Here is a 115,343-nt window from a genome sequence, read left to right on the forward strand (position 1 = left end):
CCGGGACGCCGGTCGAGGCGTACGCCGCGACCTGCCCGAGCGCGAAGATGTCGGTGGCCGGGGTGACCTTGCGCCCGGCGGCCTGCTCGGGCGCCATGAACGACGGGGTGCCGATCGTGACGCCGCTGCCGGTGAGCGAGGTCGCGTCGGCCGCGTGGGCGATGCCGAAGTCGATGACGCGGGGCCCGTCGGCGGCGAGGAGGACGTTGGACGGCTTGAGGTCGCGGTGCACGATCCCGGCGCCGTGGATGACGTGCAGGGCCTCGGCCATGCCGGCGACGAGCAGCAGCACCGTCTCGACGGGCAGCGCTCCGTGGGCGACGACCGCGTCGGCGAGCGAGGGGCCCGGGACGTAGGCGGTGGCCAGCCAGGGCTGTGCGCCCTCGGGATCGGCGTCGATCACGGGTGCGGTGAAGAGGCCCTGGACGCGCTGCGCGGAGCGCACCTCCTGGGCGAACCGGCGGCGGAACTCCGCGTCCTCGCCGAATTCGGGGCGGATCAGCTTGATGGCGACGGGCCGACCACCGGGGGTGTACGACAGATACACCTTGCCCATACCGCCGGCGCCCAGCCTGGCGGCGAGCCGATATCCCGCGACCGTGGTGGGATCGTCTGCCGCGAGCGCCTGGAAGATCTCACCCGCGCCCCCTCGACCCGACTGCTGACCACTCATGAACTCGTGTCTCCCCACGCAGACCACAATTGCCGGACGGCACCCTACCGTTTCAGGACACCCGACCGGTCCTTCCGGACGCCCGGCTGCGCGATATGCGGCCTAACTGCCGTACGTGTAGGGGGTCGTGGTGGAAAGGGTGAGGAATCCGAGGCGTTGGAGGATGGGACGGCTCGTGTCCGCCGCGTCGACCTGGACGTAGCGGTGGCCGCGTTCGGCCGCGATACGCGCGCGGTGGGCGACGAGGGCGCGGTAGAGGCCCCGGCCGCGCCAGGCCTCGACGGTGCCGCCGCCCCAGAGGCCGGCGAAGTCGGTGCCGGGGCAGAGTTCGAGCCGGGCCGCGCTGACCGGTTCGCCGTCGGCGAGGGCGACGACTGCGGTGACGGTGTCGGGGTCGGCCGCGAGCCGGTCCAGGAGCTGGCGTCCGATGTGGCCGCTTTCGGTGCCGAAGGCGCGCTCGTGGACCTCCACCACCTGGCGTACCCCTGCCTCGTCGGTGACCGCGCGGAGCTCGACGCCTGCGGGCAGCGGGACATCGTGGGGCAGCGCGGCCGCCTCGGCGACCATCAGGGTCTCGGGGTCCTCGGCGGTGAAACCCGCGGCGAGGAGCCGGTCGCCGAGGTCGGCGGGAGTGTCGTGGGCGTACAGCTTCCACTCGAAGGACAGGCCTTCGGCGCGGTAGTGGTCGAGCTGCCCGGCGATGGCGCGGTCGGCACCCGCGGCGTCGAGACCGGACCAGAGGACGCCGTTCCAGGCGTGCGCGGGTCCGGTCTGGCGGACGACGTCGCCGACGCGGTCGATCCGGCAGCCGGGTCCGTCGGGGCGGGCCTCGCGGCGCAGCTGACGGTCGTACAGGTCACGGAGGTGCTGGAGTTCCATGCGGGCCACTCCAGCACCCTGCTCTGCGCCCGGCAACGGGATTACCCGGCCGCCCGCGCCCCTTCGGTTCCTTGTCACCACGGGACCGGGATCGCGCCGCGTCGTCAGGCGCGGGGGCGCACCTCGACGTTCTCCAGAATGCCGACCGCGTCCGGTACGAGGATCGCGGCCGAGTAGTAGGCGCTGACGAGGTAGGAGATGATCGCCTTCTCGTCGATGCCCATGAAGCGGCAGCTGAGACCGGGCTCGATCTCGTCGGGCAGGCCGGTCTGGTGGAGGCCGATGACGCCTTCGTTGTCCTCGCCGGTGCGGACCGCGATGATCGAGGAGCTCTGCCGGTCGCTGACGGGGATCTTCCCGCAGGGCAGCAGGGGGACCCCGCGCCAGGCCGGGATGTGGTGCCCGCCGAGGTCCACGGTGCCGAGCAGCAGGCCGCGCTTGTTGCACTCCTTGCCGAAGGCGGCGATGGCCCGAGGGTGGGCGAAGAGGTACTCGGTGCCGCGCCGCATGCTCAGCAGGTCGTCGAGGTCGTCCGGCGTGGGCGGGCCGGAGTGGGTCTGGATGCGCTGGTCGTAGTCGGTGTTGTGCAGCAGCCCGAACTCGCGGTTGTTGACGAGTTCGTACTCCTGCCGCTCCCGGAGTTCCTGGACGGTCAGGCGCAGCTGCTGCTCCGTCTGGTTCATCGGCTGGTTGTAGAGGTCGGCGACGCGGGTGTGGACCTTGAGGACGGTCTGGGCGACGCTGAGCTCGTACTCGCGCGGCTTGAGTTCGTAGTCCGCGTAGGCGCCGGGCAGCACGGCCTCGCCGACGTGGCCGGCGCTGAGTTCGATCGCCGCCTCGCCCGCCTTGTTGGTGGAGGGGCGGTGTCCGTTGGGGCTGAGGCCGCGGACGTGGTCGCGGAGGTTCTCGTACTGCTCCGCCACGGCCTGGTACGCGGTACGGGGCAGGACGAGCAGGGTGCACGCGGTGACGGCCTTGGCCGTGAACTCCCACCGGCCCTCCCCGTCGAGGACCTGGCCGCCGAAGGCATCGCCGTCGCCGAGCCGCCCGAGGAGGGTCTCGTCGCCGTACTGGCCGCTGCCGATCTTCTCGATCTTGCCGTGGGCGATCAGATGGACGTGGTCGGCCGCTTGGCCGGCGTGCACGACGACCTGGCCGGGCTCGTACTCCTTCTGGACGAAGCGCTCGGCGAGCGCACTGAGCGGGGTGGGGTCGTCGAAGCCGCGCAGGAGGGGCAGTTCGGCCAGTTCGGCGGGGATGACCTCGACCTTGGAGCCGCTCTTGACGAAGGTGACGCGGCCGTCGCCGACGACGTACGAGAGGCGGCGGTTGACCCGGTAGGCGCCGCCGGGCGTATGGACCCAGGGAAGGGTGCGGAGCAGCCAGCGGGAGCTGATGCCCTGCATCTGGGGCTCGGACTTGGTGGTGGTGGCGAGGTTGCGGGCGGCGGCGGTGCTGAGGCTGAGCTGGACCTGGCGGATCTCGACGGCGGGGACGGGGGCCGGGGAGGCCGTCGGCTCTGTGTCGACCGACATGGGTGACTCCGTTCCTGGGGTTCTCGGGGGTACTCGGGGGGCTTGGGGGTTTCGGAGGTTCCTGGGGGCCTTGGAGGTCTCGGGGTCTCGGGAGGCGTGGGCCGGGTTCGGGCTGGTCACTCTCCGCGCCCAGATGTAACGCACAGCCGCCCCCGCCCCTTGCCTGCGGCGCGGGCGGGCCGATGCGCGCGGGTGGCGGCGACCGCCCGCGAGCGCCGCGCGCGCTCCGCCGTACGGGCGGGGAAAAGTGCCGCCGCCCCCTTGCCAACCCCCGGGTACCTCCGGTTTTACTGACCCGGAACGGATCTACCGAATGATCGGTAGTCCGTTTTACGACCGGGACCGTGGAGGAGTGGCGCGATGACGGAACTGCTGGACAGCGGCGAACGGCTCGGACGCGAGGAGCTGGCGGCGCTCCAGCTGGAGCGCCTGCGCGCGAGCCTGCGCCACGCGTACGAGAACGTGGACTTCTACCGGCGCTCCTTCGACGCGGCCGGGGTGACCCCGGACGACTGCCGTACGCTCGCGGACCTGGCCCGCTTCCCCTTCACCGCCAAGACGGACCTGCGGGACCACTACCCCTTCGGCATGTTCGCCGTCGACCAGTCGAGGATCCGGCGCATCCACGCCTCCAGCGGCACCACCGGCCGTCCGACCGTCGTCGGCTACACGGACCGCGACCTCGACATGTGGGCCGACGTGGTCGCCCGGTCGCTGCGCGCCGCCGGAGCCCGCCCGGGCCACAAGGTGCACGTGGCGTACGGATACGGCCTGTTCACCGGCGGACTCGGCGCCCACTACGGCGCGGAGCGCCTCGGATGCACGGTGATTCCCGCCTCGGGCGGCATGACGGCCCGGCAGGTGCAGCTCATCCAGGACTTCCGCCCCGAGATCATCATGGTGACCCCCTCGTACATGCTCACGCTGCTCGACGAGTTCGAGCGGCAGGGCGTGGACCCGCGCTCGACCTCCCTGAAGGTCGGGGTGTTCGGCGCCGAGCCGTGGACGGAGGCCATGCGGAAGGAGATCGAGGAGGCTTTCGCGATCGACGCGGTCGACATATACGGCCTGTCGGAGGTGATCGGCCCCGGCGTGGCGCAGGAGTGCGTGGAGACCAAGGACGGCCTGCACATCTGGGAGGACCACTTCTACCCGGAGATCGTGGACCCGTTCACGGGCGAGGTGCTGCCCGACGGGGAGGAGGGGGAGCTGGTCTTCACCTCGCTCACCAAGGAGGCCATGCCGATCGTCCGCTACCGGACGCGCGACCTGACCCGTCTGCTGCCGGGGACGGCGCGGGTGTTCCGGCGGATGGAGAAGGTCACCGGCCGCAGCGACGACATGATCATCCTGCGCGGGGTGAACCTGTTTCCCACGCAGATCGAGGAGATCGTCCTGCGGACCCCGGCCGTGGCCCCGCACTTCCAGCTGCGTCTGACCCGTGAGGGACGGCTCGACGCCCTGACCGTGCGGGCCGAGGCCCGTGCGGGCGCGACGGGCGAGCAGCGCGCGGAGGCGGCCCGGTCGATCGCGGCGGCGGTGAAGGACGGGATCGGTGTCTCGGTCGGCGTGGAGGTGGTCGACCCCGAGACCCTGGAGCGCTCGGTGGGCAAGATCAAGCGGATCGTGGACCTGCGGAAGGCCGACCAGGGATGAGAGGAGCCGTCCGCAGAGCCGTTCGACGGTGGTGCGGGGTCGTCGGACGTGATCAGGTCGATCAACCGGCGGGCTTGTGCCTCGGCCGGTTCGTCGTCGGTGACACGCAGCTCGAAGAGGAAGCCGGGGTCGTTCGCCACGGTGGGGTGGCGGTGGCCGAAGTACACCTCCACCCCTTCGTACGGCTCACTCCCTTCGTGCGCCTCGCGCTCGATGTCCACCTTCTCCAACACGCAGCTCGATCGCGAGAGGGGCCGCTGTCACCTGGCGGACGGCGAGCGTGCTGACGCGTGCAGGGGTGGTCACGCCCTCGATGGTCGCCGGTGACCGCGGACGCGGAAAGCGGTGATCGAGGGCGCTGATCCACGGCTCCGCAGGTCAGGGACGCGGCTCAGACCCCGCGTACCGGTCCCGCAGCTCCCGCTTCAGGATCTTGCCGCTCGCGTTGCGGGGCAGCTCCGGGGTGAAGTGGATGCGCTTCGGGGCCTTGAAGTGGGCCAGCTTCTCCCGGGCGTGGGCGAGGAGTTCCGTCTCGGTCACCTCTCCGCGCGGGACGACCACCGCCGTGATCGCCTCGATCCAGCGCTCGTCGGGGAGGCCGATCACGGCGACCTCGGCGACGCCCGGGTGGGTGTAGAGCGCGTCCTCGACCTGGCGGGAGGCGACGAGCACTCCCCCGGAGTTGATGACGTCCTTCACCCGGTCGACGATCGTGAGATAGCCCTCGGCGTCGCGGACGGCGAGGTCGCCCGAGTGGAACCAGCCGCCCTTGAAGGCCGCCTCTGTCTCCTCGGGCTTGCGCCAGTACCCGTCGCACAGCTGCGGCGAGCGGTAGACGATCTCGCCGGGGGTGCCGTCGGGGACGTCCTTGCCGTCCTCGTCGACGACCCGGGCCTCGACGTGGCGGACCGGCCGGCCGCAGGAGTCCATCCGGCCCTCGTGCTCGTCGGGGCCGAGGACGGTGGCGAGCGGGCCGATCTCCGACTGGCCGAAGCAGTTGTAGAAGCGCAGTCCCGGCAGCCGGGCGCGCAGCCGCTCCAGGACCGGTACGGGCATGATCGACGCCCCGTAGTAGGCCTTGCGGAGGGCCGACAGGTCGCGGCTCGCGAAGTCCGCGTGGTTGGCGAGGCCGATCCAGACGGTCGGCGGCGCGAAGAGGCTGTCGGCTCGGCCCGCCTCGACCAGGTCGAAGAGGACGGCCGGATCGGGTCCGTCGACGATCGTGTTCTCGGCGCCGACGGCCAGGTAGGGCAGCAGGAAGACGTGCATCTGGGCCGAGTGGTAGAGCGGCAGCGCGTGCACCGGCCGGTCGTCCTCGTGCAGGTCGAGGGCCTCGATCGCGCTGGCGTACTCGTGGACCAGGGCCCGGTGGGTCATCATCGCGCCCTTGGGCAGGGCGGTCGTGCCCGAGGTGTAGAGGAGCTGGACGAATTCCCGGGCGTCGCGGTCGGTGTCGTACGTCTCCGGCGTGGCGAGCGCGTCGAGGAGTGAACCGGGCGCGTCCCGCAGCGCCTTGACCGCGAAGCCGTCCGGTACGCGCTCCGCGAGGGCGGGGTCGGCGAGGACGAGGGAGGTGTCCGACTGCTCCAGGAGGTACGTGAGGTCCTCGCCGGTCAGGTGGTGGTTGACCGGCACGTGGATCAGGCCCGCCCGGGAGCAGGCGAGGAACGCGATGAGGTAGGCGTCCGAGTTGTGCGCGTAGGTCGCGACCCGGGCGGCCTCGGGCAGGCCGAGGTGGTGCGGTTCGCGCAGGACGGCCGCCGCGGCGGAGACGGCCGCGTCCAGCTCGGCGTACGTCCAGGTCCGTTCCGCGTAGCGGAGGGCGATGCGGTCGGGGACGCGCTGGGCGCTCATGCGCAGGACACCGTCGACGGCGCGGCTGAGGAGTCGATCCATGCGGTGATCCTCGGCGCGCACCCGGCGGAGGTCAAGTACCGTGCGGCGCGCCGCACATGCCCGGACCTCGGATACCGAACGGGATGTTGACAAGGGGACGCGCAACTGGGTGCATGGTCCAACCTGCAGTGCTCATCCGCCCGTTGGGAGGAATCTTGCACCTCCGCACCCGCCTGAAACACCTGGCGCTCACCGGAGCCGCCCTCGCCGTCGTCACCGCCACGCTGCCCGGCGCCGCGGTCGCCGACTCCGGGGGCCGGAGCCACCACCCGCTCGACCGGGGCCTCTCGGCCGTCATCCGGTACACCGAGTACGGCATCCCGCACATCGTGGCCAAGGACTACGCGAACCTCGGCTTCGGGACGGGCTGGGCCCAGGCCGCCGACCAGGTCTGCACGCTCGCGGACGGTTTCCTGACCGTGAACGGCGAGCGCTCCCGGTACTTCGGCCCGGACGCCGGCACGGACGGCTCGCTCTCCTCCGCCGCCACGAACCTCTCCAGTGACCTCTACTTCCGCGGGGTGAAGGACGCCGGAACCGTCGAGGCGCTGCTCAGGACGCCCGCGCCCGCCGGTCCCAGCCGTGACCTCAAGGAACTGATGCGCGGCTGGGCGGCCGGGTACAACGCCTGGCTGCGGAAGAACCGCGTCACGGATCCCGCCTGCGCCGAGGCCGAGTGGGTCCGCCCGGTGACCGCCCTCGATGTGGCACGGCGCGGCTACGCCGTCTCCGTGCTCGGCGGAGAGGGCCGCGCCGTCGACGGCATCACCGGCGCCCGGCCGCCGGCCGCCGCACCGCCCGGCACGACCACCGGACGGGTGCCCGAGCCCGACCGGGCCGCCGAGGCCGCCCGGGAGTTGTTCGCCGCCGAGAACGCCACCATGGGTTCCAACGCCGTCGCCTTCTCGGGCGCCACCACGGCGAACGGACGTGGACTGCTCCTGGGCAATCCCCACTATCCATGGCAGGGCGGCCGCCGCTTCTGGCAGTCGCAGCAGACCATCCCCGGCGAGCTGAACGTCTCGGGCGCCTCGCTCCTCGGCACGACCGTCGTCAACATCGGCTTCAACGACAAGGTGGCCTGGAGCCACACCGTCGCCACCGGCGTCCCGCTCAACCTGCACCAGCTGACGCTCGCCCCGGGCGATCCGACCTCGTACCTGGTGGACGGCCGGCCGGAGCGGATGACCCCGCGTCAGGTGACCGTGCCCGTCAAGGACGGCGCGCCCGTGACCCGTACCCAGTGGTGGACCCGGTACGGCCCGGTCGTCGGCGCCCTCGGCAACCAGCTTCCGCTGCCGTGGACCACGACCACGGCGTACGCGCTCAACGATCCCAACGTGGCCAATCTGCGCGGCTCCGACACCGCGCTCGGCTTCGGCAAGGCCCGCTCCGTCCAGGACATGGCCGACACGCTGCGGCGTACGCAGGGGCTGCCCTGGGTCAACACGATCGCGGCGGACTCGGCGGGGCACTCCCTCTTCACGCAGTCCCAGGTGCTCCCCCGGATCACGGACGAGCTCGTCGCGCGCTGCTCCACGCCGCTCGGCCGGGCCACCTACCCGTCCTCGGGTGTCGCGGTGCTCGACGGCTCGCGGTCGGACTGCGCGCTCGGCTCCGACCCGGAGGCGGTGCAGCCGGGGGTCTTCGGCCCGGCGAGGATGCCGGTGCTGCGGGACACCCCGTACGTGGAGAACTCCAACGACAGCGCCTGGCTGACCAACGCCGACCGGCCGCTGACCGGCTACGAGCGGGTCTTCGGGTCGATCGCGACCCCGCGCTCGCTGCGTACCCGGGGCGGTGTCGAGGACGTGGCGGCGATGGCGGCGCGGGGCGATCTGACGGTGGCCGACCTCCAGCGGCAGCAGTTCGCCAACCGGGCCCCGGCCGGTGACCTGGCGGCCGCCGATGCGGCGCGGGCCTGCGAGGCCGCGCTGCCGGGCGATCCCGAGGCCTGCCGGGTGATCGGCGCCTGGGACCGCACGGTGAACACGGACAGCCGGGGAGCGCTGCTCTTCGACCGCTTCTGGCGGAAGTTCACGGCCGCGACGCCGCCTGCCCGGCAGTGGACGGTGCCGTTCTCGCCGGCCGACCCGGTCCGCACCCCGAACACGCTCAACACAGCGGCGCCCGGCTTCGCGAAGGCCCTGGCGGATGCGGTGGCGGAGCTGCGGACGGCGGGCATCCCGCTGGACGCACCGCTCGGCGCGCACCAGTTCGTCGTACGGAACGGGTCGCGGATCCCGGTGAGCGGCGGCACCGAGTCGCTGGGCATCTGGAACAAGACCGAGTCGGTGTGGAACGCGGCGGGCGGCGGCTACACGGAGGTCACCACCGGGACCAGTCATGTGCAGGCGGTGGGCTGGGACGGCAGCCGGTGCCCGGTGGCCCGCACCCTGCTCTCGTACGCGCAGTCCTCGAACCCGATGTCGCCGCACTACAGCGACCAGACCCGGCTGTACGCGGGCGAGCGCTGGGTGACCTCCCGGTTCTGCGAGAAGGACATCCTGCGCTCGCCGGCGCTGCGGGTGGTGGTCGTCAGGGGCTGAACGGTTCTTCGGAGTCCGCTCGCCGGGCTCCTCAGGGACTGAACGACAGGAACACGAAGGCGGCGAAGATCGCGAGATGGACGCCGCCCTGGAGGAGCGTGGCCCGTCCGGGCACCACGGTCAGGGCGCTCACCACACCGGTGAGGACGAGCAGGACCATGTGGAGCGGCCCCAGGCCAAGCACCAGGGGTCCGGACAGCCAGATCGAGGCGAGCGCGATCGCCGGAATCGTCAGGCCGATGCTGGCGATCGCGGAGCCGTACGCGAGGTTGAGGCTGGTCTGGACACGGTCCCGGCGGGCCGCGCGGACAGCGGCGAGGGTCTCCGGCAGCAGCACCATCAGGGCGATGACGACACCGACGACCGCCTTGGGCAGGCCCGCCGACTGGACGACGTCCTCGATGGTCGGCGAGATCAGCTTGGCGTTGCCGACGACGGCGACGAGGGCGACGACGAGGAGCCCGAGGCTGGTCCAGGCGTCGCGCCGGGTCGGCGGGTCCGCGTGGTCGTCCTCGGAGTCGTGGCCGGGTCGCGGTACCGGGAGGAAGTAGTCCCGGTGCCGCACGGTCTGGACACCGACGAACACCCCGTACAGGCAGAGGGAGGCGACGGCGGCGAAGGCGAGCTGGACGCCGGAGAACTCGGGGCCCGGATGGCTGGTGGTGAAGGTCGGCAGGACCAGCGTCATCGTGGCCAGGGTGCAGACGGTGGCGAGCGCGCCGCCGGAACCCTCGGCGTTGAAGACCGCGATCCGGTTGCGGAGCGCGCCGACGAGGAGGGAGAGACCGACGATGCCGTTGCAGGTGATCATGACGGCGGCGAAGACGGTGTCACGCGCGTAGGTCGAGGTCTTCTCGCCGCCTCCCACCATCAGCGAGACGATGAGTCCGACCTCGATGACGGTGACGGCCACGGCGAGGACGAGCGAACCGTAGGGTTCGCCCACCCGATGGGCGATCACCTCGGCGTGGTGGACCGCGGCGAGGACGGCCGCGATCAGGCAGAGCGCGATGAGCCCGACGGCGAAGCCCGGGAGGTCTCGCCCCCAGGCCGCGACAAGCACAAGCGCCGCCACCACCGGCCCCCAGGTGGTCCACTGCCGTGTCAATGACGCCGTGCTCGAACTCATGATCCGCATCCTGCCACAAAGGGGGCTTTCGCCCGGTTCGGTCAATCCAGGGGGTCGCTGAGGCCGCGCTCGTACGCGGTGAGGGTCTCCAGGAACATCCGCCGCTGCGCCGCGTCGAGCGGGGCGAGGGCCGTGCGCCAGGCGTCGGCACTGCGGCCGAGCCAGCCGTCGATGGCGGCGCTGTGCGCGGGCGCGATGGAGACGATCTTGCGCCTGCGGTCGGCGGGGTCCTCCACCCGTTCCAGTACGCCCTTCTTCGCCAGGTCCCCCACCATCAGGCTCACGGTCGTGGGGGCGATCTCCAGCCGGGCGGCGAGCTCGTTGACGCTCAGCGACCCGTCGAACAGGAGGTAGGCGAGCAGGGAGAGATGGCGGGGCGCGAGCGTGAAGGACTGCAGTTCGTCCGGAATCCTGATGCGCTTCGCCCGCGAGACCATCCGGGGCATGAGCAGCAGCAACGTGCGCACGGCCTCGTCCAGTTCCGGCCCGTCGGCGGCCTCGTCCCCCTGGTGTGCGGTTGACACCCTGCACCCTCCCTTTTAGCTTTGCTTTCAAAGCAAATAGATCCGTCGGGATCGATGCTACCGGAAGGCACCCCCATGTCCGATTTCAACCGACAGGTCATCGAGGAGTTCCGCGCCAACGGCGGTCGCGTGGGCGGGATGTTCGAGGGCGCGGCCCTGCTCCTGCTCACCACGACGGGCGCCCGCAGCGGCCGCCCGCACACCAACCCCGCCGTGTTCGTACGCGACGGGGCGCGGCTGCTCGTCTTCGCGTCGAACGCCGGCGGACCGAAGCACCCCACCTGGTTCCACAACCTCCGCGCCGACCCGCACGTGACCGTCGAGCTCGGCACCCCGGAGGGCACCGTCGAACGCTTCGCGGCGACGGCGGTGGTGACGGAGGGCGAGGAACGGGACCGGCTGTACGCGGAACAGGCCACCCGCGATCCGGGGTTCGCCGCCTACCAGGCCGGCACGGACAGGACCATCCCCGTCGTCGCCCTGCACCGCGTGGACCTCACGGACCCGGTGCGGCACCACGCGATCGCCGACCACCTGGTCACGGTCCACGCCGAACTCCGCGCGGAACTGGCCGCGTTACGCGAGGGCCTCGGCTCCACGTCACCGGACACGGCGGTGGGAGCGGCGGCGGCGTCGGGCGCGCCGGATCTCGGGCGGCAGCTCGCCCGCCACTGCCTGACGTTCTGCGGCGCGCTGCACGCCCACCACCACAACGAGGACAGCGTCTTCGACCTCCTGGAGCGGCAGTTCCCCGAACTGTCCGACTCCCTGGCCCGGATGCGCGAGGAGCACAAGGTGGTCGCCCGCACGGTGGAGGAACTGGAGGCACTCCTCACCTCGGGAGCCGCACCGGCGGCCCTCCGCGCCGAGGTGGACCGACTGGCGACCCGCCTGGAGGAACACTTCACGTACGAGGAGGCGCAGTTGATCCCGACACTCACCCGCATCCGGGTCGCGCCCGGAGGGTAGCGCGGCCCACCCGAGGGGCAGGGCGGTGGCCGCCCGCGCCGTCCAGGGCGTCGGCGCCGCGACCTGGCCACGGGTCAGCGCGGCAGGCTGTGGGCAGGGGCTTCGGCGGCGGCCTTCAGGTCCCGCAGCCACGCTTCGAGGCCCTCGCGGAGAAGCCCGTTCGCGGTGGGAACGTCCGCTTCGACCTGGGGGCCGGTGTGGGTCTCCTCGGTGCTGACCCGGACGCCACCGCTGACCTCGGTGAAGTTCCAGACATGGACGCCGTCGATGCGCAACCCTTCGCCGATCGCGGGGCCGGTCCAGCGGATGCACGCGTGGTGCTTGATCTGCCGGACGGTCGAGGTGATCTCCAGGCTCGTGGCGGGAATCGAGGGGATGGGCGGGATCGGCATCGTCCACCGGAAGGCCGAACCCCTGCGGAGAGGGCCGTGATCGAGACGCTCCACGGACTCGACGGGAGCCTGCCAGGACGGCCAGCGCTCCACGTCGGTCTGCAGCTTCCAGATGGTGCGCAGCGGGGCGTTGATCACGATCTCGGTCCGGTGGCGGACGAGGGCGTCGGGGACGACGCCCTCGCCTCGGCAGGTGAGGGAAGCCCCGGGGCGGGGACCGGCGGCGCGGGAGCCGGTGGACGCGGCAGCCCCGACGGGCGCGGCGGTGGCGCCGAGGAGGCCGAGGACGACCGGGACGGTGACGAGGGCGGCGCGGATGCCGGTGCTGCGGGTGCCGGACATGGAGTTCTCCTCTGTCGGTCGGGGCGTGAGCACCGTCCACCCCTTCGGTAGAGGGTCACGCTTTCGTTATAAGTTGTAACTCGCCACCCAGTGAAGGGTCAACGGGTGCGTGATAACTTCTCACCAACCCTTGAGGTTGTAGCCGGATGAACGGGGACGGTGGCAGACCATGGCTGCGGCGACAGGCACGAACACCCCACGGGAGCGCTATCGGGCCCAGGTGCGGGCGGAGATCACGAAACGCGCATGGGAGCAGATCGCCACGGCGGGAGCCTCCGCGCTCTCCCTCAACGCGATCGCCAAGCAGATGGGCATGAGCGGACCCGCGCTCTACCGCTACTTCGCCAGCCGCGACGACCTGATCACCGAACTCGTCCGGGAGGCCTACCAGAGCCTCGCCGACACGCTCCGCAGGGCCTCGGCCGCCGGTGCCGACCTCTCCGGGCTCGCACATGCCCTGCGCGACTGGGCCCTGACGGACCCTCAGCGGTACTTCCTCGTCTACGGCACGCCCATCCCCGGCTACCACGCGCCGGCGGACACCACCGCCCTCTCCTCCGCGATCATGACGACGCTGCTCGACGCGTGCGCGGCACTCCCCCGGGCGGGCGCCGCGACCTCCTTCGGCAGCTACCTGGAGGAGCATCGGGACTGGGCCGCCGGCCACCCCGCCCCACCAGGGGCCCTCCACCGGTTCCTGACCTTCTGGACCCGCCTGCACGGCGTCCTGTCGCTGGAACTCGCGGGCCACTTCACCGGCATGGACCTCGACCCGGCCCTGCTCTTCACGGCCGAACTGGACGAGCTGCTCGCACCCCTGCCCTGAGGCGGGAAGCGGGGCCTACGGCGTGCGGAAGCCGCGGAAGGTCACGTGCTTGCGGGTCACGAAGCCGAGCTTCTCGTAGAGGGCGATCGCCCCGGTGTTCGCCTCGGCCACGTGGAGGAAGGGCGCTTCGCCCCGTGCCTCGATGCGCCCGGCGAGCGCGCCGACCAGGCGGGCGGCGTGGCCCCGCCCACGGGCCTCGGGCACGGTGCAGACCGCGCTGATCTCGGTCCAGCCCGGGGGCCGGAGCCGCTCGCCGGCCATGGCCACCAGCGTGCCCTTCTCGCGGATGCCGAGGTAGGTGCCGAGTTCGGGGGTACGGGCCCAGAACGGCCCGGGCCGGGTGCGTTCGACGAGGTCGAGCATCTCGGGCACGCTGTCCGCGCCCAGTTCGACCACGCCGTCGTCCGTCTCGTCTCCCTGAGGGTCGGACGCGCCGTCGCCCGGCCGGATCATCTGGCGGCCTTCCAGGACGAAGACGGGCTCCCAGTCCGACGGCGGGAGCACCGGGCAGCTGAACATGTCGGCGAACTCGCCCCGGCCGAGGAGTTCGGTGAGGTCGGCCCACCTCGCCGGATCCGGGTCGGTGGACACGGCGGCGAAGGTCGAGACGTCCGGGAGATAGGTGGCGGCCAGGCCGACGCGGCGGGCGAGATGCGCGTGACGGCCCCGGAGGGACTCACCCACCGGGTCGTCCAGTACGGAGGGATCGCGGCCCGCCATCGTGTCGTCCCTCTCAAGCTCCGTGCCGAACGGGGAAGGAGGTCACCGTGGGAGACCTCCTCGCGCACGAAGTCTAGGGGGTGTCTTGTCGATCAGGCGGACGGGCCCCAGGGCCTGCCCGACAATTGGCGTCGGATCGGGCCGGGTCGTTCGGTGCGTGCGGCGAGCGCGCGTGCCGGGCGGGCCGGCCCCGACGGGAATGGTCGGACAGGCCTTAGGGGGACGGGACGCCGACCCGCGGGTCCGGATCGGCTCGACCGCCGGCGGCCGCGCCGGAACCGGCGGTCGGTGCGCCCGGACAGCTCTAGAGCGGGCGGTCGTGGCCCTCCCAGTACGGGTCGCGGAGACGTCGCTTGTACAGCTTGCCGTTGGGGTCGCGGGGCATGGTCTCGACGAAGTCGACCGACTTCGGTCGTTTGAAGCCCGCGAGGCGGTCGGCGCAGTGGGTCAGGATCTCGTCGGCGAGCGCGGCGCCGGGCGTGTGGCCCTCGGCCGCCTCGACGACCGCCTTGACCTCCTCGCCCCAGTCGGCGTGCGGGATGCCGAAGGCGGCGGCGTCGGCGACGGCGGGGTGGGCGAAGAGGGCGGCCTCGATCTCGGCCGGGTAGATGTTGACCCCACCGGAGATGATCATGTCGATCTTGCGGTCGCGGAGGAAGAGATAGCCGTCCTCGTCGAGGACCCCGAGGTCCCCGACGGTGAAGAAGTCGCCGATGCGGTTCTTCGCGGTCTTCGCCTCGTCCTTGTGGTACTGGAAACCACCGGTGTTCATCTTCAGGTAGACGGTGCCGAGTTCACCGGGCGGCAGCCGCACCCCGTCGTCGTCGAAGACGGCGAGTTCGCTGATGGGCCAGGCCCTGCCGACCGTCCCGGGCTTCTTCAGCCACTCCTCGGCGGTCGCGAACGCACCGCCGCCCTCGCTGGCCGCGTAGTACTCCTCGACGCACCGCCCCCACCAGTCGATCATCGCCCGCTTGACGTGCTCGGGGCAGGGTGCGGCGCCGTGGATCGCGTGGCGCATGGAGGATACGTCGTACCGGTCCCGCACCTCCTGGGGCAGCGAGAGCAGCCGGTGGAACTGGGTGGGAACCATGTGGGTGTGGGTGCAGTCGTACCGGTCGATCAGGCGGAGCATCTCCTCCGGTGCCCATCGGTCCATCAGGACCAGCGGGTGCCCGAGGTGCAGGGCGGCGGCGGCGAACTGGAGCACGGCCGTGTGGTAGAGCGGCGAGCAGACGAGGTGGACGTTCCCGTCGGCGGGCCGGATGCCGAAGATGCCGAGGAAGCCGCCGAGATGGGTCTCCTCGGGAAGCTTTCCGGGGAGCGGGCGGCGGATGCCGCGGGGACGTCCGGTGGTGCCGGAGGTGTAGTTCATGACCCAGCCGAGGGTCCGCTCGGCGGGCGCGGACCCGTCCTGGCCTTCGAGCAGCTCGGCGTACGGGCGGAAGCCGGGGATCGTACCGACGGCATACCGGTGGGTGGCCGCGAGTCCGGCCTCGTCGGCGGCGAGCGTCACCGCTTCGGCGAAGCGTTCGTGGGCGATGAGGACCTTGGCGCCGGAGTCGGCGACGATCCAGGCGATCTCGGGGCCGACGAAGTGGTGGTTGACGGGGACGAGGTAGAACCCGGCCTGGGTGGCGGCCAGATGGGCGGTGAAGAACTCGGGGCCGTTGGGGAGGACGACGGCGAAGGCGTCGCCGCGTTCGAGACCGGCGGCGCGCAGCCCGTGGACCAGCCGGTTGGCCTCGGTGTGCAGCCGGCCGGCGGTCCACTCCTCGCCGTCGGGCGCGACCAGGACCGTACGGCCGGGGTCGGCGGCGGCCTGGGACCAGAATCCGGTGGCTGTGGCTGACTGGCTCATGCCTCGCTCCGTCCGGCGATGCGGTTGATGCGGTCGACGGCCTTCTCGAAGCCGCGGGTGAGCTCGTCGACGACCTGCTGGACGCTGCGCTCCGCGTTCATCCGGCCGACGATCTGCCCCACGGGGGTGCCGAGCAGCGGTTCGACCTCGTGCCGCTGGATACGGGAGACGGCCTCGGCGACCAGAAGTCCCTGGAGCGGCATGGGGAGCGGGCCCGGTCCCGCCGGGTCGTCCCAGGCGTCCGTCCACTCGGTGCGGAGCTGCCGGGCGGGCTTGCCGGTCAGGGCACGGGAGCGGACGGTGTCGCCGGAACCGGCGGCGAGCAGCTTGGCGGTGAGGGCGCGGGAGTGCAGTTCGGCCTCGGTGGTGGTGAGCCAGATCGAGCCGAGCCAGACGCCCTGGGCGCCGAGGGCGAGTCCGGCGGCGATCTGCTCCCCGCTGCCGATGCCGCCCGCGGCGAGCACGGGCAGCGGGGACACGGCGTCCACGACCTCGGGAGTGAGGACCATCGAGGCGATCTCGCCGGTGTGGCCGCCGGCCTCGTACCCCTGGGCGACGACGATGTCGATCCCGGCGTCGGCGTGGTGGCGGGCGTGCCTGGCGCTGCCGGCGAGTGCGGCGACGAGGACGCCGTGGTCGTGGGCACGGGCGACGACGTCCGGGGGCGGTGATCCGAGGGCGTTGGCCAGGAGTTTGATCGGGTAGTCGAAGGCCACGTCGAGCTGGTTGCGGGCGACCTGCTCCATCCAGCCGGTGATGCGCCAGCCGGAGGCCTCGCCCTCGGCGAGTTCGGGCACGCCGTGCTTGGCGAGGGTGGCCCGGACGAACGCCCGGTGCTCCTCCGGAATCATCGCCTCGACCTCGGCCTCGGTCACCCCCTCGACCTTCTTCGCGGGCATCACGACGTCGAGGCCGTAGGGCAGGCCGTCGGTGTGCGCCTGCATCCAGTCGAGGTCGCGGGCGAGTTCGTCGGGGTCGGTGTAGCGGACCGCGCCGAGGACTCCGAATCCGCCGGCTCTGGTGAGTGCGGCGGCCACCGCGGGGAAGGGCGTGAAGCCGAAGATGGCGTGCTCGATCCCCAGTGTGCGACTCAGCTCCGTCTTCATGGGCGGCAGGATGCCGCAGCGGCGCGCCGGAGGGAAGAGGTTTTCTGATGCATCGTCAGATTCTTTGCTCGAAGGGCACGGGGAGTACACCGGGAAGCACCCGCACCGCCTGTCGACGTTTCGTTCGCGGCGACCGTGGGAGAGGGTGGGCATGACGGAGGACATGACGAGAGGTCAGGGCGGGCTGAGCCGTCGCGCTTTCGGCGGCGGGGTGCTCGCCCTGGGAGGTGCGCTGATGATCGGTACGGTGCCGGGGGCCGCGGCAGCCCCGGATCCCGGGTCCGGGAGCCGCGGCGGGAACGGGGGCGGGGCCGGCGCGGCCGCGCGGCGGACCACGTTGCGGCACGGATCGGCCGAGCGGGCGGGGCTGCTCGCCGGGCACCTGGACCGGCTCGTCACGGAGGCCGAGGCCTTCCTCGCGCCCTCCCCCACCCACCCCTGGTACGCGGGGGCCGTGCTACTCGCCGGGCGGGGCGGGACGGTGGCTCTGCACCGGCCGATCGGCATGGCGGTGCGGTACGCGGCGTACGACGAGAAGACCGACTCCGGGGTGGAGCTGCCACCGCACGAGCAGGTCCCGATGGCCGAGGACACCGTCTTCGACCTGGCGTCGGTCTCCAAGCTCTTCACCTCGATCCTCGCCGTGCAGCAGATCGAGCGCGGGAACCTCGGCCTGGAAGCGAAGGTCACCGCGTACCTGCCGGAGTTCGGCGGCGGCGGGAAGCAGGACGTCACGGTCCGTCAGCTGCTCACCCACACCTCCGGGTTCCGGTCCTGGATCCCGCTGTACAAGGAGCCGACGCGGGAGGGGAAGCTGCGGCTGATCTGGAACGAGGTGCCGTCGAACCCACCGGGCTCGACATACCTCTACTCGGATCTGAATCTGATCGCGCTTCAGCTGATCCTGGAGGAGATCACCGGTCTCGGTCTGGATGTCCTGCTCCACGACGAGATCACTGCTCCGCTCGGGATGCACCGCACTCGTTTCAATCCCCCGCTCTCCTGGCTGCCGGACGTCGCCGCCACCGAGGACGCCCGGCCCCCGTGGTCCGGCCTCGACCGGGGCATGGTCCGGGGCGAGGTCCACGACGAGAACGCCCACAGCCTGGGCGGGGTCGCGGGCCACGCCGGGATCTTCTCCCGCGCCTGGGACCTCGCGATCCTCGCCCGCACCCTGCTCAACGGCGGGGCGTACGGTCAGGCCCGCATCCTCTCCCCCGCCTCGGTGGAGCTGATGTTCACCGACTTCAACACGGCCTTCCCCGGCGACGAGCACGGGCTCGGCTTCGAGCTCTACCAGCACTGGTACATGGGCGCGATGGCCACGCCCCGGACCGCCGGGCACACCGGCTTCACCGGCACCAGTCTCGTCCTCGACCCGACGACCGACGCGTTCCTGATCGTCCTGGGCAACTCGGTGCACCCGGTGCGCACCTGGCGCTCGGGTTCGGCTCCCCGGGTCGCCACCGCGAACGAGCTGGCCAGGGCAGTGCCCGTACGACCGGCCCGGGGCCGTACGGCTTGGTTCTCCGGCATGGCGAGCGCCACGACGGCCACCCTGACGCTCCCTCACGTGACGGGCGCCGCCCGCCTGGAGTGCGCGCTGTGGTGGGATACCGAGCCGGGCGCCGACCGGGTCGCCCTGGAGACCTCGGCCGACGGCGGCACGACCTGGCGACCCCTTCCCTTCGCCACCGACGGCACCACCGACGCCGCCACCGAGCACCCGACGGGCACGGTCGGCGGCTGGTCCGGCCGCGTCTGGCGCACCGTGTCCGCGCCGCTGCCCGGGCCGGACGCGCTCCTGCGCTGGCGGTACACCACGGACCAGCGGTACGTGGGACGCGGCGCGTACGTGGACGGGCTGCGGCTCCTCGACGGAGCGGGGCGCCCGGTGTTCGACGAGGCACGGCCGGTGGACGGCGCCCGGATCGAGGCCAACGGCTGGGCCAGGTCGGCCGATTGAGCCCGACCCGTCCAGCCGACCGAGGGCTCGGGTGCTCAGGCCGCCTCCGCGTACAGCTCCTCGATCAGCCGGGCGATGTGCTCCGGCTCCCTCAGCGTCGGGTAGTGGTCGGAGGCGGCCAGCCGGACGAGGCGGCAGCCCGGGATGCGTGCGGCCATCTCCTCGTTGCAGCGCACGACCTCCGGCCGGTCCAGCTCGCCCAGCGCGAGCAGGGTCGGCGCGGAGATCTCGCCGAGCCGGTCGAAGGCGGGCGGGCCGGTGAGCTGGTGGCCGATGTTGCTGAACCAGGCGGGGAGCACGGCCCGGCAGAGGGCGGCCGCGACCGGGTCGGACTCGGGGGTGCCTCCGCCGGCCTTCGCCCACGAGCGGAGGCCGAGCCGGACGATGCCGTCCATGTCGCCGGCCGTGGCCAGCGGTTCGAGACGCTCGAAGAACTCGCCCGAGGCAAGCCCGTCGTAACCGGTGACCCCGGGAACGAGGAGGGCGAGGCCCGCCACCCGCTCGGGCGACTCCAGGGCGAAGTCGACCGAAGTGGCCCCGCCCATGCTGGAGCCCACCAGGACCGCCCGCTCGATCTCGAAACGATCGAGGATCTCCGCCAGATCGCGGACCGGGGAGTACGCGGCGGTGGGCGCGGGTGAGCGTCCGTAGCCGCGCACGTCGTAGCGGATCACCCGGTGCCGTGCGACGAGCGCCGGCAGGACCGGGTCCCACACCGCGGAGTCGCCGACGCCGGGATGGAGCAGGACCAGTGGCAGGCCGTCCCCGCCCGCGTCGTCCGCCCAGACTTCACCGTGACTGACAGGCACCATGGTTTCCACGGTCGCCAGTCTGGTGGGGCGTACGGGGCTCCGCCAGCGCCCGAACGGTGTTTGGCCGACACCGCGCCCTCAGGCGCCGGAATCCGACGCCACGCGCAGGGCGGTCAGTACCGGGCTGATCAGCGGGTGGTCCTCCGCGCCTCGGCGGACGGCGGCGAAGACCCTACGGGTCGGGGCGACGCCCTCGATGGGGCGGACCTCCACGCCGGTGAGTTCCATGCCGCGCAGGGCCGAGCGCGGTACGAGTGCCACGCCGGCGGAGGCGGCCGCGAGGGCGACGACGGCGCGGAAGTCGTCGGAGGAGTGCTCGGGGTTCAGCGTGAACCCGGCGTACTCGCAGGCCAGGACGGTCACGTCATGGCAGGGGTTGCCGGCGGACTGGCCGATCCAGGCGTCCTTCGCGAGGTCGCCGAGCGCGACCCGCTCGCCGGTCGCCAGCGGGTGGCCGGGCGGCAGCACCGCGTCGAAGGGCTCCGCGTAGAGCGGGACGCGGGTGAGGCGGGCGTCGTCCTCGCCCGGAGCGCCCCGGTACTCGACGGCGACGGCCACGTCGACCTGCCGGTCGAGGACCATGAGCAGGCTCTCGTCGCCCTCGGCGTCGCGCACGCGGACCCGGATGCCGGGGGCGGAGTCGGCCAGTGCCCTGATGGCCGGGGCCACCACGAGGCCGATGCCGGTGGCGAAGGCGGCGACCGTGACCGTACCGGCCTCGCCGGAGCTGTAGGCGGCGAGTTCGGACTCGGCGCGCTCCAGCTGGGCGAGGACGGCGTTGGCGTGGCTGAGCAGGATCTCGCCGGCCGGGGTGAGGCGCGCGCCCCGGGCGCTGCGGTCCACCAGGCGGTGGCCGGTCTCCTGCTCCAGGGCGGCGAGCTGCTGGGAGACGGCGGAGGGGGTGAGATAGAGCGCGGCGGCCGCCGCCGTGACCGTGCGGTGGTCGGCCACCGCACGGAGGATGTGCAACCGCCGCGCTTCGATCATGCCCCTAGTCTCGCAGGCCGGGGGGCCCGCTCCCGCCTCAGCCCCGCAGGGCCGCGCGGGCGTCGACGAAGGCGTCGACGGCCCGGTTCACGTCCTCCGTGGAGTGGGCGGCGGAGAGCTGGACACGGATGCGGGCCTTGCCCTGCGGCACGACCGGGTACGAGAAGCCGATCACGTACACCCCGCGCTCCAGGAGCAGCTCGGCCATGCGGCCGGCCTCGGACGCGTCGCCGATCATGACGGGGGCGATGGCGTGGTCGCCGGGGAGGATGTCGAAGCCCTCCGCCGTCATCCGGGTCCGGAACAGCTCGGTGTTGGCGCGCAGCCGGTCGCGGAGGTCACCGGCGGACTCCAGCAGGTCGAGGACCTTGAGGGAGGCGGCGGCGATCACCGGGGCGAGGGTGTTCGAGAAGAGGTACGGGCGGGAGCGCTGGCGCAGCAGGGCGACGATCTCGGCGCGGGCGGCGACGTAACCGCCGGAGGCACCGCCGAGGGCCTTGCCGAGGGTGCCGGTGATGATGTCGACGCGGTCCATGACGCCGTGCAGCTCGGGGGTGCCGCGGCCGCCGGGGCCGACGAAGCCGACGGCGTGCGAGTCGTCGACCATGACCATGGCGTCGTAGCGCTCGGCCAGGTCGCAGATCTCCCCGAGCGGGGCAACGTAGCCGTCCATGGAGAAGACGCCGTCGGTGACGATGAGCTTGCGCCGGGCGCCGCCCTCCGTGGCCTCCTTGAGCTGCTGCTCCAGGTCGGCCATGTCGCGGTTGGCGTAGCGGAAGCGGCGGGCCTTGGAGAGGCGGATGCCGTCGATGATCGAGGCGTGGTTGAGGGCGTCGGAGATGACGGCGTCCTCGGGGCCGAGGATCGTCTCGAAGACTCCGCCGTTGGCGTCGAAGCAGGAGGAGTAGAGGATCGTGTCCTCCTGGCCGAGGAAGGACGAGAGGCGCGCCTCAAGCTCCTTGTGCACCTCCTGCGTGCCGCAGATGAAGCGGACGGACGCCATGCCGTAGCCCCAGCGGTCGAGCGCCTCGTGGGCGGCGGCGATCACCTCGGGGTGGTCGGCGAGGCCGAGGTAGTTGTTGGCGCAGAAGTTGAGCACCTCGCCGGGGCGGCCGCCCGAGGTGACGGCGACGGTGGCCGACTGGGGGGTGCCGATGACCCGCTCGGGCTTGTGGAGCCCGGCCTGCCGGATCTCTTCGAGGGTGGCACGGATGTCGTCGCGTACGGAATCGAACATGGGTCAGGCTCCCGCAGTCCAGTCGAGGATGATCTTGCCGCTCTTGCCGGAGGCCGCGTCGTCGAAGGCGGCCTCGAAGTCGGTGTACGCGTAGCGTCCGGTGACGACGGGCGAGAGGTCGAGTCCGCCCTCCAGGAGCACCGACATCGCGTACCAGGTCTCGAACATCTCGCGGCCGTAGATGCCCTTGATCGTGATCATGGAGGTGACGATCTTCGCCCAGTCCACGGCGAAGTCCTCGCTGGGCAGGCCCAGCATGGCGATCTTGCCGCCGTGGGTCATGTTGGCGACCATGTCGCGCATCGCGCGCGGGTTGCCGGACATCTCCAGGCCGACGTCGAAGCCCTCCTTGAGCCCGAGGGTGCGCTGGCCGTCGGCGATGGTGTGCTCGGCGACGTTGAGGGCGAGGGTGACGCCCGTCTTGCGCGCCAGGGCGAGGCGCTCCTCGCTGACGTCGGTGATCATGACGCTGCGGGCGCCGGCGTGCCTGGCGACGGCGGCGGCCATGATGCCGATCGGGCCCGCGCCGGTGACGAGGACGTCCTCGCCGACGAGCGGGAAGGACAGCGCGGTGTGCACGGCGTTGCCGAAGGGGTCGAAGATCGCGGCGATGTCGAGGTCGACGGGGACGCGGTGCACCCACACGTTGGACGCGGGCAGCGCCACGTACTCGGCGAACGCGCCGTCCCGGCCGACGCCGAGGCCGATGGTGGCGCGGCAGAGGTGGCGGCGGCCGGCCAGACAGTTGCGGCACTTGCCGCAGACGAGGTGGCCCTCTCCGCTGACCAGGTCGCCGACGTTGATGTCGGCGACGTCACGGCCGACGGAGACGACCTCGCCGACGAACTCGTGGCCGACGGTCAGGGGCGTGGTGATCGTCTTCTGCGCCCAGCCGTCCCAGGAGCGGATGTGCAGGTCGGTGCCGCAGATACCGGTCCGCTTGACCTTGATGAGCACGTCTCCGGGGCCGGTCTCCGGCTCGGGCACGTCCGTGAGCCAGAGTCCCGGCTCCGCCTTCAGCTTGACCAACGCCTTCAATGCCACGGCTCCCGACGTGCGTGTCCTGTGATGTGCGGGGTACGGGCACGACTGCGCGCCCAAGATCCCTGGAAGAGAATCTTCCGTACGGAGCGCTCGCGGTCCATCGAGGATTTCTTAAGCGCGCTCGCAGATCAGCTTCACACCACAGGCGGGGGCGGAGCGAGGTCAACGCGGCCGAACGGAGAGGCCACCATCGGGGAGGGCCGCCCGGGAGAACGCGATGACGTCCCGTGTCGGGCGGCCCGTGCCGGAGTCCTGTCAGTGGCCCAGTGCCGCCATCGCCGCGTTGTGGCCGGGGACGCCGCTCACTCCCCCGCCCCGGACCGCGCCCGCGCCGCACAGCAGCACGTTGGCGTGCTCGGTCTCGACGCCCCAGCGGCCCCCGCCCTCCTCCGCGTACGGGAAGGACAGGTCGCGGTGGAAGATGTGGCCGCCGGGAAGGCGCAGTTCGCGTTCGAGGTCGAGCGGGGTCTTCGCCTCGATGCAGGGGCGGCCGTCCGCGTCGAGGGCGAGGCAGTCGGCGATCGGCTCGTCCAGGTGGGCGTCGAGCTGGTCGAGGGTGGCCTTGAGGAGCGCGGCGCGGGTGCCGTCGTTGTCGGCGGCGAACAGCCGGGCGGGGGTGTACAGCCCGAACAGGGTGAGGGTGTGGTGGCCCGAGGCGGCCAGGTCGGGGCCGAGGATCGTGGGGTCGGTGAGGGAGTGGCAGTAGATCTCGGAGGGCGGGGCGGAGGGCAGCCGGCCGGCGGCGGCCTCGGCGTGGGCGGTGGCGAGCTGGCCGTACCCCTCGGCGATGTGGAAGGTGCCGGCGAAGGCCTCGTGCGGGTCGACGGAGCGGTCGCGGAGCTTCGGCAGTCGGGTCAGCAGCATGTTGACCTTGAGCTGGGCGCCTTCCGGGGCGGGCGGGGGTGCCTGGCCGAGGAGGGCGGCGAGGTCGCGGGGTGAGGCGTTGACGAGGACGTGGCCCGCCTCGACGGTGCCCTCCCCGTCGGCGGTGCGGAAGGTGATCGCGGCCCGCTGCCCGTCGGTCTCGATCCGGGTGGCCTCGTGACCGGTGAGGATGTGGGCCCCGGCGGCGCGGGCCGCGTCGGCGAGGGCGTCGGTGAGGGCGCCCATGCCGCCGACGGGCACGTCCCAGTCGCCGGTGCCGCCGCCGATGACGTGGTAGAGGAAGCAGCGGTTCTGGAGCAGCGCCGGGTCGTGGGCGTCGGCGAAGGTGCCGATGAGGGCGTCGGTGAGGACGACGCCGCGGACCAGGTCGTCGGCGAACTCCCGCTCGACGGTGACGCCCAGGGGGTCCTCGAAGAGCATCCGCCAGGTGTCGGCGTCGTCCACGCGGGCGCGGAGCGCGGCGCGGGTGGGGAGCGGCTCGGTGAGGGTGGGGAAGATACGGCGGGCGGCGCGGGCGGTGCGCTCGTAGAAGGCCTGCCAGGCCTCGTACTCGCGGTCGGAGCCGGTGAGGGCGGCGAAGGAGGCGCGGGTGCGGTCGGGGCCGCCGCCGACGAGGAGGCCGCCGTCGCCCTTCGGGGTGTACGAGGAGACGGACCGTTTCCGTACGGCGAACCGCAGCCCGAGCTCGCGCACGATCTTCTCCGGGAGGAGCGAGACGAGGTACGAGTACCGGGAGAGCCGCGCGTCGACCCCGGCGAAGGGCCGGGTGGACACGGCGGCCCCGCCGGTGGAGCCGAGCCGCTCCAGGACGAGGACGGAACGTCCGGCACGGGCCAGGTAGGCGGCGGCGACGAGGCCGTTGTGGCCGCCGCCGACGATGACGGCGTCGTACGAACGGGCGGCGGGCCGGGCGCCCGGGAGCAGGTCAGGGGCAGTCATGGCTCATGCTCACACGGAGGCGGCGGCCGGGGAAGACCACCGCCGCCCGTCGTCGTACGGCCGGGGGACCTGTCCCGGCCGTCCGCCCCGCCGTGCCGGACGATCAGGCCGGCGGCGGGGTGGCCGCCCTCAGATGGAGGGCCGCGGCCTCGGCGTGACGGCCCAGACGCTCCAGGCAGTGGGCCTCGTCGTCGAGCGCCGCGAGGGTGTCGGGGTGGGCGGGGCCGAGGAGGCGGGTACGGGCGACGGCGACCGCGTGGTGGGACGCGAGCGCCTCCTCCCAGCGGCCGAGGCGACCACAGGCGACAGCGGCCTCGCGGCGGCTCAGGAGGGTGTCGGGGTGCTCCGGCCCGAGGACCCTCGCCCGGTGCGCCTGGACGCTCTCGGACTCGGCGAGCGCCTCCGGCCAGCGGCCGAGCCGGCCGAGGTTGACGGCGAGCGCGTGCCGGGCGCGGAGGGTCTCGGGACCGTCGGCGCCCTGCGCGCGGGTGCGGGCGGCGACGAGGTCCTGGCAGACGTCCAGGGCGTCCGCTGCCTGTCCGAGCCGGCCGAGGCAGACGCCGGTCTCGTAGCGGGCTGCGAGGGTGTCCGGGTGGTCGGCGCCGAGGGCCGCGGCGCGCGCGTCGGCGACCGCACGGTACTGGGCGAGCGACTCCTCGCCCCGCCCCAGCCGCCCGAGCGTGTACGCCACTTCCTGCCGGGTCACGAGGGTGTCGGGATGGTCCTCGCCGAGGAGCCGGGCCCGCGCCTCGGCCACCTCGTGCGCCGTACGGTGCGACTCCTCCAGGCGGCCCAGACGGCAGAGCGTGAAGGCGAGGTTGTGCCGGCAGCGGAGGGTGTCGGGGTGGTCGGGGCCCACGGTGCGCTCGCGTGCGGCGAGCACGGTCACGTACACCTCGTACGCCTCGGGGTGCCGTCCGAGGCGGCCGAGCGCGTACGCCCGCTCCTGCCGGGCCGCGAGGGTGTCGGAGTGGTCCTCGCCGAGGACCCGGGCGCGGGTCGCGGCGACCCGGTCGAAGGCGCGCAGGGCGTCGGCAGGGCGGTCGAGCCGGGCGAGGGCGAAGCCGACCTCGTAGTGGCTGGCCAGGGTGTCGGGGTGGTCCTCGCCGAGGACCGCCGCACGGTGCTCGGCGACGGACCGGTGCACCGACTCGGCCTCGTCCCAGCGGCCGAGGCGGCCCAGGCCCATGCCCGCCCGGTACCGGCCGGCGAGCACCGCGATCAGCTCCGCGGAGGGGGCGACCCGAGGCGGGGCGGGCACCTCGTGTGCGGGCGCGGCCGTCGTCCCGGTGGTGGTGGCGGTCGTCCACTCCGTGGTGAGCACGGCCGCGGCGGGGTCGTGGGCGACCGGGCGCGGCACGGTGGCGGCATCGGCGGGCCGGTGCCCGCCGGTGATGGCCCGGACCCACGCGGGCGCGGGGGCGGGCGTACCGGCGCTGGGGCCGGGACCGGGAACGACGGTGGCCCCGGGGTGGGCGGGGCCGACGGCGGTGGTGCCGGGCAGGGACGGCGAGACCCGCCCCGTGACGATCCGGCGGCGCAGGTCGCCCGCGTCGGCCGGCCGCTCCTCGGGCACCTTGGCGAGCAGATCGACGACGATCCGGTCGAAGTAGTCCGGGAGTTCGGCGCGGTGGGCGCGCGGCGGACTCGGCACGGTGTCCCGGTGTCCGATGAGGATCGCCCAGGAGTCGCCGAGGTCGAAGGGCGGGACTCCGGTGGCGAGTTCGTAGAGCACGCACCCCAGCGAGTAGAGGTCGCTGCGGTGGTCGACCTCGCCGCCGCCGATCTGCTCGGGCGACATGTAGTGGGGCGTGCCCATGGCGATGCCGGTCCCGGTGAGCTTGGACGTGAAGCCCATGTCGGCGCCGAGGCGCGCTATTCCGAAGTCGCAGATCTTCACCGTCCCGTCCCGTAGCCGCATGATGTTCGCGGGCTTCAGGTCGCGGTGCACGATCCCGTGGCGGTGGGTGTAGGCCAGGGCGTCGGCGACCTGGTCCGCGATCTCGACGACGTCGTGGACGGGCAGCGGGTGCTGGGCGTTGGCGGCGAGGAGCTGGCTGAGGTTACGCCCCTCCAGGAGCTCCATGACGAGGAAGAGCACGCCCTCGTACTCGCCGAAGTCGTGCACGACGGTGATGCCCCGGTGCTGGAGCGCGGCGGCCACCCGGGCCTCGCGCCGGAACCGCTCACGGACCACGGTGACGACCTGGGGGTCCTGCTGCGGCCCGATCGGTTTGAGGCATTTCACGGCGACTCCGCGCCCGAGTGCCTCGTCGGTGGCACGCCACACCTCGCCCATGCCCCCGCGACCGATGACCTCGTGCAGGCGGTACCGGCCCTGGATCAGTCTCGAGTCCCCCATCGTGTGCTGCCGCCCCCGTCGATTTCCCGCGCCTTCCCCGGCCCCTCCAGTATGGACGCCGGTTCGGACAGTGGGTACGGGGCGGGGTACGTGTATGGGTCGGGTCTCGTCTCCGGGCCGAGCCGGTCCATGGCGCGGAGGATGTGCCGGGGCGGCAGCCGCCAGCGCAGCCGGGCGGGGACGCAGCGGAGCAGGTTGGCCGTGGCGACGAGCCGGTGGGTGACGGTCTCCGGCGGCGGGGCGGGGCGGCCGTAGAGCGCGTGGGCGTAGGGAGGCAGAGTGTCGTACGCGAGCGCCGTGACGCGCCGCCAGATCACCTCGCGCGCCGGTACGAGCGCGGGTTTCACGGGCGGCCGGCGCAGGAAGTCCTCGACGGTGCGGGCGTCCGCCCCGGCGGCGAGCCGGGGCCGTATGTCGTCGAAGTAGGCGGCGAGTCCGGCGGTGGACCCGGGAACGGTGGCCGGGTCGAGCCCGACGAGCCGCGCCGAGGTGCGGTGCTCGTCGATGTATTGGTCGGCCTGGGCGTCGGTCAGCGGGATGCCGGAGCGGCGGGCGACCGAAAGGTACGAGTCGGTCTCGGCGCAGTGCACCCAGAGGAGCAGCTCGGGGTCGTCCACGCCGAGCCGCCGGTGGATCCGGCGCACCCGGGCCCCGGCCGCCTCGGCGGCCTCGGCGGTCCCGTAGCTGAGGGTCCCGACGAAGTTCGCGGTCCGCATGAGCCGTCCCCAGGGATCCTCCCGGAAGCTGCTGTTGATCATGACGCCGCGCACGGCGACGGGATGCAGCGCCTGCAGCCACAGCGCCCGGACGCCCGCGATCCACATGACCGGGTCGCTGTGCATCTGCCAGGTCACGGAACGGGGGCCGAAAAGCCCCGGGTCGGCACTCATGAAGCGTCCTCGCTCATGCCGTTCAGGCTACGCCGCGACGCGTCGCCCCGGGTGCGGACGGGGGGCTGAGGGCCCGGTCGAGGGCGTTCGCGCGGTAGCCGGTGATGCGCCGGGTGAGTTCGGCGTCGGGGGCGAGCAGTTCGCCGGCGTGGATGCCGCCGGGGTGGACGTGCGGCCGCACTCTCACGGCGCGGAGGCTTTCCCCGGCCGATGACGGACGGCCGGTAGCGTCCGACGCATGAACAGTGTCGAACTGACGGACCTTGTCCAGGACTTCGGGGGCTACGTCGCCCTGGTCGAGGAGACGGGCGAGCGCGTGGGCGTCACCGTGAACGACGAGCCGCCGCGCGTGCTCCTCCCGGCGGCCGAACTGGCCGACCTCGAATACTGGGCCCGGCGGGGCCGCGGAGCCCCGCTGCCTCGACAGGACGCGGCGCCGGAGCACCCACCGGGGCCGGAGCAGCAGGGCTCCTACGTGCGGTACGCGCACGCGGACGGAGTGCGGATGACATTCACACGGGACCGCGCGGTGGTGGCCGAACTCCGGTCCGCCGCTGAACTCGACCGGCTGGAGGAGTGGGCACGCCACGGACGCCAGGGGTACATGGACCCGAAACAGCTGGCGGCGTTCGAGGAGTTCCTCGCCCGGCAGCCGCCCGTCGGAGAGCAGCCCTGAGGGGAGTGGCGTCCGGGAGAGGAGCCGAGCCCTGGAGAGGCCGGACGCACACGTCCTACCGTCGGACGCGGGGCATGCCCAGGCCGATCCAGGAGATGATCTCGCGCTGGATCTCGTTGTTGCCGCCACCGAAGGTGAAGATGACGGCCGAGCGGTAGCCGCGTTCCAGTTCGCCGTGGAGGACCGCGCCCGCCGAGCCCTCCTTGAGGGCGCCCGCGGCGCCGACGACCTCCATGAGGGCCGCGTAGGCGTCGCGGCGGGCCTCGGAGCCGTAGACCTTGACGGCGGAGGCGTCCTGGGGGGTGAGGGTGCCGTGCTGGACGGCGTTCACCATCTGCCAGTTGAGGAGTTTCATCGCGTCCAGCCGGGCGTGGGTGCGGGCCAGGGTGCGGCGGACCCAGGGCAGGTCGATGACGCGCCGGCCGTCGGTGAGCGGGGTGGCGGCGGCCCAGCGCTGGACGTCGTGGAGCGCGCGGATCGCCATCGTGCCGTGGGCGGCGAGGGTGACGCGCTCGTGGTTGAGCTGGTTGGTGATGAGGCGCCAGCCCTTGTTCTCCTCCCCCACCCGTCGTGAGGCGGGGACCCGGACGTTGTCGTAGTAACTGGCGGTGGTGTCGTGCGAGGCGAGGGTGTTGATGATGGTGCAGGAGTACCCGGGGTCGCTCGTCGGGACGAGCAGCATCGTGATGCCCTTGTGCGGCGGGGCGTCCGGGTCGGTGCGGACCGCGAGCCAGACCCAGTCGGCGGTGTCGCCGTTCGTGGTCCAGATCTTCTGGCCGTTCACCGTGTACGTGCCGGTGACCTCGTCCCCCTCCCGTACCGCGCGGGTCTTCAGGGCCGCGAGGTCGGTCCCGGCGTCGGGTTCGCTGTAGCCGATCGCGAAGTCGATCTCGCCGGAGAGGATCCCGGGCAGGAAGTACGCCTTCTGCTCGTCGGTGCCGAACCGCATGATCGTCGGTCCGACCGTGTTCAGCGCCATGAGCGGCAGGGGTACGCCCGCCTGCGCGGCCTCGTCGAAGAAGATGAACTGCTCCATGGGGGTCAGCCCGCGTCCGCCGTACTCGGTCGGCCAGCCGACCCCGAGCCAGCCGTCGGCGCCAAGCCGCCGCACGGTCTCCCGGTAGAAGCGCTTCTGGGCGGCCGGGTCCGCGTAGCGGGTGTGGACGTCGTCCGGGACCAGCTCGGCGAAGTACGCACGCAGTTCGGCGCGCAGGCTGTTCTGGGCGGGCGTGTATTCGAGGTGCATGGCGGCGGCCTTCCGTGGCGGCGGTCCTGCGGCGTCCTCGGCGTCCTCCGGGCGGTGCGACGCGCGACGGCGGCCACGGTAGAACGTGTTCCACAAATGCGGAAGCCTCGGGGCGGGTCCGGACAGCCCGCGGCCCCGGTTCGAGGCTGCCGAACCGGGGCCGACGGGGTACTGAGGGGAGGATTTCGCGGATCGGGCGGGTGCCCGGGCCAGGGCGGCCTACGGCAATAGCTCGTCCATGGAGGCGCGACCCTTCTCCGCCATACGGCGTTCCGCCCAGGCGAGGGTCTTCGGAGTCACGTCACGGCCGGAGGCGAGAACCAGGTCCTCGGCCGTGAACTCGCCCTCCGACCCGGAATGCAGCAGCCGGTCGGGCGTCGGGAAGTCCCCCAGGGACGTCTTGTCGGGCTCAGCGTTCATGCCGCCTCCTACGTGTTCTTCCGGCACTCGCCATTCTCGTGTCCGGCCACCGGGAGCGCATCCGGGAGCACATCCCGGGGCTCATCCGGGGGCTGATCCGAGGGCGTCTCCCCGCCTCCCCACTCCCGCGTCGGCGTCGTGTCGGTCCCATGTCGACGGTGCCCCCGAGGCTGGGTGCACACACAGCCGCCCGCCACGAGGAGCCCCGATGACCCCGCCCGAGTCCGCGCCCCTGCCCCTGCCCCTGCGGCGCCTGCGGGTGGTCGCCGCCCGCCCCCTCACCCCCCGCATGCGGCGGGTCACCCTCGGCGGCCCCTCCCTCGCCGGCTTCGCGCTCGCCGGGCCCGATCAGCAGGTGAAGCTGTTCTTCCCCCGTCCGGGGCAGGCCGAGCCCGTCCTGCCGGTCCCTGACCTCGACGGAGACGTGATGCGCTGGTACGCCGCCTACTCGGCGCTCCCCGAGGCCGAGCGGCCGTGGATGCGGAGCTACACCGTCCGGGCCCATGACCCGGCCGCCGGGACCGTCGACATCGACTTCCTCCTCCACGGGGACGGAGACATGGGCGCAGCGGGCACCCGGGAAGACTCCTGCGATGAGGGGCCCGCGACCCGCTGGGCGCGGTCCGCGCGGCCCGGGGACGCGGTGAGCATGTTCGGTCCGTCCGCCGCCTTCGCGATGCCCGTCGATCCGGGCGCGGGTGACGGGACGCTGCTGTACGCGGATGCCTGCGCGCTGCCCGCGCTCGCCACCGTCGTGGCCGCGCTGCCGCCGGGACAGCGGGCCGTCGCCTACGTCCAGGTATCGGACGCGGCCGAGGTCCCGCCCCTGCCCACGGCCGGTGCCCTGACCGTACGCCCGCTGTACGGCGACACCTCGGCGGTCGACGCCCTGCGGGCCGAGCCGCTGCCGGACGGGCGGCCCTACGTCTGGCTGGCGGGCGAAGCCTCGGCCGTACGGGCGCTCCGGCGCCACTTCGTGGAGGAGCGGGGCATCGACCGGCGCTCGGTGCACTTCGCCGGGTACTGGCGCCGCCGACTCACCCAGGACGACGCGCCGACGCCCGAGGACCTCACGGAGGCGCGGGAACGGCTCGCGGCCGGCTGATCCGTGGCGCGGGTGACGGGCGGCCGCCCCCGAGGGCGAGGTCGAACGGGTGTCCTACGATGCGGCGGGTGAAACCCCGTCCTCTCGCCCGGATCCTGTCGGCCTGCTGCGTCCTCGCCGTCGCAGCGTTCGGGTGGTACGCCACCCAGTCCGTCCGTCCTCCTGACTGCGAGGTCACCGTCGCCGCGTTCGCCGGCGCCGACGGACAGCCCCTCTCCGAGAACGGCGAGGCGGTCACCTGGGAGGAGTTGGACGAACGCGCCTACCAGGACCTGGTCGACTCAGGCCGCTGCGAGCCGCCCTCTGCCCGCTGGCACCACTGGCTGGGCTGACGGCCTCCCGGCGGGTCAGGAGGCCGGCCCCTCCCCGGGATGCCGGACGAGCCCCGAGGCCGTACGGAGGCCGAGCCCTGCGCCCTCCTCGTAGCGGCGGGCGTACGACTCCGCGGAGAGCGCCACCCGGAGGGATTCCTCGGCTCGCACCCTGATGAGGGCCTCCGTCTCGCGCGTGAACGGGCGGAAGCCGCCGTCCGTGTCGGAGCCGGCGTGGGCGTCGTACGCGCCGAGGAGCCGCGCCCCGGTCTCGGCGTCGCCCGGCCCGCCCCGCCCGCCGAGCGCCCATGCGGCCGTCGCGAACTGGGCGACGAGCAGGTACGGGGCGACCAGGTGGGCGAGGGTCTCCACATCCTCGACGGCGCGCGCCAGCCGTTCCACGGCCCGGTCGTAGGCGCCGTCGAGGCAGTCGAGCCAGGCCCAGGCCCCGCCGGCGAGACCCCAGAAGAGCCCCGGGGTCACATCGCCGAACTCACCCTCCAAGAGGGAGAGCTGCGCACGGGCGAGGCCGGTGCGGCCGGTGTGGCCGTAGTGCTGGGTGAGCAGCAGCCGTGCCGAGCCGGCCGCCTCGGCGCCCCACTCCCCCGCCGCGTCGGCGGCCTCGGCGAGCAGCTGTTCGGCCGCGGCGTCCCCCTCCGGCCGGAGCCGGAGCCGTGCGGCCGCCAGGCGCGCGGTGAAGAGGGGCACCTGGGAGTGCGCGCCGACGCGGGCGGCGGCGTCCGTGGCCCGCTCGAAGTCGTCGGCGGCCTCGGCGAGCCGCCCCGCGCGCTCATAGGCCCCGCCCCGGGCGGCGAGGGACTCCGCGATGCCCCAGGAGTCCCCGGCCGCCTCGAAGAGGGCGAGCGCCTCGGCGGCGTCGCCCGGCCCGTGGACACCGAGCTTGGCCCGTACGAGGAGGGCGAAGCCCAGGTCCCAGCCGGGGGCAAGGTCGCGGCAGGCGTCGACGATCGCCGTGAGGGGCTCGTCGAGGGTGGAGAAGTCCCCGATCATGAGGCGGGCGAAGTGCCACATCGTCCCCGGCTGCCGGCAGGTCTGCGGGAGGCCGGGGCGGTACGCGGAGACCAGCGCGGCGAGCCGGGCGCGGGCCTCGGGGCGTTCGAGCGCGGTGGCGCCCCGGCCGCCCTGGGTGGCGAGCGCGTAGAGCCGGCCGCCGCGCCGGGCCTCCCGGAGCCGCTCGCCGGTCCACGGCGGCGGGACGTCCGTACACCGGCCGTCGAGCGGTTCGGCGGGACGGACCGGCTCCTGGAACGGGTCGGGGCCCAGCCGGCAGGCCTCCAGGGTCCAGGTCCTGGCGTCGACCTGGTGGTTGCGCAGCTGCCAGAACCAGCTGAGGGAGTGGACGAGGCAGAGCACCTCCTGCTCCTCGCCGAGCGCGACCGCCGTCCGCAGGGCACCGCGCAGGTTGTCGTGCTCGCGCTCCAGGCGGGCGGTGGCAGCGACCTGCCCGGCCCCGCGCAGTTCGGGGTCGGTGGTGCGGGCGAGTTCCCGGTAGTACGTGAGATGACGCCGCTCGGTCGCGGCCCGCTCCCCGGACTCCTCAAGACGCTCCCCCGCGTACTCCGCCACCGTCTCCAGCAACCGGAACCGCATCCCCTCACCGTCCCGCCCCGGCCCCGCCACCACCAACGACTTGTCCACCAGAGCACCCAGCAGGTCCAGCACCTCCGGACCACCACCGTCCGCACACACCGCCTCCGCCGCCGACAGATCCGCCCCGCCCGTGAACACCGCCAGCCGCCGCAGCACCGCCCGCTCCGGCCCCTCCAGCAAATCCCACGACCAGTCCACCACCGCCCGCAGAGTCTGCTGACGCGGCAACACCGTCCGCGCCCCCGACGTCAACAACCGGAACCGGTCGTCAAGACGCTCCGCGATCTGCCCCACCGACAACAACCGCAACCGCGCCGCCGCCAACTCGATCGCCAACGGCAACCCGTCCAGACGACGACACACCTCCTCCGCCGCCCCCACATCCTCCGCCACCACAAAACCCGGACGCGCCGCCCCACCCCGCTCCCCCAACAACCGCAACGCCATCCCCATCGACAACGGCCCCAACGGCCGCACCACCTCCCCCGGCACCCCCAACGGCTCCCGACTCGTCGCGAGGACGGTCACTCCGGGGCAGCGAGTGAGAAGCGCCTGCGCGAGCTCGGCCGCCGCGGCGACCACGTGCTCGCAGTTGTCGAGCACCAACAGCATCCGCCGCCCCACGCAGTGCTCGACCAGCTCGGCGAACGGGTCCTCCGGGCCCGCCCCAGGGACCGACGGGCGGTGCCAGAGGTGGGTCTCGCGGGCGCCGAGCGCGCTGAGGACGGCTGCGGCGACCGTGGACTCCTCCCGTACGGCGGCGAGTTCCGCAAGGTGGACGGGGCCGTCCTTGTACGTCTCGGCCGCCTCCAGGGCGAGCCGGGTCTTGCCGACACCTCCCGGGCCCGTGAGGGTGACGAGCCGCCGGTCGCCCCACTCGGTGGCGAGCGCGGCCAGCTCGTCGGCGCGGCCGATGAACGAGGTGAGCCGGGCGGGGAGAGCGGCCGTCGGTCCCCTCCTGGGCAGCTTCGGCAGGGCGCGGCGGGCGTCGGCCGATGAAGGCGCGGGCGTCTCGGGCATCTCGTCCGTCCCGTCCGTCCCGTCCGTCAGGAGTTCGGCGAACAGGGCGCGCAGTTCGGGTCCCGGGTCCGTGCCCAGCCGGTCGGCGAGGCTCGTCCGCACCTCCTCGTACGCGGCCAGGGCCTCGGCGGGCCGCCCGGCCGCGCGCAGGGCGCGGATCCGCAGCGCCTGGAGGGGTTCGTCGAGCGGCTGTCCGGCCGCCAGCCCGGCGAGGGGCGCGAGGGTCTCGCCGGCCCGCCCCTGGGCCAGGTCGGCGGCGAGCCGGTCGCGTCGCGCCTGTGCGTGGCGCTGCTCGACCCGTACGACCAGGGGGTCGGTGTCGCGGCCGGGCAGATCCGCCAGGGCGGGCCCGCGCCAGAGCCCGAGGGCCTCGTCGAGGAGGGCGGCGGCACGCGCAGGGTCCCCGGCGCCGAGGGCGGCGGAGCCGTCGGCGGCGAGCCGTTCGAAGCGGTGGAGATCGATGTCGTCCGGGTCGGCTGCCAGCCGGTAGCCGCCGCCTGGCGCCGAGACGACGGCGTCCCGGCCCACGGCCCGGCGCAGGCGCCCGACGAGGGCCTGGAGCGCCGCCGTACGGTCCTGGTCCTGGTCGTCCGCCCGGTCGGCGTCGCCCCACACCTGGTCGATCAACGCGCGCGTGCCCACCGCGCGCCCGCCGGCCGCGGCGAGCGCGGTGAGCAGCGAGCGGAGCCTGGCTCCGCTCAGGGCGGCCTCCGTCCCGTCGTCGGTACGGAAGGCCTGACACGGACCGAGAACACGGTAGGGCGGCTGCACCGGCCCATTCTGCCCCGTCGGACACGGGGCCTCACCGGCATTTCCGTGCGGGGCGCGAAGGCGAACTCGCGCCACGCCGTGTCATCGCCATGGCGTCGGAGGGGTGCGGGTTCGACAATGGGGAGGATGACCGATGAAGACCGGCATACGCGCAATGGCGAGATCGGGCCCGCCGAGTGGCTCGCCATGAACCGGACCGGCAGCTTCGACTGGGATCTCGACACGGGCACCATCGATGTCGACGAGTCCGGGCTGCTGGTCTTCGGGCTTGCCCCGGACGCCTACGACGGCCGCCCGGTGACGCTGATCGCCCGGCTGGCCCCCGACGAGCGGGCCCGGCTGGAAGACGTCGTACGGCAGGCGGTCACCAGCGGCGAGGTCTCGTACACCGCGCACTTCCCCATCCCTCAGGACGACGGACCACCCCACTGGACGCATGTGCAGGCACGGATCCTGCGCTCGCCGGACGGACGGGCACGACGGATCCTCGGCGTCGTGCGGGACACGACCGCCGAGGTCACGCGCTTCGCCTTCGTCCAGGAACTGGAGAAGCGGCGCGAGGTCCAGACGAACATCGTCGAGCGGACGACGCACGCGCTGTCGCGCGCGGTGACGGTGGACGACGTGACGGCCGCCCTGACCGGTCCCGGCGGGCTCGCCCGGCTCGGCGCGGACGGTCTGGCGCTCGCACTCGTCGAGAACGGCTCGCTCAACATCATCGCGCTGAGCGGCGAGTCCCTCGACGTGCTCAACGATTTCCGGATCCGGCGCCTCGACAGGGGGATGCCCCTGGCCGAGGCGGTGCTGAGCGGACGGCCCCGGTTCGTGTCCTCGTTCCCGTCGCTCGGGCGGGACTTCCCCGAGCTCGCCCCGTACCTGGAGCGGCTCCGATTCCGGGCGGCCTGCTATCTGCCGCTGGTGGCGCAGGCGCGTTCCCTCGGTGGCATGGCGCTGTTCTACCGGGGCCGTACCTCGTTCAACGCCGACGAGCGCAACCTTTCGCTCGGACTCGCGGCGATCGTCGCCCAGTCCCTCCAGCGGGCCACCCTCTTCGACGAGGAGCGGGAGCTGGCGACCGGACTCCAGGCGACGATGCTGCCGCGCCGGATCCCCGTCATCACGGGCGGCGAGATCGCCGTGCGCTACCACGCGGCCTGGAGCGGGCGGCAGGTCGGCGGCGACTGGTACGACGTGATCGCGCTGCCCCGGGGCCGGGTCGGGATCGTCGTGGGCGACGTCCAGGGGCACGACACCCACGCCGCCGCCATCATGGGGCAGCTGAGGATCGCCCTGCGCGCGTACGCGGGCGAGGGCCACGCCCCCTCGACCGTGCTGGCCCGTGCTTCTCGGTTCCTCGCCGAGCTGGACACCAACCGCTTCGCCACCTGCACGTACGCGCAGGTGGACCTGGGGAGCGGCACACTGCGTGCCGTACGGGCCGGGCATCTCGGGCCCCTGATCCGGCACGCCGACGGCCGGGTCGGGCAGCCCAAACTGCGCGGGGGGCTGCCGCTGGGGCTGGCGACCGTGTTCGGGGACGAGGAGTTCCCCGAGACGCGGCTCGACCTCGTGCCCGGGGAGACGCTCGTGCTCTACACGGACGGACTCGTCGAGCAGCCCGGCTCAGACATCGAGACCGGTCTCGCCACGCTCTCGGAGGCGATCAGCAGCGGCCCGCCGCAGGCGGAGGCGCTCGCCGACCACCTCTCCGAGCGCCTGTGGGAGCGCTGGGGCTCCGGCGACGACGTGGCGCTCCTGGTCCTGCGGCGCAGCCCTGACCCGGGCACGCCCCGCGCACCGCGCATCCACCAGTACATCCACCAGGCCGATCCGCAGGGCCTGTCGGACGCGCGCGCGGCCGTGGGGCAGGCCCTGCACGACTGGGGCATGCCGGAACTGGCCGACGACGCCGAGCTGTTGACGGGCGAGCTGCTGGTGAACGTGCTGCTGCACACCGAGGGCGGCGCGGTGCTGACCCTGGAGGTGCTGCCCGAACCGGTGCGGCGGGTACGGCTTTCGGTGCAGGACCGGTCCAGCGCCTGGCCCCGGCGGCGCACCCCCGGGGAGGCCGCCACCTCGGGGCGCGGGCTGCTGCTGCTCGACGCGCTGGCGTCCCGGTGGGGCGTCGAGCCGCGCGGCGAGGGCAAGGCGGTGTGGTGCGAGATCGGTCCCGCGGCGGTGACGGCCGACTCCGCCGCGAACGGTTCCTGAGGAGGGACGTCATGGATCCCGTGGCAGCCCTGAACCGGATCGCGTTCCTCCTTGAGCGGGCCCAGGCGCCGGGGTACCGGGCCCGGGCCTTCCGTACGGCCGCCGGCGCGGTCGCGGCCCTGCCCGAGGGCGAGGCGGCCCGGCGCGCGGCGGCCGGAACCCTGGAGTCCGTGAAGGGGCTCGGGCCGAAGACGGCGGCGGTGGTGCGCGAGGCGCTCGACGGACGGGTCCCGGAGTACCTGGCGGGCCTTGAGGAGGAACTCGAGAAGTCCCTGCGGACCGCCGAGCCCACGAGCGGGGGCGAGGCGCTCCGCGCGGCCCTGCGCGGTGACTGCCACCTCCACTCGGACTGGTCCGACGGCGGCGCCACGATCGAGGACATGGGCCGTGCGGCGGCGGCCCTGGGCCACGAGTGGGCGGTGCTCACCGACCATTCGCCCCGGCTCACGGTGGCCCGGGGCCTGTCGCCGGAGCGGCTGCGGGAACAACTGGACGTGGTGTCGCGGCTGAACGGGGAGTGGGCGCCCTTCCGCCTGCTCACCGGCATCGAGTGCGACATCCTGGAGGACGGTTCGCTCGACCAGGAGCCCGAGCTGCTCGACCGTCTGGACCTGGTGGTCGGTTCGGCCCACTCGAAGCTCCGGATGGACGCGAAGGCGATGACCCGCCGTCTCGAACGGGCCGTCCGCAACCCGCTGATGGACGTCCTCGGGCACTGCACGGGCCGTCTGGTGGCGGGCGGGCGGCTGCGGCCGGAGTCGGAGTTCGACGCGGAGCGGGTGTTCGCCGCGTGCGCCGATTCGGGCACCGCCGTCGAGATCAACAGCCGCCCGGAACGGCTCGATCCGCCCCGGCGGCTGCTGCGGCTCGCGGTGGCGGCCGGCACGTACTTCGCGGTGGACACGGACGCCCACGCGCCCGGCCAGCTGGAGTGGCAGATCCTCGGCTGCGCGCGGGCGGAGGAGTGCGGAGTGCCGGAGGAACGGGTGATCAACACCTGGCCGGCGGACCGGCTGTCGGAGTGGACGCGGACCTGAGGGGCGGCCGGGTAACTCTGTGACCGTCGGCCCGCCCCTGCCCGCCGGGCACCCCGGGCACGGCCCCGCGCCTGCTCACCCAGGCCTACTCCGACGTACGGCGGCTGCTGGACGGCCTCGGCATGGTGAGACAAACTGGATCATGACGCTGACCCGCGCGAACTGAGGGCCCCGGCGGGTGGGCCGGTGGTCATGCGCGCTGCCAGACGGTCGTCGTGTTGCAGAACTCGCGGATGCCGTGGCCGGAGAGCTCGCGGCCGTATCCGGAGCGTTTGATCCCGCCGAAGGGGAGGGCCGGGTGCGAGGCCGTCATGCCGTTGACGAACACGCCGCCGGCCTCCAGGTCGCGGACGAAGAAGGCGATGTCCTCCGGGGACCGGGTCCAGACGTTGGAACTGAGCCCGAACGGGGAGTCGTTGGCGACGGCCACGGCCTCGTCGATGTCGCGGACCGGGTAGACGGTGGCCACCGGCCCGAAGGTCTCCTCCTGGTGGATCCGCATCTCCGGGGTGATGCCGACGAGTACGGTGGGTCGGTAGTACCAGCCGTTCGCGAGCTCCGGGTTCTCGGGACGGCGGCCGCCGCACAGGGCGGTGGCACCCCGCCGGACCGCGTCGTCCACGAGCGCCTCCAGGTCGGTCCTGCCCTGCTCGGTGGCGAGCGGGCCGACGTCGGTGGACTCGTCGAGGGGATCCCCGACGGTCAGGGCGTTCATGGCGGCCGTGAAGCGCTCGGAGAAGTCGTCGTACACGTCCTGGTGGACGATGAACCGCTTAGCCGCGATGCAGGACTGCCCGTTGTTCTGCACGCGCGCGGTGACGGCGGTCTTCACGGCCCCCACGATGTCCGCGGAGGGCATGACGACGAACGGGTCGCTGCCGCCGAGTTCCAGGACGGTCTTCTTCACCTCGTCTCCCGCGACGGCGGCCACGGCCCGGCCGGCGGGTTCGCTGCCGGTGAGGGTGGCGGCGACGACCCTGGGGTCCCGCAGGACGCGCTCGACGTCGCCGGAGCCGATGAGAAGGGTCTGGAAACAGCCCTCGGGGAAGCCGGCGCGCCGGAAGAGGTCGCCCAGGTAGAGCGCGGTCTGCGGCACGTTGGAGGCGTGCTTGAGGAGGCCGGTGTTGCCCGCCATGAGCGCGGGCGCGGCGAACCGGATCACCTGCCAGAGCGGGAAGTTCCACGGCATGACGGCGAGGACGGGGCCGAGGGGCCGGTAGTGGACGCGGGCCGTGTCCGCGCCGGAGTCCTGGACGTCGCTCTCCGCCGGGTGCTCGTCGGCGAGCAGTGCCTCGGCGTTACGGGCGTACCAGCGCATGGCCTTGGCGCACTTTCCGGCCTCCGCGCGGGCGGCGGCGATCGGCTTGCCCATCTCGACGGTCATGGTGTGCGCGATGTCGTCGGTGTCCTCGTCGAGGAGCGTGGCCGCGGCACGCAGGAGGCGGGCGCGCTCGGCGAAGGAGGTGGTGCGGTACTGGCGGTACGCCTCGTGAGCGGCGGCGATCCGCCGCTCGACCTCCTGAGGCCCGTGCGCCTCGTAGACGCGCAGCGTCTCGCCGGTCGCGGGGTTCACGGTGGCGATGCCCATGACGTGCCTCCTCCTGCCATCGGCCCCCGTCTGCAACCTTCCGCGAAGCGGTGCGCGGCGCAACCGGGGGCGGGGCGGTGGGGTGACCCGGGTGACCCCACGGCCCCGGTGTTCCAGTACTCCGGTACTTCCATACTCCGATGCCCGGGAACGGGAGGGCCAGGGGTGTCCTGTCGGTCAGGCCGGATCAGGGAGCGGAGCGAGCCAGGTCAGGGCGCCGGAGAGGTGGGCACGGAAGGCCGGGTCGCGGTACGTCTCCGAAGCGTGGCCGAGCGCGGTGAAGAAGGCGCGGCCCCGGTCCACCTCCCGGCACCAGACGAGCGGGTGGTCGTCACCGTGGGTGCCGCCCCGGTACGAGGACTCGTCGGCCCGGGCGAGGACGCGTACACCGGACTCTCCGCTGCCACGCGGGTCGGACGTGAAGTTGTACCACTCGTCGGTCCAGGACCAGCGGTCCGGGAGCGGGGCGGTCGCCGGGTGGTCGTGGTCGTCGACGAGGACGATGCCCGGCTGGATCTCGGGGTGGCCGTCGAAGCGGGTGCCGAGCAGCTCGCCGTAGAAGGGCCAGTCCGGTTCGGCGTTGGCCGCCGCGTGCACGGCGAGGAGGGCGCCGCCGCCCCGCAGGTACGCCTCGAAGGCGGCGCGCCCCTCGGGCGTCAGGACGTTCCCGGTCGTGGAGAGCAGGACGACGACGGCGCACTCGGCCAGGCGCCCGGGGGTGAACGCCTCCGGGTCGTCCGTCACCTCCGCCTTCCGCCCGAGGTCGTGCGCCAGCTCCGTGAGCGCCTCGGCCCCGTCGGGGATCGAGTCGTGGCGGTAGCCCGTGGTGCGGGTGTAGATCAGGACGTCCGGGGTGGGCACGCGAGGACTCCAGGGGACGGTGGCGACGGATGGGGGACGGCGAACAAGGCAAGGGGGTAAGCGCTTTCCGTACGAGGTCGACCGTAGCCACCGAAAACCCCGGGCCGCAACCCTCGGCCCTCCGCCACACTGCCCCGATGACACAGAGCCACGCCACGGCGCACCCCCACCCGCACCCGCACCCACACGCACGGCGGGCCCTCGCCCATGTGGCGGCCCGTTCCACCGGCGAGGCGATCGACCCCGCTCTCCGCGTCACCCTCAACTTCCACCCGCACTTCCTCGACCGACTGGCCGACGAGGGGGTCTACCGGTCCCAGTTCGTCACCGGAACGAGCAACGGCGGGCTCACCGCCCGCCCGGGCGGCGACCGCTGGCGCTGGGAGAGCCGCATCTTCGGCGGAACGTACGACGAGGCCCCGCCGGACGCCCGTCCGGTCTACGGCGCCCTCGATTTCCGCCGCCGCACCTTCGGTGCGGCTCCCCGCTTCGGCTCCGCCCATCTGCGACTCACGGCCGCCGCCCTGGACCGGGCGACCTTCTGCTATCCGGACAGCTTCCTGGAGCCCGTCGACTTCGGCGTCGCGGCCCGGATGCCCCTGATCGCGCTCGCCGCGGCCGACGACAAGGACCCGCTCGACGACTACATCGAGGCGCAGGTCCACGGCCCGGTGCTGATCGGCCACGATGTCGAGGCGCTGGTCCTGGACCCGAGCCATCGGGGCACGGAGGTGGAGGCGGCGGCCCGGCGACTGCCGTGCCCCGTCGAATGGCACGGCGGTTTCCGCGTCTCCGTCGAGGAGCTGCGGCGGCATCCCGCCTTCCGGGGCCCCGAGTACGTGGAACTGGCCGCCCGGATCGCGGTCGACGGCCGGCTCGACCCCCGGATCGTGCAGGAGGGGGCGGCTTCGGGGCGGTACGACCCGCAGGACGTCAAGAAGGTCTGGCACTACGTGGCCCGGTTCGGGGCGCCGGACGCCTGACGGGCCGTTTCCCCAGCGCCTCGATCCATTGTCGCATCGGATACATCTCTGTATCTTTTGGCGGGCCGCGCCCCACCCGCTCACCGAGGAGCCGTCATGAGCACCGTTCCGCCCGCGCTCGCCGCCGCCGTCGGGCCCTTGCCCGAAGGAGTCGTCCTGCCGATGCCGCCGACCTTCGACTCCGTCGAGGAGGAGCGCCGGTACCGCAAGGAGCAACTCGCCGCCGGGTTCCGGATCTTCGGGAGGTTCGGCTTCTCGGAGGGGGTCGCCGGGCACATCACCGTCCGCGACCCCGGCGACCCGAACGCCTTCTGGGTCAACCCCTTCGGGATGAGCTTCGGTCAGATCAAGGCCTCCGACCTGATCCTGGTGGACCACGAGGGGACCGTACTGGAGGGGCGCAGGCCCGTGAACCGGGCGGCGTTCGTCATCCACTCGCGGGTCCATGCCGCCCGACCCGACGCGATCGCCGCCGCGCATTCGCACTCTCTGCACGGCAAGGCCTTCTCCAGCCTCGGCATCCCGCTCGACCCGATCACCCAGGACGCCTGCGCGTTCTTCGAGGACCACGGGATCTACGACGACTACCGGGGTGTGGTCAACGAGACCGAGGAGGGCGAGCGCGTCGCCAGGGCCCTCGGCGACCACAAGGCCGTCATCCTCAAGAACCACGGCCTGCTGACCGTCGGCCATTCCGTCGCCGAGGCGGTGTGGTGGTTCGTCACCATGGAGCGTTCCTGCCAGGCGCAGCTCCTGGCGATGGCGGCGGGCACGCCGCAGCACATCGACCGGGAGACCGCGCTCCTCACGCGGGGCCAGACAGGCAGCCATCTGGCCGGCTGGTTCCAGGCGCGCCCGCTCTGGGATCAGATCACGGCGTCCGACCCGGACCTCTTCGACTGACCCGCACTCCCCGTACCGGTGTCGCCGCCGGGGATCTCCCGCGTCGACGCCTCCAGGAGCGGGGCGAGGAACTGCCGCTCCAGACTCCCCGGCGGCAGTTCCGTCGGCTCCACGTAGCTCTGCGCGAGTCCGCCCTCGCGCAGAGCGATGAGGAGCCGCGCGAACCGGTCGGCGTCCACGGTCAGTTCGCGTCCGGCCCGGTGCAGCACGAGGGTGAGCCCGCGGGCGATCTCGGCCCGCAGCCGCGCGTCGTGGCGCGCGAGCACCCACGCGGCCTGAGGGTCGCGGATCGCGTGCAGGGTGAACTCGGTGGTGACCAGGTACCAGTCCCGCTCGTCCGGTTCGACACGGGCGGCGAGCTCCGCAAGGCGGGCCAGCGTGTACTCCTCCGCGGTCAGCGCGTCGATCGAATCGGCGAGCCGCCCCACGGTCCGGTCGCTGTGCTCGTCGAAGAGGGCGAGGAAGAGTTCTTCCTTGCTGGCGAAGTTCGAGTAGTACGCGCCCCGCGTGTATCCGGCGCGCTCACAGATCTGCTCGATGGTCGTGGCGTGGAAGCCGTGCTCGGCGAAGGTCTCCAGAGCGGCCTTCAGAAGCGCCGCGCGGGTACGGGGCCGCCGCCTGGTGACACCTTTCGGCACGGGTGCTTCCTCCTCGGTCCTGGGCCGCGTCCTGCGGCGGACGCCCACCTTACCGGCGGCGCCATCCCGGGCACGGATGAGGACCGGCGGATAAAATTCACGCATGGGAGAGCGTCCCGTCGCGCCCGCGGCGCCTGATCTGGTCCTCGAGATCGACGGGGACGCAACGCGCATGAAACCGAGCCGCGTCTATCGCATCGGGCGGGATCCCACCAGCGACATCGTGCTCGCGGACGCGCGCGCGTCCTGGCACCACGCGGTGCTCAGCGCCGTCACCGGCCACTGGACACTGGCGGACGAGGGCAGCACGAACGGCACCTTCACGGACGGCCTGCGCGTGGCAGGGGCTCGGGAGGTGGGCCCCGGGACGGTCGTACGGTTCGGACACCCGGAGGACGGACCGCGCGCGGTGCTGTCGTCGGGAGCGGTGCGGGCCGGGCCGGCGGAGCCCCCGCCCCCGGCCGTACGGGAGCCCCTGGCGGCACCGGAACCTGCTGCCGCGCCCGAGCCCGCGGTCGCGGAGCCCGTAGTCGCGGAGCCCGCGGCCGGCGAGCCCTCGGTCGCCGAGCCCGCGGTCGCCGAGCCCGTGGTCGTACCGGAGGAGGAACCCCCGGCCGTACCGGAGCCCCAGCAGGAGCCACAACCTCAGCCTCAGCTCGACCCTCGGCCTGAGTCCCGGCTCCCGGACGAAGCGGTACTCGGCGTCGAGCCCCGGCCCGAGCGCGGGGCGCCGTTCCGGCCGCCCTCCGTCTCCCACCCCGCCGCCACCGGCACCTTCCGGCAGCCGACGTCCGTGCGGCCGCTGCCGACGCACAGCATCCGGATCGGCCGCGCCCCCGACAACGACGTCGTCGTCTCCGATCTCGTCGTCTCCCGGCGCCATGCCGAGCTACAGGCCCACCCCGACGGCACGTACTGGATCCATGACCTCGGCAGTCACAACGGCACCTTCCTCAACGGCAGCCCCGTCGTCGACGCCCGGGTGACACCGGACGACATCGTCGGCGTCGGCCACTGCGCGTTCTGTCTGATCGGCGGACAGCTCGTCGAGTTCACCGACACCGGTGAGGTCTCCCTCGACGTCCAGTCGCTCGCCGTCACCGTCGACCACGGACGCAAGACGCTCCTCGACGACGTGTCGTTCCCCGTCGGCCAGAAGTGCCTGCTCGGGGTCGTCGGCCCTTCCGGCGCCGGGAAGTCGACGCTGCTCGGCGCGCTCACCGGCCAGCGCCCCGCCGACCGGGGCTCGGTGCTCTACGACGGCCGTGACCTCTACCGGGACTACGCCGAGCTGCGACAGCGCATCGGCCTCGTCCCGCAGGACGACATCCTGCACCTCCAGCTCACCGTGCGCCGGGCCCTCGGCTACGCCGCCGAGCTGCGCTTCCCCGAGGACACCGTGCCGGCCGAGCGGCGGGCCCGGGTGGACGAGGTGATCCGGGAGCTGGGGCTCGTGGAGCGCGCGCAGCAGCCGATCCACAGTCTCTCCGGCGGTCAGCGCAAGCGGGTGAGCGTCGCCCTGGAGCTGCTCACCAAACCTTCGCTGCTCTTCCTCGACGAGCCGACCTCCGGCCTCGACCCGGGCATGGACCGGTCCGTGATGCACATGCTGCGCGGGCTGGCGGACGACGGCCGGACGGTCGTCGTGGTCACGCACAGCGTGCTCAGTCTCGACGTGTGCGACCGGCTGCTGGTCCTCGCGCCGGGCGGGAAGGTCGCCTACTACGGGCCGCCCGGGGACTCCCTCGGCTTCTTCGGTTTCGATCAGTGGCCGGAGGCCTTCGAGGCCTTCGAGAACGACCGGGACCGCGACTGGGCCGGCCAGTACCGGTCGTCCCGCTTCCACCGCCGGTACATCTCGGACGCGACGGCCCGCCCGAACGTCCCCGTGCCTGTGGCCCTCGACGGGGCGGCCCCGACCGCCACGGAGCCGGCCCCGCCGCCGAAGGCGCAGAGCTGGGGCTCCCAGCTGCGGACACTCGTCCGCCGGTACGCGGCGGCGCTCGCCGCGGACCGCACGTTCCTCGCCATCATGATCGCGCTGCCGTTCGTGATGGGCGCGATGGCCAGGGCCCTGTCCGAGGGCAGCCTCAACCCCGAGTCGACGTTGAACGTCCTGCTCATCCTCTGTGTGGGCGGCGTCCTCACGGGCGCGGCGAACGCCGTGCGCGAACTGGTCAAGGAGCGCACGATCTACCGGCGCGAGAGAGCCGTCGGCCTCTCCCGCTCCGCGTACCTCGCCTCCAAGGTGGTCGTCCTCGGCGTGATCACGGTCGTCCAGGCGGTCGTCCTCACCCTGGTGGCCCTGATCGGCGTGCCGCTGAACGTGCCGGGCGGCAAGGGCGTCCTGATGCCCCCGCTCATCGAGATCACCCTCGCCGTCGCACTGCTCTCCTTCACGGCGATGATGCTCGGACTGCTCGTCTCCGCCCTCGTCCGCAAGGAGGAGGTGACGATGCCGCTGCTCGTCCTCCTCGCCATCGTGCAGGTGGTGTTCTGCGGGGCGCTCCTGACCGTGCGGGGCACACCGGTCCTGGAGCAGCTGGCGTGGCTGGTGCCCTCGCGGTGGGCGTTCGCGGCGATGGGCGCGACGATCGACATCGGGAAGGTCGCACCCAGCGACAAGACGGCGGATCCACTGATGGAGCACACGGCGCAGGCCTGGTTGTTCGACATGGGCATGATGGTGGTGCTCTGTCTCGTCCTCGGCCTGCTCGTGGCGCGGCTGCTGCGTCGCCACGAGCCGGTCGTCATGCGGAGGTAGGCCGTGAGCGTCCCCGTACCCGAGTACGTGCCGGACTTCCGGCCCACCCATGTCGTACCGCGCGCCGGTCTGGACGCCTGGGAGGCGCCGGACCCGGGCCTGCCGACGACGCCGCTCGACGCGTTCCTGCCGGTACGTCTGGAGGAGCGGGCCGGTGACTGGGGGCGGGTCCTCTGCTCCAACGGCTGGACGGCGTGGGTCGACGCGCGGCTCCTCGTCACCGTCCCGGACGACCCGCCGGCGGCGGGGCGGCCGCTCACCAGGACCGCCGATCCGCGTCCGCTGATCGCCCGCGCCGAGGACGCGCTCGGCCGCTACCGACGGGCCGCGGAGGCGCTGGGAGCGGGACGCCTCGACGGCGAGAACTTCCGGCTGCGGACGCGTGGGCTGCGGGTGGGCATGGTCGTGGACGGCGAGTCGGTGTGGCTGTACGACGCGGAGCACGAACGGTGGGTGTACTGCGACGGGGTGGGGTTGAGTACGTACGCGGCGTCGGCGTCGCCCTCGGTCGCCGCACCGGCCGCTGACGCGGTGAAGCCGGAGGAGCCGGCCGGCGAGCGGGGTGCCGTCCCGACCCCCGTGCACGAGCCCACCCAGGTGGTACTGCAGGGCGATCCGCCGCTGGCCGCCGGGCCGACCCCCACCCAGGTGGTGCCGCAGGTGGCCCCCGGCACCGAGGCCGAGCCGCCGACGGAGGTCGTACCGCAGGTGGATCCGGTCGCCGAGGCCGAGCCGCCGACCGAACTCCTGCCGCAGGTGGACCCGGCCGCAGGCCCTCCGCCCACCCAGGTGGTGCCGCAGGTGGACCCCGCCGCGGCCGCCGGGCCGCCGCCGACGCAGGTCACGAAGCGGCCGCCGCCCGGAACGGCCGGTGAGGGCTGATGGCCGGCGGGCCGCGCGACGACCCCGAGCTGCCGGCGGGCCGGCCCTCCGGACTCCTCGGCAAGGAGATCGCGGGCTATCGCGTGGAGAGCGAGATCGGGCGCGGCGGGATGGCGGTCGTGTACCGGGCGCGGGACCTGCGGCTCGACCGGACGGTGGCGCTGAAGCTGCTCGCCCCCGAGCTGGCCCGTAACGACACCTTCCGCAAGCGCTTCGCGCACGAGTCCCGGGTCGCCGCCTCGATCGACCACCCCCACATCGTGCCGGTCTTCGAGGCGGGCGAGACGGAGGGTGTTCTGTACATCGCCATGCGCTACGTGGCGGGGCAGGACCTGGTGGCGCTGCTCGACCGCGAGGGGCCGCTGCCACCCGTGAAGGCGGGGCGGATCGCCGTACAGGTGGCTTCGGCCCTGGACGCAGCGCACGCGCACGACCTGGTGCACCGGGATGTGAAGCCCGGCAACATCCTGGTCGCGGAGGGCACCGACCGGGACCATCCGGAGCACGTGTACCTCACGGACTTCGGCCTGACGAAGAAGTCGCTGTCACTGACCGGGTTCACGACCGTGGGCGAGTTCGTCGGCACACTGGACTACGTGGCGCCCGAGCAGATCTCCGGGAAGCCGGTGGACGGCCGCTGCGACGTGTACGGCCTGGCGTGCGTGGTGTTCGAGACTCTGGCGGGGGCGCCGCCGTTCCGCCGTGACACGGACTGGGCGGTGCTGTGGGCACAGCAGTACGATCCGCCGCCACCGCTCTCCGAGGCGCGGCCCGGGCTTCCGGAGGCGGCGGACGCGGTGTTCGCGAAGGCGTTGGCCAAGACCCCCGAGGAGCGGTACGGAACGTGCCTGGAGTTCGTCGCCGACCTGCGCGCCGCCCTGGCCGCGGGCGGTGACGGTGGCGGCCCGATCGTGACGAAGGGCCCCGAGCCGCTCGCTCCGCCACCGGCCCCGCCCGCGTGGGCGAGACCGGTGTTCCGCGAGCTGTAGGCGGCCCTTTCTCGAAACACCCCCTGAGTACCTCACCCCCTGCCCCTGAGTACATGACCCCTGGGACCCGGAACCCGGGCGTGCGAACGTGCGTCCATACGGGCCGGGGCCCGGGGTGGACCGGGCGGGGAGAGGGGACGAACGTGGACCTGTTCGACGGAGAGCTGGGCGGGCGCGACGAACACCACGTGGGGGCCGGGGGCGGCTGCTCCTGGTTCTACGTGGTCCTCATCGGGCTGCTGATCGGCGTGGTCGTCGCCATGAACTGGTTCTTCGACTTCGTCAGGGACCTCTTCTGACGGTTCCTACGACTCCTCGGCCTCCCACTGGGCCTCGACACGCTTCCCGAAGGGCACCCAGAAGGTCGACCACCGCGCCGGCCGGTCGTGAAGGTCGACCACCAGACGCGTGAGCAGCCCCTCCTCGAAAGCCACCCCGTACAGGCCGCCTTCGAGCAGATGACCGTTGACGACGAGCGAGGGCGTTCCAGGTCCCTTCGGGTCGTCGCCGGTGTTCTCGTAGGCCTTCTCGGAGGCGGTCACGAATGCCTTGTACTTCATGGTCCTGACGGCGGCGTCGAATCCGGCGCCGCGCAGCCCCGGCACCTGGTCGGCGAGTTTCAGAAGGCGTTCGGTGGTGAAGCCGCCCGAGCGCTCCACGGGGACCTGGTTCCGGAACAGCACGGTGTGGTACTCGACGAACTTGCCCTGAGGGGCTACGGCCGGGACGGAGGTGGCGGGCTCTCGGTCTCGCCCTTGCGGTGGACCCGGGTGGCGAGCAGGCCGCCCAGGAAACCGAAGAACAGGCCCCAGAGCAGGGCGAAGCCGACCGTCTTCCAGATGTGCGGGCGCAGGATGACCTCGCCGCCGAGGGAGTCCAGGTCGCCGATGCCGAGGACCGAGAGGCCGAAGCGGGCCTCCACCAGGGTCAGGGGGGCCGCGACCAGCATCGTCAGGGCGAAGGCGATGCCCAGGTGCAGGGCGTGCTGCCAGAGCCGGATCCTGGCCGGGGAGCGGACCGCGGCCAGGAAGGCGACGGCGAGGACCAGGACGGCGGCCACGGGGAGCAGCCACCAGGCCCGGGCGTCCTGCGCGGCGAGCGAGCTCAGGTCGATCGTCGAGAGGTCCTCGCTGTCGCCCGTGCCGCCCTGGCGCAGGACGGCGTCGAGGATCTGCGGCATGGGCAGGCCGAAGGGGCCGTCGACCCTGCCCTCCCAGGAGCCGCCGATGCCCACGCCGAGGGCGAGCCAGGTGACGTTGGGCAGGCCGAGGAGGAGGACGGCGAGGGTCTCGGCGGTGTGCCCCTTGACCGCCGCGACGACGAGTCCGATCACCAGGCCCACGACCACGTACGCGAGGAGCAGCAGGAGCATCGCGTACGCCGCCGGCCGAACGGGTTCGTGGAAGCGGACCAGCCGGGGCGGCAACGGGGTCCTGCGGGAGACGAGGAGCGCCACGACCAGCACGCCGAGGATCCACAGGAGCCCGTAGAACAGGGTGGGCCCGACGTCGGTGCGGAAGCCGACGGTCGGGTTCACGGCGTCGAGGAGCTCGCCGAAGATGTCCATGAGGGAGCCCTGCTCGTCCCCGCCGCCGATGGTGATGGGGAAGTCGTGCCGGGCGACGGCGGAGATGCCCGCGAGGGCTGCCAGCCAGAGGACGACCGTGCTCGCGGCACGCATCAGGAGTTCGCGGGAGCTGGTCACGGCGTGGTGGCGCAGCGGGCGGAGGAAGCAGAAGCCGGTGACCAGTGCGCCCACCAGGGTGACGGTCAGGGGCATGGCGGTGAGTTCGGCCTGGGTTCCGGCGAGGGCTCCGGCGTCGCCGGAGAGTTCGATCTTTCCGCCGGCGGCCATGACGACGACGGCGGCGAGGACGGCGGTGAAGCCGCCGGGCAGGTCGCCGGCACCCGCGGCCCAGAGGCCCAGGCCCGCGGTGACGCCCATCGCGACGTACCCGGCGACCACCGCGGCCAGGGCCTGGAGGCCGACGCGGGCGAGGAGCCCGGTGGGGGTCGCGGGGGGCCGCGTGGAGGTGGGGAGCCGACTGCTCACCCTGCCCACGCTAGTACCGGCGGCCGTCGGGCGCTTGCGGACGGTACCGGTGACGGTGACGGCCGCGCGCTCGCGGCCGGGACCGCTCGTGTGGGGTGCTGCCGGTCGGGGTCCTCCGCTTGCGGGCGGGCACCGTTCGGCGCACACAATGGGGCCGGAACGGAAGAAAGGGAAAAACGTGACTTCCCACCCGCCGTCCGGCCCTCCGTCGGTACCTCCCGCAGGTCCCCCCTCCGGCCCTCTCTCGGGCCCGAGCACACGCCCGGGAAGCGCCGGTCCGCCACCGCCCCCCGGACCTCCCCACGACGGTTCGGGGGGCGGCTCGGGCGGCGGCGGCTCGTCGGGCGGCTCCGGGAGCGGCGGCGCCGGCGGGACTGGCGGTACTGGCGGCGCCGGGAACGGCGGCCCCAAGGGCCCCTGGTGGCGTTCCGTCCCGAAGGTCGCCTCGGTCACCGCCATCCTGGTCGCGGCCGCCGCCCTGGCCGTCGTGCTCACCAACAGCCCCGACGACAAGGGCGACACGGCGGGTTCCGGTGGCGGCGAGGTGTTCCTCCAGAACGCGGCCGCGTCCGGCCCCGACCCGTTCACCCGGTCGACGGCCCGCGCGGACACCGCCTCCGCCCCTCCGGCCTCGCTGCCTCCCCGTACCGGCTCGACCACCCCCGAGGTGTCGGGCTCGACCCCCGGTCTCTACGGCGGGACACAGTCGGTGGCCAGCTGCAACGTGGAACAGCAGGTCCGCTTCCTCTCCGGCGAACCCGCGAAGAACACCGCCTTCGCCTCCGTCCTCGGCATCGCCGGAAACGAGGTCCCGGGCTATCTCCGCTCCCTGACCCCGCTTCAGCTCCGCGCCGACACCCGGGTGACGAATCACGGGTACCGGGACGGCTCCGCCACCACCTACCAGGCGGTGCTCCAGTCCGGGACCGCGGTCCTGGTCGACGGTCGCGGGGTGCCCCGGGTGCGCTGCGCCTGCGGCAACCCGCTGACCGATCCGGTGGCACAGAAGGCACCGCGGACGACGGGCACGGCGTGGCAGGGGTACAGCTCCGACCAGGTGGTCGTGGTGGCTCCGTCCGTCACGGTCGTGAACGTCTTCGTGGTGTACGACCCGAAGGACGACAGCTGGTTCGCGCGGCAGCACGGCGACCACGGCCGCAACGACCACCCGACCCCGCCGCCTCCCCCGCCGCCCAGCAGGTCCCCGTCGACCTCCGCGTCGACGTCCCCGTCCACGTCGCCGTCCGTCTCCCCTTCGTCGCCGGTGCCGTGCGTGACGGTGACGGGCACGGAGACCCCGACGCCGAGCGGTGGGGTCACGCCGTCTCCGTGCCCCGAGACCCTGTCCCCCTCGGCGTCGACGTCCTCGCCGCCGACGTCTCCCTCCGACACGTCACCGTCGACCGACACGTCCCCGCCCGACAGCTCACCACCGGACGACTCGTCACCGTCGACCCAGTCGTCGGGTCCCGAGTCCGCACCGGTCACGGACGGTTCCGCGGGTCTGACCACCAACCCGTCCACCGACGGTTCCCCCGGTCCGGGAGCGGCACTGTGGTCCCCGTCCGCCGGGGCCGGCCGTCAGCCCGTGGTCTGATCGCGCTCAGCGGGAAGCAGGTCCCCGTGCCCCCGTCCCGGTCGATTCCCTTCGACGGGGACGGGGGCACGGGCGTTCCGGCGCAGGACGCGGGCCTCGCCCGGGAGGAGCACCGGGCCGGGCACAGTCAGCACCGGGCAGCCCGCACTCTTCACCACGGCCCGCAGGACCGGACGGCGCCGCAACCGGGCCGCCCGGCCGCGGCCGGGCGCCGAGCCGAGGACGAGCAGGTCGCCGGGGCGGTCCGCCACCCGGCGCAGGGCGGCCGCCGGGGTACCCCTGACGGCCCGGCCCTCGAAGGCGAGGCCGGCGGGAATGCCACCGAGTCCGTCGACGACGGCGGACTCCAGGCGCTGCCGTGCGTCCTCGGCCCACATCCGCGCCCAGGCCCGGTCGGGCATCCGGGCGTACAGGGCCTCACCCTCCGGCGGCTCCCAGACCAGGACCGCGAGCAGCGGAACGCCGTCGTGGCGGGCGAGCGCGGCCGCGGAGCGCAGGGCGGCGAGCGAGGCGAGTGAACCGGTCACACCGACGACGACCCGGCCGACGGCGCCGGGGGCGAGGCCGCCGCCCGAGCCGGTGGGCCCGCCGGTCACGGCTGTTCCACGGGGCGGGCGCGGACAGGGGCGGGGGCTGCCTTCGTCTCGGTACGCGGGGTCCGCAGGGCCCGGCGGAGCCAGGCTCCGACCGGCAGGGGCCGGGCCGCCCGCTCCTCCGCACGCTGCTGCCACATCCGCTCGTCACGGTCGGTGAAGTGTCCGGACATCGGTCGTCTCCTTTCCCTTGTTCAAGGTGGCCACCAGGCCACTGGAAAGGAGTCTGTAACCTTATTGGCCCGGACAGCAGAGCCAATGAGGAGTGATTGGCATGGCAGTGGCACGCGTGGTCCACACAGCGGACCGAACCCTGACGGGCCGGCAGCTGGCGTCGCTCCTCACCCCGCCCCCCGAGGGCCGGTTCGGCTACCGCGAGCTCGCGCGGGCCGTTCGGGAGGCCCTGCTCGACGGGCGGGTGGCCCTGCGGCTGCGGCTGCCGGCCGAGCGGGAGCTGGCCACGGTGCTCGCCGTGAGCCGGACGACGGTCACGGGGGCGTACGACCTGCTCCGCGAGAGCGGGTACGCGCACAGCCGACGCGGCGCGGGCACCTGGACCGCGCTCCCGGAGGGCCAGGCGCCGACCGCGCTCGGCGCCTTCCACGACGATGCCGGGGCGACCATCGACCTCGCCCTGGCCGCGCCGGAGGCCCCGGCCGAGGAACTCTCCGCCGCGCTCGCGGTGGCCGCCGCCGAACTGCCCCGCTACGCCGGCTCGCAGGGCTACCACCCGTACGGGCTGCCCACGCTGCGCGCCGCCGTCGCCGCCCGCTACACGGCGCGGGGCCTGCCGACCCGCCCGGAGCAGATCCTCGTCACGACGGGCGCGCAGCAGGCCCTCTCGCTGGTGCTCACGCTGCTCGGCCGGGCCGGAGACCGGGTGCTCGCCGAAAACCCCTCGTACACCAACGCCCTCGACGCGATGCGGAGCCGGATGCTCCGCATCACGCCGGTGCCGGTCACCGAGACCGGCTGGGACACCGGGCTCGTCGAGGCGGCGCTCCGGCAGACCGCGCCGCGCCTGGCCTATCTGATCCCCGACTTCCACAACCCGACCGGACACCTCATGCCGCAGGAGCAGCGCCGGGACCTGGCGCGGGCCGCGCGGGCCACCGGGACCTGGCTGGTGGTGGACGAGACACTGACCGACATCGCCCTGGACGTGCCCGCGCCGCTGCCGTTCGCGGCCGCGGCCGGTGGGGGCGACAGCGAGCAGATCGTCTCGGTCGGCTCGCTGAGCAAAAGCTGCTGGGGCGGCCTCCGGGTCGGCTGGGTGCGGGCCTCTTCCCGGGTCGTGACCGAGCTGGCCCGGGTACGGATCACCGCCGACCTGTCCGGTTCCGTACTGGACCAGCTGGTGGCTGTCGCCCTCATGGACCGGCTCGACGTGATCCTGCCGAAGCGCGTCGAGGAGCTACGGCTGCGCCGGGAAGCGCTGGCCTCGGCGCTCGCCCGCCATGTGCCCGATTGGCGGTGGACGGTGCCGCCCGGCGGGATGTGCCTGTGGATCGACCTGGGCCGTCCGGCGGCCTCGGCCCTCGCGGCCCGCGGCCTGCGGCACGGGGTACGCGTGGAGGGCGGCGCCCGGTTCGGGGTGGACCCCGGCACGCACGAGCACCGGCTGCGCCTCCCGTACACCCTGCCCGTGGAGGTGTACGAGCCGGCGGCCGAGCGGCTCGCGGCGGCCCTCGACGGGGCACCCGGGCGCTTCGCCGACCCGGCGCTGCCGGACTGGGTGGCCTGAGGCCCGTACGCACGTGGCCGGGAGTGAGGCCCGTACGCACGTGGCCGGGAGCCGTACGCACCTTCTGGAGGGCCGTACGTACTTATTCGGGTGCCGGTCCACTCGGGTCCATGTACGGTCCACCGAGTGGAACCACTGACCGACAAACAGATCCGCTCGTCCTTCGTGAACTGCACCAAGGGCGAGGCGGCACGCCTCAAGCTGCCGCTCGACTTCGCCGAACTTCCCTGGGACGACCTGGACTTCCTCGGCTGGGTCGACCCGGGCGCGCCGCTCCGCGCGCACCTCGTCGTCCCCCGCGCGGACGGGCCGGTCGGGGTGAGCCTGCGGGTGCCGGCCGCCGGGCGGACCAGTGCGATGAAGTCGAGCATGTGCCAGGTCTGTCTGACCGGGCACGCCTCCTCGGGCGTCACGCTGCTCGTGGCGCCGCTGGCCGGGACCCGCGGCCGCGAGGGGAACACCGTCGGGATCTACCTCTGCGCCGACCTCGCCTGTTCCCTGTACGTCCGGGGCAAGCGGCAGCCGAAGCTGCGCGGGCGGCGCCAGGAGGAGTCCCTCACGGTCGACGAGCAGGTCGCCCGTATGACGGGCAACCTGGACGCGTTCGTGGACCGGGTGACGGCGGGCTGAGCAGCCCGTCGGATCCGGTCAGCGGAAGGCCTGTTCGCCGGTGAGCGCCTTGCCGATGACCAGGGAGTGGACCTCGCTCGTGCCCTCGTAGGTGAGCACCGACTCCAGGTTGTTGGCGTGGCGCAGCACCGGGTACTCCAGGGTGATGCCGTTGGCGCCCAGGATCGTGCGGCACTCACGGGCGATCGCGATGGCCTCGCGCACGTTGTTCAGCTTGCCCACGCTGACCTGCTCGGCGGTGAGCGCACCCGCGTCCTTGAGCCGCCCCAGGTGGAGGGCGAGCAGCATGCCCTTGCCGAGTTCGACGGACATGTCGGCGAGCTTCTGCTGCGTCAGCTGGTACGAAGCGAGGGAACGGGCGAAGACGATCCGGTCGCGGGCGTAGGAGATCGCCGTCTCCAGGCAGTCGCGGGCGGCGCCGAGCGCACCGAAGACGATGCCGAAGCGGGCCTCGTTGAGACAGCCGAGCGGGCCGGAGAGGCCCCGGGCGTCCGGCAGCATCGCGTCGGCGGGGAGGCGCACGTCCTCCATGACCAGTTCGCTGGTGACGCTCGCCCGCAGGGACAGCTTCATCTTGATCTCCGGGGCGCTGAACCCGGGGGTGCCGGCCGGGACGAGGAAGCCTCGTACGCCGTCCTCGGTACGGGCCCAGACGACGGCGACATCGGCCACGGAGCCGTTGGTGATCCACATCTTGGTGCCGTTGAGGATCCAGTCGGATCCGTCGCGCTTGGCGTTGGTGCGCATGGCGCCGGGGTCGGAGCCGGCGTCGGGCTCGGTGAGGCCGAAGCAGCCGATGTACTCGCCGGCGGCCATCTTGGGCAGCCAGCGCTGCTTCTGCTCCTCGGAGCCGTACTTCCAGATCGCGTACATGGCGAGCGAGCCCTGGACGGAGACGAGCGAGCGCAGCCCGGAGTCGACGGCCTCAAGCTCCAGACAGGCGAGGCCGTACGCGACGGAGTTGGTGCCCGCGCAGCCGTAGCCCTCCAGGTGCATGCCGAGCACGCCGATGCCGCCGAGGGTGCGGGCGAGTTCGCGGGCGGGGATCTCGCCCTTCTCGAACCAGTCGGCGACGTGCGGGCGCAGCTCGCGGTCGGCGACGGCGCGCACGGTGCGTCGGATCTCGCGCTCCTCGTCCGTCAGCAGTCCGTCGATGGCGAGCAGGTCGAAGGGGTGGACGGGGGCGGAGCTGGACTGCGACGACTGCGACGACTTCACGGACGGCCTCCTGGCGGCTGTGGCAACTCGGCGAGCCGAAGCGTAGCCGTAGATCGGATATTGGATCCAGTATTGAAAATGCGATATCCCGCCCGTACGGTCCGATGGGATCCGATCGCCAGTGAGGGAGAGCGGAATGCGCGCAGATCAGCCGGGAACGACGACGGCAGGCGCCCTGTCCGGGATCGTCGTCGCCGACTTCGGCCGGGTCCTCGCGGGGCCGTACATGACGATGCTCCTCGCCGATCTGGGCGCGGACGTGATCAAGATCGAACGGCCCGGTTCCGGTGACGACACGCGCGCGTGGGGTCCGCCGTTCGCGGACGGCGAGGCCACCTACTTCCTCGGGGTGAACCGGAACAAGCGCTCCGTCGCGCTCGACCTCGCCGACCCCTGCGACCTGGCGGCGGCGCGCGCGATCGTGGGCCGCGCGGACGTCCTGGTGGAGAACTTCCGCCCGGGCACGATGGAGAAGCTCGGCCTCGGGTACGAGGACGTGCGGGGGTCCAACCCCGGACTCATCTACTGCTCGGTGACCGGCTTCGGCACCGACGGAGGGGCCCGGCTGCCCGGCTACGACCTGCTCGTCCAGGCCATGGGCGGCCTCATGAGCGTGACGGGTGAACCTGACGGCCAGGGAACGAAGGCCGGGGTCGCCCTGGTCGACGTCATCACCGGGCTGCACGCGGGCCTCGGCGTCCTCGCCGCCCTCCGGCACCGGGAGCGCACCGGCGAGGGCCAGCGGGTCGAGGTCTCCCTGCTCTCCTCCCTCCTCTCGGCGCTCACCAATCAGGCGGCCGCCCACCTCGGGGCCGGGGTCGTGCCGCGCGCGATGGGAAATAGCCACCCGAGCATCACCCCGTACGAGGTGTTCGAGGCGCAGGACCGGCCGCTGGTCCTGGCCGTGGGCAACGACCGGCAGTTCCGGGTCCTGTGCGAGCGCCTCGGCCTGCCCGGGCTCGCCGAGGATCCGCGCTTCGCGACCAACACGGCCCGGGTCGCCCACCGGGAGGAGCTGGTCGCGGCGCTCACCGGACCCCTGGGCACCCGTACCGCCGACAGCTGGTTCGAGGAGCTCACCGCGGCCGGAGTGCCGTGCGGGCCGATCAACGACCTGGCCGCCGCCTTCGACCTCGCGGACCGGCTGGGGCTCGCCCCGAGGGTCCCCGAGTCCGCGGCCGGCCCCGGCCAGGTCGCCCATCCGATCCGGCTCGGCGCCACCCCGCCCCGCTATCGCGCCGCTCCCCCGCGCCTGGGCGAACACACGGAGGACCTGCTGGCGGCGCTGGGACGGCCTGTCCACAGGGGCCCGGCGCCGAACGGACACACGGAGGAAGATGGTCGACACCGGCGCGATCACGGCACGGTGGGCTCGGTGGGACCGGTGAGGGAAACGGAAGGTCACAGGCGATGAGCAGCGTGGTGCAGAGGCGGCGGCCGCAGACCGCCCAGCAGTTCGTCCTGGAGGAGTTGCGGCGCGCCATCACCAGCGGGGAACTCAGGCCCGGCGGGCAGATCCGCCAGGACGCCCTCGCGGCCCGGTTCGAGGTGAGCCGGGTGCCGTTGCGTGAGGCCCTGAAGGCCCTGGAGGCCGAGGGTCTGGTCGTCCATCACATACACCGGGGCTACTTCGTCGCCGAGCTCTCGCTCGCCGATCTGGAGGAGATCTACCGGATCCGTGAGCTCCTGGAGACAGAAGCCGTACGGATGGCCGTGCGGCGGATGCCGGACGGCGTCGTGGCCACCCTTGAGCGCGTCCAGCGCGAGGTGGAGCGGGCGGCCGAAGAGGGTGATGTGGCGGCGATGGCCGCGGCGAACCGGCTCTTCCACTTCACCCTGATCGAGGCGTCGGGGATGCCGCGCCTGGTCCGTCTGATCGCGACCCTGTGGGACTCCACCGACGCGTACCGCTCGCTCTACTACACCGAGGACCCGCACCGGAAGCAGGCCGTGCGCGAGCATCGCGCCGTCATCTCGGCACTCCGGCTCGGCGACGAGGAGGCCACCGTCCGGTGGCTCGACGAGCACCGGGCCCATGCCGTGGCGGCGCTGCGCGAGGTCCTGGACCTGGAGCGGGACTGAGCGCGGTGCGATGTCCCGGGGGCGTAAATCGGATGCCCGGGGCCGTGGCCGCCTCATAGGCTCCTCGGCATGCATCACGGGGGATTGATCAACATCATCGACGTCGAGGCGACCTGCTGGGACGGCGAGCGCCCGCCCGGCGCGGTCAGCGAGATCATCGAGATCGGACTGACGGTCGTCGACCTGAACGCCGGTGAGCGGGTCTCGCGGCACCGGATCCTGGTGCGGCCGGCTCGCTCGAAGGTCAGCGCGTTCTGCACCGAACTGACCGGTCTCACCCAGGCGGAGGTCGACACCGGCCTGGACTTCGCCGCCGCCTGCCGGCTGCTCGCGACCACGTACGAGGCAGGGGCGCGGCCCTGGGCAAGCTGGGGCGACTACGACCGCAAGCAGTTCACCCACCAGTGTCGGGTGACGGGCACCCCGTACCCCTTCGGGCAGCATCACACCAACGCCAAGGCGGTGTTCACCGAGGGGTACGGCCTTCGCAAGCGCCCCGGTATGGCGCGCGCCCTGGAGGTCGCGGGGCTGCCCCTGGAGGGGCGTCATCACCGGGGCGAGGACGATGCCTGGAACATCGCGGCGTTGGTGCTGCGGCTCGCGGAGCGGGGTGCGTGGCCGTCGGTCGGCGCGGTGGACGTTCCGTAGGCGACTTCGGGACCTGCGGTTACCCTGGCGCCGGACGCGAGGAGGAACCATGGGGCGGATGCCGTCGGCCGAACGACGCAGACAACTGGTCGACGCGGCGATCAGGGCGATGACCAGGGACGGGGTCGCCCGGACCACCACCCGGTCGATCTGTGCCGAGGCGGGTGTCTCGCTGAGCGTCTTCCACTACTGCTTCGAATCCAAGCAGGCCCTCCTCGAAGCCGCGATCGAGACGATCAACAGCAACTACGTGGCGCGCGTGATGTCGGCGGTCGAGCCGGGCGCCACCCTGCGCGAGACCGTACGGGGCGCGCTCCAGACGTACTGGGACCATGTCACCGCCCACCCCGGCGAGCACATGCTGACCTATGACCTCACCCAGTACGCCCTGCGCGAGCCGGGGTTCGAGCATCTGGCACGGGCCCAGTACGAGCAGTACGTGGCGTCGGCGGGCGAGCTCGTCGAGCAGGTCCGCACGGTGCGGGACCTCGATCCGCGGGTTCCGGTGGACTCGATCGCGCGGTACCTGGCGGCGGCGATCGACGGTCTCACCCTCCAGTTCCTGGTCCTCGGCGACGAGAAGACGGCCGCGACGCAGCTGGATCTGACGGCCGATCAACTGGTCTCGCTGATCGAGGGACACACCCGCTAGCGCGCTGCCCGGCCGGACCCCCGCACTCATCAACAGGTCATCTGTCCCGGACTATTGACTCACTCCGTCAACACCGCGATTCTCGGGGCGCCCGGTACTCCCCCACCGTCCGGAGGCATCGCTGACCATGACTCGACCCATTTCGCGCGGGACCGGCGGCAGACCCGCCCTCCTTGCGCTGTTCCTCGCCCTGGCCGCCGTTCTCTTCGGCTCCGGTCCCGTGCCCGCGGCCGCCGCCGCAGGTACGTGGTGGGAGCCCACGTCCCGGCCGGCCGCCGACTCGCAGATCAACGTCACGGGTGCGCCGTTCACGGGAACGGACGCACAGGGGAAGGTGCGCGGCTTCGTCGACGCGCACAACCACCTGATGTCCAACGAGGGGTTCGGTGGCCGCATGATCTGCGGCAAGCCGTTCTCGACGGCGGGCGTCGCCGACGCGCTCAAGGACTGTCCGGAGCACTACCCGGACGGTTCGGGCGCCCTCTTCGAACACCTCACCGGCGGCGACAACGGCAAGCACGACCCGGTCGGCTGGCCCACGTTCAAGGACTGGCCCGCCAACAACTCCCTGAGCCACCAGCAGAACTACTACGCCTGGGTCGAGCGAGCCTGGCGCGGCGGCCAGCGTGTCCTGGTCAACGACCTCGTCACCAATGGTCTGATCTGCTCGCTGCTGCCCCGCGACCGCGGCTGCGACGAGATGGACGCCATCCGGCTCGAAGCCCGCAAGACGTACGAGATGCAGGACTACGTCGACGGCATGTACGGCGGCCCCGGTAAGGGCTGGTTCCGGATCGTCACCAGTGCCGCCCAGGCCCGCTCGGTGATCGAGCAGGGCAAGCTCGCGGTCGTCCTCGGGGTGGAGACCTCGGAGCCCTTCGGCTGCAAGCAGATCCTCGACGTCGCCCAGTGCGGCAAGGAGGACATCGACAAGGGGCTCGACGAGCTGTACTCGCTCGGCGTGCGCAGCATGTTCCTCTGCCACAAGTTCGACAACGCGCTGTGCGGCGTCCGCTTCGACAGCGGGACCACGGGCGTGGCCGTCAACATCGGCCAGTTCCTGTCCACGGGCACCTTCTGGGCCACCGAGAAGTGCGCGGGGCCGCAGCACGACAACCCCATCGGACTGGCCGCCGCACCCGCCGCGATGGCGGCCAAGCTGCCGGCAGGGGTGGGCGTCCCCTCGTACGCCTCCGACGCACGGTGCAACACGCGCGGGCTCACCCGGCTCGGGGAGTACGCCGTGAAGGGCATGGTCCAGCGCGGCATGATGCTGGAGCTCGACCACATGAGCGTCAAGGCCGCGGGCCGGGCGCTGGACATGCTGGAGGCCGAGGAGTACCCCGGCGTGCTCTCCAGCCACAGCTGGATGGACCTCGACTGGACCGAGCGGCTGTACCGCCTCGGTGGCTTCGCCGCCTCGTACATGCACAACGCCCAGGGGTTCGTCGGCGAGGCGGGACAGAAGGCGGCCCTGCGCAAGAAGTACGGCGTCGGGTTCGGCTACGGCACTGACATGAACGGGGTCGGCGGCTGGCCCGGCCCGGTCGGCCCCGACGCCCCGAACGCGGTGAAGTACCCCTTCCGCAGCTTCGACGGCGGTTCCGTCCTCGACCGCCAGGTCACCGGTGAGCGCACCTGGGACCTCAACACCGACGGAGCCGCGCACAACGGCCTCGTACCGGACTGGATCGAGCAGATCCGGCTCACGGACGGCGGACCGGGCGTCGTGGACGAGCTGTCGCGGGGTGCGGAGTCGTACCTCACCACGTGGAAGCGGACCGAGGACCACGAGCCGGGGGTGAACCTCGCGTCCGGGCAGCCGGTGTCGGCCAGCACCACCCAGTGGTGGAACCCCTTCGTCAACTTCTCGCCGGGTCTCACGGTCGACGGCGACACGGGGACCCGCTGGGCCAGCGAGTGGTCGGACGACCAGTGGCTCCAGGTGGACCTGGGATCCGTGCGCCGGGTCGGGCGGGTCACGCTGGACTGGGAGCGGGCGTACGCGCGCGCGTACCGGATCGAGCTGTCGGACGACGGCACGAACTGGCGGACCGCGTGGTCGACGGAAGCGGGTGACGGCGGCTACGACACGGCGGAGTTCGCCTCGCAGCCGGCCCGGTACCTGCGGGTCCACGGAGTGAAGCGGGCCACGGAGTGGGGCTACTCGCTCTATGAGGTGTCCGTCAACAGGTCCTGACAGCGGGACACGAGAGGGGCCTGCCGGACGCGGATCCGGCAGGCCCCTTTCGTGTGCCCGGAGGGCTAGAGGGAGCGGCAGAGCAGGGCGTCGGGGGTCTTGCCCTTCGCCCAGGCTCCGGTGAAGGCGATCCCGGCGGCGTACTCGCCGGTGGCGCACTGTCCCTTGTAGTTGCCGGCGGCGAACTCGCCGCCGGGCCCGCCTGCCGGGCGGTTGTCGCCCCGGTCGAACCAGAGCGTGCGGCCGGTCACCGGCAGGGCGCGGGACGCGGCGGTGCAGAGCACGGCGGAGACGGCCTGGCCGCGCACGCTGTAGCCGGTCATGAACTGGTCGCGGGGGCACTGGAGTTTGGTGTAGCCACCGGCCCAGTCGCCCTCCTTGACGTACCGTTCGTCGGTCACGACGGTGAACCCGCCCGCCGAGGCGTCGAGTCGGGGCGCTCCCGCGTCCGTGCAGAGACCGCGTCCGTCGCGGTGGGCGAGGCCGACGATCCGCTGCCCGTCGGGGCAGACGCCCTTGCGGGCGCCCTGGTCCCAGTCGCCCCCGGTCCGGGTGCGGAGCGATTGCACGGCGTCCGCGTGGTCGAGGTTCAGCATGTTCCAGCGGTCGACGGCCGGCACGGGGCCGGTGAGGCCGGGCGCGGTGACGAGCCGGCGCCAGTCGGGGGCGCGCCAGTCGTCACCATCGAGGATGCCGGAGCGCCGCCCCTCGGTGTCGTAGTCGAGCAGTTTCCAGCGTCCGTGCCCCGTGAAGCCGACGAGGGGCCAGTAGGCGAAGTCGGTGTCGTTCGCGACGAGGTAGTCGACGAAGTTCCCGAACCAGGCGCGGGCCTGGGGGTTGGTCTCGTCGGCGCCGATGCCGAACTCGCTGATCCACACGGGTGCGGTGTAGTGACGGCCGGTGTCGGCGGCGACGAAGAAGGCCTGGCGCCGCAGGGTCGCGAAGAGCTCGTCGCGGGAGAGTTCCTGGTAGCGCCAGTCGTGGGTCTCGCCGGTGCCGGTCGCGCCGGTGTGGTTCGGTCCGGTGTAGCCGTAGAAGTGGGCCGAGTAGACGAGCTTCCCGGAGGCGACGAGGGTGTGGGAGAGGGCGCGCGCCGGCTCCAGGGTGGGCCGCCCGTGCGGGAGTCCGTCGGCGGGTATCCCCTGCCAGTTGATGCCCTCGACGATGACCAGGAGGTCGGGGTTGGCCTCGGTGAGGAGCCGGTCGCCGAGGCGCTGGGTGGCCGCCCACCAGTCGTGCCCGTCACCCCAGCCCCAGTTGGCGTCGTCGGTGATCGTGCGGCGCACCTCGTTGTAGAGGTCGGCACCGACGACCCGCTTGTCGTTCTTGTAGCGCTTGGCCAGGAACAGCCAGTCGGCCTCCCACTGGGCGGCGCTCTGACTGGTGTTCCAGCGTTCGTTGCCGTCGAGGCCGCAACACCAACGGGAGGTGTTGGTGTGGTTGTTGAGGATGACGGCGAAGCCCTCCGCGGTGGTCGCGGCGACGACCGCGTCGAAGACCTGGAGCGGGGTCTTGCCGCGCAGCTGGGGGTTGGCCGCGACCGCGGCGTCGGGGACGGGCCGCTGATCGTGGAGCATCTCGTTGGAGAACGGCAGGCGGAGGCTGTTGATGCCGAGGGCGTGGAAGTCGGCGAGGATGGTGGCGACGGGCGTGCGGTCGAGGCCCAGCGGCAGTTGGTCGGACTTCTCCGCGTCGTGGTGCGCGGTGGGGTCGGTGATGTCCCCCGAGCCGTTCCACGAGCCCTGTGCGCCGTGCCAGTTGGCCGACTTGAGCTTGAAGCGGTCGCCGTTCGCGTCGACGACGTACCGGCCCCGGGTGCTCAGGGGCGGCCGCCAGATGTCGGCGAGGCCACCGTCCACCGCCGAGGCCGTGGTGGAGACCGAGGGAACCGCAGGGGCCGCCGGGGCCGCAGGTGCTCCGGCGGCCAGGAGGGCCACGGCGAGCGCGGCCCTCAGGAGTGTTCTCTTCACAGGGTCCTTCCGAGGTGAGAGGGGTCGGCCGGCCGGGAGCGTCAGCCCGCCGAGGGGCCGGTCCAGTCGGCGGGGATACGGGCGAGCCGTACGCGCTGCGGGTGGTCGCCGACGTCCACGGAGATCACGCGCTGCCCGGTGGCGAAGTCGATCGCCGTCACCCGGTCGGCGCCGCTCTCGGAGATGACGCAGGACCGTCCGTCGCCGCTCACGGTCGCCCAGTAGGGCTTGGAGGCCTCGACGAGCGGACCTTCCTGGAGGGTGGCGCGGTCGACCACCGTGGCGTAGTCGTCCATCGTGCCCGCGACGCAGAGCTTGGTTCCGTCGGGACTCATCGAAAGGCCGTGGTGGCGCGAGTCGTTGACCCAGGTGGTGCGGTCGGGGTCGGTCTTCGGGTTGCCGGGAAGGACCTTGGCCCGGGTGATCCGGTCGGTGGTGACGTCGTACTCGAGGAAGCCGTTGTAGAAGGAGACCTGGAGGTAGAGCTTCTTCTCGTCCGGGGTGAAGGCGACGGGGCGGACGGCGTCGGAGAGGTCGCCGCGACCGAAGGCGTCGAGGCGCTCGCGCATGTCGATGACGCGGACGGTCTTGAAGGTGGTGGCGTCGACGACGGTGATGCGGCGGTCTCCCTTGGTCCAGTCGAGCCAGGGGGCGTCGAGGGCCGTGGTGACCTCGCCGATGGCCATGTTCCACAGGAGTCCGTCGGAGGTGAAGACGTTCTCGTGCGGCTTGTCGCCGGTCTTGAACGAGCCGATCTGCCGGCCGGTGGCGATGTCGAGGACGTGCACGGTGTTCGCGGTGGAGGCGGAGACCGCGACCCGGGTGCCGTCGGGCGAGACCGCCATGTGGTCGGCTCGGTAACCGGCCACGGGGAAGCGCCAGTTGATCCGTCCGGTGCGCAGGTCGAGGGAGACGACGTCGGCGAAGCTGGGCCGGGAGACGACCATGGAGGAGCCGTCGGGGGTGGCGTACATGTCGTCGACGAACTGGTCGTGACCCTCCCCCGGGCCGCTGCGGACGCCGAGGAAGAACGCGAGCTTGACGGGGTTCAGATAGATCTCGCGGAGGCGTTCCTCCTTGTCGGGGATGACGTTCACCCGGCCGATGCGGTGGAAGTCGCCCCGGGAGGCGATGACGTCGGCCGTTCCGTCCCAGTTGTTGCCGACGAACATCGCCTCGCGGAGCCCGGAGGGCGCCGCGCCTTCGGCGGCGGCCGATCCGGGGGCGGCAGATCCGGTGCCGCCGACCGTGGCGACGAGGGCGACCGCGACCGCGAGGGCGGCGGCGAGGCGTCGGGGGCGGACGGTCGACGTACGGAGAGAGGGCATGCGGGGGTCCTTCTTCCGGCTCGCAGGGGTGACTTACCCGAAGTAACCATGTATATGACAAGGCCCGCAAGTGCCTGTCACACCTCTTCTCCACCACGTTTCACGCCACGCGCGACCTGGAGCGCTCCCAGCCGAACCCGCCCCCTTGTCCCACTCCGGCGTCCGGTAGGAGATCATGGACTTCGGAACCCAGAAGGGACGGAACGGACGATGAGGCACCGCAGTGTCGCCGACCTGATGACGCCGACCGCGGTGGCGGTGCAGCCCGGGACGTCGTTCAAGGAGATCGCGCGACTCCTCGACGAGTACGGCATCACCGCCGTCCCGGTGGTCGACGACGAGAACCGTCCGGTGGGCGTCGTCTCCGAGGCCGACCTGCTGCGGCGGCACACCGCGAAGGACGGGCCGAGCACCGCCGAGGCCATGATGTCGAGCCCCGTCGTCACGGCCCGGCCCTCCTGGACGGCGGTCGAGGCGGCCCGCCTGATGGAGCGGCACCGGGTGAAGCGGCTGCCGGTCGTGGACGCGCACGGGCGGCTGATCGGGGTGCTGAGCCGGAGCGATCTGCTCCAGCTGTTCCTGCGCAGGGACCGCTCGATCCAGGAGGAGATCCGGGAGGACGTGGTCGTCCGGATCCTGCGCCTCTCCCCCTCCGCCGTACACATCGACGTCGACGAGGGCCGGGTGACGCTGAGCGGCACGCTGGACCGCGCCGGCATCGGCCCGATCCTCGTCTCGCTGTGCGAGTCGGTGGACGGGGTGGTGGAGGTCGCGGACCGGCTTTCGTACGAGGACGGGGAAAACGGAGGGAGCGGGGAGGGCGGCGCGGCTTAATGCCAGGCCCGGTGAGGTCGCGTGAGCGGCTTGGATCAGGGCGCGCGGCGGCGGGGACCCGGCAGGTCGACGACGCCCTGTCGCCGGGCCCTCGCCAAGGACGGCGGTTCCGTCAGGAGACCGCCTCCGGCCAGCCGTAGCCGGGGCCGGTGTGCTGCGGTACGGTTCCGGCGCCCACCGCCTCCATCTCGCGGTTGGCCTCGCGCATGAGCTTGCCGGCCAGGTCCTTCATCGCCCGGCTCGCGGCGAGCTCGTCACCGATCGCCGGGACGTCCACGTCCGCCGGGTTGCAGCGCGCGGAGCCGTGCCCCGTGAGGGTCGATTGACCGGTCATGAGCCGGGCCTCGGCCTTGGTCCGGCCGCCCTCCTCGACCAGTTCCACGCCGACCGTCCATTCCAGGGTGCGCGTCATGGTCTGCCTCCTCGCACAGCGGGCCGCGAGGAACCGGGACGCGGCCCCTTCCGATATCTCCAGGATCCATCGGCGGGGGCCGAGCGGCACGCCGCGAGAGGGCCCGGTCGCGGATCGACTCTCCCCGTCACAGGCCGGTGACCGTGAGGAAGCGAGGACCGCCGTCGCGTCGGCTTACGGGAGGGTGCCGACCCCGTTGGCCACCCCCTAGGGAGCCCGGAAGAGGCGCGGGAAGCGAGGTGCGAGCCAGGGCTTGCGGCCCCAGCCGAGCGCCTTGCCGCGGGCGATCACGGGCCAGGGGTCGATCCGGCCGAGGCCGAGGAGGAGGAAGGCGACCGGCTCGGTGAGGATGGTGCAGTCCGGGCGTGCGGGCGGCTCGTGGGTGACCTCGACGGCGCCCTCCGTGACGACCACCCCGAAGGTCGGGCCGCTCCGGAGCCGTACCGCGAACCGGGCCGTCAGACCGTCGACGGCGGCCGGGTCTGTCACGCGGGGCATCGCCTCGATCATGAACGGCAGGGTCAGGTCGACCCGGTGCGCGTCCAGCATGTGGGGGCGGCCGACGGCGAGGGCGAGGTCGTAGCCGTGGCCGAGCATGTGGGTCAGCAGGTACGAGCCGAGGACGGCCGGGCGCATGGCGCCGAGCGGGGTGGAGAGGAGCGCGTCGGGGTCGCGCTCCTCCACGGATTCGAGGAAGGCCTCGGCCTGGGCCGTGATCATCTCGGCGAGCGGGCCGGGCGCCCGCTCGGCGAACCCGGCGAGGGCGCGCTCGTTGGCATCGGCGAGGCTGCCGGGAGTGCCGTCGCCGTAGGGGCGCTCGTGGCCGGCGGCCAGGTCGGCCATGAGGGCGTTGGCCTGCGCCAGGTGGGCGGCGGCCTCACCGAGGGTCCAGGTGGACCGGGGCACGGGCAGCCCGGCGCCATGTCCGCCGGGGGCCGCGTCGAGTACGGCGGCGATGTCCACGGCCGTCCCCCGTATCGCCTCCGCAAGCCCGCCGGGAAGCACCCCACCCACGCGTCCCACCATTGCCCCGCCCCTCTCCTGCCTCCGGCGGCCCCACACGGAGCACCGGCTGGTCGGGACCGTACCAGTGAGTAGCTCCATCGGCACCGGTCCCTGGACCACGACTTTCCGCCCGGGACGGCGGCCGTTCCTCGCAACGGCGCGAGGGCCGCATGCCGAGCCGCGGCGAAGGGGGCTACAGACCGACGTCCCGCGCCCGCAGGTCCTCCAAGGTCTCCCGGCGCACCAACAGCCGGGCCCGGCTGTTGCGCACGGCGACCACCGGCGGGCGGCCGACGAGGTTGTACGAGGACGCCATCGACAGGTGGTACGCGCCCGCCACCGGTACCGCCAGCAGGTCGCCCGGGTGGGTGTCGGCGGGCAGCGGGACGTCCTCGGCCAGGATGTCGCCGGCTTCGCAGTGGCGGCCGACGACCGTCATGCTCTCGGAGTCGGCCGGCGAGTGGCGGCCGATCAGGCGCGGGGCGTAGCGCACCCCGTACAGCGCGGGTCGTGGGTTGTCGCTCATCCCGCCGTCCACCGCCACGAAGGTCCGCCCGGGCGTGCGTTTCACCGCGAGGACCCGGTAGAGGGCGACTCCGGCCGGCCCGGTGACCGCGCGGCCCGGCTCGATGATCAGTCGCGGCACGGGGATCCCCGCCGCCGCGCAGCTCTCGGCCAGTTCGGCACGGACCTTGCGGGCGAGGGTGGTGAGGTCGAGAGCGGGCTCGCCGGGGCGGTAGGCGATGCCGTGACCACCGCCGAGGTCGAGCTCCGACAGGGTGACCCCATGGGTGTCGCGGACCCTGGCCATGAGGCCGACGAGCCGCCGTACGGCCACGAGATACGGCTTTCCCTCCGTGATCTGCGACCCCAGGTGACAGTGGATTCCGGTGAGTTCGAGCTGCGGCTGGTCGAGTATCCGGGCGATCGCGTGCTGGGCGTGGCCGTCCCGCAGGGAGAGCCCGAACTTCTGGTCGTCGGAGCCGGTACGGATCTTCCGGTGGCCGCCCGCGCTGATCCCCGGTGTCACCCGGACCATCACCTTCTGGTGGCCCCCGGTGCCGACCGCGGCGGCGATGCGCGCGATCTCGGCGGGGGTGTCGATGACGATCCGGCCCACGCCGAGGCGCAGTGCGGTCTCCAGGTCCTGCGGCGACTTGGCGTTGCCGTGGAGCAGGATCCGGTCGGCCGGGAACCCGGTCGTGACGGCGAGTTCCAGCTCACCGGCGGAGCACACGTCCAGGCCGAGTCCCTCCTCCTCCACCCAGTGGGCGAGGGCACGACACAGGAAGGCCTTGGCCGCGTAGTGGATCTCGGCGTCGGGGAACGCGCTGCGGTAGGTGCGGCAGCGCTTGCGGACCTCGGCCTCGTCGAGGACGTACACGGGGGTGCCGTGGCTCTCGGCGATCTCGGCGAGGGAGACACCGCCGACAAGGAGGCGGCCGTGGGGCTGGTCGGTGGTGGTCACGGGCCAGACGGAGAGTGCGTCGGCGGGGCTGGAGCCGGTCGCGGGGCCGGTCGGGGAGCCGCCTGCGTATCCGGGCTCGGAGCCGGTCGCGGGGCCGGTCGGAGCGGCGGGGACGGCTCCCAGGGGAAGGGTGGTCACCTCTGGATCTCCCTTCAGCTCGCCAGGGTGGTCAGCGGCCGCTGCTGCGCCTGATGTCGCGAGTACGGCTGCGACCGCGCCTCGACCACGGGGACCGGAGCGGCCGCGGGGCCGGAGGCGGGTACGGAGCCTGGGCCCGTCACGGGGCTGGTCGCCGGAGCCGTCAGCACCGGGTCGATCCTCAGCTCCCGGACTTCCAGCGGTTCCATCAGCGCCCGCAGCGCGGGCTCCGACAGCCGGATCCAGGGCTGATCCGCTCCCAGGACGGCACTCAGCCGCGCCGGGTCGGTGAACGCGACGGCGGTCCTGCCGCCGACCGGCGTGCGGAAGAAGCGGGTCACGCAACCACGGGTGCCCGGCCGGACGGGCACGCAGAGCCGTCCGGCCGGGAACCGTTCCCCAGGCTCCGGGTCGTCTCCGTACAGGGCGTCTGCCATGGGTTCCTCCGAGGGACGAAGCACGGTCCCCGGCACGGTCGCGCCGGGGGTGTCTTCGACGCTAGGCCCGGCGATCACCACTCCCCGGTCCCCCTGACGCGCCCCTGACGCGCACGGGCCGAATGCATACATCCCGCTGACACGCAGCGGCCCGCCGCCCCGTGTCAGCAGGGGCGGCGGGCCCGCGCGGTACCCGAGGGTCTCACTCCACGACGAGGACGATCTTGCCCGTGGTGCGGTCGGTCTCGCCGAGGGAGTGCGCCTTGGCGGCCTCGGCCAGCGGGAAGACCGCCTCGACGTGGGCGCGCAGGGCGCCGGACTCCACCAGGGCGGCGACGGCGTTCATACCGGCGTGGTCGGCCTCGACGAGGAGGGTCTCCACCCGGACGCCCCGCGCGGCGGCCTTCGCCGGCTCGTCCGGGTCGGTGCCCGGGAGCAGCGAGACGAGGGTGCCGCCGGGGCGGAGCACGTCCAGGGACCGGGTGCGGGTGTCGCCGGACATCGGGTCCAGAACCATGTCGACGTCCTCGACCACCTCGGCGAAGTCGACCGAGCGGTAGTCGACGACCTCGTCCGCGCCGAGTGACCGCACGAAGTCGTGCTTGGGCGCGCTCGCGGTACCGATGACGTACGCGCCACGGGCCTTGGCGATCTGGACGGCGAGGTGGCCGACGCCGCCGGCCGCCGCGTGGATGAGGACCCGCTGACCGGGGCCGACCTCGGCGGTGTCGACGATGGCCTGGTAGGCGGTGAGGGCGGCGAGCGGCAGGGCGCCGGCCTGGACGTGGTCGATGCCGGCGGGCTTGTGCGCGAAGGCGCGGGCGGGGCCGGTCACGTACTCGGCGTGGGAGCCGACGCCGAACGGGTAGGGCAGCATCCCGAAGACCTCGTCGCCCGGCTTGAACACGGTCACGCCGTAGCCGACGGCCTCGACGACGCCGGAGACGTCCCAGCCGAGGACGAGCGGCAGACGGTTGAGGAACATGCCGGCCGAGCGATGCTTCCAGTCGGTGGGGTTGACGCCGGCGGCGCGTACGGAGATGAGGATCTGGCTCGGGCCCGGCTCGGGTCGCGGCAGCACGACCTCCTGGAGCACCTCCGGGGTGCCGTGGGTGTCCTGGCTGATGGCGCGCATGGTGGGGTGGTTCGTCATGACTCCAGCGTGGCCGTCCGCCCAGGCGCGTACCATGGCATGATTGCCATCTTTCGACGAGATCGTGCCAGAGGAGAGGGGCCAGCCATGTCGGCCGAGCCGGTCATCCACGTCATGCCGGTCTCGCCGGTCCTGCCGGTCGCGCAGGCCGCGGAAAGGCGTCATCGGGTCGTCGTCCTCGCCCTCGACGGGGTGTACCCCTTCGAGCTGGGGATCCCGAGCCGGGTGTTCGGGGCGGCCGACGGGCACTACGAGGTCGTCACGTGTTCGGTGGACGGCGGGCCCGTCCGTACCAACTCCGACTTCTCGGTGACCGTCGAGCACGGGCCCGAGGTGCTGCGCACGGCCGACACCGTCCTGCTGCCGCCCTTCGACACCTCCCTCCTGAGCCGCGATCTGTCTCCGGGGGTCGCCGAGGCCCTCGCGTGCGTACGGGAAGGGGCCCGGCTCGTGTCCATCTGCACCGGAGCCTTCGTCCTCGCCGCGGCCGGGCTGCTGGACGGGCGTCCCGCCACGACCCACTGGACGCTCGCGGGCGAATTCCGTTCGTGGTTCCCGCAGGTGGCGCTCGATCCGGACGTGCTCTTCGTCGACGACGGCGACGTGCTGACTTCGGCGGGCGCCGCCTCCGGGGTGGACGTCTGCCTGCATCTCGTACGAAAGGACCACGGCACCGCCGTCGCCAACCACGTGGCACGGGTGTGCGTCGTGCCGCCGTGGCGGGACGGCGGGCAGGCCCAGTACATCGAGCAGCCCGTGCCCGAGACCACGGCCAGCGGGACCTCGGCGACCCGCCAGTGGGCGCTGGAGAACCTGCGGGACCCCCTGCCCCTGAGTGAGCTCGCCGATCACGCGCGGATGAGCCTGCGGACCTTCGCCCGCAGGTTCAACGAGGAGGTCGGGATGAGCCCGGGTCGGTGGCTGATCCAGCAGCGGGTGGCCCGCGCCCGGCATCTGCTCGAATCCACCGACCTGGCGGTGGACGACATCGCCGGGGAGGTCGGCTTCGCCACCGGGACGTCGCTGCGCCAGCACCTCCATGCCGCCATCGGGGTCACTCCGCTCGCCTATCGGCGCACATTCCGTGGCACGGTCCCGACGGCGGTCGAGGCGGCGACCGCCTGAGCTTCTTCGCAGGCCAGGGGGATGTTCGTATTCCCGTGGAGCCATCGGACTTCCCATGGCAGCCATTGGATTCCGCATTGGAAAGGTCTCCGGGACGGGGCTACGTTCGAGGACGTCGCCACACCGGCGGTCCCGGACCGGGACGCGGGGTGTGCGATCACCGCCCTGCTCCGCTTTTCCTCTGCTCTTCCATCGCCCTTCCACCGCTCTTCGGGCCGGACCCTGGCCCGTACCTCCTGGGAGTACCCCCATGCCCAAGATCCTTTTCGTGATGACCGGCGCCGACTTCTGGACCCTGGCCGACGGTACGAAGCACCCGACCGGCTTCTGGGCCGAGGAGGCCGCCGCGCCGTACGAGGCCTTCACGGCCGCCGGGTACGAGGTCGTCGTCGCCACCCCCGGCGGTGTCGTGCCCACGGTCGACAAGAGCAGCCTCGCCCCGGAGTTCAACGGCGGGCAGGAAGGTGCCGACAAGGTCGCCGCCACCCTCGACTCGATCACCGCGCTCCAGCACCCGCGCCGCCTCGACGACGTGAACCTGGCCGACTACGCGGCCGTCTTCTACCCGGGCGGCCACGGCCCCATGGAGGACCTCTCCGTCGACGCGACCTCCGGCGGGCTGCTGGTCGACGCCCTGAACTCCGGCAGGCCGCTGGCCGTCGTCTGCCACGGCCCGGCCGCGCTGCTCGCCGCCACGAAGGCCGACGGCACGAACGCCTTCGCCGGCTACGAGGTCGCCGCGTTCACCAACGACGAGGAGACCCAGTCCGGCTTCGCCGAAAGGGCGAAGTGGCTCCTGGAGTCCCGCCTCGTCGAGGCCGGCGTGGACGTCCAGGTCGGCGAGCCGTGGGTGCCGAACGTGGTCGTCGACCGCAACCTCATCACCGGCCAGAACCCCGCCTCCGCCGCCCCGCTCGCGGCCGAGGTCCTGAAGAAGCTGGGCTGACAGCACCGTCCGGGCCGCCCTGTACCCCCTGAGGGTGCGGGGCGCCCGGCCGGACGCACATGCCCTCCCCCGCCCCCGAGCCGGCCGAGCCCGCCCCACCCCGCCGGTCCGCCCGCCTGCCCGCCATAGGGAAACGAGTAGGCTTCCCGCGTGAGGCATACGGATCCTGATGGGCGGCCGGTGGCCGGCCCCCGCCCCGGTACAGCGCCCGGCGGCGGCGTGGGGGCGGCGGACCTGAATCTGCTGCGTACCTTCCTCGCGGTCTACCGCTCCGGCTCGTTCACCGCCGCCGCCGGGCTCCTGGGCCTTTCGCAGCCCACCGTGACCACCCAGATCCGGTCCCTGGAGCGGCAGACGGGCCGGGAGCTGTTCGAACGGCTGCCGCGCGGCGTCGCTCCGACCGCGGTCGCCCATGACCTCGCGGCTCGTGTCGCCGCTCCTCTCGACGCGCTCGCCGCCGCGACCGGTCAGGAGACCGCGCCCCACGAGCGGGCCGCCCCCGTGCATCTGGCGGGCCCCGCCGAACTGCTCTGCACCCGCGTCCTGCCGGCTCTCGCGCCGCTCGCGGCCGAAGGGGTACGGCTCCGGATCACGCCGGGCCTCACCGAACCGCTCCTCGACGAACTCCGGGCGGGGCGCCACGACTTGGTGATCGCAACCTACCGGCCCCGGGGGCGCGCCCTGACCGCCGTACCGCTGATGGACGAGGAGTTCACCCTCGTCGCCGCCCCTGTCTGGGCCGATCGCGTCGGGGCGCGGGCGGCGGACAAGGGTCCGGCGGCGCTGCACGCCGTCCCGCTGATCACCTACGCAGAGGACCTGCCGATAGCGCGCCGCTACTGGCGCCATGTCTTCGGCACCCGGCTCTCCTGCCCTGCCGCCGTCACCGTCCCCGATCTGCGCGGTGTCCTGGCGGCGGTCACCGCCGGGGCGGGTTTCACCGTGCTGCCCCGCTACCTCTGCGAGGCCGAACTGGCCTCCGGCGCCCTGGTACCCCTCCATCACCCGGACGACCCGCCCATCAACACCGCCTACCTCGCACAGCGCCCCGGCCGACCCGCCAACCCCGACGTCACCCGCGTCCGCGACCTGCTGATCGAGGCGGGACGGGCCTGGTGACCGTACGTCAGGGCCGGGGTAGCCCTTCCCGCCGGGCCGGCGGTAGCGGTAAGGGTTCCCGCGCACGCATGGGCAAACATCGTCGACGACGACGGCGCGAACGAGGCCCAGCACGTACGTGACCTGCTCGGCGACACGGTGACGTCCTCCCACGCGGCTGCGGCTGAACCAGGTCGGGGAAGCACGCCGACAGCCTTACGGGCCTCGGTCGCCACGGACCCGGGCACCAGCGCGTGGGCGCCGTCGGCGGGCCTCCGTGATGTCCGAAACGCGGTGCGCGGGCAGAATTGACGTGAGAGGGCCGCTCCGCCGGTGTGAGCAGCGCGCCCGCCCTTCGTCTGCGCCCGGAAAGGGGGCCCGGTGTCCTCACCTCGGCCGGGGGGTCGACCGGGAGACGAACAGGATCCCGGGCCTCTGTGGTCGGAGCCCGGGACGCTGCTGCAACACGTGGCCGTGGCCGTGCTCGGCATCGACGAGGAGGGCCGGATCTGCTACTGGGGGCCGGGTGCGAAGCGGCTCTTCGGATACGAGGCCGCGGACGTCCTGGCGCGGCCCGCCGCCGTCCTCTTCCCCGCCGCTCCCCTCGACGGGGCCGGTGCGGCCGAGCGCCTCGCGGAGCGCGGCCGCACCTTGGGCTACTGGCGGGCGCGCGTGCCGACGCTGCACCGCGACGGCAGGGTCTTCGACTGCGGCTTCCGGGTCTTTCCGGTGACCGGCATCGAGGGCCACTCCGTCATCCTGGGACTGGCGAGCGAGAGCGCGGGGCTCGACCGGGTGAAGACCAACCTCGCCTTTCTCGACGCGCTGTTCGAGACGTGCCCGATCGGCCTGGTGATGCTCGACGAGAAGCTGCGCTACGTCCATCTCAACCAGGCCCTGGCGGACATGGACGGGACCCCGATCGAGGACCACATCGGGCGGACCATGGAAGAGTTCATGATCACGTCCGACGGGGGCGAGTACCAGCGCATGCTGCGGGCCGTCGCCGACGAGGGCCGGACCGTGGTGAGCACGCTGGTCGTCCTGCGTACGCCGGGCCGTCCCGACCGGGACCAGGTGCGCTCCGTGAGTTTCTTCCCCCTCAGCCAGGCGGTCGGCACGCGACCCGGGGTGGGCGGCCTCCTCGTGGACGTCACCGACCGTGAGCAGGCCCTCGTGGAGGCGGCCGCCGGACGGCAGCGGCTGGCGCTGCTCGACCGGGCCGCGGCCCGCATCGGCACCACGCTGGACGTCGACGTCACCGCCCGTGAACTGGTCGAGGCGGCCGTTCCCGAGTTCTGCGACGGCTCCGTGGTGGAGGTCGTGGAGTGGAAGGACGAACGCGAGATATTCGATCCGGAATCGGTGCTGCTCACCCGCCGCATCGCGGCCGGTACGAGCCTGCCGCCTCCTGCCCCGGAGCTGGTCGGCGGCCTGGAGAGCGTGACGTATCCGCCCGGTTCGAGCATCCACGAGGCCCTGATCACCGGCCGTCCCGTCTGCGTCACCGTGAACGCCGATTTCATGACCCGGACGGTCGTCCACCAGGCCCGCGCCCAGCTTCTGATCGACAGCGGTCTGAAGTCCCTGCTCATCGCTCCGCTCATCGCGCGGGGCACGGTGCAGGGAATCACCATGTTCGGCCGCGCCGCCGGCCGCCCCGACTTCACCGAGCAGGACCTCAGCCTGGCGGGCGAGCTCGCCTCGCGGGCCGCCCTGTGCCTGGACAACGCGCGGCTCTACAGCCGGGTCCAGGACATCGCCCTCACCCTCCAGCGCGCGCTGCTGCCCACCGCCCTCGCGAGCAGCCCGGCCGTGCAGGTCGCCCACCGCTATCTGCCGGGCAGCCACGCCACGGAGGTCGGCGGCGACTGGTACGACGTGATCGAGCTGCCGGACGGCCGGGTGGCGCTCGTGGTCGGTGACGTGGTGGGCCATGGCGTGCCCGCGGCGGCGGCGATGGGTCGCCTGCGCATCACCGCCAAGGCGCTGGCCCGCCAGAACCTGGAACCCGACAGCCTCCTGGAGGAGCTCGACGTCTGTGCCCAGGACGCCGGCATCGCGTACGCGACCTGCCTGTACATCCGCTACGACCCGACGACAGGTCTGGCCCGCATCGCGAACGCGGGTCACCTGCCGCCGCTGCGCCGCCGGGCCGACGGCACGGTCGAATCGTTCGACGAGGTGCTCGGGGTGCCGCTGGGCGTCGGCGGCGTGCCCTTCCGTACGACCGAGATCGAGCTCCATGACGGGGACACCCTCGCGCTGTACACCGACGGCCTGGTCGAGGCGCGCGGCATCGACATCGGCGCGGGCATGGCCGCGCTCCGGTCGCAACTCGAAGGCTCGACCGGCACGTTGGAGGAGGCGGCGGACGGCATCCTGGCACGACTGCTGCCCGGCGCGCCCACCGACGACGCCGTGATCGTGCTGGCCCGGATCCGGCGTCAGGGCCCCGACCTCCGGCCGGCGGGCCGGGACTGACGCAGGAGACGTCAGTCCCGGGACACCGGTGCACGGGCCGCCACGTCACACGGCGAGGCGCGAACCCCACGACTCGCCCCACTCCCGGCTCGGCCCCCTCACTGCTCGGCCCACTCATGGCTCAGCCGCCGCTGGACGAGCGCACCCTCAGTCGCGGAAGGACGAACAGCCGGTGCCGGGGCGCGTCCGGGTGCTCGATTCTGCGCACCAGCAACTCCACCGCGGACGCGCCGACTTCATGCTTCGCCGGGGCGATGGCGCTCAGCGGGATGTCGGCGAGCCCCGCCACCTCGTCGTCGTACGCCACGATCGCGACGTCGCCCGGGACCTGGACGGATCGCGCCCGCAGCCTCCTGAGGAGCGCCAGCGCGTGGTTGTCGGGATGGGCGATGACGGCGTCGACGCGGCCGGCGGCCGCGGCGTCGAGCAGCTCCTCGACCGGGTCGTCGTACTCCGGACTCCCGGGGCCCGCGTCTCCGGTGTCCAGGACGGACACCGGAAGAGGGGCTTCGAGCCCTGCCGCGCGTACGCCGGCCTCGAAACCCTCGGTGATCCACTGCGCGGTCGGGCTCGTGCCGCGTACGAGCAGCGCGAGGCGAGTGCGGCCCGCCTCCGCGAGATGGCGCACGGCCAGGCGCGCCCCGTGGACGTGGTCGGACACGACGTGGTCGATCCCGGCCATCTCGTCCGACTCGGGCCGGCGCTCCACGATCACGACGGGGACGGGCAGTTGCTCGTACCAGCCTCGCGGCCCGGTCGGAACCACGAGCAGCCCGTCGACGCCGTCGCCGATCATCCTTTCGACCTGCGCGCGCTCCTCGTCCGCGTCGTATCCCGAGATGTCCAGGACCAGCCGGACGTTGCGGGCGGCGGCGGCCTCGCGCGCGCCCTTGATCACCTCGGGGAAGTAGTAGTCGGCGGACGGCACGATCAGACCGATCACGCGCTCCCGGCCGCGAGTCGGTGAGGCGGGGTCCGCATCGGCGGATGCGGTCTCCGCCCAGGTCTCGGGCAGCATGGCCCCGCCGTGCACCCTGGCGACCAGGCCGCGGTCGGCGAGGATCTCCACGTCGCGGCGGATCGTGACCGGGGAGACGCCCAGTTCGGCGGCGAAGTCGCTGACCCGCAGGGAACCCTCGTCGCGCAGCCTGCGCAGGATCGCCTGATGCCTGTGTTCCGCGTGCACTTCCCCGCTCCCCTCGAACGACGGCCCAGTTCAGACGCAGTGTAGCCACCTCGCGATCGATTCTGTCTGTTTCTTGTCGAATGGACAATCATTGGCGGTTCCTGTCCAAACCGTTGCTCTCTTGGTTTTCTGCGTGTTAGAAACCCCACGCTTACGAGCCAGCGACAGCGCCGAGGCAACGACGCGCTCCTCCCGTAAAGGTCGTCTCCCATGCCATCTCCCTGGCGTCGCCGCACATTCCTCCATGCCGCCGGTGGGGGCGCACTCGCCCTCGGACTCACGGGGACGCTCGCGCACCCGTCCGGCGCCTCCGAAGTCCCCGGTGCCGAAGGGACGTTCACCTCGGCGTCCGACGCGGAGTTCGACGCGCTGCGCGGCACATGGCGCGACCTCATCCTCGGTACGGGCTTCAGCCCGACCGCGGAGCCGTACCGGACCATCCTCAGCGGCCTCGGCACGACCGCGGCCGGCTACCGGGCGACCATGGCCCCGGCGAGCGGTTCACTCTGGCCCGGCCGCTCCTGGGCCGACCCGGAGCCGGACCTCGACGCGGAGTCCTACGCCTTCTCGGCCACCATGAACGACAGCTACAACCGGCTGCGCACCATGGCCGAGGCGTACTCCCAGCCCGGCACCGGACTGACCGGGGACGCCGGACTGCGTGACGCCGTCCTCACCGGACTCGACCACCTCCACTCCGAGGTCTACAACGAGAACACGACGCGGTACGGCAACTGGTACAACTGGCAGATCGGCGCTCCGCAGGCGCTCATGGACACCTGCGTGCTGATGTACGACCACCTGTCGGCGACGCAGATCGCCGCCTACTGCCGGGCCGTGGACGCGTTCGTGCCGGATTCGGTCTTCGCCTCCTACACCGGGACCAGTACCGGCGCCAATCGGGTCGACCTGTGCCGCGGAGTCATCCTGCGCGGAATCGTCGGCAAGGACACGGGCAAGATCACGCTGGCGTCCCGGGCGCTGGCCCCGGTGTTCCCGTACGTCACCTCCGGAGACGGCTTCTACGACGACGGATCGTTCGTCCAGCACCGCAACGTCCCCTACATCGGCGGCTACGGCGCGGTGCTGCACGACGGTGTGGGCCGACTGCTGGCCCTGCTGCGCGGGTCGAGCTGGGAGGTGAAGGACACCGGTACCCAGCTCTTCCTCGACACGATCGAGAAGGCCGTCGCACCGTTCATCTACAACGGCCTGATCATGGACAACGTCAGCAGCCGGGGCATCAGCCGCATCGGCACCAACGAACACCAGCGCGCCCACGGCCTCATGGCGACCATCCTGCTGGTCGGCCAGGGGGCGAGCCCCGAGGAGAACGCCCGCTGGCGGGCGATGGTCAAGGGCTGGCTGCAGCGCGACTACTACTACCCCGCGCTCAAGAACCCGGGCCTCAGCCTGATCAGGGCATCGCTCCTGCAGGCGCTGCGGGACGACACCGCCGTGAAGGCCGCCCCCGAGCCCGTCGAGCACCGGCTGTTCCCCAACATGGCACGAGCCACCCACCGCCGTCGCGACTGGGCGGCCTCCCTCTCCATGGCCTCGAACCGCATCGCCCACTACGAGTTCGGTAACGGCGAGCATGCCCGCGGCTATCACACGGGCGCCGGCTGGCTCTCCTGGTGGGGCAGCGACTTCGGCCTGGAGCAGTACTCGGACGCCTACTGGCCCACCGTCGACCCGTACCGCCTGCCCGGCATCACCGCATCACGCAAGCCCCTCGCCGACGGCGAGGGCGGCAACTGGGGACAGCCCATGCCGGACGCCGCCTGGGTCGGCGGCAGCACCGACGGCGAATACGCCGCCGTCGGCCAGCACCTCAAGGGCCTGTCCAGCACCATGAGCGCCAAGAAGTCCTGGTTCTGCCTCGACGACTCCATCGTCTGCCTGGGCGCCGGCATCACCTCCACGGACGGCCACGCCGTCGAGACGACCGTCGACAACCGCGCCCTCGGCGCCGCCGGCGCCCCGGTACTCACCGTCGACGGCCGCCCGCAGCCGGTGACACAGGGCTGGACGGCCACCTTCGAAGACGCCGAATGGGCCCACATCGCCGGTCAGGCGGGCTACGTCTTCCCCGGCGGCGCACGGCTCGCCGCGGTACGCGAGGAGCGCACCGGCTCCTGGCGGGACATCAACACCGGCGGCTCCCCCGACCCGATCACCCGCCGCTATCTGACCCTCTTCACCGACCACGGCATCGACCCGACCGACGGCGACTACGCCTACGTCCTGCTGCCGGGAGCGAGCGCCGGTACGACCGCGCACCGCGCCCACGACCGGGGATGGCTGCGGATCCTCGCCAACACCGGCGCCCAGCAGGGCGTCCGCGTCCCGAGGCTGGGCCTCACCGCGGTGAACTTCTGGGCCGCGGGCACCGTCGACCGTCTCCGGGCGAGCGCCCCCGCCTCCGTCCTCGTACGGGAGCACCGCAACGGCACGGCGACCGTCGTCGTCTCGGACCCCGCGCGGCAGGCCACCTCCCTGGACATCGACTGGAACCGCAGGGTGGGCAAGGTGCTCTCCAAGCCCGCCACGGTCACCGCCGCGACCACCGGCCCCTCGCTGAAGCTCACCTTCGGCGACCTCACCGGCCAGGCAGGCGCACCCCAGAGGGTCACGGTCCGCCTCGGCTGATGCCCGGGCCGGAGGTGGGCCTCCGCGGCTCGTCGTTCACGGGGGGGGGGGACGATGGGGCGAGGTGTTGGCAGGACCTCCTGACAGAGGCGGCGTCTGTCAGTTGCCTGTGTCCGTCATTCCGGTCTGTTGTTGAGATTTCGAGCACGAGGGAGGGGCGGTCGTGGGGCGCCTCGTACCTGCCGTGACCTGGGCCCCGGACACGGCCAAGCCGCGCGCGAGTGCCGGTCTCGTCGTCAACCTCCGTGACGACGTGGGGGTTTGCGACACCCAGGGCGCCCCTCGGCGTTCTGCCCGCAGGCGGCGAGGGCCAGGGCGCCGGTCAGGACGGCTCGCGGTTGTGCATGGTCATCAGTCCTCGTTCTTCTCGTCGTTGAGATCGAAGCGATTCAGGAACCCCGGCAGCCGGGAACCGAGCGGCGCCATCGCGCCGTCCGCGCCGTGCCGGGCGAGCAGGTCCAGGGCGAGACGGCCGCGCCGCACCCGCTCCCGGACGGTGTCCAGGGCGAGCGTCCGCAGATGGGACCCGTAGGGGTAGATCCCGGGCGCGTTGGACAGGCCGAACTTCAGATAGAGCGGTGCGCCGCGCCGAATCAGCTCGGCGACCTCGTACATCCGCACGTAGCCGCCGAGGTCGTCGGGGGCCTCGATGTACATGTCCATGGGGGCGGCGGAGACCCGCCGGATGCCGGTGAGGTGATCGAGCGTCAGGTCGCTGGGCACGTTGATCGAGTCGGCGCCGAGCCGTTCGTACACCGCGTACGAGGCCGGGTTGACCGGGCCGATCAGCGCGGAGACCTTGAGCGTGGTGTCGGCCGGGACGATGCCCATGAGGCGCGCCCGGTGCAGCGCCCACAGCACGCCCTCGTCGGCGACGAGCAGGCACTTCACACCCAGCTCGGTGGCCCGGACGGCGTCCTCGACGCACCCCGCGACGGCGTCGTGGCCACGCGCACGCGGTCCGGCTCCTCGCGAGTCGGTGCGCACCGAGCCGCCGATGTCCCAGGTGCCGCGCGGACCGGTGAAGAGACAGAGCTCGACGGCGCGTTCGGTGGTCTCGGCGACCATTTCGGTGATCTCGGCATCGGTGAGCATCCACACGCCGCTGCCCTGGCTGATCCGATGCACCGGCACGTCGAGCCGCTCGGCCTCCGCCAGGACCACGGCCAGCGCCTCGGGGCCCTCGCAGGACGGAATCTCGGTACGCCAGCGGCCGCCCCCGGGGAAGGTGTGCGGCGAGGCGTCGGCGGGGGAGAAGGCCGGGGCGCCGAGGCCCAGCGCGGCGAGCACGTGCTCGCCGGGGCGGCGGGGGGTCGGGGAGTAAGCGTCGGTCACAGACAGTCCTTCGCGTTCGAGATATCGGACATTGTTCGAAGTGATGGACACGGACCTTCCTCGGTCAGGGCGCCGGGGTGGGCCCACGGGATGGGCCGGGGCACCGGGGGGGCCCACGGGATACGGGATGAGGCGGGGCGGCCGCCCGGCCTCCGGATCGGTCGCCCGCGGCCTACGGCCCCAGCGGTGCCTCGGGTTCGCCGACGACATGCGTGCTGATTCCCGCGATCCGCACAGCGGTTGCCCCTTGCCGCTCGTTCGATATTTCGTCATGCATTCGAAATTCTGGCGCGACAGTAGGGAGACCACACAAGGGGCGTCAAGAGGCCGGACCACCCGCGCGTGCAGGCGGTGTCACGGGGCGAAGGCCTCCGTGTCGACCGTGACGGTCCGCGGAGCGCGGTCTCCGTCGTCGCCCAGGCGGGCTGATGCTCGATCTGCGGCAGACGACCGTGGACGGCGCGGTCGACCAGACGCGCAGATCGGTCGATAATGGACCTTATGTCCCAGAAAACCACAAGGAAGCCGCATGAACCGTCGACCTTGACAGTCAAGGGGCGGGATATGCGCGTGCGCACCATCGGTTTCGTGGTTCTCGCCGCCCTGGCCATCTGGTTCATCGCGGCCAATACCGGTTCGGTCACCGTCAGACTGTGGATCCCGACGGTCACGCTTCCGCTCTGGATCGTCCTCACCGTCACCCTCCTCGTGGGCGTCGTCCTCGGCCTGCTCATCGCCCGGCGCCGCGCACAACGGTGAGGCGGTGCGGTCGACGAGATCGCGGACGCCCTGTTCACGGTCCGGCATGCGGTCAGAGGTGTGCAGTCCTCGTTCGCGCGCCTAAGGTAGCGGTGCAGCTGGTTCGCCCCGTCCGCCAGGCGGGAGGCGTCGCAAGAGGGAACCCGGTGGGAATCCGGGACTGCCCCGCAGCGGTGAGCGGGAACGACCGCCGTCATACGCACTGGGACCGGACAACGGTCCTGGGAAGCGACGGCCAGTAGGTGTCCTCCACGAGGAGGGCGTGCCCGTGAGTCCGAAGACCTGCCCGTTGCCCGCGCGTGGACGATTCCCGTGCGGCTTTCTCGGTGACCTCGTGGGCGGGTCGGCGTACACAGCGAGCGGCACGTGCGGGACCCTCCGCGACGTGGGCCGCCCGTTCTGCCGTCTCCTTCGCGTCCGCGTTCCGTCGCCGGGATGTTCTGGACACATCTCGCGAAGGAGAGTTCCGTGACACCGAAGCCCGCAGCCGCGGCAGCACGAGCCACCGTGTACGGGTACCCCCGCCAGGGGCAGAACCGCGAACTGAAGAAGGCCGTCGAGGGCTACTGGAAGGGCCGCGTCACCGCTGACGCCCTTCGGCGGACCGCGGCCGACCTGCGCCGATCGAACTGGCAGCGGCTGGCCGAGGCCGGCATCCACGAAGTACCGACCGGCGACTTCTCGTACTACGACCACGTCCTGGACACCAGCGTCATGGTCGGCGCCGTCCCCGCTCGCCACCGCGCCGCCGTCGAGGCGGACGCCCTCGACGGGTACTTCGCGATGGCCCGCGGCACCCAGGACATCGCCCCGCTAGAGATGACCAAGTGGTTCGACACCAACTACCACTACCTGGTCCCCGAGCTCGGCCCCGACACCGTCTTCACCGCCGACTCCGCCAAGCAGGTCGCCGAGCTGAAGGAGGCCCTCACCCTCGGGCACGCCGCCCGACCGGTCCTCGTCGGCCCCCTCACGTACCTCCTGCTCGCCAAGCCCGCCCCCGGCGTGGCCGGGGACTTCGAGCCGCTGACCCTCCTCGACCGGCTGCTGCCGGTGTACGCCCAGGTGCTCGCCGAACTCCGCGCGGCCGGCGCCGAGTGGGTGCAACTGGACGAGCCCGCCCTGGTCCAGGACCGTACCCCGGCCGAACTGAACGCCGCCGCCCGCGCCTACCGCGACCTGGGCGGTGCCACCGACCGGCCCAGGCTGCTCGTCGCCTCGTACTTCGACCGGCTCGGCGACGCCCTCCCGGTACTCGCCGCAGCCCCCGTCGAAGGTCTCGCCCTCGACTTCACCGGGGCCGCCGCCGCGAACCTCGACGACCTCGCCGCGGTCGGCGGGCTGCCCGGCAAGCGCCTGGTCGCGGGCGTGGTCAACGGCCGCAACATCTGGATCGACGACTACCAGAAGTCCCTCGCCACTCTCGGCACCCTGCTCGGCTTCGCCGACCGGGTCGACGTCGCCGCCTCCTGCTCGCTGCTCCACGTGCCGCTGGACGCGACCGCCGAACGGGACGTCGACCCGCAGATCCGTCGCTGGCTGTCCTTCGCCCGCCAGAAGGCCACCGAGGTCTCCACCCTCGCCCGTGGACTCGCCCAGGGCACCGGCGTGATCACCGCCGAGCTGGCCGCCAACCGCGCCGCCCTCGCCTCCCGAGCCGGCTCCGCCCTCACCCGCGACCCCGCGGTCCGCGCCCGTACCGCGGCCGTCACCGACGCGGACGGTCGGCGTTCCCAGCCGTACGCGGTGCGGGCCACTGCCCAGCGCGCCCTCCTGGGGCTTCCCGTGCTGCCGACCACCACCATCGGCTCGTTCCCGCAGACCGAGGAGCTCCGCGTGGCCCGCGCCGACCTCCGCGCCGGCCGGATCGACGCCGCCGCGTACGAGGAGCGGATCAAGGACGAGATCCGTGATGTCCTCACCTTCCAGGAGAAGACCGGCGTCGACGTGCTCGTGCACGGCGAACCCGAACGCAACGACATGGTGCAGTACTTCGCCGAGCAGCTCACCGGCTATCTGGCCACCCAGCACGGCTGGGTCCAGTCGTACGGCACCCGCTACGTCCGGCCCCCGGTCCTGGCCGGGGACATCTCCCGCCCCGAACCGATGACCGTGCGATGGACGACGTACGCCCGGTCGCAGACCTCGAAGCCCGTCAAGGGCATGCTGACCGGCCCGGTGACCATGCTCGCCTGGTCCTTCGTACGCGACGACCAGCCGCTCGGGGAGACCGCCCGGCAGGTGGCACTCGCCCTGCGTGACGAGGTCAACGACCTTGAGGTGGCGGGCACATCGGTCATCCAGGTCGACGAACCGGCCCTGCGCGAGACCCTCCCGCTGCGCGCCGCCGACCATGCCGGCTACCTGGCCTGGGCGACCGAGTCCTTCCGCCTCACCACCAGCGGCGTGCGGCCGGACACCCAGATCCACACCCACATGTGCTACGCCGAGTTCGGCGACATCGTCCAGGCCATCGACGACCTCGACGCCGACGTCATCAGCCTGGAGGCAGCCCGCTCCCACATGCAGGTCGCCGACGAACTCGCCGAGCACGGATACCCGCGCGAGGCCGGACCCGGCGTCTGGGACATCCACTCCCCGCGCGTCCCCAGCACCGAGGAAGCGGCCGCCCTCCTCCGCAAGGGACTCGAAGCCATCCCCGCCGAGCGCCTGTGGGTCAACCCCGACTGCGGCCTGAAGACCCGAGGTTGGCCCGAGACCAGGGCCTCGCTCGAAAACCTCGTCGCCGCCGCCCGTGAAGTCCGCGCGGACCTGGCCGAGGCCGACGGACCCGCCTGATCCCGCAGGTCCGGGTCGGGCGCCCCGCACGCCCGACCCGGATCGGGCACCCCCCGCCCCGCCCCGCCCCGGCCCCACGGCCACAGGTCGCGGACGCCCGGCCTTGTCGAGTTTCGGGCGCCGACCCGTTGTCGAATTCACGTCACCGGTGCTCCGCTCGACCCTGCCGGTCGACATACGGTAGGCGTGGCCCGCCCCCGCGCTGTACGCCGCAGCCGGCAGACGCGGCCGCAGTCCCGCCCCACGGCGAAGGAACCCTGACGCGACAGAGGAGTCCGTGATGGGAATGTACGAGGATGTCTTCCGCGCCAGCATGGAAGACCCCGGGAACTTCTGGCTCAACGCCGCCAGGGGCATCGACTGGGATGTCGTTCCGCAAAGAGCCCTGGACTCCTCGGGCGCTCCCTTCTACCGCTGGTTTCCCGACGGGCGGCTCAACGTCTGCTTCAACGCGCTCGACCGGCACGTCGAAGCCGGCCGCGGCGACCAGCCCGCGCTCGTCTACGACTCCCCCGTCACCGACACCCGGCGGACCTACACCTACGCGCAGCTGCGGGACGAGGTGGCGGTCTTCGCCGGGGCGCTCGCCCGGCTCGGCGTGGGGCGCGGCGACCGGGTGGTGATCTACATGCCGATGGTTCCGGAGGCCGCCGTCGCGATGCTGGCCTGCGCGCGCATCGGCGCGGTCCACTCGGTCGTCTTCGGCGGGTTCGCCCCGCGCGAACTCGCCCTCCGCATCGACGACGCCGCCCCCAAGGTGGTCGTCTCCGCCTCCTCCGGCATCGAGGGCAAGCGTGTCATCGAGTACAAGCCGCTGCTCGACCGGGCGATCGAGCTCGCCGCCCACAAGCCGCAGAAGAGCGTGATCCTGCAACGGCCGCAGGCACGGGCCGAGCTGGGGCCCGACGACCTCGACTGGGCCGACCTGGTGGCCGCCTCATCGCCGGCCGCATGCGTTCCCGTACTCGCGAACGATCCCCTGTACATCCTCTACACGTCCGGAACGACCGGGAAGCCCAAGGGAGTGGTGCGTGACTGCGGCGGCTACGCGGTCGCCCTGCACTGGTCGATGGGCGCCGTGTACGACATCGGCGCGGGCGAGACGATGTTCACCGGATCCGACGTCGGCTGGGTCGTCGGTCATTCGTACATCGTCTACGGTCCCCTGCTGGTCGGCGCCACGACCGTCCTGTACGAGGGCAAGCCTGTCGGCACACCGGACGCGGGCCAGTTCTGGCGCGTCGCGGCCGACTACCGCGTCAAGACCATGTTCACGGCGCCCACCGCCTTCCGTGCCATCCGCAAGGAGGACCCGGAGGGAACGCTCGCCACGGACCACGACCTCTCCCACCTGCGCTACCTCTTCCTCGCCGGCGAGCGTCTCGACCCCGAGACCCATCGCTGGGCGAGCGCGCTCCTGGAGGTCCCGGTGATCGACCACTGGTGGCAGACCGAGACCGGCTGGCCCATCGTCGCCAACCCGGTCGGGATCGAGGCCGTCCCCGTCAAACCCGGCTCCCCCACCCGCCCGCTGCCGGGCTGGGACGTCCGTGTCCTCGACCCCTCGGGCGAGCCGGTACCCGAGGGCGTGGACGGCGCGATCGTGGTCGGACTCCCCCTGCCACCCGGAGCGCTCCCCACCCTCTGGAACGACGACGACCGCTACGTCGCCTCCTACCTGTCCGCCTACGACGGCTACTACCTCACGGGCGACAGCGGGCACGTCGACGACGACGGCTACATCTTCGTCATGGGCCGCACCGACGACGTCATCAACGTCGCCGGACACCGGCTGTCCACGGGCACCATGGAAGAAGCCCTGGCCGCCCACCCCGACGTCGCCGAATGCGCCGTCATCGGCGTCGCCGACCCCCTCAAGGGACAGGTACCGCGGGGCTTCGTCGTCCTGAAAGCCGGCGTCGCCCGCGATCCCGGTGAGGTGGAGGCGGAACTCGTCGAGCTCGTCCGCGACCGCATCGGCGCCGTCGCCTCCCTCAAGGACGTGGCGGTCGTGGCCGCCCTGCCCAAGACCCGCTCGGGAAAGATCCTTCGCAGGACGATGCGCGGCATCGCCGACGGCCACGACGAACCCATCCCCTCCACCGTCGACGACGCGAGCGTCATCGACGCCCTGCGCCCCGTTCTCCGACGCACGGGTCACACCCCATGAACCGGTCTCGGCCACGCGCGCGCTGAAGCGGGGGAAGTGATCCCGTCGGCGATCGAGGGCATGGGGTGCCGAAGCCGGGGCAGGCGGAGTTCAGGCGGGCACGCCACCCGCCGCGTACGACACACGGAAAAGAGAGGGCGGCGGGGAACCTCACACCGCCCTCTGCCTACCGGAGGAGTTGTTTTCGCGTGACCGAGCACGTGTGGAGCTACAAGTCGACCGCGGGCCACCTGGCCGGTACCGATCTGACCGGCTACAAGGTCGAGGCGACCGACGGCGGCATCGGAAAGGTGGACAAGCACTCCGACGAGGTCGATGACGCCTATCTGGTCGTGGACACCGGCGCCTGGATCTTCGGCAAGGAAGTCCTCCTGCCGGCCGGCACCGTCGTCCGGATCGATCTGGACGAACGGAAGATCTTCGTCGACGGGACCAAGGAGCAGATCAAGGACGCTCCCGAGTTCCACCGCGACAAGCACTTGGACGACCCCGCCTACCGCCACGAGCTGGGCACCTATTACATGTTGGGCGGCCCGTTCGGTAACCGCATCGTCTGAACCTCGCGCGACGGAGGGCCCGAACTCGACGAGTTCGGGCCCTCCGTCGTCTACACTCACCCGTCCAACTCCCCTTCAGGACAATGAAGTTGACCAAAGTTGACGTGTCAGGTGCATGACGTGAGGGGGCGCGGGAGCATACCGTCGGAAGGCCCCGGAGGATCGGCGATCCGACCGCCAGGTCGACCGGTACCAGCGCCACCCCTCCCGCACTCCCGGTTCCGCGAGGTTCCGGGTCCCCCCACGAGTGAAGGAGCAGCATGTCGCTCTACACATGGCTGAAGACGGCCACCGTCGGCGTCGCCGTCGTCCTGGCCACGGCAACGGCCACCACGGCGAACGCCGCACCCGTGCCCACGACGGAGCTGTCGACGGCGCCGGCGAGCGTGTCGGCAGTGGTGACACTTCGTTACGACGACAGCAGGGCCGGAGGCTGGGAGGCGGCCATCGCCGCCGGCGTCGCCTCGTGGAACGCGAACGTCGACAACGTCAAGCTGGTCGAGGCCGCGCCGGGCACCCGGGCGGAGATCGTGATCGTGGCGACCACCGGCTGGCCCCAGGCCACGCTCGGGCCCGTCCGTCCGGGCAGGCAGGTCCGTGTCGAACTCGGGAGTCAGGCGGTGAGCCAGGGGTACGACAAGACCCGTATCGCCGCCCATGAACTCGGCCACAGCCTGGGCCTCCCCGACACCAAGCCCGGCCCGTGCTCGCAGTTGATGTCGGGGTCCAGCGCCGGTACGGCGTGCGTGAACGCGATCCCCGACGCGACCGAGCAGGCCCGGGTGGAGTCCGCCTACGCCAACGGCGCCGCCGCACTCATCGCCACCGACGGCCGAACCCTCGTGGACGCCCCGTAAGCGCGTGACCGAAGCCCCGTAGCCGAGGCCCGGAAAGGCAGGGCGCCCGATCGGAGTCCACGATCGGGCGCCCTGCCGTCGCCGTACGGCACGGCGGTGGAACCCGGCAGAGGGCAGGGTCATGGACCGGCCGAGTCCGTCGAATGACCCCTCCGTCAGACAGAAGTGCCGGTGCCTCACCGGTCATGCGGGGGCTGTCATCGGAGGGGCGTGCCCCCCTTACTTACGGCCGACGCCCGCGTACATCGCGACATCCGCCGTCGGCGCCTCCGGCCGCCACGCGGAGCAGGACACCACTCCGGGGTCGAGCAGTTCCAAGCCGTCGAAGTAGCGCGCGACGGCGGCAGGAGTCCGCTGGGTGAGCTTCGGCGTGCCGTTCTCGTTCCAGAACGCCACGGCCGCGTCGACGTCCGGCATGTCGGGGTGCGTGACCGTGTGGGACAGGACGAGGTGACTACCGGGGGCGAGCGCGTCCATGAGCCGGCGGACGATCGCGTACGACTCCTCGTCGTCCTCGACGAAGATGACCACCCCGAGCAGCATCAGAGCGACCGGCTGCGAGAGATCGAGCGTCTTCGCCGCGGCGGCCAGGATCGTGTCGACGTCCCGCAGATCGGCGTCCAGGTAGTCGGTGCGGCCCTCGGGCGTCCCGACCAGCAGCGCACGGGCGTGCGCCAGCACGAGCGGGTCGTTGTCCACGTACACGACACCCCGGACCCGCGGCGCGGGTCAGGCGCTCCAGTTCCCCCTAGCGTCCAGTGAACGCCGCCACATCTCGCGGCAGGGTCCGCATGACCGCCACGGAGGTGGGCCGACTACCGCGAGCGCCACGCGGTCGAGTGCGGGATCAACCGCCTCAAGAGGAACCGGGCTGTTGCCACGCGATACGACGAGCTCACCGTCCGCTACGAGGCGACCGTCCTCGTCGCCGCCATCAACGAGTGGCTGTGACTCCCGGGCATCAGCCCTGGCCTCTGCCGCGGCTTCGCTCTTATGCTGCGTGATCCACATCGTTCGGAACGCCGGCAGCGATCGAGCGCTACATACAACACGCTGACGGCCGGGTCCCGGTCTGCGGACGGCCTCTTTCACTCGACCGGCTGGGGTGTCTGTGGGCGATGAGACAGGTGGCGAGGCGCGTATGCGGCCGTCCGACGTGGCCAGTTGCCGGACCGGCACGTGGGTCCCCCGCCGGATGTCACCGCCCGGGGGGCCCACTTTGCATGCGTGTTGCTCAGTGTCGCCCTACTTGAGGGCGTACGCGCGGGTGATGGTCTGGACGGTGCGGCTGCCTGCCGCGTCCCAGGCCTCGGTCTTGAGCGTCACGTACCCGTTGGTGTCGGCGAGCTTGGGGTGCCAGAGCAGAGCCTGGAAGGAGTTGCTGTCCTTGCGCAGCACCTTGGCGGACTTCCAAGTGGCTCCGTCGTCATACGACACCGACACCTTGGCGCCGGCCATCGCGGCGGAGCCGGTCCAGCCCTTGGCCCTGGCGCCGTCCACGGTGAAGGTGAACGGCAGGCCTGCCCGCGCCTGGTTGAGCTCGTTCAGCGGCAGGTCGTAGTCGAGCAGGACCACCGGCATGGGCTCGCAGACGTTGGGCTTGGGAATGAACGCCGTGTCGCAGTCCTTGACGGCCATGGTGGTCGGTGCCGCCTGGCTGAAGTTCCACTCGGTGCGCATCTGGCGGCCCAGGGTGACGCCCGGGACATCGGTGGCGAGCTTCTGGTCGAGCACGTACCGGTAGTCCGCCTTCTCCGGCACCAGCTGACCGAAGCCGGTGATCGGCTGCCCGTTGAGGTAGAAGCTCCAGGTGTTGGTCAGGCCCCGCAGGGTGTGGGTGGGCTCGTTGTCGGCACCGCTGCCGCCGGGCAGCTTCTGCCAGACGTCGGTGCGGCAGAACACACACGGTCCGAATTCGTACGGTGACAGGCGCGTCGGACCGGCGAACCAGCTGCGGGTGTAGGTCTTGCCCGGTGTACCGAAGGTGCTCCGCAGATCGGCCATCGTCCAGGTGGAGGTATGGAAGTTGGCCCCCACCGACGGCATGTAGGAGACGCCGGTGCCCGCCAGGAAGTGGTCGTCGCGGCTGGTGCCCTGGTAGAGGGGCTGCCCGTCGCTGATCGCGGTCCACTGCTTCGGACCCCAGGCCGGCAGGTACTCGGCACCGAGGCGTCGTGCTCCGTCGGAGTGGTACGTGTTCCTGACCTTGGCGAAGTCTCCGACGGCGACGGTCTTGGCGAGGTCGGCGGGGATGTGGTCGTCGGTGAAGTGCGGCGCGTAGGTGTAGCCCGACTCCAGGACGCCCTTCAGGGCGATCCGGACCGTGCCCTTGGCCAGCAGTGCCTTGAGGCCGGCGGCGTTGTCGTACGTGGCGTGGGCGACCGGGACGGCCTGGCCCGCGGGAACGCCGCTGCCGCTGGGACCCGGGTTCGCGGGCGCCACGATCACCGCGGCGGCCCCGGCGGCCGCGGCCCTGACGGCCTGCTCATCGGCCTTGGTGACGTCGGCCACGGAGACCAGGACAGTCTTGCCGTTGACGTCGGCACCGGAGAAGTCCTGCTCGGTGCCCGCGCCGAGGTCGACCAGTTCGGTGCGCTCGGTGCCCTCGAACCGTTTCGCGAGAACCGAGGACTTCAGCGGGATGCTGAGGCGCCCGGGGCTGGTGACCTCCAGCTGTACCAGCGGCTCGCGCCGGTGCAGGAAGGTCTCCACCCGCAGTGCACCGGAGGTGGCGCCCGCACTGGGAATGGCGCCGAACTTGGTGTCGGACCTGTTGGCGGACCCGCTGACGCCGACGAAGTTGGAGTGGCTGTTGATCGTGCCGTCGTCGCGGACGATCTGCAGTGCCACCTGGCCGGACTCCAGCGGCCGCTTATCACCGTCGATCTTCACGCTGAGGTCGGTGGCGGTGGTGCCGTCGACGGTGAAGCTCTGGTCGCGGTCGGCGACTTCGATGTTCGGGGCGGTGAAGAGGTCTGCCGCATGGGAGACCGCGCCGCCGGTGGGAGCCGCCGAGAAGACCGAGCCCTCGACGGAGTAGTGGCCGAGCGGCACTGACAGGGTGACCACGCCGGTGTCGTACAGCGTCCGGGTCTCCCAGACGGTGTTGTCCAGCCCGTGCAGGGTGAACTTGAAGGCCCGGGGGGTCTTGCCGAAGCGGTCGGTGACGTTCAGCGTGACGTCGTGCTGTTCGACGGCGGTGGCGAAGCCGAGTGCGGCGTGCACCGACTCACCGCTCGTGGCTGTGGCGGTGACGGAGCCGCTGTACAGCCCGGTCGCCAGACCGTTGGGGTCGAGGATGACGTTCACCTCGGCGGTGGAGCCGGCCGGGACGGCGAGCCGCCCGTCGGACAGACCCGCTCCCGAGAGGGACAGCGAGCCTGCGGGGACCTCGGTGCCGCTCGCGTCCTCGGCCGACGCGGCCAGGGCAACGACAGTGTCGGTCGTGGCGTTGTTGCGGAGCCTCAGGGTGCGGGTCCGCTTCTCGTACGTGTCCTTCTGCCACGGGATGATGCGGAAGTCGGCCGTACCGGACAGCTCCACCGACGGGTCGAGCGCGGCTGGGATGTCGACCCGGCCGTAGCCCTGCTGATAGACGGTCTGCCCGGCGGCGGACTTGGCGTGCGCGGTCAGGGCCTCCTTGATGCGCTGCCCGGACCACTCGGGGTGGCGCTGCTTCAGGATCGCGGCGGCCCCGGACACGTGCGGGGTGGCCATCGAAGTGCCGTTGGCCGAGGTGTAGTTGGCGTCCACGGGGGTGCCCATGGCGGTGCCGGCCGCGCGGGCGGCGACGATGGCCACACCCGGCGCCGTGATCTCCGGCTTCATCGCCATGTCGCCGAGCCGCGGGCCGCGGCTGGAGAACGGGGCGAGCTCGTCGGACTTGTCGACGGCGCCGACGGTGAGGGCCGCGTCGGCGGCGCCGGGGGTGCCGAGGGTGCTGTCGCCGGGGCCGCTGTTGCCCGCGGCGATGACGAACAGGGTGTCCGAGGAGGCGCTGAGCGAGTTGACCGCGATGGTGAGCGGGTCTTCACCGGGAGCGTCGTCGCCGCCGAGGCTCATGCTGACGATGTCGGCTCCCTGGGCGACGGCCCACTCCATCCCGGCCAGGATGCTGGAGGTCGGGCCCTGGCCGGTGTTGCTGAGCACCTTGCCGATCAGCAGGTCGACGCCCGGGGCGACGCCCTTGTGCTTGCCGCCGGAGTTGGCGCCGCTGCCCGCGACGGTGGCCGCGACGTGGGTGCCATGACCATGGCCGTCCTGGACCCCCTGACCGCTGATGAAGCTCTGGCTCCCGACGATCTCCGACTTGATGTCGGCGTTGTTCAGGTCGGCACCGGTGTCCAGGACAGCGACCTTCACGCCCTTGCCGTCGTACCCCTTGCCCCAAGCCTCCGGGGCGCCGATCTGCGGCACACTCTGATCCAGCGCGACCTCGGCCTTGCCGTCGTACCAGAGCTTGGTCACCCCGGCCGCGCCGGGCATCGTCGCGCCGCGGGTCTTGCCCGCCTTCGGATTGACGGACTGCCAGAAGTCCTTTGCGTACTGCTTGTGGACGTGGACCGAGGACAGCCCGAGCCGGGGCATGACGCGCATGCTCTCGCTGCCCGGCAGATCCTCGGACTTCACTCGCAGCGCCGCGGCGTCCGGCGCGCCCTGGAAGTCGACGATGGCGGGAAGTTCGGCGGACTCTGTGTCGGCGTATCCGTCCCGTATCAGCCGGCTGACATTGAACAACTCGCGGTCCACCGTGCCCGAGGCGAGCGCCGTTGCCGTGACGTCCGGGTAGACGTAGACATCGCCGTTCTGGCCGCTGGTGGACTCGAAGGTCTTGGATGTCCCCTCTGCCGAGTGGACCTGCACCGCCTGACGGCCGCCGGGCTCGGTGGTGAGCGAGACGGTGTCGCCGGTGATCAGGGTGACGGCCGATGTGGTCGCCCCCTGCTGCAGAACCGGCCGATCGCTCAGGTCCTGGGGTGTCGCTGCGGTCGCGGTCGGGAGCTGGCTCGTCAGTGACAGTGCGACTGTCACCGCGATCCCGCTGACGAGGGCGTTGCGCCGTCGTCTGAGGCGGGCTGTCTGCATCAGGTGTCCTTTCAAGAGCTCAACGAATGGGCGCGTCACGGCAGTTGATGCCTGAAGAGTCCCGACCGAACGTCCGGCCGATGACGCGCCAACCGGAACCTAGCTGTCCGGTCAGGGAGCCACCCAGAGCCCGAGTGGCGCATACATGCCAACTGGCGCATCATCGCCAGTTGGCGGCATGACGGTGACCCGCCGAAGGGGCCAAGGACCGCCTTATGCGGAGGTGTTCGTTTGCGTCCGATCTACGTCGGATGGGGTGATCCAGCCCCGCTCGGACGCCTGCCAGCCCAGTTGCATGCGGCTCGAGGCGCCGGCCAGGTCCATGAGGCCGCGGATTCGGCGGTTGACCGTCCGCTTGCCGATGTCCAGTTGCCGGGCGATCGCGTCGTCGGTCAGACCGGAGAGCAGCAGGATCAGGAGCTGGATCTCCGCACCCGAGAGTTCGTTCCTGCCGCGTGTGTCGGCAAGCCGCGGGTCCAGAGGGAGTGCCGACGCCCATGCAAGTTCGAAGAGTGCGATCAGGGCATCGAGCAGGGGCCCTCGGTGGATCTGGACGACGGCACCCGGCGGCCTCCCGCCGTCTGTCCGCAGTGCCACAAGGGCGGCGGATCTGTCGACGATGACGAGTTTGACGGGGACCCTTCCGAGCACACGAGCCTGTTCACCGGCATCCGCATACAGGCGCATCTCCCCCTGTGCGCCGTCCTCCTCGATCGCGGCGCGGTCGTACACCGTGCGGTAGCGAATGCCTGCGGTCAGCTGTTCGAGCTCGGCCGCGTTGACGTCCTCGTCCACCAGATACGGCGCCGTGTCGAAGCGCAGCACCTCCTTGCGCGCGCGGCGCTGGATCTGTTCGTACCGCTGCGCCAGCGTCTCGTCCGGCACGATCTCGGCGATCTCCTCCAGAGAGGCGGTCCCGGGCGCGGTGCGGTACTCCTTGGTGAGCTGCCTCAGCACACCTCTGACGGATTTGAGTTCGTTCATCCGCAACTGCAGCAGCGTTTCGCCGGCAATGTCCGGTGGGGCGGGTATGAGTTGCGCGGGCCGGTCGTCGGTGATGGTGACGAGGCCCTTGTCCGCGAGCCCTGTCAGCGCCTCGTCGAGGTGTTCGCCGCTCAGCCCGAGCAGCTGCCGCACGCGGTTGACCCGGCTTCGGCCACACCCCACCAGCAGGTGGTACACCTGAGACTCGGCCGTGCTCAGGCCCAGCGCCTCCAGCATGCATGTCCTTTCTTAGCCGATTCCTTGCGAGGCTTCTGTGCGGACGGCTCCCCCAGGAACCGTGGTCCGCGCCCGGGGCGACTGCGCCGTAGGGTTTCATCTGCGGGAGCGCCGCCTCAGCGCATGGATCATCACCACCGCGAGCAGTACGGCCGCCGTGGGTGCCGCGGCCTTCCTGAGCAGCACGGGCAGCGCCGCCGCACCGAGGTCGATGGCTTCCGGCTCGGTCGCGCGTCGGCCCTGGAGGGTGTCCGCTGTGCCCGTCGTGTGCACCGCGGACGCGGCAGGCCCGGCGTCCCGCAGAAGGTCTTCGAGTCGGGTGGCGAACTGCCGGACTATGCGGTCGCCGACCTCGGTCATGATGCCCCGGCCGAACTGTGCCGGCCGGCCGGTGATGTCGAGGTCCGTGCGTACGCGCACCAGGGTGCCGGCCGGGTCGACGGTCAGCGTCGCGGTGACCAAGGCCGACGCGGTGCCCGCGCCGCGGGTCTCGCTCCCGCTGAGGTCGAGGAGCATCGAGCGGGCGGCGGCGTCGCGGGTGACGGTGCCCTCGCCGCGGTAGCTCATCTGCACTGCGCCGACCTTGACCTTGACGCGGCCGGTGAACGAGTCGCCGTCGAGGGTGTCCAGCACGGCGCCGGGCATACAGGGCGCGACCCGGTCGAGTTCCTGGAAGAGTTTCCAGGCGTCGTCGGGGTGGGCCGGGACGGTGAAGGAGTGATCGAGCTGCATGGTTGTCCAATCAGGGGGCGACCGGCCGGGGACGGCCGTGGATGCGGAGCCCGTGCAGGTGCGGGCGGACTCAGGTGCGGGGCGGACTCAGGTGCCGGCTGCCGTACGGATCAGTGCGCGCACCCGACTGGGTGAGAGGGGGCCGCGTCGTACGACCGCGCCGAAGGGGCGCAGCGCGTCCTCGACGGCGCCGGCGAGTACGGCCTGGGGGGCGATCGCGCCGCCTTCGCCGAGTCCCTTGACGCCGAGGTCGTTCATGGGGCTCGGGGTGAAGATCTCGTCCATGTCGAGGTCGGGGATCTCCGAGGACGTGGGCACCAGATAGTCCATGTAGGTGCCGGTGCGGGGCTGACCGTCGGGGCCGTAGACCATCTCCTCGTACAGCGCTCCGCCGATTCCTTGCGCGATGCCGCCGGTGACCTGTCCTTCCGCGATCATCGGGTTGACGATGTTGCCCGCGTCGTGGACCACGACGTAGTGCAGGATCTCGATCTCGCCCGTGTGTTCGTCGACCTCGACGACGGCCGCATGCGCTCCGCTCGCGACCGCGAAGCCCGGTGGGCGGAAGTGCACGGTCTCGCTGATCTCTGTGCCGTGCCGGCCGTCGGTGGGTTCGGGGGTGCCGGGCAGCGGTGCCTTCCCGGCCAGTTCCGCCAGGCTGATGGACGGGCCGCCCGGTTCCTTGGCCCGCACGATGCCGTCGCTCAGGTCGAGGCAGCCTTCCGCGACACCGAGGCGGCGGGCTGCCGCTTCGACGATCTTCTCGCGGACGAGCCGGCCGGCCCTGTGGGTGGCGTTTCCGGCGTTGACCAGGGCGCGGCTGGCGATGGTGCCCACGCCGAACGGGGTGGCTTCGGTGTCGCCGCCGATCACGTCGATCACATCGAGCGGCACTCCGATGGCATCGGCGGCGATCTGCGCCATGGAGGTGCGGTGGCCCTGCCCCTGGGACGGGGCGCCGATGGCGAGCCGCACCCGGCCGCTGGGAGCGATGTCTATGCGCGCGGTCTCGAACGGTCCGAGGCCGGTGGCCTCGATGTACATGGCGAATCCGATGCCGACGTGCTTGCCGTCGCGGGCGCCTTCGCGTTGTCGGGCCCGTACCTGATCGACGTCGGCCTTCGCGACGGCGCGGCGTAGGAGTTCGGGGAAGTCCCCGGAGTCGTAGGACTGCGGTTTGCCCGAGCGGTCCACCAGGCCGGTCGCGTACGGCATCTCGTCGGGCCGCACGAGATTGCGCGCCCTCAGCTCCTCGGGCTCGATGCCCAGTTCTGCGGCCAGCCGGTCCATGGCCCGTTCCATGGCGAAGACCGTCTCCGGACGTCCGGCTCCCCGGTAGGGCGTGGCGAAGGTCGTGTTGGTGAGCACGCCGACGACGTCTATGTGCACGTTCGGGACGCGGTAGGGGCCCAGGAGGTGGCACAGCGAGTTGTACGGCACGACCAGCCCGGTCATGTTGTACGCGCCGAAGTTGACGGTGATGCGGTCGCGTACGGCGATGAGGCGGCCTTCGGCATCCGCGGCGAGTTCGATGCGGTGGATCTGTTCGCGGGCGTGCGAGGAGGCGGTCAGGTTCTCGTTGCGGTCCTCGCGCCACAGCACGGGGCGGCCGAGGTGACGGGCGGCGTGCGGGATGAGGAGTTCCTCCACGTAGAGGATGCCCTTCTGGCCGAAGCCCCCACCGACGTCGGCCGCGATGACGTGGACCGTGGCGGGTTCCAGGCCGAGGGTGTGGGCGATGGCGTCCCTCAATCGGTGCGGGGTCTGGGTGCCCGACCAGACGATCAGCCGGCCGCTGTACGGATCGACCTGGGCCGAGATCGCGCGGGTCTCGATCGGCGAGGCGACGTACCGGTGGGCCTCGAAATGTTCGCTGACCACGGCGTGCGCGCCTGCGAACGCCTCATCCGGGTTGCCGACGCGGGTGGCGACGGCGACTGCGGTGTTGTCCGGCAGGTCCTCGTGGAGCCGGATCGCGCCCTCGGTCAGGGCATGTTCGGGGTCGACGAGCACTGGCAGCGGGGCGTACCGCACCTCGACGAGTTCCAGGGCGTCCTCGGCAAGGTAGCGGTTCTCGGCGAGGACGACGGCGACGGGCTGGCCGACGTAGAGGACCTTGTCGCGGGCGAGCAAGGGCATGGGAGTCATCCGGACCAGCGGATCCAGGAGTTCGGCGAGGCCCGGCGGGGTGCGCAGTTCTTCCTTGTTCAGCATCGCGGGCAGGTCCCTCACGTGGTCGCCTGTCCACACGGCGACGACGCCTGGTGCGGCCAGGGCCGCGGTCACATCGACCGACTCGATGCGGGCGTGGGCGTGCGGGCTGCGCAGGAAGGCGGCCTCGACGGCGCCGGGGAGGGCGATGTCGTCGACGTAGCGGCCGTTGCCGCGCAGCAGCCGGTCGTCCTCGACGCGTGGGACGGAACGGCCGATCCAGCCGCCGTCGCCGGACCGGGCCCGGTCGGAATCGTGGGACATGCGGGTCACTCCCCGAATCGCTCGTCGAGTGCCTGGCACACGGCACGGCGGATGTTGCGGTAGCCGGTGCACCGGCACAGGTGCCCGCTGAGCGCGTCGGCGACCTGTTTCTCGTCGGGGCGCTCGTGCTGTTCGACCAGGGCGGTCGCCGTCATGACGAATCCGGGCGTGCAGAAACCGCACTGCATGCCGTGGCACTCGTGGAAGGCTCGCTGCACCGGGGTGAGTGGGGCGTCGGCGGGGGCTAGGCCCTCTACCGTGCGGAGCTCGGCACCGGCGCATTGCACAACCAGGGTCAGGCAGGTGCGCACCGGCTCGTCGTCGACGAGAACGGTGCACGCCCCGCAGACTCCGTGTTCGCAGCCGACATGGGTGCCGGTGAGGCCGAGCCGGTCGCGCAGGAAGTCGCTGAGCAGCAGCCGCGATTCGACCTGGGCGGTGACAGGCCGTCCGTTGACGGTGAGGCTGATCTCGTGCCAGGCGGAGGGCTCGGCGAGCGGCGGTGTGCGCGCGCCGAGCGGGGTGGGGACCGAGGGGGTCATCAGCAACGCTCCCAGGCGGTGGTGCAGGCGCGGACGAGGAGGTGGGCGGCGCCCTCGCGCCGGTACTCGGCGGTGGCGTGGACGTCGTCGGAAGGGGTGAGGCGGGAGAGTGCGGCGTTGGCCGCTGCGGCGACAGCCTGCTCACCGATGTCGCTCCCCACGAGCGCATCTTCCACAGCGGGCAGTCGTACGGGGACGGGGCCGGCGCCGCAGAAGACCACGCGGGCGGCGCGGCAGGTGTTGGTGGCGGTGTCCCGTTCCAGGACTGCGGCCACGCCGACGGTGGCGAAGTCGCCGTGTCTGCGGGTCAGTTCTTCGAATGCCCAGCCGTGGTGTGCCGGGGGCGGCGGGAAGACGACCTCGGTGAGGAGCTCGTCCGCTTCGACTGCCGTGGAGAAGGTGGCGACGAAGAAGTCCTCGGCGATGACCGTACGGGTGCCCCGCGGACCCGTGATCACGAAGCGGGCGTCCAGGGCCAGTACCGCGGTGGGCAGCTCTGCGGCCGGGTCGTGGTGGGCGAGGCTGCCGCAGACGGTGCCGCGGTTGCGAATCTGAGGGTGTCCGATGTGGCCGATCGCGGCGGCGAGCAGCGGCCATCCGTCCCGTACCGCGTTGTCCGCGGCGGCGTGGGCCTGCCGTACGGCGGCTCCGATGCGGAGGTCGCCCGACCCGTCCACGTGGAGCCGGCCGAGTTCGGGGATCCGTGTGATGTCCACGAGCACCTCGGGCCTGGCGAGACGCATGTTCAGCATGGGGATCAAGGACTGGCCGCCCGCCACGACCTTGGCCTCCCGCTCCTCGTCGGCGAGGAGGGCGACCGCCTCGCCGACGGTGCTGGGGGCGGTGTAGTCGAAGGGTATGGGTTTCAACCTGCTGCCACCGGACCTCTCCTGTCGTCGCGCCGTGGCATTCCACACGGGCCAACTTATCTAGTACCTTAAATGATTCACATTAAAGCTTCTTCTTGGCAAGAGGTTGCGAGAGATTTCACGGCCCGTGGAGGCGACATGCGACACGTCATCGACCAGGCAGCCGCCTGGCAACGCTCCGGAACCCGCTTCGCCATGGCAACCGTCGTGCGGACCTGGGGCTCGTCCCCGCACGGTCCGGGTGCGTCGATGCTCGTGTCCGAGGAAGGCCGCATCGTCGGCAGCGTCTCCGGCGGCTGCGTCGAAGCCGCCGTATGCGCGATCGCGGAGGAGGTGCTCGCGGGCGCCGCCCCGACGCTCGAATGCTGGGGGGTCGGTGACGAGGACGCCTTCGCGGTGGGCCTGACCTGCGGCGGAACGATCGAGGTACTGGTCCGCGAGGTGGGTGCGGATGTACCGCTCAGTCGGCTCGCCGCCGACATCGCGGCCGGCGTACCAGTGGCCCTGGTCACCCCCGTCGACGGCAGCGGCTTCCTGACCGTCGGCTGCGGGAGGACAACCGGCTCCCTGGGCGACCCCCGGACGGACCGGGCGGCGACCCTGGCCGCCGAGGGCATGCTCCGGCGCGGCGCCAGCGGACTCGTGACCAGCGGGAACGACGCGACCGAGGAATCCGCCTGCGCGCCGGAGCGTGAGCTCCTGGTGCAGTCCTTCGCCACGCGACCACGCCTGCTGATCTTCGGCGCGGTGGAGTTCGCCCGTCCCCTGGCGGACATGGGCGCCGCACTCGGGTACCGCGTGACGGTCTGCGACGCCAGGCCAGCCTTCGCGGTGGCCGAGCGCTTCCCGAGGGCCCACGAGGTCGTCACCGAACGACCCGACCGCTGGTTCCGCGCCCATGAGCACCTGGTCGACGCTTCGTCCGCGGCATGTGTGCTGACCCATGACGCACGGTTCGACGTGCCGGTTCTCGACCTCGCCCTGCGTAGTAGAGCCGGGTACGTCGGAGCCATGGGCAGCCGCCGGACGCACGCGGACCGACTGGAGCGGCTGCGTAGAGCGGGCACGACCGAAGCGGAACTGGCACGGCTGCGCTCGCCGATCGGATTGGATCTCGGTGGCCGGGGCCCTGAAGAGACCGCCGTATCCATCTTGGCCGAGATCGTCGCGGTACTGCGCGGCGGCACCACCCTGCCGCTCACCTTGCGAACCGGCCCGGTACACAAAGTGTAATCATTTTTGAACGACTGTTTTTATGAACACTCGTTTAATCTGGACTGCGTGGATCCGAAGAACAAGAGCCGTCGACGATCGGCCGCAAGCCCCAAGCCGGAAGCGGAAACCGGCCGGGGAACAGGGCAACCGCCACCGCGCCGTCCCGGCTCCCACAACCCGGAGCGCAATCGCCAGGCGGTCCTTGACGCGGCGCGGCGCCTCTTCAGCGCACACGGCTACAAGGGCGTGGGCGTCCGAGCCATCGCGGCCGAGGCGGGAGTGACACCCGGCCTGGTGATGGCGTACTTCGGAACCAAGGACGGCCTGTTCCGTGAGGCGGTGGCCGGCGGGTCGGGCATCACCGACGACGTGCTGTCCGCCGCAGCGGACAGCACGGGCGAACTGCCCGCGACTCTGGCCCGCGCCTACCTCAACCGGTGGGATCACCTGCCGGTCGACGACCCCTGGCCCGCATTGATCCGCTCGGCCGTCAACCACCCGCCAAGCGCCGAGCTTCTGCGCACGATCCTGGAGAAGCAGGTCGGCGAACCCCTCGCGCGCCTACTGGGCGACTCGGCCGACGCGGAGGCGCGCGCCGCCGTCATTCGGAGCGTCCTGTTCGGCGTGATCATGGAGCGCTACCTCTTCGCCCATGAACCGGCGGCCTCCGTGCCCACCGAGGAGCTCGCTCCTGCGTTGACGGACGTGCTCACCACCGCATTCGGCAACGCCCTCGACCTCGCTCCCCCACCTGCGCCGGGCGGCGCCACCGACGGCGAGGAAGGGTCCGTTCGCCCCGGCGTCGCCCGCTCCACAACGGGCTCCGAGGACACCTGGCCGCACTCGGAGCCCGTACACCCCGAGCATCTGCGCCCGGCGCCCGCTGCCCGGGCGGCGGACAACTCCCCCGCAGCCGTGTTCGCACGACTCAACGAGTGCGCCGCTGCTCATCAGGAACTGATCAGCAGGACCGTCCGCGAGTACGGCATCAGCCTGCCCGCCTACGACGTGCTCGCCGCCCTCCACGACGCGGGAGAGCCCTACCGCCGGACGACGGGCGAGGTGGCAGCGGCCGACAGGGTCCGCGTGGGCGGTCTCACCCAGCACGCGGACCGTCTGGAGGCAGAGGGGCTGATCCGGCGCGAGCGCGACGCGGACGACCGCCGGATCATCCGGCTGTGTCTCACCCCGGAGGGTCTCGCACTGGCCGAGCGGATCTTCGCCGTACGGTCGGCCCAGGAGCAAGAACTGCTCGCCGGACTGGGCTCGGCAGACCGGCGCCGGCTCTCCGGGCTGCTCGGAGCCCTGGGGCGAACGCTGGGGGCCGGGGTCCCGGAGAAGTGACGGCAGCCGGCAATGGCGGTTGTCCGTCATACGTGTCCGATCCGCACAACGCGCCTGGAGAGCCTCCGTTCTTCCGGTGAGGACGATGTCAAAGGCTGCCGAGGCAGGGAGGAGCAAACACTCGGCTTCCCAGGCAATACAGGGGCAGAGGCGATCGGCCTGTCGAGCCGCGTCCATCGGGCACTGGTCCCACGCAGGAGCAGTTCCGCCACACGGACGAGTGACAGCGCCGGGTGCAGGGTGAAGAGCCTGCGCTCAGTCCGTCCGTCTCGACGTAGGTGCCGATGAGGATGGTCATCTGCGTTCTGCTCCGGCATTTGTCGTGTGAGGCACATGGGCTCACGAGTTCGTGCGACTGTGGGATATCTGCTGGTTGTGAGCACGTGCTGACGGATCCGCATCGAAGACCGGCTTCAATCCAGCCCCTGGGACGTCGGCCGACAGCGCTCACGGACGGCGTTCAGGGCGGCGGGAGGTGCGTGGTGCGGTCCTGTCGCGCTGCTGTGCGTAGTGCGGCAACGACGGCCGCGGTCGTCGGGTTGGTCGTCTCGGTGTGACGGGTCGCGGCGAACAGGAGGCGCAGGATCGGGTGGTCCTTGATGGGCGACATGCGGATTCCGGGTGTGCCCGGGTCGATGGCTGTCTGGGGGACGAACGCGGTGGCGAGGCCGGCTCGTGCGAGGGCGAGCTGGGCGGCGATGTCGGCAGTGACGTAGCGCGTCGTGGGTGTGAAGCCGGCCTGGTGGCAGGCGTGCAGGATGGCCTGTCCGCAGTCCGTGGTCGCCGGTGGCACGACGAGGTTGTGCGTGGCCAGTTCACGCAGAGCGACGGGACGCTCGTCGGATCCGCCGGCGGCGGTGACGACGAGCAGCGGATCGTCAAGCAGGGGCGAGACCTCGACGCCCCGGGGTGCGGTCTCCGACAGGTGGTGGTAGCGCTGCCCCAGCACCACGTCGACTGTGCCGAGCACAAGTTCCCGCAGTTGCGCCTGGTCGGTGACAAGACAGGTCAGGGCGAGCTGCGGATGGTGCGAGGCCAGTGCGGTCAGCGCGGGGGCCACGATCCGGGCGACGGTCGACGGCAGCGCCGCGAGCGTGGCGGTGGCCCCGACCGTGCCCTTCACCGCTGCGACGGCGCACTCGGCTTCCTCCATGGCGGCGAGGATCCGGTCGGCGTGTTCGAGCAGGACGCGGCCCGCTTCCGTGAGCGCGACGGTTCGCCCTTCGGGGCGCAGTAGATCGACCCCGAGATCGTGCCTCAGTGCGGCCAGCTGCTGGGACACGGCACCGGCGGACAGCTCGAGTGATCGGGCGGCCGCGGTGATGGAGCCGCGGGCGGCGACGGTCTTGAGCATGTGGAGACGGCGGATATCCAGCATGACTCGATAGCTTACCTAAAGGGTTCCATTAGAAATCATCCCCTTGACCTGACAAGTCGAGGTGAGCGACCTTCAGCGCATGGAAATCCTCGACTGCATCTCCGCGGTTGCCCGGCCCATCCACGATTTCGGGGACGAGTTCATGTCCGACGATGCGACCGCCGCCATCGGCCTGCGCGCCGGGTTCGCACCAGGGCGTGGCTTCTAATGCCGCGGACGCTTCGGGGTGCTCGGCGAGGCGCCGGCTTCGGTGGTCCAAGCGGTACAGGGTTTCCTCGGCCCCGATCTGGTCACTGCCGGGTGGCGGGCCGGACGGTCCGTGATGCCTCCGGAGGAAGCCGCCGCCTGCTACGCACAGGCCGTCCGGACGTGGGGGCGCGCAAACATCCCCACCGACGCCGACGTGGAGCACTTCAACCACCTGGCACAGCAGCTGATCGACGCCGCCGACGCCGACGCACTGCCTCTGTTCGCCAGCTGGCGCGCGCAGCCCTGCCCCGGCGACGACCCTGTCGGAGCGGCGATGCAGCGCATCCACGTGCTCAGGGAACACCGTGGCGCCTGCCATCTGGCAGCGGTGCGCCTGTGCGGGCTGAGCGCCCAAGAGGCAATGGTCATCAACCTCGGCGTCGAGCAGGCAGCCCACTACGGCTGGCAGGAGCCACGTCCCGTCGCCGCAGCCCTGACCCCCCGATGGCAGCGTGCCGATCGACTCACCGACGAGTTGCAAGCGCCGCTCTACGCCACACTCACCGACCGGCAACGAACCGAATTCGCCCAGCACGTCCATGCATTGACCGGCGCCCTGACCGCATGACCGGATGTCGTGAACACCAACAGGTGAACGAAGGCCGGGCGGTCGTCACCACCGCCTAACCACCGGCCCTGGACGCCACCCCAAAGAGAAATGCGATGAAAGTCAGCACAACGCCCCTCTCGCAGGTGCTCGGCCGGTCCGGGCGCGGGTCTCGCCTGGTGGAGCGGCGCGCGCCAGCACCCCAGGGCGCGGCATGATCGCGACCATGCTGATTGCTCATGAGGGTCGTTCACCGACCGTCCACCCCACGGCCTATGTCGCTCCGACCGCCACGCTGTGCGGAGACGTGCGCGTGGGGGCAGGATGCCGGGTGCTGTTCGGCGCGGTGCTCACCGCCGAGGGCGGGCCGGTGGAGCTGGGCGAGGGCAGCATCGTGATGGAGAACGCCGTCCTGCGTGGCACCCGACGGGATCCGCTGATTCTTGGACGGCAGGTCCTGGTCGGCCCCACCTCCTACCTGACCGGCTGCCGGGTCGAGGACGAGGTGTTCCTGGCCACCGGCAGCCGCGTCTTCAACGGAGCCCGGATCGGGACTCGCTCCGAGGTGAGGATCAACGGCATCGTGCATCTGCGCACCGTGTTGCCCGCCGACTCAATGGTGCCGATCGCCTGGGTCGCCCTCGGCGACCCGGTGCGCATCTTTCCGCCGGAGGACCACGCCGAGATCTGGGCGGTGCAGAAGAACCTGGACTTCCCCGGCTACGTCTTCGGACTGGACCGTCCAGCCGACGGCGAAAGCCTGATGCCGGCCATCGCCGAACGCTTCGGCCGCAGCCTCGGCCGCCACAGCAACGACCAGCAGATCTGAGCCCCGCCGGAGAGGCTCGGTCCTGCCATCCGCTCAAGGGCTGGTCCGGCGTGGCCCGCCTGCCCGTACACGGCGGTCAGCAGGGTCCATAAGGGCCTCAGGACAAGGGTGTCTTCCTGGTCTGTGCCACATGTCGCGCGCTGCCAGCCCTTATCCGTGAGCAGCACGCATGATGCAACGTACGGGCTTCGACACGCTCTCCGTACGAGGTCTGGCCGCCGGTGCCCTCAGGTGGCCGGACCTGATCTCGACTCCTGGCGCCACCGCGCACCGGCCGACCCGGTCTGAGGCCGGAGGCCTTCAAGCTCGCTGCGTTTCGGGCATTCGGCCAGTCCTGGCTGATCTTGGCCGCGTACATGAACTCCGCGAGCAGCGTGCAGCCCTCGCCGTGCGGGCGCCCCGTCGGCGTGCTTGAGCAGGCCCTGCTCTGCCACACGTGGGTCCCCGGCACAGGCTCCCCTGTTCATGGACGCCGTCCGTGTACGCGCTCACCGAGCTCGCCGACCAGCGGTGGCCGGCCCGGGCAACTCCTTTGACTTACCCGACCGGTCGCTCGCCCGTGCCCCGTCTTCTGCTGGGCACGTGGCGGAAGACGGGGCACCGGTGGGTGGGGTCAGCGGTGGTGGCGGCCCCAGGACTCGGTGTCGATGATGCAGCCGAGGTCACTCCACCGTCTGCCGGGCCCACCAGCATTCCGCTGGAGCGCGGAAAAAGGGGCGCCGGCCCGGGCCGAAACCGAAGACCATGCGCTCGGACGCTCTCGTGGCGGCCTGGGCACAAGGAAGGGCGGGGCGGGGTCGGGAGCCGCGGCCGGGACCACTCGGCAACCAGCAGTTTTGTGTCCGCCGCTGCTTGCCGGGCGTGGGGTGGGCAGTGCCGTCAGCTCGTCGTACCGGGCGTCGACGCCCCCGTCGCCGGGGTGCCGCTCAATGCTGGCGGCGCCTACCTCGTACCGCTGGTTCCACTCGACGAAGACTACCCACTGCTCTCGCTCCAGCGCGACCAGCTTCTCGTCCGCCGGCCACACGAAGTACTCGTCCGGGGAAACGGAGGAGTCGACGTCGTGGCACTGGAAGTAGTGAGGCACTCCACCCATCCCGACAAGCCCCGCACGAGGACCGTCGCACCAGTCCAACTCGGCGTATACGTGCTCGAACCCGACGGCAGCCAACTGCCGCTCACCCCAGACCTCAGCCACCCGGACAGATGCCGTCAGACGCCGTTCACGTACACGATCACGATCTACAGCCGGAGTAAAGCCGCCATGCTCGGCTCTGCTGGGGTTTCGCCGGGTGGAGCCTCATGCTTCGTCGACGGGGAAGATAGAGTCCGCGATCTGCACGAGCTGGTCGTCACTCAGCTGCGTGGGAACCATCCACGGAGGCCGGTTCCACTCTCGGGTTCTCCACGTGCAACGGCTCGCCCGCCCAGCAGTTCATCCCTCTGGCGGACATCTCCGTCTCCCCGTCGGGCCGGTGCCTCCACGTGCCCTGGGGCAACACCACGAACGGCACCCGGTTCCAGATCCCCGACTGCAACGGCAGGCCGCCCCAGAAGTGGTCGTTCATGACCCGCGATTGAGCCTCCGCGTTCACCCGCACCCCCACCCGTACCCCGCCCCGCTCGACCGTGCGGGGTGGGGCAGGGGCGGGCCGGTCTCCTCACGCATATCGGCCCACCATGTCCGGGGCCACACAGGTATCCCCGAGGTGAGGACAATCGCCTCTACGCGAGACGCCGGGACCCACGAGGATCGGCCAGGACGGCGGCCGACTGTCGGGGCGGTCCAGATGCCGTGTCCCTTCGGGTGCGCGCCTCGTTCGCATACGTGGGCTTCGGTCGATCGAGTACGAGGTGCCTCATGCGGGTCCGGATGGTTTCGGAGAGTGAGAACGGGTCCTGTGCGGGGACGGTGGCCCGTACGGGGAGGATGAACGTCCTGGACCGCGCGTTCGCGCTGTTCCCGGACCGCAGCCCCGCGCGAGTGACGGTGGTCCACGTCCTGGACTTTCCCGCGGGGTCGTTCGCGCTCGACGACCTGCGCGCACGTGTGGCCGAGCGGGCGCCCGGGCTGGAAGCCCTCAATGTCGCGGCGGTCGGAGGAGCTCGGTCCTGGACGCGGACCGCGCCGCCCGAGGCCGGGCTGCATGTGGGCGCGGAGCACGTGGACGGCCGGCTCGGCGAGGCGACCGACGCGCTGCTGCGCGGGGCTCTGCCCGCCCGTCCGGCCCCCGGCTGGGACCTGCGGATGCTGACGTGTCGGGTCGATCAGGTGCAGCGGGTGTGCTTCCGCATCGACCATGCCGTCACGGACGGCGTCGGTGCGGCCCACCTGGTGGCGGCGCTTCTGGCGGACGCACCCGTCGTAGGGCCGTACCCCTATCGGCCGCCCGTGTCGCGACGTACCCCGCGAGCGTGGTTGCGTACGTCGCCGTTCGGAAGGTTTCCCGAGCACGAGACGGTTCCCGCCGGGTGCGACGCGGCGGGGAGCGGGCTGGCGGCCATGGCGTACGCGGACGTCCCGGACGGCCGCCTGCGGGCGGTGGCTTCGCGGTGGGGAGTGGGCGCCAACGATGTCTACCTCACAGCGGTGACCGGCGCGCTCGCGGCCTTGCAGCTGCGGCAGGCGGGCCGGGCACAGGACCTGCGGGTGGTGATGCCTATGTCGGTCCGAACGCAGGAGGCACAGTTCACGCCAGGGAACGCCGCTCTGCCGGCGATGCTGCGGTTGCCGTGCACCGCGACCGGCCCGGGTGCCCGTCTGGAGACCGTGGCCGGGCAGACCCTCGCCCACAAGGGTTCCGGGCTGCGGGAGGGCGGCTGGAAGACCCTCCTGCGCGTACCTCCCCGACTCCTCCACCGCTCGATGCAGCGCCCCGGTTTCCGCCTGGCCACCAGCCACATCCACATCAACGGCACCTACCGCGTCCTGGGTGCTCCCCCGCTCGCCGCCAGCATCTTCGGCCTGAACAGCCCCGGCATGCTCGGCTACTTCTCCCTCACCCGGACCATGACCACCGCCCGCATCACGATCGTCCACGACCAGTCCCATACTGCGGCCGCCGACCTCCCCGAGCTGTGGCTGAAGGCTCTGGACGAACTCTCCGAGCACATGGAGCCCGTCGGCGCGATGCAGCGGATCGCCCCGCCCGCCCAGTTGCGGGACAGCCCTTAAAGCGTGTTGCAGTAGGCTGGGATTCGGGCATCTTGCCTGTATGGGTGGGGTGTTGAAGGCTGGGCCGTTGTGGGTGGAGACGTTCACCGGGCTGCGGATGCGGCAGTTCGAGCGGCTGCTGAAGGTTGTGCGGGAGCGGGGCGGGAACGGTCCCGGTGGTGGGCGGCCGTGGTGTCTGCCGCTGGCGGACCGGGTGCTGTTGGTGGCCGTTTACTACCGCACGAACCTCACGATGCGGCAGCTCGCGCCGCTGTTCGGCTGCTCACCGGCGACGGTGTGCCGGGTGATTCAGCGGCTGCGGCCGCTGCTGGCGATCGAGCCGGCCGCCCGCCCGGCCGACACGGTGGAGCGGTTGTGGATCGTGGACGGCACCCTCGTTCCGGTCCGTGACCGAAAGGTCGGCGCCTCGTCACGCAACTACCGATTCTCGGCGAACGTGCAGGTCATCATCGATGCCGACACCAAGCTGGTGGTGGCCGCGGCCCGCCCGGTGCCCGGCAACACCGCGGACGCCAGGGCCTGGCGGGACTCCGGCCTCGCTGCTGCCTGCGAGAGCGTGACGGTGCTGGCCGACGGCGCGTACATCAACACCGGACTCGTCGTCCCGCACCGCAAACGCCCCGGACGGGCCCTCCTGCCGGGGGAGGAGGAGGACAACGCCCAGCACCGACGAGTACGGGCCCGCGTCGAGCACGCCTTCGCCCGCATGAAGCACTACAAGATCCTCCGCGACTGCCGTCAGCGCGGCCACGGCCTTCATTACGCGGTCCAGGCCGTCGCCCACATGCACAACCTTGCCCTCGCCGCATGACCAGACCGGCCACGACCCCGGCCCCGACCTGCCCAGATACAACCTTCTGCAACACGCTTTAGGGCTTGCCGGGAAACAAGTCGTGGCTTCCAGCTTTGGGGCTCGTTGTTCTGGTATGGGGAGACCGGAGGGGATCGAGGCCGTTCTGGCGGCGAAGTTCCAGGTGTTGTTGCCGCATCTGGACGAGCGTCAGCGTCGGCTGGCCATAGGGGCGGAAGCACTGTCGCTGGGGCCGGGGTCCGGGAGGCCACGGTCTCGCGTGGGGCGGCTGAACTGGATTCCGGTCAGGCCCCGTTGGGGCGGGTGCGTCATCCCGGCGGAGGGCGGAAGAGGGCGGCCGAGCTGGACCCTGGGCTGCGGCCGGCACTGCTGGCGCTGGTCGAGCCCGACGCGCGGGGACAGCATGCCGTCGGGCGGCGCTCAGTAGTGCCCTACGTTCGCCACCGTCGTACTCGGCCCGCACAAGACGCAGCCTCATCACGATGTCTTCGCGGGAGCACTGAGCCTCCAGCAGATCAGGTTCCATTGCGAACTGACGCTCGGCGAAGTGGAGGACCAAGAGGGAGTGGTAGGTCACAGTCCCGCCGCGCGCGCCGTTCAGGGCATTCGCAAACTTGCCCGACACGGCGCCGAGAGGGTGGAGGACGGCGTCGACGGCTGCGCGAATGAGCCGCGCATGTTGTTTGATCGCCGCCGCATGCTCCGGCCCCGCCGAATCCTCGCTACGGGTCAACTCGTCCAGTAGCCGTGCGAGCCTTCTCGGCTCGAACCTGTCGCCTTTGTGGAGGGCTGTGGCGGCAAGCTGACCGGCAAGCTCCGCAGCTTCGTAGCGCAGGCCGGCTTCCCGGAGCGCCTCCAACTGCCGGCCCCTCAGTACGGACGCATGCCCTCTGAACCCAGCGTCTTGCAAACGCGAGGCGATTTCGCCGTACTTCTCGGCGGAGCGATCCGGCGCCGACGCTCGCTCGGCTTCCGCTTCGCGCAGGATCGCCCTCACGTCATTCGTCTTGAGAGGTCCGATGAGGATGCGATCCGCCTGCTCCTGGCGGTCGAGTGGCGGAGCAGGTACACCCGGGAGGGGAGCCCCGGTACAGAACACTTCCGCCGTCTCACGAGTCCAGAACCGGGCAACAACGTCAGCCTGATAGCGGAGGAAATCGTTGATCTGTTCAGCACCCCAGAGGTCCAGTTCGAGGTCCTCGTGTTCCCCCTGGAGAGCAGCCAGTTCGTCGGCCAGCTGGGTGCGCTCAGTGGATGCGGAGGTGGCGATGATCAAATGGCCAGCACCGAACGGTCGTCTTCCGCCCGTGAACGTCTCCACAGTCTTCCGCAGGTCCCCCGCGGTGAACTCCTGGTAGTCCTTGCACTGGACGACGACGAAGCGACCGTCCGCATCGCGGCCGGCAAGGTCGATGCCGTGCTGGATCTGTCCCTGCACCCCATACCGGCGAAACTTGATCCCTCGGATGGCGAGGACGCGGCTTGAGACCGCGAGCATCAGCTTCTCAAAACGGTCCCACCCGATCGCCAGGTCAAGGTCATCGCCAGGTGGCCTGCTACCGGGGCCGCCGGCACTGGGTGGATGGCCGAGATCGGGATCCACCGCCACGGGCAGCCAACGATCCACGGTGGTGTCATCGACGACAACCACTGGGGTCGCGTCGGGTGCGAGGGGAGAAATGTCGTGCTCAGCCACGGCCAGGAGTGTCCCACGCGCCGCGCCGGACCCGCCCACGGCTCCGCCCTTGCAGACGCTCCGGAATCACGTCCACGGGATCCGACTCATGACGCACCGGTGCACTACCGCGGCCTCGCGTCGATAATTGCGCCATGATGCGCATTCGCAAAGAGCATCCTCTGCCACTTCAGCCTGACGCACCATCAGGAAAGTCAGCATTCAGTCAGCATCCGTACCGCGCCGAACCGTCACCGGGCGCCACGAACCGCCAAGATCAACAATTGGCCTCGCCTGCTCTGACCTGCAAAAACCCTGCTCAGCGACTTGGCTGCTAATCTCACTAGGAGGTATCCGTGAGGATGCTGATCAACGTTCCCGAGACCGTCGTCGCCGACGCGCTGCGCGGAATGGCCGCCGCTCATCCCGAGCTCACGGTCGACGTGGAGCGGCGGGTCGTGGTGCGGCGGGATGCGCCCGTGGCGGGGAAGGTCGCGCTGGTGTCCGGGGGTGGGTCCGGGCACGAGCCGTTGCACGGGGGGTTCGTCGGGCCCGGGATGCTGGCGGCGGCGTGTCCCGGGGAGGTGTTCACCTCCCCGGTGCCCGATCAGATGGTGCGGGCCGCGGCCGCCGTCGACAGTGGCGCCGGGGTGCTGTTCGTCGTCAAGAACTACACCGGTGACGTACTGAACTTCGAGATGGCGGCCGAACTGGCCGAGGACGAGGGCATCCAGGTCGCCAAGGTCCTGGTCGACGACGACGTCGCCGTCAAGGACAGCCTGTACACGGCGGGCCGCCGCGGGACCGGCGGCACGCTCTTCGTGGAGAAGATCGCGGGCGCCGCCGCCGAGGAGGGCGCACCCCTGGAGCGCGTGGAGGCGATCGCCCGCCGGGTCAACGAGCGCTCCCGGTCCTTCGGCGTCGCGCTGAGCGCGTGCAGCACCCCCGCCAAGGGCAGTCCCACCTTCGATCTTCCGGAGGGCGAGCTGGAGCTGGGCATCGGCATCCACGGCGAACCGGGGCGCGAGCGGCGGCCGATGATGACCTCCCGGGAGATCGCGGACTTCGCCGTCGACGCCGTCGTCGAGGACCTCCGCCCGTCCGGTCCGGTCATCGCCCTGGTGAACGGGATGGGCGCCACCCCGCTCCTGGAGCTGTACGGCTTCAACGCGGAGGTGCAGCGCGTCCTCGGCGAGCGGGGTGTGCCCGTGGCCCGGACCCTCGTCGGCAACTATGTGACCTCGCTCGACATGGCCGGCTGCTCGGTGACCCTGTGCGAGGTGGACGAGGAGCTCCTTCGCCTCTGGGACGCGCCCGTGCAGACGCCCGCGCTGCGCTGGGGCCGGTGAGACGAGGGATGGGCGAGGACAGCGAGATGACGGAGACCTCCGGCGCGGACTTCGGCGCGGACTTCCTGGTGCGGTGGCTGGCCGCTGTGGCCGAGGCCGTCGACCGGGAGGCGGACCGGCTCACCGAGCTGGACTCGGCGATCGGCGACGCCGACCACGGCGCCAACCTCAAGCGCGGGTTCGCCGCCGTGACCGAGACCCTGGCCAAGGAGCCGCCCGCTACGCCGGGCGCGGTGCTCGTCACCGCCGGCCGGCAGCTGATCTCCACCGTGGGCGGCGCGTCGGGGCCGCTGTACGGCACGCTGCTGCGCCGTACCGGCAAGACGCTGGGCGACGAGGAGCGCATCACCCGGCTGCAGTTGGCGGAGGCCCTGGGCTCGGGTGTGGCCGCCGTGTCCCAGCTGGGCGGCGCGCAGGTGGGCGACAAGACGATGCTGGACGCGCTCGTTCCGGCCGTGGAGGGCCTGCGGGACTCGTTCGGCGCGGCCCGTGACGCCGCCGAGGAGGGCGCCCTCGCGACCGTGCCCCTGCGGGCGCGCAAGGGCAGGGCCAGCTATCTGGGCGAGCGGTCGGTGGGGCACCAGGATCCGGGGGCCACGTCCTCGGCGCTGCTGTTCGCCGCCCTTGAAGAGACCGCGGGGGCGGGGATCGCGCGTACCGAGGGGGCGTCATGAGTGGCGGGACCGGCGCGGGTCCGGTCGGCATCGTGCTCGTCTCGCACAGCGCCGCCGTCGCTGCGGCGGTGGCCGAGCTGGCCCGTGGGCTGGCCGGCGGCGGTGACCTGGCGCCGGTCCTCCCGGCCGGCGGGACGCCGGACGGTGGCCTGGGGACGAGCTCCGAGCTGATCGCGGAGGCGGCGAAGGGCGTCGACCGGGGCGCCGGAGTGGCGATCCTGGTCGATCTGGGGAGCGCGGTGCTCACGGTGAAGGCGCTCGTCGCCGAGGGCGACGAACTGCCCGAGGGCGCGCGCCTGGTGGACGCGCCGTTCGTCGAGGGCGCGGTCGCCGCGCTGGTCACGGCGAGCGCGGGCGGGGACCTCGACGCGGTCGCGGCGGCGGCCTCGGAGGCGTACGCCTATCGCAAGGAGTGACTGCGCGCAGTGAGCGAGGGGCCGCACCGGGTGGCGACCGTGTTGTGATGTACCTGGTCAACGCACTAATGTCGCAGGGCCTTGGTGTACGGGAAACCGGTGCAGTACCGGTGCGGCCCTCGCCACTGTGATCGGGAGGTCCGGCTCCACCCCCGCGGGAATCACCCGCGGGGAAGCCACTGGACCACGACGGCGAATCGTCGTGGTGTGGGAAGGCGGAGTCGGGCCGGCATGACCGTCAGCCAGGAGACCGGCCAGGGTGCGTTGTCCATCCACGAGGTGCTGGAGAGGGTCTCCCAACCATGCATATAGCCGAGGGGTATCTGCCCCCTGTGCACGCCGCCGCCTGGGGCGTCGCGTCCGCGCCGTTCGTCGTCCACGGGGTTCGCGCGCTGACCCGCGAGGTGCGGTCGAATCCCGAGTCCACCCTGTTGCTCGGCGCCTCGGGCGCCTTCACTTTCGTTCTGTCGGCACTCAAGTTGCCTTCTGTCACCGGTAGTTGCTCACACCCGACCGGTACGGGTCTGGGCGCGATCCTCTTCCGGCCGCCGATCATGGCGGTCCTGGGGACCATCACCCTGCTCTTCCAGGCCCTGCTGCTCGCCCACGGCGGACTGACCACGCTCGGCGCGAACGCCTTCTCGATGGCGATCGTCGGGCCCTGGGCGGGGTACGGGACGTACGTACTGCTCCGCCGGTTCGGTACGCCCCTGATGGTGGCCGTCTTCTTCGGTGCGTTCGTCGCCGATCTGTCCACGTACTGCGTGACCAGCGTGCAGCTGGCGCTCGCCTTCCCCGACCCGGGCAGCGGGATACCCGGCGCCCTGGCCAAGTTCGGCGGGATCTTCGCCGTGACCCAGATTCCGCTGGCGGTGAGCGAAGGCCTGCTCACGGTGCTCGTGATGCGACTGCTCACGCAGTCGAGCAAGGGCGACCTGATCCGGCTCGGCGTCCTCGCCGGTCGCACGTCGGACCGACGCGAGGAGGCGGCCGCGCGATGAGCCGGAACGCGAAGATCAACGCCCTGCTGCTGCTCGTCGTCGCGGCGCTGGCGGTCCTGCCGCTCGCGCTGGGGCTCGGGGACCACAAGGAGGAGCCCTTCACCGGGGCGGACGCGGAGGCGGAGACCGCGATCACGGAGCTCCGGCCGGACTACGAACCGTGGTTCAGCCCGCTGTACGAACCGCCGTCCGGGGAGATCGAGTCGGCGCTGTTCGCCCTGCAGGCGGCCCTTGGTGCCGGTGTCCTGGCGTACTACTTCGGTCTGCGGCGCGGCCGTCGGCAGGGGGCGGCCCAGGCGGAGGCTGCCGGGACCGCCAGGACGGCGCAGGCGGATGATGCTGCTCGGGCGGCCGATGCCGCTGCGACCAAGGCCCCGGAGAGCGACAGCGGCTCGGGTTCCGTGTCGGGTGCCGTGTCCGGCGGCGGACAGGACGCGTAGCCGCCGATGTTGCCGATCGACGCGGCGGCGCACAGCAGTCGCTGGCGCCGCCGCCATCCCGCCGAGAAGGCGCTTCTCGGCTTCGGTCTGACGTTGTGCGCGGTGGGCCTGCCGCCGTGGCCGGGTGCTGTTCTCGTGGCGACGGCCACGCTCACGGTGCTGCTCGGGCCGGCCGGCGTGCCGGGCCGGGCGCTGTGGCGGGCGTTCCGGATCCCGCTCGGGTTCTGTGTCACGGGCGCGGTTCCCCTGCTCTTCGAGGTGGGTGGCCCCCGGGGGCTCGTCGCCCTCGCGCCGGGCGGTCCGGTGCAGGCGGGCGAACTGCTGCTGCGGACCGCCTCGGCGTCGCTCGGAGTGCTGCTGTTCGCGTTCACGACGCCGGTGTCGGACGTCCTGCCCCGGCTCGTACGGGCCGGGGTCCCGGCGCCGGTGGTGGACGTGGCGCTCGTGATGTACCGGATCATCTTTCTCCTGCTCGACTCGATGTCCAAGATCCGGCAGGCCCAGGCGGCCCGCCTCGGGCACACCACGCGGGCGGCGACCTGGCGTTCCCTCGCGGGCCTCGGCGCGACCACGTTCGTACGGGCCTTCGACCGGGCTCAGCGCCTGCAGTCGGGGCTCGCGGGACGCGGGTACGACGGGACGCTGCGGGTCCTGGTGCCCGCGTGCGCGATCTCCCGCCGGTTCCTGACCGCGTCCGGTGCCCTGCTCGCGGGGCTCGTCGCCCTCACCCTCGCACTGGAAAGGTTCCTTCCGTGACGTCTTCGACGCCTCCGCCCCCTCCGACACCCGTCGTGGAGCTGGTGAACGCGGGCTTCGCCTACGAGGACGGGCCCGCGGTCCTGTCCGGTGTGCACTTCGCGGTTGCCGAGGGGCGGGCGGTCGCGTTGCTCGGCCGCAACGGCAGCGGCAAGACGACGCTGCTGCGGCTGCTCAGCGGCGGCCTGCGGTGCGGGAGCGGGTCGCTGCTCCTGGACGGGGCGGAGGTGGCGTA

Annotated in this window: 95 protein-coding genes, 3 pseudogenes and 2 riboswitches (2 of these 100 cut by a window edge); of the genes and pseudogenes, 52 read left to right on the forward strand and 46 right to left on the reverse strand. The window is 72.0% G+C overall.

Features of this window, described 5'->3' with window-relative positions; translation table 11 throughout:
• The 3 genes from OG514_RS34645 to OG514_RS34655 all read right to left on the reverse strand — a co-directional run.
• Positions 1-673: the beginning of a serine/threonine-protein kinase gene (locus OG514_RS34645; RefSeq protein WP_266901529.1), read on the reverse strand. 1,265 nt of this gene lie to the left of the window's left edge; the window shows 673 of its 1,938 coding nt (coding positions 1-673); the start codon lies at positions 671-673; its stop codon lies beyond the left edge, outside the window.
• 102 nt (positions 674-775) lie between these two features.
• On the reverse strand, positions 776-1,552 hold the full coding sequence (locus OG514_RS34650; protein WP_266901531.1) for a GNAT family N-acetyltransferase: 777 nt from the start codon (positions 1,550-1,552) through the stop codon (positions 776-778).
• Between the two features lie 104 nt (positions 1,553-1,656).
• Positions 1,657-3,087 (reverse strand): family 2B encapsulin nanocompartment shell protein, encoded by a 1,431-nt coding sequence (locus OG514_RS34655; protein WP_266901533.1) that lies wholly within the window; start codon positions 3,085-3,087, stop codon positions 1,657-1,659.
• Between the two features lie 360 nt (positions 3,088-3,447).
• Here OG514_RS34655 and paaK point away from each other — a divergent pair, with 360 nt between their 5' ends.
• Complete coding sequence (paaK, locus tag OG514_RS34660) at positions 3,448-4,743, forward strand: phenylacetate--CoA ligase PaaK (RefSeq protein WP_266901535.1); 1,296 nt, start codon at positions 3,448-3,450, stop codon at positions 4,741-4,743.
• A 378-nt stretch (positions 4,744-5,121) separates the two neighbouring features.
• Here paaK and OG514_RS34665 read toward each other — a convergent pair whose 3' ends face one another.
• Positions 5,122-6,639 (reverse strand): fatty acyl-CoA synthetase, encoded by a 1,518-nt coding sequence (locus tag OG514_RS34665; protein ID WP_266901537.1) that lies wholly within the window; start codon positions 6,637-6,639, stop codon positions 5,122-5,124.
• A gap of 155 nt (positions 6,640-6,794) precedes the next feature.
• Between OG514_RS34665 and OG514_RS34670 the strand changes: the two genes are divergently transcribed.
• Positions 6,795-9,188, forward strand: a complete 2,394-nt coding sequence (locus OG514_RS34670) for a penicillin acylase family protein (RefSeq protein WP_266901539.1) — start codon at positions 6,795-6,797, stop codon at positions 9,186-9,188.
• Positions 9,189-9,219: 31 nt separating this feature from the next.
• Here the strand turns inward: OG514_RS34670 and OG514_RS34675 are convergent, their stop codons facing one another.
• Complete coding sequence (locus OG514_RS34675) at positions 9,220-10,317, reverse strand: calcium:proton antiporter (protein ID WP_266901541.1); 1,098 nt, start codon at positions 10,315-10,317, stop codon at positions 9,220-9,222.
• A 41-nt stretch (positions 10,318-10,358) separates the two neighbouring features.
• Positions 10,359-10,763 (reverse strand): MarR family winged helix-turn-helix transcriptional regulator, encoded by a 405-nt coding sequence (locus tag OG514_RS34680; protein WP_266902281.1) that lies wholly within the window; start codon positions 10,761-10,763, stop codon positions 10,359-10,361.
• A 153-nt stretch (positions 10,764-10,916) separates the two neighbouring features.
• Here OG514_RS34680 and OG514_RS34685 point away from each other — a divergent pair, with 153 nt between their 5' ends.
• Positions 10,917-11,810 carry a nitroreductase/quinone reductase family protein gene (locus OG514_RS34685; protein ID WP_266901543.1) on the forward strand — a complete coding sequence of 298 codons (894 nt, stop codon included), beginning with the start codon at positions 10,917-10,919 and terminating at the stop codon, positions 11,808-11,810.
• A 74-nt stretch (positions 11,811-11,884) separates the two neighbouring features.
• Here OG514_RS34685 and OG514_RS34690 read toward each other — a convergent pair whose 3' ends face one another.
• Positions 11,885-12,544, reverse strand: coding sequence for an SRPBCC family protein (locus tag OG514_RS34690; protein WP_266901545.1), 660 nt, complete (start codon positions 12,542-12,544; stop codon positions 11,885-11,887).
• 169 nt (positions 12,545-12,713) lie between these two features.
• Between OG514_RS34690 and OG514_RS34695 the strand changes: the two genes are divergently transcribed.
• Positions 12,714-13,370 carry a TetR/AcrR family transcriptional regulator gene (locus OG514_RS34695; protein ID WP_266901547.1) on the forward strand — a complete coding sequence of 219 codons (657 nt, stop codon included), beginning with the start codon at positions 12,714-12,716 and terminating at the stop codon, positions 13,368-13,370.
• Between the two features lie 15 nt (positions 13,371-13,385).
• Here the strand turns inward: OG514_RS34695 and OG514_RS34700 are convergent, their stop codons facing one another.
• From OG514_RS34700 to OG514_RS34710, 3 genes are all read right to left on the reverse strand, one after another.
• Positions 13,386-14,090 (reverse strand): GNAT family N-acetyltransferase, encoded by a 705-nt coding sequence (locus OG514_RS34700; RefSeq protein ID WP_266901549.1) that lies wholly within the window; start codon positions 14,088-14,090, stop codon positions 13,386-13,388.
• 304 nt (positions 14,091-14,394) lie between these two features.
• Positions 14,395-15,951: an acyl-CoA synthetase gene (locus OG514_RS34705; RefSeq protein ID WP_266901551.1), complete on the reverse strand. Its 1,557-nt coding sequence runs from the start codon at positions 15,949-15,951 to the stop codon at positions 14,395-14,397.
• A complete protein-coding gene (locus OG514_RS34710) occupies positions 15,948-17,057 on the reverse strand; it encodes a nitronate monooxygenase family protein (protein WP_266901553.1) in 1,110 nt (369 codons plus the stop codon). Before OG514_RS34710 ends, OG514_RS34705 begins: the two co-directional genes overlap by 4 nt.
• A gap of 151 nt (positions 17,058-17,208) precedes the next feature.
• Here OG514_RS34710 and OG514_RS34715 point away from each other — a divergent pair, with 151 nt between their 5' ends.
• A complete protein-coding gene (locus tag OG514_RS34715) occupies positions 17,209-19,023 on the forward strand; it encodes a serine hydrolase (RefSeq protein WP_266901555.1) in 1,815 nt (604 codons plus the stop codon).
• 35 nt (positions 19,024-19,058) lie between these two features.
• Here the strand turns inward: OG514_RS34715 and OG514_RS34720 are convergent, their stop codons facing one another.
• From OG514_RS34720 to OG514_RS34755, 8 genes are all read right to left on the reverse strand, one after another.
• Positions 19,059-19,835 carry an alpha/beta fold hydrolase gene (locus OG514_RS34720; RefSeq protein ID WP_266901557.1) on the reverse strand — a complete coding sequence of 259 codons (777 nt, stop codon included), beginning with the start codon at positions 19,833-19,835 and terminating at the stop codon, positions 19,059-19,061.
• Positions 19,836-19,913: 78 nt separating this feature from the next.
• Complete coding sequence (locus tag OG514_RS34725) at positions 19,914-20,822, reverse strand: LysR family transcriptional regulator (protein WP_266901559.1); 909 nt, start codon at positions 20,820-20,822, stop codon at positions 19,914-19,916.
• A 37-nt stretch (positions 20,823-20,859) separates the two neighbouring features.
• Positions 20,860-22,059, reverse strand: coding sequence for a glycine C-acetyltransferase (locus OG514_RS34730; protein WP_266901561.1), 1,200 nt, complete (start codon positions 22,057-22,059; stop codon positions 20,860-20,862).
• Between the two features lie 3 nt (positions 22,060-22,062).
• The gene (gene tdh / locus OG514_RS34735; RefSeq protein WP_266902283.1) at positions 22,063-23,097 is read right to left on the reverse strand and encodes an L-threonine 3-dehydrogenase; all 1,035 of its coding nucleotides are present in this window, start codon (positions 23,095-23,097) and stop codon (positions 22,063-22,065) included.
• Between the two features lie 261 nt (positions 23,098-23,358).
• A complete protein-coding gene (locus OG514_RS34740) occupies positions 23,359-24,927 on the reverse strand; it encodes an NAD(P)/FAD-dependent oxidoreductase (RefSeq protein WP_266901563.1) in 1,569 nt (522 codons plus the stop codon).
• A gap of 103 nt (positions 24,928-25,030) precedes the next feature.
• Positions 25,031-27,289 carry a serine/threonine-protein kinase gene (locus OG514_RS34745; RefSeq protein ID WP_266901565.1) on the reverse strand — a complete coding sequence of 753 codons (2,259 nt, stop codon included), beginning with the start codon at positions 27,287-27,289 and terminating at the stop codon, positions 25,031-25,033.
• Complete coding sequence (locus tag OG514_RS34750) at positions 27,271-28,179, reverse strand: oxygenase MpaB family protein (protein WP_266901567.1); 909 nt, start codon at positions 28,177-28,179, stop codon at positions 27,271-27,273. The genes OG514_RS34745 and OG514_RS34750 overlap by 19 nt, the downstream gene beginning before the upstream one ends.
• A 22-nt stretch (positions 28,180-28,201) precedes the next feature.
• Complete coding sequence (locus tag OG514_RS34755) at positions 28,202-28,366, reverse strand: hypothetical protein (protein WP_266901569.1); 165 nt, start codon at positions 28,364-28,366, stop codon at positions 28,202-28,204.
• A 51-nt stretch (positions 28,367-28,417) separates the two neighbouring features.
• On the opposite strand from OG514_RS34755, the gene OG514_RS34760 reads away from it, so the two are divergent.
• Complete coding sequence (locus tag OG514_RS34760; protein ID WP_266901572.1) at positions 28,418-28,855, forward strand: type II toxin-antitoxin system Phd/YefM family antitoxin; 438 nt, start codon at positions 28,418-28,420, stop codon at positions 28,853-28,855.
• A 55-nt stretch (positions 28,856-28,910) separates the two neighbouring features.
• Here OG514_RS34760 and OG514_RS34765 read toward each other — a convergent pair whose 3' ends face one another.
• Both OG514_RS34765 and OG514_RS34770 read right to left on the reverse strand, forming a co-directional pair.
• Complete coding sequence (locus tag OG514_RS34765) at positions 28,911-30,101, reverse strand: acyl-CoA dehydrogenase family protein (RefSeq protein ID WP_266901574.1); 1,191 nt, start codon at positions 30,099-30,101, stop codon at positions 28,911-28,913.
• Positions 30,102-30,320: 219 nt separating this feature from the next.
• The gene (locus tag OG514_RS34770) at positions 30,321-30,521 is read right to left on the reverse strand and encodes a hypothetical protein (RefSeq protein ID WP_030314702.1); all 201 of its coding nucleotides are present in this window, start codon (positions 30,519-30,521) and stop codon (positions 30,321-30,323) included.
• 208 nt (positions 30,522-30,729) lie between these two features.
• Between OG514_RS34770 and OG514_RS34775 the strand changes: the two genes are divergently transcribed.
• Together OG514_RS34775 and OG514_RS34780 are read left to right on the forward strand one after the other, a co-directional pair.
• Positions 30,730-31,626: a siderophore-interacting protein gene (locus OG514_RS34775; protein WP_266901578.1), complete on the forward strand. Its 897-nt coding sequence runs from the start codon at positions 30,730-30,732 to the stop codon at positions 31,624-31,626.
• A gap of 68 nt (positions 31,627-31,694) precedes the next feature.
• Positions 31,695-31,958, forward strand: a complete 264-nt coding sequence (locus tag OG514_RS34780; RefSeq protein ID WP_266901580.1) for a hypothetical protein — start codon at positions 31,695-31,697, stop codon at positions 31,956-31,958.
• A 15-nt stretch (positions 31,959-31,973) separates the two neighbouring features.
• On the opposite strand, the gene OG514_RS34785 is transcribed toward OG514_RS34780, so the two are convergent.
• Positions 31,974-35,339: a BTAD domain-containing putative transcriptional regulator gene (locus OG514_RS34785; RefSeq protein ID WP_266901582.1), complete on the reverse strand. Its 3,366-nt coding sequence runs from the start codon at positions 35,337-35,339 to the stop codon at positions 31,974-31,976.
• 126 nt (positions 35,340-35,465) lie between these two features.
• Here OG514_RS34785 and OG514_RS34790 point away from each other — a divergent pair, with 126 nt between their 5' ends.
• A complete protein-coding gene (locus tag OG514_RS34790) occupies positions 35,466-37,550 on the forward strand; it encodes a SpoIIE family protein phosphatase (RefSeq protein WP_266901584.1) in 2,085 nt (694 codons plus the stop codon).
• Between the two features lie 11 nt (positions 37,551-37,561).
• Positions 37,562-38,587 carry a PHP domain-containing protein gene (locus OG514_RS34795; RefSeq protein ID WP_266901586.1) on the forward strand — a complete coding sequence of 342 codons (1,026 nt, stop codon included), beginning with the start codon at positions 37,562-37,564 and terminating at the stop codon, positions 38,585-38,587.
• A gap of 190 nt (positions 38,588-38,777) precedes the next feature.
• Here the strand turns inward: OG514_RS34795 and OG514_RS34800 are convergent, their stop codons facing one another.
• Together OG514_RS34800 and OG514_RS34805 are read right to left on the reverse strand one after the other, a co-directional pair.
• Complete coding sequence (locus OG514_RS34800) at positions 38,778-40,175, reverse strand: NADP-dependent succinic semialdehyde dehydrogenase (protein ID WP_266901588.1); 1,398 nt, start codon at positions 40,173-40,175, stop codon at positions 38,778-38,780.
• Positions 40,176-40,352: 177 nt separating this feature from the next.
• The gene (locus OG514_RS34805) at positions 40,353-41,036 is read right to left on the reverse strand and encodes a ThuA domain-containing protein (RefSeq protein ID WP_266901590.1); all 684 of its coding nucleotides are present in this window, start codon (positions 41,034-41,036) and stop codon (positions 40,353-40,355) included.
• A 137-nt stretch (positions 41,037-41,173) separates the two neighbouring features.
• Here OG514_RS34805 and OG514_RS34810 point away from each other — a divergent pair, with 137 nt between their 5' ends.
• The gene (locus OG514_RS34810) at positions 41,174-42,019 is read left to right on the forward strand and encodes a DUF3626 domain-containing protein (RefSeq protein WP_266901592.1); all 846 of its coding nucleotides are present in this window, start codon (positions 41,174-41,176) and stop codon (positions 42,017-42,019) included.
• Between the two features lie 96 nt (positions 42,020-42,115).
• The gene (locus tag OG514_RS34815) at positions 42,116-42,922 is read left to right on the forward strand and encodes a class II aldolase/adducin family protein (RefSeq protein ID WP_266901594.1); all 807 of its coding nucleotides are present in this window, start codon (positions 42,116-42,118) and stop codon (positions 42,920-42,922) included.
• On the opposite strand, the gene OG514_RS34820 is transcribed toward OG514_RS34815, so the two are convergent.
• A complete protein-coding gene (locus OG514_RS34820) occupies positions 42,886-43,560 on the reverse strand; it encodes a TetR/AcrR family transcriptional regulator (protein WP_266901596.1) in 675 nt (224 codons plus the stop codon). The two genes, OG514_RS34815 and OG514_RS34820, sit on opposite strands and share 37 nt — an antisense overlap.
• A 103-nt stretch (positions 43,561-43,663) precedes the next feature.
• On the opposite strand from OG514_RS34820, the gene OG514_RS34825 reads away from it, so the two are divergent.
• From OG514_RS34825 to OG514_RS34840, 4 genes are all read left to right on the forward strand, one after another.
• Positions 43,664-46,324, forward strand: a complete 2,661-nt coding sequence (locus tag OG514_RS34825) for an FHA domain-containing protein (protein ID WP_266901598.1) — start codon at positions 43,664-43,666, stop codon at positions 46,322-46,324.
• A gap of 3 nt (positions 46,325-46,327) precedes the next feature.
• A complete protein-coding gene (locus OG514_RS34830) occupies positions 46,328-47,206 on the forward strand; it encodes a hypothetical protein (RefSeq protein ID WP_266901600.1) in 879 nt (292 codons plus the stop codon).
• Positions 47,206-48,195 (forward strand): serine/threonine-protein kinase, encoded by a 990-nt coding sequence (locus OG514_RS34835; protein WP_266901602.1) that lies wholly within the window; start codon positions 47,206-47,208, stop codon positions 48,193-48,195. Before OG514_RS34830 ends, OG514_RS34835 begins: the two co-directional genes overlap by 1 nt.
• Positions 48,196-48,338: 143 nt before the next feature.
• Positions 48,339-48,494, forward strand: coding sequence for a hypothetical protein (locus OG514_RS34840; protein WP_266901604.1), 156 nt, complete (start codon positions 48,339-48,341; stop codon positions 48,492-48,494).
• A 6-nt stretch (positions 48,495-48,500) separates the two neighbouring features.
• On the opposite strand, the gene OG514_RS34845 is transcribed toward OG514_RS34840, so the two are convergent.
• Together OG514_RS34845 and OG514_RS34850 are read right to left on the reverse strand one after the other, a co-directional pair.
• A complete protein-coding gene (locus OG514_RS34845; RefSeq protein ID WP_323181675.1) occupies positions 48,501-48,878 on the reverse strand; it encodes a hypothetical protein in 378 nt (125 codons plus the stop codon).
• Between the two features lie 32 nt (positions 48,879-48,910).
• Positions 48,911-50,257 carry a streptophobe family protein gene (locus OG514_RS34850; RefSeq protein WP_266901606.1) on the reverse strand — a complete coding sequence of 449 codons (1,347 nt, stop codon included), beginning with the start codon at positions 50,255-50,257 and terminating at the stop codon, positions 48,911-48,913.
• 478 nt (positions 50,258-50,735) lie between these two features.
• Between OG514_RS34850 and OG514_RS34855 the strand changes: the two genes are divergently transcribed.
• A complete protein-coding gene (locus tag OG514_RS34855) occupies positions 50,736-51,845 on the forward strand; it encodes a DUF6777 domain-containing protein (RefSeq protein ID WP_266901608.1) in 1,110 nt (369 codons plus the stop codon).
• Here OG514_RS34855 and OG514_RS34860 read toward each other — a convergent pair.
• Complete coding sequence (locus OG514_RS34860; protein ID WP_266901610.1) at positions 51,830-52,441, reverse strand: universal stress protein; 612 nt, start codon at positions 52,439-52,441, stop codon at positions 51,830-51,832. The two genes, OG514_RS34855 and OG514_RS34860, sit on opposite strands and share 16 nt — an antisense overlap.
• Positions 52,438-52,611 (reverse strand): hypothetical protein, encoded by a 174-nt coding sequence (locus OG514_RS34865; RefSeq protein ID WP_266901612.1) that lies wholly within the window; start codon positions 52,609-52,611, stop codon positions 52,438-52,440. The genes OG514_RS34860 and OG514_RS34865 overlap by 4 nt, the downstream gene beginning before the upstream one ends.
• Before the next feature lie 101 nt (positions 52,612-52,712).
• Between OG514_RS34865 and OG514_RS34870 the strand changes: the two genes are divergently transcribed.
• On the forward strand, positions 52,713-54,182 hold the full coding sequence (locus OG514_RS34870) for a PLP-dependent aminotransferase family protein (RefSeq protein WP_266901614.1): 1,470 nt from the start codon (positions 52,713-52,715) through the stop codon (positions 54,180-54,182).
• Between the two features lie 126 nt (positions 54,183-54,308).
• A complete protein-coding gene (locus OG514_RS34875; RefSeq protein WP_266901616.1) occupies positions 54,309-54,812 on the forward strand; it encodes an FBP domain-containing protein in 504 nt (167 codons plus the stop codon).
• An 18-nt stretch (positions 54,813-54,830) separates the two neighbouring features.
• Here the strand turns inward: OG514_RS34875 and OG514_RS34880 are convergent, their stop codons facing one another.
• Positions 54,831-56,030 carry an acyl-CoA dehydrogenase family protein gene (locus tag OG514_RS34880; protein ID WP_266901618.1) on the reverse strand — a complete coding sequence of 400 codons (1,200 nt, stop codon included), beginning with the start codon at positions 56,028-56,030 and terminating at the stop codon, positions 54,831-54,833.
• A gap of 136 nt (positions 56,031-56,166) precedes the next feature.
• On the opposite strand from OG514_RS34880, the gene OG514_RS34885 reads away from it, so the two are divergent.
• From OG514_RS34885 to OG514_RS34905, 5 genes are all read left to right on the forward strand, one after another.
• Positions 56,167-57,444 (forward strand): CaiB/BaiF CoA-transferase family protein, encoded by a 1,278-nt coding sequence (locus tag OG514_RS34885; protein WP_266901620.1) that lies wholly within the window; start codon positions 56,167-56,169, stop codon positions 57,442-57,444.
• The gene (locus OG514_RS34890) at positions 57,441-58,112 is read left to right on the forward strand and encodes a GntR family transcriptional regulator (protein WP_266901622.1); all 672 of its coding nucleotides are present in this window, start codon (positions 57,441-57,443) and stop codon (positions 58,110-58,112) included. The genes OG514_RS34885 and OG514_RS34890 overlap by 4 nt, the downstream gene beginning before the upstream one ends.
• A gap of 69 nt (positions 58,113-58,181) precedes the next feature.
• On the forward strand, positions 58,182-58,760 hold the full coding sequence (locus tag OG514_RS34895) for a 3'-5' exonuclease (protein ID WP_266901624.1): 579 nt from the start codon (positions 58,182-58,184) through the stop codon (positions 58,758-58,760).
• 49 nt (positions 58,761-58,809) lie between these two features.
• Positions 58,810-59,412, forward strand: coding sequence for a TetR/AcrR family transcriptional regulator (locus OG514_RS34900; protein ID WP_266901626.1), 603 nt, complete (start codon positions 58,810-58,812; stop codon positions 59,410-59,412).
• Positions 59,413-59,539: 127 nt separating this feature from the next.
• The gene (locus OG514_RS34905) at positions 59,540-61,612 is read left to right on the forward strand and encodes a discoidin domain-containing protein (protein ID WP_266901628.1); all 2,073 of its coding nucleotides are present in this window, start codon (positions 59,540-59,542) and stop codon (positions 61,610-61,612) included.
• Between the two features lie 65 nt (positions 61,613-61,677).
• Here the strand turns inward: OG514_RS34905 and OG514_RS34910 are convergent, their stop codons facing one another.
• The gene (locus tag OG514_RS34910; RefSeq protein WP_266901630.1) at positions 61,678-63,582 is read right to left on the reverse strand and encodes a glycoside hydrolase family 5 protein; all 1,905 of its coding nucleotides are present in this window, start codon (positions 63,580-63,582) and stop codon (positions 61,678-61,680) included.
• A 41-nt stretch (positions 63,583-63,623) separates the two neighbouring features.
• Positions 63,624-64,910 (reverse strand): YncE family protein, encoded by a 1,287-nt coding sequence (locus OG514_RS34915; protein ID WP_266901632.1) that lies wholly within the window; start codon positions 64,908-64,910, stop codon positions 63,624-63,626.
• A gap of 210 nt (positions 64,911-65,120) precedes the next feature.
• On the opposite strand from OG514_RS34915, the gene OG514_RS34920 reads away from it, so the two are divergent.
• Positions 65,121-65,744, forward strand: coding sequence for a CBS domain-containing protein (locus OG514_RS34920; protein ID WP_266901634.1), 624 nt, complete (start codon positions 65,121-65,123; stop codon positions 65,742-65,744).
• Positions 65,745-65,856: 112 nt separating this feature from the next.
• On the opposite strand, the gene OG514_RS34925 is transcribed toward OG514_RS34920, so the two are convergent.
• From OG514_RS34925 to OG514_RS34945, 5 genes are all read right to left on the reverse strand, one after another.
• The gene (locus tag OG514_RS34925; RefSeq protein ID WP_266901636.1) at positions 65,857-66,156 is read right to left on the reverse strand and encodes a DUF1876 domain-containing protein; all 300 of its coding nucleotides are present in this window, start codon (positions 66,154-66,156) and stop codon (positions 65,857-65,859) included.
• 207 nt (positions 66,157-66,363) lie between these two features.
• Positions 66,364-67,182, reverse strand: a complete 819-nt coding sequence (locus OG514_RS34930) for a maleylpyruvate isomerase family mycothiol-dependent enzyme (protein WP_266901638.1) — start codon at positions 67,180-67,182, stop codon at positions 66,364-66,366.
• Between the two features lie 172 nt (positions 67,183-67,354).
• On the reverse strand, positions 67,355-68,629 hold the full coding sequence (gene lysA, locus OG514_RS34935) for a diaminopimelate decarboxylase (protein WP_266902285.1): 1,275 nt from the start codon (positions 68,627-68,629) through the stop codon (positions 67,355-67,357).
• A gap of 152 nt (positions 68,630-68,781) precedes the next feature.
• A complete protein-coding gene (locus OG514_RS34940; RefSeq protein ID WP_266901640.1) occupies positions 68,782-69,204 on the reverse strand; it encodes an SAV_915 family protein in 423 nt (140 codons plus the stop codon).
• 202 nt (positions 69,205-69,406) lie between these two features.
• Complete coding sequence (locus OG514_RS34945; protein ID WP_266901642.1) at positions 69,407-70,357, reverse strand: NADP-dependent oxidoreductase; 951 nt, start codon at positions 70,355-70,357, stop codon at positions 69,407-69,409.
• A gap of 114 nt (positions 70,358-70,471) precedes the next feature.
• Between OG514_RS34945 and OG514_RS34950 the strand changes: the two genes are divergently transcribed.
• From OG514_RS34950 to OG514_RS34965, 4 genes are all read left to right on the forward strand, one after another.
• Positions 70,472-71,482 (forward strand): GlxA family transcriptional regulator, encoded by a 1,011-nt coding sequence (locus tag OG514_RS34950; protein ID WP_266902287.1) that lies wholly within the window; start codon positions 70,472-70,474, stop codon positions 71,480-71,482.
• A gap of 250 nt (positions 71,483-71,732) precedes the next feature.
• On the forward strand, positions 71,733-72,428 hold the full coding sequence (locus tag OG514_RS34955; RefSeq protein WP_266901644.1) for a type 1 glutamine amidotransferase domain-containing protein: 696 nt from the start codon (positions 71,733-71,735) through the stop codon (positions 72,426-72,428).
• A 180-nt stretch (positions 72,429-72,608) separates the two neighbouring features.
• Positions 72,609-73,547 carry a LysR family transcriptional regulator gene (locus OG514_RS34960; RefSeq protein WP_266902289.1) on the forward strand — a complete coding sequence of 313 codons (939 nt, stop codon included), beginning with the start codon at positions 72,609-72,611 and terminating at the stop codon, positions 73,545-73,547.
• Between the two features lie 360 nt (positions 73,548-73,907).
• Positions 73,908-76,010 (forward strand): SpoIIE family protein phosphatase, encoded by a 2,103-nt coding sequence (locus tag OG514_RS34965; RefSeq protein ID WP_323181676.1) that lies wholly within the window; start codon positions 73,908-73,910, stop codon positions 76,008-76,010.
• 121 nt (positions 76,011-76,131) lie between these two features.
• Here the strand turns inward: OG514_RS34965 and OG514_RS34970 are convergent, their stop codons facing one another.
• A complete protein-coding gene (locus tag OG514_RS34970) occupies positions 76,132-77,196 on the reverse strand; it encodes a substrate-binding domain-containing protein (RefSeq protein WP_323181677.1) in 1,065 nt (354 codons plus the stop codon).
• Between the two features lie 210 nt (positions 77,197-77,406).
• On the opposite strand from OG514_RS34970, the gene OG514_RS34980 reads away from it, so the two are divergent.
• A complete protein-coding gene (locus tag OG514_RS34980; protein WP_266901648.1) occupies positions 77,407-79,848 on the forward strand; it encodes a polysaccharide lyase 8 family protein in 2,442 nt (813 codons plus the stop codon).
• Positions 79,849-80,199: 351 nt separating this feature from the next.
• On the opposite strand, the gene OG514_RS34985 is transcribed toward OG514_RS34980, so the two are convergent.
• Positions 80,200-81,183, reverse strand: coding sequence for a hypothetical protein (locus OG514_RS34985; protein ID WP_266901650.1), 984 nt, complete (start codon positions 81,181-81,183; stop codon positions 80,200-80,202).
• Positions 81,184-81,747: 564 nt separating this feature from the next.
• On the opposite strand from OG514_RS34985, the gene OG514_RS34990 reads away from it, so the two are divergent.
• The 5 genes from OG514_RS34990 to OG514_RS35010 all read left to right on the forward strand — a co-directional run bounded on the left by OG514_RS34990 (position 81,748) and on the right by OG514_RS35010 (position 88,325).
• Positions 81,748-81,942, forward strand: a complete 195-nt coding sequence (locus tag OG514_RS34990; protein WP_266901652.1) for a lipopolysaccharide assembly protein LapA domain-containing protein — start codon at positions 81,748-81,750, stop codon at positions 81,940-81,942.
• 82 nt (positions 81,943-82,024) lie between these two features.
• A riboswitch (cobalamin riboswitch) is annotated at positions 82,025-82,247 on the forward strand.
• Between the two features lie 163 nt (positions 82,248-82,410).
• Positions 82,411-84,741: a 5-methyltetrahydropteroyltriglutamate--homocysteine S-methyltransferase gene (gene metE, locus OG514_RS34995; protein WP_266901654.1), complete on the forward strand. Its 2,331-nt coding sequence runs from the start codon at positions 82,411-82,413 to the stop codon at positions 84,739-84,741.
• A 280-nt stretch (positions 84,742-85,021) separates the two neighbouring features.
• Positions 85,022-86,911 carry a propionyl-CoA synthetase gene (locus OG514_RS35000; RefSeq protein ID WP_266901656.1) on the forward strand — a complete coding sequence of 630 codons (1,890 nt, stop codon included), beginning with the start codon at positions 85,022-85,024 and terminating at the stop codon, positions 86,909-86,911.
• A gap of 188 nt (positions 86,912-87,099) precedes the next feature.
• On the forward strand, positions 87,100-87,468 hold the full coding sequence (locus OG514_RS35005; protein ID WP_266901658.1) for a PRC-barrel domain-containing protein: 369 nt from the start codon (positions 87,100-87,102) through the stop codon (positions 87,466-87,468).
• Between the two features lie 260 nt (positions 87,469-87,728).
• Positions 87,729-88,325: a snapalysin family zinc-dependent metalloprotease gene (locus OG514_RS35010; protein WP_266901660.1), complete on the forward strand. Its 597-nt coding sequence runs from the start codon at positions 87,729-87,731 to the stop codon at positions 88,323-88,325.
• A 219-nt stretch (positions 88,326-88,544) separates the two neighbouring features.
• Here OG514_RS35010 and OG514_RS35015 read toward each other — a convergent pair.
• The 7 genes and pseudogenes from OG514_RS35015 to OG514_RS35045 all read right to left on the reverse strand — a co-directional run.
• Positions 88,545-89,051: pseudogene (locus OG514_RS35015) on the reverse strand (SAM-dependent methyltransferase); the annotation flags it as partial.
• A 519-nt stretch (positions 89,052-89,570) separates the two neighbouring features.
• Positions 89,571-93,410 carry a S8 family serine peptidase gene (locus OG514_RS35020; RefSeq protein ID WP_266901662.1) on the reverse strand — a complete coding sequence of 1,280 codons (3,840 nt, stop codon included), beginning with the start codon at positions 93,408-93,410 and terminating at the stop codon, positions 89,571-89,573.
• Between the two features lie 213 nt (positions 93,411-93,623).
• On the reverse strand, positions 93,624-94,631 hold the full coding sequence (locus OG514_RS35025; RefSeq protein WP_266901664.1) for a helix-turn-helix domain-containing protein: 1,008 nt from the start codon (positions 94,629-94,631) through the stop codon (positions 93,624-93,626).
• Between the two features lie 96 nt (positions 94,632-94,727).
• Entirely contained in the window at positions 94,728-95,363 is a 636-nt protein-coding gene (locus OG514_RS35030; RefSeq protein ID WP_266901666.1) for an SRPBCC family protein, read from the reverse strand.
• An 87-nt stretch (positions 95,364-95,450) separates the two neighbouring features.
• Positions 95,451-97,838 carry a xanthine dehydrogenase family protein molybdopterin-binding subunit gene (locus tag OG514_RS35035; RefSeq protein WP_266901668.1) on the reverse strand — a complete coding sequence of 796 codons (2,388 nt, stop codon included), beginning with the start codon at positions 97,836-97,838 and terminating at the stop codon, positions 95,451-95,453.
• 5 nt (positions 97,839-97,843) lie between these two features.
• Complete coding sequence (locus OG514_RS35040; RefSeq protein ID WP_266901670.1) at positions 97,844-98,380, reverse strand: (2Fe-2S)-binding protein; 537 nt, start codon at positions 98,378-98,380, stop codon at positions 97,844-97,846.
• Positions 98,380-99,249 carry a xanthine dehydrogenase family protein subunit M gene (locus OG514_RS35045; RefSeq protein WP_266901672.1) on the reverse strand — a complete coding sequence of 290 codons (870 nt, stop codon included), beginning with the start codon at positions 99,247-99,249 and terminating at the stop codon, positions 98,380-98,382. The genes OG514_RS35040 and OG514_RS35045 overlap by 1 nt, the downstream gene beginning before the upstream one ends.
• 138 nt (positions 99,250-99,387) lie before the next feature.
• On the opposite strand from OG514_RS35045, the gene OG514_RS35050 reads away from it, so the two are divergent.
• Positions 99,388-100,482, forward strand: coding sequence for an XdhC family protein (locus OG514_RS35050; RefSeq protein ID WP_266901674.1), 1,095 nt, complete (start codon positions 99,388-99,390; stop codon positions 100,480-100,482).
• A gap of 48 nt (positions 100,483-100,530) precedes the next feature.
• Complete coding sequence (locus OG514_RS35060; protein ID WP_323181678.1) at positions 100,531-101,808, forward strand: TetR family transcriptional regulator; 1,278 nt, start codon at positions 100,531-100,533, stop codon at positions 101,806-101,808.
• Positions 101,809-102,268: 460 nt separating this feature from the next.
• Here the strand turns inward: OG514_RS35060 and OG514_RS35065 are convergent, their stop codons facing one another.
• On the reverse strand, positions 102,269-103,186 hold the full coding sequence (locus OG514_RS35065) for a LysR family transcriptional regulator (protein ID WP_266901676.1): 918 nt from the start codon (positions 103,184-103,186) through the stop codon (positions 102,269-102,271).
• Positions 103,187-103,265: 79 nt separating this feature from the next.
• On the opposite strand from OG514_RS35065, the gene OG514_RS35070 reads away from it, so the two are divergent.
• From OG514_RS35070 to OG514_RS35135, 15 genes and pseudogenes are all read left to right on the forward strand, one after another.
• Positions 103,266-103,394, forward strand: a complete 129-nt coding sequence (locus OG514_RS35070; RefSeq protein WP_266901678.1) for a hypothetical protein — start codon at positions 103,266-103,268, stop codon at positions 103,392-103,394.
• A gap of 18 nt (positions 103,395-103,412) precedes the next feature.
• Positions 103,413-104,003 (forward strand): hypothetical protein, encoded by a 591-nt coding sequence (locus OG514_RS35075; protein WP_266901680.1) that lies wholly within the window; start codon positions 103,413-103,415, stop codon positions 104,001-104,003.
• A 193-nt stretch (positions 104,004-104,196) separates the two neighbouring features.
• Positions 104,197-104,811, forward strand: a complete 615-nt coding sequence (locus OG514_RS35080) for a gamma carbonic anhydrase family protein (protein ID WP_266901682.1) — start codon at positions 104,197-104,199, stop codon at positions 104,809-104,811.
• Between the two features lie 1,389 nt (positions 104,812-106,200).
• Positions 106,201-106,392, forward strand: a pseudogene (locus OG514_RS39550) (RICIN domain-containing protein); the annotation flags it as partial.
• Between the two features lie 349 nt (positions 106,393-106,741).
• Entirely contained in the window at positions 106,742-107,986 is a 1,245-nt protein-coding gene (locus tag OG514_RS35085) for a hypothetical protein (protein ID WP_266901684.1), read from the forward strand.
• Positions 107,987-108,026: 40 nt separating this feature from the next.
• Positions 108,027-108,797 (forward strand): transposase family protein, encoded by a 771-nt coding sequence (locus OG514_RS35090; RefSeq protein ID WP_266901315.1) that lies wholly within the window; start codon positions 108,027-108,029, stop codon positions 108,795-108,797.
• Between the two features lie 115 nt (positions 108,798-108,912).
• A pseudogene (locus OG514_RS35095) lies at positions 108,913-109,196 on the forward strand (ISAzo13 family transposase); the annotation flags it as partial.
• Positions 109,197-109,680: 484 nt separating this feature from the next.
• Positions 109,681-110,283: a hypothetical protein gene (locus OG514_RS35100; protein WP_266901686.1), complete on the forward strand. Its 603-nt coding sequence runs from the start codon at positions 109,681-109,683 to the stop codon at positions 110,281-110,283.
• 545 nt (positions 110,284-110,828) lie between these two features.
• Entirely contained in the window at positions 110,829-111,821 is a 993-nt protein-coding gene (gene dhaK, locus OG514_RS35105; protein WP_266901688.1) for a dihydroxyacetone kinase subunit DhaK, read from the forward strand.
• A 26-nt stretch (positions 111,822-111,847) separates the two neighbouring features.
• Positions 111,848-112,495, forward strand: coding sequence for a dihydroxyacetone kinase subunit DhaL (dhaL, locus tag OG514_RS35110; protein ID WP_266901690.1), 648 nt, complete (start codon positions 111,848-111,850; stop codon positions 112,493-112,495).
• The gene (locus OG514_RS35115; protein WP_266901692.1) at positions 112,492-112,911 is read left to right on the forward strand and encodes a PTS-dependent dihydroxyacetone kinase phosphotransferase subunit DhaM; all 420 of its coding nucleotides are present in this window, start codon (positions 112,492-112,494) and stop codon (positions 112,909-112,911) included. The genes dhaL and OG514_RS35115 overlap by 4 nt, the downstream gene beginning before the upstream one ends.
• A gap of 37 nt (positions 112,912-112,948) precedes the next feature.
• Positions 112,949-113,185: riboswitch (cobalamin riboswitch) on the forward strand.
• 28 nt (positions 113,186-113,213) lie between these two features.
• Positions 113,214-113,912: an energy-coupling factor ABC transporter permease gene (locus OG514_RS35120; protein ID WP_266901694.1), complete on the forward strand. Its 699-nt coding sequence runs from the start codon at positions 113,214-113,216 to the stop codon at positions 113,910-113,912.
• The gene (locus tag OG514_RS35125; RefSeq protein WP_266901696.1) at positions 113,909-114,352 is read left to right on the forward strand and encodes an energy-coupling factor ABC transporter substrate-binding protein; all 444 of its coding nucleotides are present in this window, start codon (positions 113,909-113,911) and stop codon (positions 114,350-114,352) included. The genes OG514_RS35120 and OG514_RS35125 overlap by 4 nt, the downstream gene beginning before the upstream one ends.
• Before the next feature lie 6 nt (positions 114,353-114,358).
• On the forward strand, positions 114,359-115,108 hold the full coding sequence (gene cbiQ / locus OG514_RS35130; protein ID WP_266901698.1) for a cobalt ECF transporter T component CbiQ: 750 nt from the start codon (positions 114,359-114,361) through the stop codon (positions 115,106-115,108).
• Positions 115,105-115,343, forward strand: partial view of an ATP-binding cassette domain-containing protein gene (locus OG514_RS35135; RefSeq protein WP_266901700.1) — the 5' portion only. Its footprint extends 640 nt past the window's final position; the window shows 239 of its 879 coding nt (coding positions 1-239); it begins with the start codon at positions 115,105-115,107; its stop codon lies beyond the right edge, outside the window. The genes cbiQ and OG514_RS35135 overlap by 4 nt, the downstream gene beginning before the upstream one ends.

It is taken from the genome of Streptomyces sp. NBC_00572 (assembly GCF_026341815.1).
Lineage (GTDB): Bacteria > Actinomycetota > Actinomycetes > Streptomycetales > Streptomycetaceae > Streptomyces.

What these genes read in the sequence shown, in the direction of transcription:
- OG514_RS34730 (WP_266901561.1), bottom strand. Translation starts at nt 22,059, where the DNA reads ATGTTCGATTCCGTACGCGACGACATCCGTGCCACCCTCGAAGAGATC.
- OG514_RS34775 (WP_266901578.1), top strand. Translation starts at nt 30,730, where the DNA reads ATGACCCCGCCCGAGTCCGCGCCCCTGCCCCTGCCCCTGCGGCGCCTG.
- OG514_RS34725 (WP_266901559.1), bottom strand. Translation starts at nt 20,822, where the DNA reads ATGATCGAAGCGCGGCGGTTGCACATCCTCCGTGCGGTGGCCGACCAC.
- OG514_RS34920 (WP_266901634.1), top strand. Translation starts at nt 65,121, where the DNA reads ATGAGGCACCGCAGTGTCGCCGACCTGATGACGCCGACCGCGGTGGCG.
- OG514_RS35000 (WP_266901656.1), top strand. Translation starts at nt 85,022, where the DNA reads ATGGGAATGTACGAGGATGTCTTCCGCGCCAGCATGGAAGACCCCGGG.
- OG514_RS34835 (WP_266901602.1), top strand. Translation starts at nt 47,206, where the DNA reads ATGGCCGGCGGGCCGCGCGACGACCCCGAGCTGCCGGCGGGCCGGCCC.
- OG514_RS34945 (WP_266901642.1), bottom strand. Translation starts at nt 70,357, where the DNA reads ATGACGAACCACCCCACCATGCGCGCCATCAGCCAGGACACCCACGGC.
- OG514_RS34955 (WP_266901644.1), top strand. Translation starts at nt 71,733, where the DNA reads ATGCCCAAGATCCTTTTCGTGATGACCGGCGCCGACTTCTGGACCCTG.
- OG514_RS34700 (WP_266901549.1), bottom strand. Translation starts at nt 14,090, where the DNA reads ATGGCGGGCCGCGATCCCTCCGTACTGGACGACCCGGTGGGTGAGTCC.
- OG514_RS34865 (WP_266901612.1), bottom strand. Translation starts at nt 52,611, where the DNA reads ATGTCCGGACACTTCACCGACCGTGACGAGCGGATGTGGCAGCAGCGT.
- OG514_RS35040 (WP_266901670.1), bottom strand. Translation starts at nt 98,380, where the DNA reads ATGACCCCCTCGGTCCCCACCCCGCTCGGCGCGCGCACACCGCCGCTC.
- OG514_RS34715 (WP_266901555.1), top strand. Translation starts at nt 17,209, where the DNA reads ATGACGGAGGACATGACGAGAGGTCAGGGCGGGCTGAGCCGTCGCGCT.
- OG514_RS34885 (WP_266901620.1), top strand. Translation starts at nt 56,167, where the DNA reads ATGCGCGCAGATCAGCCGGGAACGACGACGGCAGGCGCCCTGTCCGGG.
- OG514_RS35010 (WP_266901660.1), top strand. Translation starts at nt 87,729, where the DNA reads ATGTCGCTCTACACATGGCTGAAGACGGCCACCGTCGGCGTCGCCGTC.
- OG514_RS34900 (WP_266901626.1), top strand. Translation starts at nt 58,810, where the DNA reads ATGGGGCGGATGCCGTCGGCCGAACGACGCAGACAACTGGTCGACGCG.
- OG514_RS34950 (WP_266902287.1), top strand. Translation starts at nt 70,472, where the DNA reads ATGCCGGTCTCGCCGGTCCTGCCGGTCGCGCAGGCCGCGGAAAGGCGT.
- OG514_RS34770 (WP_030314702.1), bottom strand. Translation starts at nt 30,521, where the DNA reads ATGAACGCTGAGCCCGACAAGACGTCCCTGGGGGACTTCCCGACGCCC.
- OG514_RS34870 (WP_266901614.1), top strand. Translation starts at nt 52,713, where the DNA reads ATGGCAGTGGCACGCGTGGTCCACACAGCGGACCGAACCCTGACGGGC.
- OG514_RS34650 (WP_266901531.1), bottom strand. Translation starts at nt 1,552, where the DNA reads ATGGAACTCCAGCACCTCCGTGACCTGTACGACCGTCAGCTGCGCCGC.
- cbiQ (WP_266901698.1), top strand. Translation starts at nt 114,359, where the DNA reads ATGTTGCCGATCGACGCGGCGGCGCACAGCAGTCGCTGGCGCCGCCGC.
- OG514_RS34815 (WP_266901594.1), top strand. Translation starts at nt 42,116, where the DNA reads ATGAGCACCGTTCCGCCCGCGCTCGCCGCCGCCGTCGGGCCCTTGCCC.
- OG514_RS35125 (WP_266901696.1), top strand. Translation starts at nt 113,909, where the DNA reads ATGAGCCGGAACGCGAAGATCAACGCCCTGCTGCTGCTCGTCGTCGCG.
- OG514_RS35025 (WP_266901664.1), bottom strand. Translation starts at nt 94,631, where the DNA reads ATGCTGGAGGCGCTGGGCCTGAGCACGGCCGAGTCTCAGGTGTACCAC.
- OG514_RS34750 (WP_266901567.1), bottom strand. Translation starts at nt 28,179, where the DNA reads ATGAGTGCCGACCCGGGGCTTTTCGGCCCCCGTTCCGTGACCTGGCAG.
- OG514_RS34915 (WP_266901632.1), bottom strand. Translation starts at nt 64,910, where the DNA reads ATGCCCTCTCTCCGTACGTCGACCGTCCGCCCCCGACGCCTCGCCGCC.
- OG514_RS35020 (WP_266901662.1), bottom strand. Translation starts at nt 93,410, where the DNA reads ATGCAGACAGCCCGCCTCAGACGACGGCGCAACGCCCTCGTCAGCGGG.
- OG514_RS34655 (WP_266901533.1), bottom strand. Translation starts at nt 3,087, where the DNA reads ATGTCGGTCGACACAGAGCCGACGGCCTCCCCGGCCCCCGTCCCCGCC.
- OG514_RS34810 (WP_266901592.1), top strand. Translation starts at nt 41,174, where the DNA reads ATGACACAGAGCCACGCCACGGCGCACCCCCACCCGCACCCGCACCCA.
- OG514_RS34800 (WP_266901588.1), bottom strand. Translation starts at nt 40,175, where the DNA reads ATGGGCATCGCCACCGTGAACCCCGCGACCGGCGAGACGCTGCGCGTC.
- OG514_RS35050 (WP_266901674.1), top strand. Translation starts at nt 99,388, where the DNA reads ATGCGACACGTCATCGACCAGGCAGCCGCCTGGCAACGCTCCGGAACC.
- OG514_RS34690 (WP_266901545.1), bottom strand. Translation starts at nt 12,544, where the DNA reads ATGTCCGGCACCCGCAGCACCGGCATCCGCGCCGCCCTCGTCACCGTC.
- OG514_RS34675 (WP_266901541.1), bottom strand. Translation starts at nt 10,317, where the DNA reads ATGAGTTCGAGCACGGCGTCATTGACACGGCAGTGGACCACCTGGGGG.
- OG514_RS34930 (WP_266901638.1), bottom strand. Translation starts at nt 67,182, where the DNA reads ATGGTGGGACGCGTGGGTGGGGTGCTTCCCGGCGGGCTTGCGGAGGCG.
- paaK (WP_266901535.1), top strand. Translation starts at nt 3,448, where the DNA reads ATGACGGAACTGCTGGACAGCGGCGAACGGCTCGGACGCGAGGAGCTG.
- OG514_RS34695 (WP_266901547.1), top strand. Translation starts at nt 12,714, where the DNA reads ATGGCTGCGGCGACAGGCACGAACACCCCACGGGAGCGCTATCGGGCC.
- OG514_RS34890 (WP_266901622.1), top strand. Translation starts at nt 57,441, where the DNA reads ATGAGCAGCGTGGTGCAGAGGCGGCGGCCGCAGACCGCCCAGCAGTTC.
- OG514_RS34745 (WP_266901565.1), bottom strand. Translation starts at nt 27,289, where the DNA reads ATGGGGGACTCGAGACTGATCCAGGGCCGGTACCGCCTGCACGAGGTC.
- OG514_RS34895 (WP_266901624.1), top strand. Translation starts at nt 58,182, where the DNA reads ATGCATCACGGGGGATTGATCAACATCATCGACGTCGAGGCGACCTGC.
- OG514_RS35085 (WP_266901684.1), top strand. Translation starts at nt 106,742, where the DNA reads ATGAACGTCCTGGACCGCGCGTTCGCGCTGTTCCCGGACCGCAGCCCC.
- OG514_RS34795 (WP_266901586.1), top strand. Translation starts at nt 37,562, where the DNA reads ATGGATCCCGTGGCAGCCCTGAACCGGATCGCGTTCCTCCTTGAGCGG.
- OG514_RS34685 (WP_266901543.1), top strand. Translation starts at nt 10,917, where the DNA reads ATGTCCGATTTCAACCGACAGGTCATCGAGGAGTTCCGCGCCAACGGC.
- OG514_RS34925 (WP_266901636.1), bottom strand. Translation starts at nt 66,156, where the DNA reads ATGACGCGCACCCTGGAATGGACGGTCGGCGTGGAACTGGTCGAGGAG.
- OG514_RS35090 (WP_266901315.1), top strand. Translation starts at nt 108,027, where the DNA reads ATGGGTGGGGTGTTGAAGGCTGGGCCGTTGTGGGTGGAGACGTTCACC.
- OG514_RS35100 (WP_266901686.1), top strand. Translation starts at nt 109,681, where the DNA reads ATGCCCTCTGAACCCAGCGTCTTGCAAACGCGAGGCGATTTCGCCGTA.
- OG514_RS34665 (WP_266901537.1), bottom strand. Translation starts at nt 6,639, where the DNA reads ATGGATCGACTCCTCAGCCGCGCCGTCGACGGTGTCCTGCGCATGAGC.
- OG514_RS35065 (WP_266901676.1), bottom strand. Translation starts at nt 103,186, where the DNA reads ATGCTGGATATCCGCCGTCTCCACATGCTCAAGACCGTCGCCGCCCGC.
- OG514_RS34760 (WP_266901572.1), top strand. Translation starts at nt 28,418, where the DNA reads ATGAACAGTGTCGAACTGACGGACCTTGTCCAGGACTTCGGGGGCTAC.
- OG514_RS34705 (WP_266901551.1), bottom strand. Translation starts at nt 15,951, where the DNA reads ATGAGCCAGTCAGCCACAGCCACCGGATTCTGGTCCCAGGCCGCCGCC.
- OG514_RS34720 (WP_266901557.1), bottom strand. Translation starts at nt 19,835, where the DNA reads ATGGTGCCTGTCAGTCACGGTGAAGTCTGGGCGGACGACGCGGGCGGG.
- OG514_RS35120 (WP_266901694.1), top strand. Translation starts at nt 113,214, where the DNA reads ATGCATATAGCCGAGGGGTATCTGCCCCCTGTGCACGCCGCCGCCTGG.
- OG514_RS34940 (WP_266901640.1), bottom strand. Translation starts at nt 69,204, where the DNA reads ATGGCAGACGCCCTGTACGGAGACGACCCGGAGCCTGGGGAACGGTTC.
- OG514_RS34990 (WP_266901652.1), top strand. Translation starts at nt 81,748, where the DNA reads ATGCGCGTGCGCACCATCGGTTTCGTGGTTCTCGCCGCCCTGGCCATC.
- OG514_RS34740 (WP_266901563.1), bottom strand. Translation starts at nt 24,927, where the DNA reads ATGACTGCCCCTGACCTGCTCCCGGGCGCCCGGCCCGCCGCCCGTTCG.
- OG514_RS34980 (WP_266901648.1), top strand. Translation starts at nt 77,407, where the DNA reads ATGCCATCTCCCTGGCGTCGCCGCACATTCCTCCATGCCGCCGGTGGG.
- OG514_RS35030 (WP_266901666.1), bottom strand. Translation starts at nt 95,363, where the DNA reads ATGCAGCTCGATCACTCCTTCACCGTCCCGGCCCACCCCGACGACGCC.
- dhaL (WP_266901690.1), top strand. Translation starts at nt 111,848, where the DNA reads ATGACGGAGACCTCCGGCGCGGACTTCGGCGCGGACTTCCTGGTGCGG.
- OG514_RS34710 (WP_266901553.1), bottom strand. Translation starts at nt 17,057, where the DNA reads ATGAAGACGGAGCTGAGTCGCACACTGGGGATCGAGCACGCCATCTTC.
- OG514_RS35035 (WP_266901668.1), bottom strand. Translation starts at nt 97,838, where the DNA reads ATGTCCCACGATTCCGACCGGGCCCGGTCCGGCGACGGCGGCTGGATC.
- OG514_RS35080 (WP_266901682.1), top strand. Translation starts at nt 104,197, where the DNA reads ATGATCGCGACCATGCTGATTGCTCATGAGGGTCGTTCACCGACCGTC.
- OG514_RS35115 (WP_266901692.1), top strand. Translation starts at nt 112,492, where the DNA reads ATGAGTGGCGGGACCGGCGCGGGTCCGGTCGGCATCGTGCTCGTCTCG.
- OG514_RS34790 (WP_266901584.1), top strand. Translation starts at nt 35,466, where the DNA reads ATGACCGATGAAGACCGGCATACGCGCAATGGCGAGATCGGGCCCGCC.
- OG514_RS34825 (WP_266901598.1), top strand. Translation starts at nt 43,664, where the DNA reads ATGGGAGAGCGTCCCGTCGCGCCCGCGGCGCCTGATCTGGTCCTCGAG.
- OG514_RS34905 (WP_266901628.1), top strand. Translation starts at nt 59,540, where the DNA reads ATGACTCGACCCATTTCGCGCGGGACCGGCGGCAGACCCGCCCTCCTT.
- OG514_RS34680 (WP_266902281.1), bottom strand. Translation starts at nt 10,763, where the DNA reads ATGCCCCGGATGGTCTCGCGGGCGAAGCGCATCAGGATTCCGGACGAA.
- OG514_RS35070 (WP_266901678.1), top strand. Translation starts at nt 103,266, where the DNA reads ATGGAAATCCTCGACTGCATCTCCGCGGTTGCCCGGCCCATCCACGAT.
- OG514_RS34765 (WP_266901574.1), bottom strand. Translation starts at nt 30,101, where the DNA reads ATGCACCTCGAATACACGCCCGCCCAGAACAGCCTGCGCGCCGAACTG.